We start from the raw sequence: 111,436 nt of genomic DNA, 5'->3' as shown, positions 1-111,436 counted from the left end.
GGTCCCCGTCGGCAGCACGGCTGACCGACCGACAGCAGGCCGCGGTGGACGTCGCGGCGTCCGTCGGCTACTACGACGTCCCGCGAACAGGCTCGATCACGGACGTTGCGGCCGAACTGGACTGTTCGACGAGCACGGCCGGCGAGCTGGTGCGAAAGGCGGAATCGAGGATCGTCCGGGACGCCGTCGAGACGTAACTTCGAGGCGTCTCTGAGTCTGGCGAAGGGCTTTTGAAACGGAGTCGAACAATCGAACCGATGGTCCCCGGTCGAAACGCTCCACGGCAACACGCAGGGACGGATGGGACAGGTACCGAGTCCGGACCCGAAGGTGGCCAGTCCGGGCCGCAACTGACCCGGAGGCAGGTGACACGTGCGGGAACGGCGGCCCTCGCGGCTGCCGTCGCCGGGTGTTCGACGAGTCCGGCCGAGTCGACGCCGCCGACGCGGATCGGTTCGTGGCCCCCCGCCACCGAGGCGGGCGAGATCGTGACGCGAACGTACTACCCGGAGTGGATCGGGTGGGCCGACGACGCGTTCAGCGACGCGACGTCGATCTCGATCCGAGCCGAGAGCCAGCCGTTCGCGTGGCAGGACAGGCGGCCGTTCGGCGACGGGATCGTCGGGGACGTCCGGCGGTGGTGGGCGGACGTCCGCGGCACGAGCTCGTACGACGGGCCGCGTCGCCGCGTCGACGTGGTATCGTTACAGGATTGGCGGCTCGACTCCGCGCGGGACCTCCTCCACCCGCTTCCGGTCGAGCGGATGCCGAACTGGGAGTACGTCCGGCAGCGGTTCCGGGAGATCGACTTTCACCGGTCCGACGGCGACGTCTACGGCGTCCCGATCGAAGCGACGATCGCCGGGCTGACGTACGACGCCGACCGGTTCGACGACCCGCCGGACTCCTGGGAGCTGCTGTTCGACTCGGAGTTCAGCGGCCGGGCGGTCTGTACCGATCCGCTCCGGTTTCCACACATCGCCGCCCAGTACCTGGGCCAGGATCCCCGCTCGCCCGACGACTTCGAGGCGATCCGGGAACTACTGGAGACACACCACAGCCGGCTCGTCGCGCAGTCGGATGGGGGAGAATCGACGGCCGTCGAGGAGTTCTTCGTCAGCGACGCCGAGGCCATCGAGGCGTTCGCGTCGGGGCGGGCGGTCATCGGGTCGGTCGGAATGGAGCCGATGTACGCCGCTCGGTTCGAGCGCGGTCTGCCGATCGACTACACCGCACCCGCGGAGGGCGCGTTGTTCTCGGCGTTCTTCTTCGGGGTGCCGGTCGAGTCCCCCCACCCGTTTGCGGCCACCCGGTTCGTGGATTGGGCGCTCCGTCCGTCGAGTGCCGCCGAACTCGCCGCCCGGGAGGGGTTTATGCCCACTGTCGGCGCGCGGACCGAACTCCCCGACGAGGTCGCGTCGTTCTTCGAGTGGCCCGAGGCGTGGTCGCTCCGGTACGACGACCCGCGAACGACGGACGAAGTCGAGATCGAATACAGCGAACTGCTACGGGACATCTATGGGCTGTTCTGACCGGACGCGACCGGCAGGGGGGCGGACGCGGTGCGAGTGACGCGACGGCACCTCGAAGCGGTCGTCCTGGCGGCGGTCGTCGTCACCGCCGGGACCGGCGTCTACGTCGTCGACCGCGCCCCGACGCCGACCGCCACGTTCGTGGGGGGCACCGCTTCCGGGGAGCAGCCGACGCGGCCGTCGGTGCCGACCCGGATTCGGGCGCTCCACCAGCGGGGGATCACGGGGGCGAACGCGACCGTGGGCATCGTCGTCGTTACCCGGATCAACGCGGATCATCCCGAGCTCCGGCCGCGGATCGTGGAGCGACGTTCCTTCCGACGGGATCCGGCGGGCCAACCACGTGGGAGGCACGGAACCGCTGCCGCGCTCACAGTCGCCGCAATCGCCCCCGACGCGGAGTTGCTCGTCGCGACGGTAGACACGCCGACCGACGCACGGCGAGCCATCGAGTGGCTCACGGCCCGGGGGACGGACGTACTGCTCGTGCCGGCGACGGTGCTTGGCGCTCCGGGTGACGGAACCGGAACGGTTGCCAGCGCCGTCGAACGGGCAGCCGACCGGGGGACGGTCGTGGTCGCGCCGACCGGGAACCTGGCGCGGAACCACTGGCAGGGCCGGCTCACCCCGACGCGGCGCGGGTTACACTCCTTCGGGGGAGACGTTCGGATGCGGCTGCTCCCGCCCGTCGGGGCCGGAACGCAGGCCGGCGGGCGGGTCCAGGCACGGCTGCGGTGGAACGGCTCGGCGTATCCACGGGATCTCACCCTGGAGCTGTACCGGTCCGGAGCGAGCGGGGTGACCCGGATCGCGACCTCGGAACGAACCCGGACCGGATCAGTTCGGGTCGAGCGGCTGGACGCCCGGGTCCGGCCCGGTGATCTGTTCGTGGCCGTCAGGCTCCCGAACCGGACCGTGCGACGGTTCGAACCGCTCCCGGTCCGGATCGAGGTCACGACCCGACGCCACCGGCTGCTGAACGCGACGCCCGCCGGGAGCGTCGCGTCGCCGGCGACGGCCCCGTCGGCGCTGTCTGTCGGGGCCGCAGCACCCGACGACGCGGGCCTCGCCCCGTACAGTTCCCGTGGACCGACTCCCGACGGTCGCCGGGGGGTCGACGTCGTGGCCCCACCGACCGTGTGGGCCGGCCCGCGGGACGGCACGTCCGCAGCGGCGGCGTACGCTGCCGGCGCGGCCGCGCTCATCATTTCCGAAGCCGACACGAGTTCCCCGGAACGGGTTATCACACTGCTCTGTGACACGGCAGTCGACGTTCCCCCGGCCGGAGCCGACGCCGAAAGCGGGTACGGCCGCCTCAACGCGACCGGCGCAGTGGAGCGGATCGAGGCGCCCAAAGGGCGAACCGAGGACAGCCAACCCCGGACGAAACCACACACACGATGTTAGACGAATTAACGCGATCGGAGGAACCGCCAGCGATCGACGCCGAACCGAAGGTCGTCACCTTCGGGAGCGAGGACACCGCCGTCGTCTTCGACGCGCTCGGCTCCGAGACGAGCCGGGAGCTGTACCGGGAACTCCTGGCCGAGCCGCGGACCGCATCGGAGCTCGCCGAGGCGGTCGACACGTCGATCCAGACGGTCAGCTACCACCTCGACCGCCTCCAGGAGGCGAACCTGATCGAGGAGGGAGCGACGCGCTACTCCGACCGCGGTCGGGAGATGGTCGTCTGGGTACCGGTCTCGCGGGGGATTCTGGTGACCGACGCCGAGGAACGGGATCACCTCCGGGAGCGGGTCGCCGCGGTGCTCGGCCTCGCTGTCGGCGCAGCCGTCGTCAGCGCCGGCGTGAGGGTGCTGGCTCGGCGGGTCGTTCGCCCGTCGACCAGGCTCGATCCCGCGAGCCTGCCGGCCGATCCGTCCCCGGGCGAGAACCTGTTGTTGTGGGCGCTGACGACTGCCGGAAGCGTCGACCTCGGGATCGGACTGTTCCTCGGTGGACTGGCGGTACTGCTGGCGAAGTGGAGGTACGAGTGACGTGTTCGGGGGGTCAGCGGGCGAGGCGGTCACGCTGCCCGTGCCCGGTTCAACTCGGCTGACCCGTCGCTGTCGACGACCACGTCGAGTTGGTTGAATCACTCGTCGGAGCGGAACTCGCGTGCGATGACGGTCCCGTCGTTCACCTGGACGGTCACTCGGTCCCGGCCGCTTTTCCACGGCAGTTCGCCGAGTTCGGCGGTCCCCGTACTCGCCACCTCGGACCGTGTTTGCCACGCGCAGTGTCCCGCGCTGGACGGCCCGGACAGTCACGGTGTGCGGCACGTCGTCCCGGTTGACAGCGAGCATCGTGGTCGGATTCCCCGGTCGTCCGGTAAACCGACAAGCGGGAGCAGACCCGCCGGGGCAACGAGGAACCGGCGTCGGATCACGCTCAGTCGTGAAACCCGCCGAATAAAAACCCGGGCTTCGGTCGACCGACTGTGTGCCGTACCGCGGGAGCGGCCGCTGGCTGATACTGTCGGCTATAACTACGTGAAGATTTTCCACACCCCGGGGTGTCGAAATCCGTCACGCGAGTATAGCCGACAGTATGAGGCCACCGTCGACGGGGAGAGCCGAGCGAACCCGCCACGTGGGGTCGCAACCGACCCCGGTCAGTCGCGGGAAAGGGGTAACTGCGCGACGACGCGGTCGGTCGCGCGCCGCTGTCGGAACGCCATCGGGTCACGACTCCCCCCGGTCGCGCGGAAGCATCCGGTGGGGCTCCCGTTTTCGACCGTTGAGAGCCGTGTCGGCGCCACAACACAGCCGCGTACGCCGTCCCGAACGCGGCGGAGCCGATGAGTGCGAGCAGGACGGCGAACGCGACGTAGCCCACGAGCGGGTCTGCGTACGGCAGGATCACGTCCTGCGGCGGGTCGACCGCCCAGGGGCTGACGTGGAAGTACGCCAGCATCCCCGTGCTGAGCGCGAGGAAGCCGACCCAAAAGCGGGCTCCGACCCGTCCGGTCGGCGTCAGCAGGAGCCCGACTACCAGGAGCGGGTAGATCGCGAGACTGTACGTGAAGGGGGTCACCGCCGGCGTGATCGGCCAGCCGACGTGGTTCCCGCGGACGACGTGGTCGATGTGGTGTGCCGCACCCAGCGCCGTCGGGATCAACGTGAACCCGATGAATATCGCGGGCAGACTCGCCGACCCGTTGCAGTACGTCCCTGATGGGCATACGCGAACGTCGTCGCCGACCGCCGGAAGCGTTTGCCCAAGACGTTGCACCGGCCGTGCCCGTCGACCGATCGGCGTCGGAAGTTAGGGGAGACCGCTCGGTGCGTGGTTCCGCGTCGCTCACACCTCGGGGATCGCCGCGATCAACGAGTCCAACCGCGCCCGCGCGTCGGCGTCCGGCGGCCGGTGGGGCGACCGCGCGCATCCGGCCGGGGCACCGCGCTGCCGCATCGCGTACTTCAGCCCGGGGATCCCGAACTCCGCCGTGATCGCGTGGTTCAGCTCCGTCACCGCGGCGTTCAACTGCCTGGCCCGTTCGGGGTCGCTCGACGCCGCATCGTAGATCGCGACGGTCACCTCGGGGACGACGTTCGACAGCGCCAGGACCCCGCCGGTCGCGCCCGCGGCCAGCGCCTGGGCGAACACCCCGCCGCTGCCGACCAGCGGGTCGAAGTCGGCGTCGGCCGTCCCCCGGACCAGCCGGACGAAACTCGCGACGTCGCCGGCGGAGTCCTTCATCCCGGCGACGTTCGGGTGATCGGCGAGCGCCGCGGCAGTCCCGGGGTCGAGCCGGACGTCGGTGAACGCCGGCACCGAGTAGAGGTAGATCGGGATCGACGCCGCGTCGGCGAGGTCGCGGTAGTAGTCCGCAAGCGCCGACTGGTCGTGGGGGTAGTAGAACGGCGTGACCACCAGGGCGGCGTCGGCGCCGGCCTCCGCCGCCGACGCGGTCGCCGCGCGGGTCTCCCGGACGCCCGGGCTGCCGGTGCCCGCGAGGATCGGCACCGAGGCCGCGTCGGCGACGGTTTCGATCACGCGGGTCCGCTCGGCGGCGGTCAGGAGTTCCGCCTCGCCGGTCGACCCACAGGGGACGAGGAAGTCGATCCCGCGGTCCTCAAGCCAGCCGACGAGGTCGGAGAGCGTCCGTTCGTCGACGTCGCCGTCCCCGGTGAACGGGGTCACGAGTGGGGCTGCAGCACCATCCATACGTACGTCCCCGGGCGAGCCCGTGATATAGCTGTCCAACGACCGGTCGACGGATGGGAGGCTGTCCGCCGGCCACAAACGGGGGTATGACGGCCGGCTTACTGCGGCGCGTCCGCGACGACCGAGACGTAGCTCACCTCGCCGGCCTCGACCGCGGTTTCGAGCGTCTCGATGGCGTCGAGCGCCCGTTGTCCCCGCTCGCCCATCAGCCCGAGCAGCCCCTCGTAGTCGACCCGGTCGGTCACGCGGTCCCGCATTGCGAGCAGGTCGTCGTGGTGGTCGGTCATAGTCCGAACCGCGAACCCGGCGCCCGTGATCGCGGACCGGAGCCGATCGCGGCTCCGCGCCCCGGAGAGACAGAGGGCCTCCGCGACCCGCTCGGGGACCGCCGGGCCGCCGCCGTCGACCACGACCTCCGAGACAGCGAGCCGGCCGCCGTCGACCAGTACCCGGCGGGCCTCCCCGAGCGCGGCCGGGAGGTCGGTGAGACAGAGCACACACTCCGCGAGCAGGACGTCGACGCTCGATTCCCGGATCGGGAGCGCCGTTGCGTCGCCGCGGATCGTGCCGGCCGCGTCGGGCGAGGGGTCGACGCCGACGGCGTCGGCGCCCCGCTCGCGGGCAACAGCGAGCGCCTCGCCGGCGCCACAGCCGACGTCGAGCACGCGCGTGTCGGAGCCGACGTCAGCGCGGTCGAGGAGGGCGGCAGTCGCGTCGGTGCCGCCAGGGTGAAGCGGCCCGTCGAGCAGCCGATCGAGCGTCGACCAGGGGTTCGCAAGCGCCGCGTCGACGAGGCCGTTCATCGGCCGTCCCCACAGCAGCCCGAGTCGGGGTCGCAGTCCGTCCGGGGGCTGTCCTCGACGCGCCCGCCGTCAGCCACGCCGTCGCCCTCGTAGCCCGTGGGAGCGTCGGCGTCCGGGTCGGAGCCGTCGGCCCCGGTGGCGGCCCGCGGGTCGTCGACCGCGGCCCGGCCGCCCCACTCGTTGCGGTTCCGGAGCGCGTACTCGCCGTCGTCGGTGGTCATGTTGTACCCGCAGAACGGGACCAGATCGCCGTCCGCAGTGGGAACGGAGATACAGCAGTTGCTCAGCCGGTTCACGTCCGCGGCGTCGGCGTCCATAAACCCCGTGAACGACACCGGAACGACCTCGTCGAAGAGGCCTTCGACGCCGCCCGGGACGTCGACGCCGCAACAGCCGGCGGTCTTGCACGCCCACTCCTCGCCGGCGGCCGTCCCCGCGAGCAGTTCCATGTAGTCGCCCTCGTCGACCATCCCCGAGAGCATCTCCCAGAGTTGGTCGTCGACGAACTTCGTGAGCGGGACGAACGCGCCGGCGTCGGCGTCCTCGCACCCGCAGTCCGCGCCGGCGTCGGCCCCGTCGGCCGCGGCACCGCCGTCGCTCCCACACCCGTCGCCGACGCTCGGATCGGCATCCGCCGGCACGAACGCGGTCCCGATCTGGCAGTACGCCGAACAGCAGGGCGCCGGCAACATATCCCGCGGCTCCAAGCTCCCGATCTGCTCGGCCAGGAGGCGGGTGGCGGTGTCGATCGCAAAGCGGCCGTCGTCGGTGGCGTACCGCCCGAAGTGCGCGACCGGCTGGAAGTTGACCGACCGGATCACGTCGCGGTTCTCCAGAGCGAACCGCACGATGTCGCCCATCTCGTGGTCGTTGACGTCGGGGACGACCGTGGGCACGAGGACGACCGGGAGGTCGGCGTCGCGGCAGGCCTCGATCGCGGCGTGTTTCTCTTCTACGAGATCCACCTCCCGGATCGTCTCGTAGGTCTCGCTCGTCAGCCCGTCGAACTGGAGGTAGACGGCAGTCACGCCGGCGTCGGCCAGTTTCCCGGCGTACCCCTCCTCGGTGGCGAGCCGGATCCCGTTGGTGTTGACCTCAACGTGGTCGATGCCGCGCTCGCGGGCCCGTTCGACCAGGTCCGGGAGGTCGTCGCGGACGGTCGGCTCCCCGCCGGAGAACTGGATGGGCCGCCCGCCGGCGTTCTCAACCGTATCGAGAAGCGCCTCGATCTCGTCGGTCGACCGGTGGTCGCCGCCGGGGCCGGAGCTCGCAAAGCAGTACGAACACGAGAGGTTGCAGTCGTCGGTGACTTCCACGACCGCCAGACACGCGTGGTCGTCGTCGACCGCCAGGTCGCCGCCGTCGTACTCCGGGCTGGGCCCGAACTCCGCGGCCCACTCCCAGTGGTCGTGAGAGCCCCAGACCCGCCGGCTCGCGACCCCGTGATCCGGGCAGTCCCGCGTGAGGAACACGCCGCCGTCGCGCTCCTCGTACCGGCCGGGGACCTGCTGCAGGCAGTCGGGACAGAGGCTCGTCGTCTCCGCGAGTGTGGCACGCTGGCTCATACGTTCGGGGAGGGCTGGCTTTGCATAAGCGTACTGGGCGTGTGCGTCGGCGTCGGACGCCTGCAAGGTGTCGGGAGCCGCTCGGACGTCGCGGGCGCCAGGCCGCGGAACCCTTTTTGAACGCGCGGCCGGAACGTTCGTATGGCAGAGTCAGCGGCAGGAAGTGAGCCCGGAGCCGCCACACCGCCGAGCGGCCGGTCGCCGGTCGCGGTCGCCGAGGACCTCCTGGTCGCGTGCAAACTCGGCGAGCCGACGGCGGCACACGAGGCCGCGCTGGCCGACGCCACCGACGCCGACCTCCGGCCGGTTCGGAACGACCGGCGGACCGCCCTGGCCTTTTGGATCAACTGCTACAACGCCGGCACACAGCTCCTTCTCGAAACACACCCCGAACGCTACGACAGCCCGCTGCGGATGCTCCGGTTCTTCCTCGCGCCCGCGATCACCGTCGCCGGAACCGACCTGCCCTTGGATCGGATCGAGAACGGCCTCCTCCGCGGCGGCCGCTCGAAGTACGGGCTGGGATATCTGCCGAAGGTCCTGGTCACCGGCTTCGAGCGCCGCTACCGGCTGGTCGACTGCGACCCCCGGATCCACTTCGCGCTGAACTGCGGCGCCGAGAGCTGCCCGCCGATCCGGGCGTACGAGCCCGCGCGGATCGACGACCAACTCGACATCGCCACCCGGAGCTATCTCGACGCCACTGTCGAGTACGACCCCGACGCGGGGACGGTCGCTGTCCCGCGGGTGTTCCTGTGGTTCCGCGGCGACTTCGGCGGCGGGGCGGGGATCCGCGAGTTCCTCCGCGCCCACGGCGCGATCCCCGCCGACGCGGCGCCCCGCATCCGCCACCGGTCGTGGGACTGGTCGAAGGCCGCCGGGAAGTTCGTGGAGTGAGGCGACGAGGCAGGACCGACGGTTTTTGTCGCCGAGCGCCGTACGAAACGTATGGCAGACGAGGTAGCGGACGTTCCGCTGCCGAACGTCGCGGCGGGTCCGGACCCGTTCTCGTTGTCCGCGCTCCCCGAGAGCGTCGATTTCGCCGTGCTGTTCCTCCAGCGGGACCACTACTGCACGAAATGCCGGGCGCAGGTCCAGCGTCTCGCCGACCGGATCGACGATTTCAGAGCACGGAACGCCGAGGTCGTCGCGATCGTCCCCGAACCGACCGAACGCGTCGGGTCCTGGCAGTCCTCCTACGACCTCCCGTATCCGCTGCTCGCGGATCCCGAGGCCGAGGCGGGCGAGGCCTACGACCAGCCGGTGCGGTTCGGGCTTCTGGGGCGGGTCTCGGATTTCGTCGGCCGGATGCCCGCGGTGGCGATCGTCGACCGCCGCGGCGACGCCCCGACCCTGGCGTACGTCCACAGAGGGTCGACGACGGGCGACCGGCCGCCGATCGACGACCTGCTCGCCGAACTCGACGACCTCCGCGAGGCGTAACCGGGCGCTCGCTGGCGGTGAGTCCTACCGCGGCGGTGGTGTCCGCGCGGCGAACGTCCGCGGGCGTTTCTTATCCGCCGGGCGTGAGAGTGCCGTATGGACGAACTCGACTTCCTGGTCGTCGGGTCGGGATCGGGACTGGACGTCGCCAACGCCGCCGCGAACCAAGGACAGTCGGTCGGGGTCGTCGAGAAGGGGCCGCTCGGCGGGACGTGCCTGAACCGCGGCTGCATCCCCTCGAAGCAGCTGCTGTACCACGCCGACGTGCTGGAGACGATCGAGCGCGCCGGCGAGTACGACATCGACGCCGAGGTGACAGGCGTCGACTTCGCGAAGATCGTCCGGGAGGTGAACGAGGACGTCGGCGGGGACGCCGCGTCGATACGCCGCGGGCTACGCTCCTCCGACAGCCACACCCTCTACGAGGGCGAGGGCCGCTTCGTCGACGAACGGACGGTCGAGATCGTCGACGGCGCCGACGAGGGAGCCGAAGTCCGCGCCGACACCGTGCTGATCGCCGCCGGGACCCGGCCCTCGATCCCGGCGATCGACGGCATCGACGCCGTCGACTACCTGACCAGCACCGAGGCCCTGCAACTGGAGGCGCCGCCGGACCACCTCGTGATCGTCGGCGGCGGCTACATCGCCGCGGAACTGGGCCACTTCTTCGGCACGTTCGGCAGCGACGTGACGATCGTGGGCCGCCGGCCGAATCTGTTACCCGACGCGGACCCCGAGGTCGCCGCGGCGTTCACCGAGCGGTACGGGGAGCGGTTCACCGTGCACACCGGCCACGCCGCCACCGCCGTCGAGGCGGCCGAGGAGGGGATCACCCTCACCGCCCGCCCCTACGAGTACGGCGAGAGCGGGGGCGTCGTCGACGGCGACGACGTGACCGTGACCGGCGACGAACTCCTGATTGCGGCGGGACGCCGGCCCAACACCGACATCCTCGACGTCGGGGCCGCCGGCGTCGAGACCGACGACCGGGGGTTCGTCGAGACCGACGAGTACCTGCGGACCACCGCCGAGGGGGTGTGGGCGCTCGGCGACGTCGTGGGGGAGTACCTCCTGAAACACAGCGCGAACCACGAGGCGGCCACCGTCGCCCGCAACGTCCTCGGCGACGACCTCGAAGCGGTGGACTACACCGCGATGCCGTGGGCGGTGTTCGCGTCGCCGGAGGTCGCCGGCGTCGGCGCGACCGAGGACGAACTCCGGGCCGAAGAGCGCGAGTACGCCACCCGGACGTACCGGTACGACCAGACCGCCCGCGGCGACGCGATGCACGCCGACGGCTTCCTGAAGGCGATCATCGACCTCGACGGGACGATCTTGGGCTGTCACATCGTCGGCCCCGAGGCGTCGAACCTGATCCAGGAGGTCGTGGTGGCGATGAAAGCCGGGTCGGGGTCGGTCCGGGACATCCGGGAGTCGGTCCACATCCACCCCGCGCTCTCGGAGGTCGTCCAACGGGGGTTCTCCGGACAGTTCTCCCGGGGCGGCGACCACGGCCACGACCACTGACGCCGGACGCGGCCCGCCGGCGGTCGGCAGAGACCCGAGCGCCGACGGGCGGTCGCCCGGGGGGCGACAACCGCTCGGGTCGATTGACCCCCACAATTGAATATCCCAGGTGTGAGAACCATAGCCGAACACAGGACCGTGGCTTCCGACGTCGAAACGGAGAGCGAACGGCTGTGGGTGCCCGTAGCGGTGGGCATCGGGCTCGTGGCGGTCCTGGTGGCGGAGTCGGTCGCAATCGGCGCGGGGACGTACGTCCCCGCGAACGGACACGTGAGCGGCGTCGTGACCGCGCTGCCGTTCATCGGGATCCTCCTCTACGGGAGCTACCGGGTCGAGAAGGGGTCGCTCGACCACGACCGGTATCTTCGGATCAGCCGGTGGAGCCTGGGCGGGGCCGCGGTCTTTCTGCTCATCAACATCGGAGTGATGGCGACCCGACCGCTGGGCGGTGGGCTCCCGCTTCTCGTGAGTTGGACGCGGTGGGCCGTGTCGATCGGCGGCGGCACCGGGTTCCTGGTCGGGGTCTTCGAGGCCCGAGCGATCGAACGCCAGCTCGACGCCGAGCGGAGCCGGATCAGACAGGAGGAACTGCGCAGCGAGCGGGACCGGCTCGAAGAGTTCGCGGACATCGTCTCTCACGACCTCCGAAACCCGCTGAACGCCGCGTCGGGACACCTCGAACTCGCTCGGGACGCCGATCCTGAGGCCGTCGAGGACCATCTGGATCGGGTGGAATCCGCGCTCGGACGGATGCACCGGATCCTCGAAGACACGCTGACGCTCGCCCGCGAGGGAAAGACCGCCGGCGACACCACCACGGTCGATATCGGGACGCTCACGACCGAGTGTTGGGGGCGCGTCGACGGCATCGACGCGGAACTGGTGGTCGAAGAGGCCGGGACGATTCGGGCGGATCCCGACCGCCTCAGCCACGTCTTCGAGAACCTCCTGGCCAACGCGGTCGAACACGGTGGGCGCGACGTGACCGTCCGCGTCGGCCCGCTGGGTGACGGCGACGCCGTCGGGTTCTACGTCGAGGACGACGGCGACGGGATCCCAGAACGGGAACGGGACCGGGTGTTCGAGAAGGGCTACAGCGCCGACGACGGGACCGGGTTCGGGCTCGCGATCGTCGAGCGGATCGTCGACGCTCACGGGTGGTCGGTCCGCGTGACCGAAGGAGCCGCGGGCGGCGCCCGGTTCGAGATCACCGGCGTCGAGCCGGCGGAGACGGCGCCCACAGCCGGTCCGGCCGCGGTCGAAGGGTGAGCCGTGGTGTCGATCGGCCGGTCTCCCCGCCTCTCCGCCCGGAGAGTCAGAACGCCCGGCCGGCCCTCGGCTCACCCGAGGAGGTACTTCGCCGTCCGGGTGTCGCCGACGTCGGTTCCTTCGAGCAGCGCGTCGAGCCCGAGCACCCGACCCGCGCCGAGCATCCCGATGGTGACGAACATCAGGAGCCCGAGGAGGTCGCCGTTCACGAACCCGTGGCTCCAGGCGGCGTTGCCGAGGTAGAAGAACGTCATCAGGACGCCCCCGAAGAACGCCGCCAGCCTCACCAAGGCGCCGACGAGCAGCCCCAACCCGATCAGGGTCTCCCCCACAGGGATCATAAAGTTCGTGAGTTCGAGCAGCCACGGCGTGTTCGCCGCCCAGACGAAGAAGCCGTGGATGGGACTCCCGCCGGTGGCGTTGAGCATCCACCCCGAGGCGTCGAACGGTTCGCCCGCGATGAACGCGAACTTGGTCACGCCGGCGTGGAGGAACCAGTAGCCGGTGATGACGCGGAGCGCTGCCACCCAGTACCCCGCGAGGGTCCCGTTCAGGTCGAACTCGACGGTGTTATCCAGCCGTTGCCGAGTGGACGTTGCCATTGGCAGTCACCTCACACCTACACGTCGGGGCCGGATCGACGTATAAACCGAAATCGATTCTCAGAAGCTTGGAATCGCCCGGATCGCAGCCGGAGCCACGGCGACCGGCAATCGAGGTCGGCGCACCGTCTCAGCGGCTCGACGTCGAGCCGTCGGTCCGGAACCGATCGAGCCCGGACTGCCGGCGGACCACGCCGGGGGGATCCCGGCGCCAGGGCGTCCGCACGTCCCGCAGCGCGTCGGCGTCGACGTCGGGTCGGGCCCCGGGGTCGTGGCCGGGGCAGTCGGGGCCGCACTCCCGCCGGGGGTCGACGACGCGGTCGAACCACGCGCAGTACGGCCGCCCGTCGTCGGTCGGGTCGATCCGGGCACACGCCGGGAAGTCGTAGGTCCGCCACCCCTTGCCGTAGGCGCGTTCGGCGATCCGGCGGCGGGCCCGGGATTTCGCCTCGGCGCCGACGACCTCGATCTCGGTTTCGAGCGGGCGCTCGGCGACGACCTCGATTCCGGGATCCGCGACCGAAAGCGGGGTTGGCTCGCGGACGACCCGGCGGTCGCCGGCGTCGGGGTCGAAGCGCCACACGCCCGCTTCCGGCGGGAGCCGGTTGAGGTGTGCGCGGGTGACGTGGCTCTCGGTCGCGACCACGACCCGGTCGAACACGCCGAGTTCGACGTCGACCCGGAGTTGCCGTTCGAGCGGGCCCGGCTCCGCGAGGTCGGGTTTGTTCTCGATGCCGATCAGTCGGGCGAACCACCCCGAGGGGTAGCGGGTGGCCTGCCGGACGTACTCCCGGCCGTCGTGGCGCTCGCTGATGAAAAAGCCCGCCTCGATCGCGGCGTCGACGGTCGACTCCCGGAGGGACGGCGACTCCCGAACCGCCCGCCGCCGCGGCACCGCCCGTCCGGCGCCCACGTCGCTTTCGACCGCGCCGAGGGGGATCGCGTCGGCCGTGATCTCCGCGCGGGCGTCGAAGTTCGGGCTGGGAACCACGCCCGCGACGTCCGCGATCCGGCGGCCGGGCGCCTCGACCGCCGCGCCGAGCTGGCGGCCGATCACCCAGCCGGTTCGTTCCTCCAACACCGAGCACAGCGCCAGCTCGAAGGCGAACTCCCGCGGCGAGTCGGTGTCGGTCGACGCCATCGGTCGCCGGACCTCAGAAGTGGCCCGGATCGTCGGTGCCGTACTGGAGCTCCCCGCCGCGGCCGCCCTCGACGGTGCTGTTACCGTGGTCGCCGGAACTGGGGACCTTCACGGTCACGTCGTCGACGGCGTCGAAGTCCATAATCAGGTCCGACCGGATGTTGTCGGCGGTGATGTCGGAGATCCCACACCCCGCACACGCCCCGCCGAGTTCCACGACCACCTCGCCGGTGTCGGGGTCGGCCTTCCGGACGACGCTCTCGCCGCCGTGCATCTGGATGATCGGCATCTGGCCGGCCATCCACTCCTCGATCCGGCGTTGAAGGGAGTCTTCGGGGTCGCTCATCACCCTCGCTTCGGGCCCGACGCTTTGGAAGCTTGCGGTTGTACTCGAAGCGGTCCGGCGTCGATAAAAGTGTGTCACGGTCATACACGGCGGCCGCCGGTCGGATCACTCCTCGGCTCGACGCAGGAGCCGCCACGCCGCGAGCGCCACCCCGCCGGCGCCGGCCGCGACGCCGAACCCGGGAGCACTGATCCCGCCGTCGGCCCCCGGCCGGGTTGTCGCGTCCGACCCGCCGGCCGTCCCGGTCCCGTACCGTGGCCGCGGCGTCGCGGTCCCGGACGGCAACACGCCTGACGGATCGGCCTGCTCGCCCGCGTGGTCGGGGAACGCGTACAGGCCGGCGGGGCCGTCGCCGACGCCCATACTACTGGCGACGAAGAAGCCCTCGCGCTCGCCGGGCGCCGCTAACCGGGCGGTCCAGAAGCTCGCGGCGTCGGGGTCGCGCCACCACGACGCTTCCGTCGGCGCCGCCGGGTCGGAGACGTCGTGGCGCTTGACGCCGCCGCGGTACCACGAGGAGTAGAGGACGCCGCCCGAAAGCTCGAAGTTGTGTGCGGTGGTCCAGACGCCGCCGTAGGTCGGGTCCGGGGTGGCGGGCGCCGGGACCGTCGACAGCGGGACCGGCGCGGCGGGGTCGGACACGTCCCAGAGGTCGATCCCCGAGGGGCCGCCGACGAACTCGGCGTCGGGGGCGGCCGAGAGCGGTGCGGCGGGTCCGGACGCCCCGGAGTCGTTGGCCGCGACATTGGCCGCCGGGGTTTCGGTCGCGTCGTCCGCGACTCGCCGCCCCCACGACTCCCGGCCGACGCCGAGGAGCGTGCCCGACTCGTCGGTCGCGACGTAATGGTGGTTCCCCGGCGGCAGCGTGGCCCGCCGGCGGACGGCCGACTCCGGGAGCTCCGCCAACGGCTCGGGGTCGGGCACGTCCACCCGGCCACGGAGGGTCGGCTCGGCGGGATCGGAGACGTCGAGGAGCCAGGTGCCGGCGTCCCAGAGTGCGACGAACGCGGTGTCGTCGGCGACGTAGACGTCGTGGACGCTCCGGAGCCCGCTCGGCACCGCGGCCCAGGCGTCGGCGACGTCGGCGACCGACCACCGGCCCACCTCGGCTCCCGTCTCGACGTCGAGGATCACGATCGGGTTCCGCCCGCCGTCGTTGCCGGTGAGGTACGCGAGGCCGTCGCGGACGAAGCAGTTGTGGACCGGGAAGTCGGTGGCGTGGAACGCGACCTCCACGGGGCGGGCAGGGTCCGACACGTCGACCACGAGAATCCCCGAGATCGCGCCGCGTCGGGGGTTTGCGGGGCCGGCGACCACGAGCGTGGTCGGATCTGCCACGTCGAGTTTGGCGTCGAAGATCACCCGCAGCGGGCCGCCATCCCGATCCGCGAGCGGGTCGCGGACGTCCGCGAGGAGTTCGGGCCGGTCGGGCACCGACACGTCGACGGTCGCGTACCCGGTGGTTGTCGCGAGGTACGCCACGTCGCCGTCGGGGCCGACGACCGCCTCCTTCGCGCCCGCGACGTCGATGGACCCGTACGGTTCGTAGGGGCCGGGGTGGGCCGCAACGCGGCGGGTCGACGCCCGGCCGCCGAGAGCGGCGGCCGTGGCCGTGCCCGCGGCGGCGCCGACGCCTCGGAGGAACGCGCGTCGCCGCATCACGAAAGCGAGCGGTCCCCCGTGCCGCCGGTCATCGCGCTCGCCAGAGCGCCCTTCACGACCACCTCGTCGCCGAGGGTGGTCAGCCGGATCTCGGGGACGTTCGACATCACCATTCCCGCCATCCGCTCGCGGATCGGCTCTAAGATCCGCTCGGGGTTGTTGAGCGCGACGGCGCCGCCGACGTAGATCACGAGCGGCGCGTACGCGTGGACGATGTTCGCCACCCCCATCGCGTTCCAGTGGGCGACCTGGTCGACGACGTGGGTCGCAAAGTCGTCGGTGCCGTCGTGGTCGAAGACGTCCGCCGCCGAAAACGAGGGATCGTCCATCGGGAGTGCGGTCTCGACGGGGGCGGCGTCGTGGAGGTACTCCGCGTACCGGGGGATGGAGTTCCCCGAGCAGTACCCCTCCCAGTGGCCGTCGTGGCCGCACCCACAGGTGAGTCTGCCCTGCGGGTCGACGGTCATGTGTCCGACTTCGCCGGCGTTGCCGTCCCACCCCGTGAGGACGTGGCCGTCGACGCAGACGCCCGCGCCGATCCCCGAGGAGATGGTGAGATACACCATATCGTCGGGGTTGCGGTCGGAGTAGAACCGTTCGCCGATCACGCCCGCGTTCGTGTCGTTGTGGAGATACACCTGGTCGGTGTCGAGGAGCACCGACAGCGGCCCGGTGAGCGGGATCCGGTCGATGGAATCCGGGAGGTTGGCGGGGTTCTCCACCGCCCCCTCGGCGAGGTCGAGGGGGCCGATCGCGCCGATCCCCGCTGCGGTGACCGATTCGGGGTCGATCCCCGCCGTTGCACACGCCTCGCGGACGACCCCCAACACGGCCTCCGTGACGGCGATCCCGGTCGGGCCGTGCGGGGTGTCGTCGGCGGCCGTCCCCAGGATCGTGCCGTCGCCGCCGGCGGCGACCGCCCGGACGTTCGTCGCCCCCAGGTCGACACCAACGTAGTTGGCCATCGTGTCGTTACGAGTGAGCGCGATACTTAATTAAGCGGGTTCGGCGCCGAGGGGCCGCTCCACGGCGGACGAGCGTGGATGGGTCACGGGGTCGCGTCCCGTCGAAGGTCCCGGCTCAGTAGTCGGGTGCGTCGTCCTCGACGTCGCGCTTCATCGAATCGCGGCGGGACTTCGCGTCGCGACCGGTCGCCTCCAGCAGGAACTCGTTTTTCATATCGACCGCCTCGCCGGCGGCTTCGAGTTCGTCGGGGCCGAGCTCCGTGGGATCCCGTTCCTCGAACTCGACGCCCAGCCGGTCCTTCTTGCTGCCGTAGGAGACGGTGCCGGCGACCACTCGCTCGAACACCGGGTTCTCCGGTTCCTCGACCACGTAGAGGTCGCTACCGTTGTACTCGGTCGTCCCCGTGATCGGGCCGAAGTACGCCTCGACGGTCGACTCCATGTCCGGGATGCGCTCCTCGAGGGTCTCCCCGCGACGCATCTTGTACTCCTTCATAACCCGTGGTTCGGCAGGTGGTGGTTTACCAGTTTCGTCCCCGGGCGGCGGCTACTGTTCGCGTTCGGCGATGTACCCCTGCTTGCAGTCGGGGCAGATGTCGCCGGCGCGCATCGACGAGGTGCCGGCGACCTGGGCGTAGCCGCAGTTCGGGCAGTAGAACTCGACCCGATCGGCCGGAACGTCCGCTTCGGCCGTCGACTCCCCCGCTCGGACGAACCCCTGGCCGGCGTCGGGGTCGTCTGCGCCGTCGGCGCCCACGTACGTCGGCTCTGCGGCGCCGTCGTCTCCCCCGCCCGCCGCGATGCCGTCGACCTCGGCGGCGTCGTCGGGCGCGCCGCCGTTCACCTCGGGCGTCAGTCCGTCACCCTCGAAGTCGGCGTCGACATCGGCGTTCGGCGTCGCCGAGTACCCCTCGTCGGCGCCGTCGTGGTCGGGCCAGCCGCTCGTGGCCTCCGGGGCCGGCTCGGCGTCGATGATCTCGGCGTCGGTCCCCGACTCGTCCGTCGTCCCCGCCGGGTCGACGGCGTCGGCGGCCACCTCGGGATCGGCTTCGCCGGCGGTGGCTTCGGGGTCGGCGTCCGACTCCTCGGGCCACTGGACCTCGTCGCGTTCGGTCTCCTCGGCGTCGAGGATGACCGCGTCGTCGGCGTCCGGATCCGGCTCGACGTCGTCCCAGTCGTCGCTACCCGTCTCCCAGCCGTCGTCGGGTTCCTCGACGACCGCGTCCTCGTCCCACTCGTCCGGTCCGGAGCTGTCGGCCCGGGGGCCCGCATCGGAGGCCTCCGCTGTGGCCGCAGTGCCGTCCTCGGCGGGACCGTCCGTCGCGTCGGGGGTGGGCTCCGGTTCGGCCTCTACGGTCACGTCGACAGTGCCGTCCGCCCCGGTCGCCGTCGGCTCTGCCGGCGTCACCGGCGACTCCTCCGCCGCGGGGTCGGACTCGCCCGACGGCTCCGGGGTCGTCGACGCCCCTTCGGCCTCGTCGAGGCCTACTTCCTCGGGGGTACGGACCGACGTGACCTCCTTGGTCTGGTTTACCATCCGCTCGTCACCACAGCGCTTGCACCGCTTGACGTTCCGGATGGTGACGACGACCTCGTCACCCTCCTCCTTGCGGCTGCGCTCGACCTCGGGGGTCCCGTACGTGTGCCCGAAGAGGCGGCATTTCAGTCCCATTACGCGCCCTTGCGGCGTTCAGCGGCAAAAGTGTACCTGCTACGTCAGACGGACGGCAGACGCGTCCGGCGAGGCTCGGCGTCGACGCCGTGGCCTGACGCGGCGGTAAGCGTATACCCGATGCGGGACAAAGCCCGACTATGAGAGCGCGGCGCGAGTTCCGTGACCGGCGGGACGTTGAGGTGGAGGTCCTCGATGCACTCGTTGATCGCGCGGACGAGGGAATGACCGTCTTCGAGGTGCGCGCCGCCGTCGACACCGACATCGACGAGATCGAGGCGGCACTCGCGTCACTGAAACAGGACGGGCTGATCTCGGTCAGAGACGGCGAGGATCGGGTGGTGATCCTGGCCGACGACCGCGTGGTCCCCGATCCCGACGCCGACCCTCACGAGGAGCAGGGGTTCCTCGACGCCGTCCGCGAACGACTCGGGTTGTGAGGCGGGCGGCACCGCCGTGATCGGTCGGGTGCCGAACACATTTACCCGCCTGTCGCTGATACCGTATCAATGACTGTCGTCACTGGGATACACGAGACGTACGGTGCGACGTTCGTCGACCGTGGCGGCCGGCGGTTCGTCCGGGACTACGGCCGTCCGGAGCGGACGCACCGCGCCGTCCGCAACGGGGTCGGCGTGATCGAGATGGCGTACGGAGTGGTCGTGGTCGACGGCGACGACCGGATCGAGTTCGTCGACGACACCGTCTCGAATCGGGTGCCGGAATCCGAGGGATCCGGCGTCTACGCGTTGCTTTTGGACCCGCAGGGCCGCATCGAGACCGATCTCTACGTCTACAACGCCGGCGAGCGGCTGCTTTGTTTCACGCCGCCGGAGCGGGCGGCGCCCGTCGCCGAGGCGTGGGCCGAAAACGTGTTCATCCGCGACGTGGAAGTCCGGGCGGCGTCGGCCGACTTCGCGGTCTTCGGCGTCCACGGCCCGGAGTCGACCGAGAAGGTCGCCAGCGTCCTCAACGGCGCCGGGTCGCCGGAGCCGGAACTGACCTTCGTCCGCGGGTCGATGGGCGACGAGGGCGTGACCGTGATCGCCGGCGACGGCCTCGTGGGCGAGGAGGGATACGAGGTCGTCTGCGCCGCCGACGCCGCCGACCGGGTGTTCGAAGCCCTGCTTTCGTTCGGTATGAACGCCGTCCCGTTCGGCTACCGGACCTGGCAGACGCTCACGACGGAGGCCGGCACACCGCTGTTCGAGACCGAACTCGACGGCCGGATCCCGAACGTGCTCGGCCTCCGGAACGCGCTCGACTTCGAGAAGGGGTGTTACGTCGGCCAGGAGGTGGTCTCGAAGGTCGAAAACCGCGGACGGCCGAGCCAGCGGCTCGTCGGCCTCCGGCTCGACGACGACACCGAACAGCTCCCGGACCCCGGCGCGGCCGTCACCGTCGGCGGCGACGGGATCGGCGAGGTGACACGCGCCGTCACGAGCCCGTCGCTGGAGGAGCCGATCGCGCTCGCGCTCGTCGACTTCGACGCCGGCGGCGAGTCGGTGTCGGTCGACGGCGACGCGGGCGCGATCGACGCCGTCCGCACGCCGCTGCCGTTCGTCGACGGCAGCGCCGTCTCCGAGCGGCTCCCCGTCTATTCGGCGGCGTAGGGACGGCTTGCCCTCGGGCCGCTACCGACCCACCAGCTTCGCGAGGTGCTCCCGGGAGAAGAAGGAGGTCGGTCGATCCATATGGACGCCGATCTCGCCGGAAAGCGTCCGCAGCCCGACCCGCTGGATCGGCGCCGGCAGCGAGTACGCCCGCCGGATCCAACGGCCCAGGGCGATTTCCCGGGAGAGCGCCGACCGCCACGCCGACTCGTAGTCGCGGATCGATCCGGGGTCGTCCGGGTCGACGGCCTCGGCGGCCCGGTCGGCCGCGGTCATCCCGTAGAGGATCCCACCGCCGGTGAACGGCTTGGTCTGGGCGGCGGCGTCGCCGATCAGGAACGCCCGCCGGCTGTGGACCCGTTCCGGCGGCCCGATCGGGATCGCGCCCGAACAGAAGTGCTCGGTCTCGACGCCGTAAACGCCGGTCAGCCGGTCGAACAGCTCGTTGACCGACTCGCCGGGCGGCGCCGCAAGCCCGTACTCGACGCCGGCGTCGCCGCGGGGGATGCGCCACGCAAAGAAGCGCGGCGCCGTCAGATGGACGTCGACGAAGTCGCCGTCGTCGGGGGCGGGGTCGAACGCGAGCACCCCGTGGAGGAGTTCCGCAGGCTCCGGGAGATCCAGCTGCCGGCGAACCCGGGAGGTCGGGCCGTCACAGCCCGCGACCATCTTTGCCCGGACAGTTTCGGTCCCGTCGGCGTGCGAGACCGTGAGGTCGACGGCGTCGTGGCGTTCCGCGACGTCGACGACGGTGTGGTGCTCCCGGACGTCCGCGCCCGCATCCTCGGCACACGCCGCGAGCGTCCGGTCGAGTTCGACCCGGTCGATCACGTTCGAGATCTCCTCGGACTTGTAGAACGGGTGGGCGGCCGTGTCGGGGCCGCCGACGCGGAACCGAGCGCCGTAGACGCGGTTCTGAAGGAGTTCGGCCTTCGCGTCGTCGGGAACGTACCCCCAGACGTCGGTGCTAACGTGGCCCGAACACGCAAGCGGCGTCCCGACGGTCCCCTGCTCGAACGCGACGACGTCGTACCCTGCCTCGGCGGCGCGCCGGGCGAACCGCGCGCCGGCGGGACCGACGCCGACGACCGCGAAGTCGTACATTACCGGACCGTACCGGTCGCGCGCTCAAATACCTTCTCCGTCCGAGCGTCGGCGTAGCGCGGTGGCGAACAGTCGGCACTCCCGCTCCCCGCGTCGACGTGCCGAGCAATCGTTGCCCGACGCGGGGCCCTCCCTATCGCACACGCCGGGTGGCCGCGGCTTCGTATATGAACGCTCGCCGGCGACGGCCTATCCGACGACAGCAAGCCCGCGGGTCGTCCGGTCGCGGAACGCCGACGGCCACGGGATGTCGACTTCGCGGAACTGCTCGGCGCCGTCGCGGCTCCGGAACAGCCCCCGGTCGGTGAGCGCGAAGAACTCGCCGGCCTCGACCCCCGCAGCGAGCGTGGGCCGGAGCACCCCTTCGCCCGTGGGGACGCCGGCGTCGTCGAGGCGCTCCCACTCGGCGGTCCCGTCTCCGGCGCTCGCGTCGTCCCTGTCATCGGTCCCGTCGCCCCGTCGATAGAGGTACGACGCCGCCGATCCGGGGGTGTGTGCCCGGCGTGCGCCCGCCGCCGACGAGACGAGTACCCGGCCGGGGTCGCCCGGATCGACCGCGACGCTCCAGCAGTAGCGGTGGCGGAGCCCCGCCTGCGGGTAGGTCCACGTCTCCCCAGCGTCCCGGCTCTCGGCGTAGCCGTCGCCCGCGGCGGCGCGAACGACCGCGGGTCGGTCGGGATGGATCGCCATCGAGTGGGTGTCGCGACGGGCGGAGACGACGCGTTCCTCCCAGGTGTCGCCGCCGTCTCTCGTCTGCACGAGCGCCCCCGCCTCGACCGCGACGTAGAGGTGCTCCGGATCGGCGGGGTCGACCTCGATCCACCGGACGTGGTGGGTGTCGGGCCGCGGCGGGAACGACCACTCCGCGGCCGACGGCAGCGCCGTGAGTTCCGGAAGCTCCGCCCAGGTCGCCCCGCCGTCGGTCGATCGGTAGACGCCGCTGGGTTCGGTGCCGGCGTAGACGACGCCGGGGTCGTGCGGCGCGACGGTCACGCTCGTCACCGCCGCCGGGAGCGCGGACTCGCCGACGCGCGCCCAGGTGTCGCCGGCGTCGGTCGACCGATGAAGTCCTCCCTCGAACGTTCCGCAGAAGACGCGGTCGGAAGCGTCGGGCGCGGCGTCGACACACTCCACGTCGTCGCGACGGAGCGTGTAGTCGGCCGTCGTCGCCACGTGGTCGGCTGTCCGCACTGGGCCGTCGGCCGTCGGCGCTGCCGCGTCGCCTTCGAGTCCGCGGACGACCAGGACCCCCGCCCGCGACGCCGCGTAACAGGTGAGCATACGCGGCGGATGGGGACGCAGCCACTTGGACCCGCCGTCGGGATCGGTGCGGGGAGGGAGCCGTTCAATCGTCGTCGTCGGCGATCGCCGGCGCCCGCCGGTCCGAACGCGGCCCCTCCAGGTCGACGTCGGGCAGGAGATCCCGGAGGTACCGGCCGGTGTGGGACGTCTCGACGCGCGCGACCTCCTCGGGGGTGCCGGTGGCGACGACTTCGCCGCCGCCCTCGCCGCCCTCGGGGCCGAGGTCGACGATGTTGTCGGCGTTCTTCACCAGATCGAGTTCGTGTTCGACCACGACGACCGTGTTGCCGGCGTCGGTGAGCCGCTGGAGCACCTCGATCAGCTTCCGCTCGTCGGCCTTGTGAAGGCCGGTGGTCGGCTCGTCGAGCAGATACAGCGTCTCGCCGGTCTGCTTTTTCCCCAACTCCTCGGCGAGCTTCACGCGCTGTGCCTCGCCGCCCGACAGCGTCGTCGAGGGCTGTCCGAGCGTCATATACCCGAGCCCGACGTCGTCGAGCAGCTGGAGCCGCCGCCGGAGCTGGGAGTTGGCCTCGAAAAAGTCCAGGGCTTCGGAGACCTCCATATCCAGCACGTCGGCGATGGTCTTGCCCTTGTAGGTCACGTCGAGGGTGCGGTCGTTGTAGCGTGCGCCGTCACACTCCTCACACGGGACGTACACGTCCGAGAGGAAGTTCATCTCGATTTTCACTGTTCCTTGCCCGCCGCAGGCCTCACACCGGCCGCCCTTCACGTTGAACGAGAAGCGCCCCTTCTCGTAGCCGCGCTGCTTCGAGAGTTTCGTCTCCGCGAACAGCTTCCGGACGTGGTCGAAGACGCCAGTGTACGTCGCGGGGTTCGACCGCGGGGTCCGGCCGATCGGCGACTGGTCGATCAGCCGCACGGTCTCGATGTGTTCGGTCCCCTCGATCGCGTCGTGGTCGCCGGGGTCGACGGAGGTGTTGTCGTTCATCTCGCGGGCGAGGCCCTTATAGAGGATCTCGTGCATCAGCGTCGACTTCCCCGACCCCGACACGCCGGTGATCGCGGTGAACGCCCCCACCGGGATCGGCACGTCGAGGTCCCGGAGGTTGTGCTGACGCGCGCCGCGGACGGTGATCGCGGCGTCGGAATCGCGGCGCGTCTCGGGCACCGGGATCGACCGCCGGCCGGCGAGGTAGTCGCCGGTGACCGAGTCGTCGGCGTCGCAGACGTCCGCGAAGTCGCCCTGGACGACGATCTCGCCGCCGCGCTCCCCGGGGCCGGGGCCCATATCGATGATGTTGTCGGCGCGGCGCATCGTCTCCTCGTCGTGTTCGACCACGAGCAGGGTGTTGCCGAGGTCCCGGAGCCCTTCGAGGGTGTCGAGCAGGCGGTCGTTGTCGCGCTGGTGGAGCCCGATCGAGGGCTCGTCGAGGACGTACAGCACCCCCACCAGCCCGGAGCCGACCTGGGTGGCGAGCCGGATCCGCTGGCTCTCGCCGCCCGACAGCGTCGAGGCCTCCCGGTCGAGGGTGAGGTATTCGAGGCCCACTTCCTCCATAAACCCGAGCCGCGCGCGGATCTCCTTGAGGATCTCCGCGGCGATGGTGCGCTCCCGGTCGGTCAACTCCGATTCGAGCCCCTCGAAGTGCTCTGAGGCGTCACCGATGCTCATTCGGTTGACCTCGGTGATCGAGGTGCCGGCGACCCGGACGTGGCGGGACTGCTCTTTCAGCCGCGTCCCCTCACATTCCGGGCAGGTGGTAACGGCCATATACTCCTCGATGTGCTCTCTCGTGGAGTCCGAATCGGTCTCGACGTGGCGGCGTTCGAGGTTCGGGATCACGCCCTCGAAGCGTTTCGTCTTCCGGCGCGTCCCGTTCTTCGTCCGGCGTTCGAAAACGACCTCCCGGTCGGTCCCGTAGAGGAACTGCCGCCGGACGTCCGCGTCGAGGTCCTCGAACGGCGTGTCGACGCTCACGCCGAAGTGCTTCGCGACGGCGTCGAGTCGGGTCCGGTAGTACGAGCGGTTGTACGACCACGCCTCGAAGACGTGTTTGATCGGTTTCGAGCGGTCGCGGACCACCAGATCCTCGTCGACCTCCTTTGTCTGACCGAGCCCCTCACACTCGGGACAGGCGCCGTACGGGCTGTTGAACGAGAACGACCGCGTCTCGATCGCCGAGAACTGGAAGTCGGAGTTGGGGTTGCCCAGCTCCTCGGAGAACTCAACGGTCAGCCGGTCGTCGCCGTCGCTGTCCTCCGCCAGCGACCCCGTCGAGCGGGTGTTCGACCCGAAGGGCACGTCCTCGGGCGGGTCGGGGACGATCACCTTCAGCACGCCGTCGGCCTCCCCCAGCGCCGTCTCCACGGAGTCGGCGATCCGCGACCGCGCGTCGGGGTCGATCTTCACGCGGTCGACGATCACGTCGATCGTGTGGTCGTAGTTCTTGTCGAGGTCCGGCGTCTCCAGCGTCAGGTCGTACGGTTCGCCGTCGACCTCGACGCGGGCGTACCCGTCGGCGACGAGCTCCTCGAAGCGGTCCTCGAAGGCGCCCTTCTGGTCGCGGGCGATCGGCGCGGCGATCTTCGCGCGGGTGCCCGTGGGGAGCTCTAAGAGTTGCGACACCATCTCCTGGGCGGACTGTTCGCCGACCTCTTCGCCGGTCACGGGATCGTACTGCGTCCCGACACGGGCGTACAGGAGGCGGAGGTAGTCGTGGAGCTCCGTGACGGTCCCCACCGTCGACCGGGGGTTGTTGGCGGCGTTCTTCTGGTCGATCGAGATCGCCGGCGAGAGCCCCTCGACGGCTTCGACCTGCGGTTTGTCCATCTGCCCCAGGAAGTTTCGGGCGTACGCCGACAGCGACTCGATGTACCGCCGCTGACCCTCCGCGTAGATCGTCTCGAAGGCGAGCGACGACTTGCCCGACCCCGAGAGGCCGGTGACCACCGTGAACGTCTCGCGTGGGATCCGGACGTCGAGGTTCTTGAGGTTGTGTTCCTCGGCACCCCGAACCTCGATGAAGTCCTTGCTCATCTACGGCGGGGTACGGAGAGCGGGGAGGAAAGGCCGTCGGTTCCGGCGGGTGCCGCGGCCCCCGTCGGCGAATCGGGGACCGAAATCCGAGGCCCCGTCAGTTCAGCTTCTCGCGGGCGACCGCGACGTCGGTGGGCGCGACGATGATCTGATCGTCGCCCTTCTGGGCGATGTCGCCGTCGACCTCCTCGGCGACCTGTCGGAGTTCGTCGACGATGCGTTTCATCGTGTCGTCGCTCGTGGTGTGGCGTGTGATGTCCGCGATGACGAGGTCGCCGTCGTAGACGGCGTCTTTGATGTCGATGACGTCCTGGCGCCCGCCGATGGTCGCGATCCGGACGCTCATCCCGGCGTCGCCGCGGGACGCCTCGACCCCCTCGACGTCGAGGTCGAGGTACTCGTCAGTCGTGTGCTGTCCGCCACCGCCGACGATCTTGCTCATAATTCCCATAGAACCCACAAGCGCCAGTACCGGGTTAGTTCTTACGTCAGACGGGTGTCTGACGCGGGTTCAGTTCGTGACACGCCGGCTCTCCTCGTCATCGAGTACCACGCCGATATCGGCCGCTCGGACGGTGGTCCGTCTCAGACGGAGAACTCGAAGAGGTCGTCGCCGACGTGGTGGATCGATTCCACGACCTTCCCCGACTCGCCTACCATCTCCGACCCCTCGACCAGCGCCCGTCCGATCGCGAGGGTCTTGCCGTGAGTCTCCTCGGCGATCGTGATCAGGTCGCCCTCCGAGATGTCGGCGTCGGCGTCGACGATCCCGGGGCGCATCACGTCCGCGCCGTCGCTGACGAACGAGATCGCGCCCGAATCGACGGTGACGATCCCCGTCGTCACCTCGTTCCGGTTCGCGCCCCGGACGGTCAGGAACGCCTCGCCGCCGTCGAACCGGACCACGTCGGGGTCGCCGTCGACGAGGACGACGTCGAAGGGCTCGTCCGCGAGTTCGACCATCTCGTAGGTGTCGCCGTCGAGGTCGACGCCGGTCCCCGCCGCGATGGTCGCCTCCAGGTCGTCGATCTCGTCTGCGCGGAGGTGGTGTCGGGATTTGACCTGCATACGCGGCCCCACGGCGGGCCGGCCGATAAATGACGCGGGACGTGGATTCGGAGCGTCCGCTCGGGTGCGACCGGACCGCCGGTCGGCGTCACGGACAAACGCTAAGTGGCGGTGGGTCGTGGGTCGAGGTATGTGGCGCTCCCGGAACAACCGGGACGGGACGACGGTCGTCTGTATCGCCTGTGGCACGTCGCTCCCCCGCTCGGAGGCCCGCGAGTACGACAAGGAGGGCAACCGCTGGGAGAGACACGGGAAATCCTTCGAGCACCTCTGTAAGGAGTGTTACCGGGGCCTGTGCCACCAGCCGCGCGACGAACTCGAAGCCCTCCTCGTCGACGTCGAGCGGGCCGTCGACGCCGACGACGGAACCGACCGACTCGGGGATCCGGACGGCGACGGCGACTTCGAGCCGACGACTGATCCGGATCTCCCCGCCGACCCCGACGCCGCGACCGACGGGAGCGGACGCGAGGACCGAACGTTCCTCGGCGAGTACTTCCGCGCCGTCGAGGAACGGTACGGGCCCGCCGAGGAACCCGGTCACGAATCCTGATTAGTCGCCGAGCACGACCGCCTCGCGGATCTCCAGGCCGGTCTCGAACTCCTCGCGTCTGTCCGTCTTCGATCCGAGCCGTCTGAGCTGTTGGGCGTGCGCCCGGCGGACGGCGTCGACCTCGCGCTCCGGCAGGCCCAACTCGTCGCCGACCTCGTTCCAGTGGCCCTCCGGGACCAGCAGGATCCGCCGCTCGTCGTCGACGAACGCCGACTCGTAGCGCCGGCGGTACGTCGCCGCGCGCTCGCGGAGGAACGCCTGCGCCGTCCGGAGCAGCGGCTCGATCCGTTCGGGACCGACGCTCGCCGTCGCGCCGGTGTACAGCAACACGTCGCCGTCGATCGGGATCGACGACCCGTCGTCGGCGTCGGCAGCGGGCGTCGGCCCCCGGCCCGACGGGAGCCGACTCCACCGGTCCCGGTGGGCATCGTCGTCGCCGCGGCCGTCCGACGGCGTCTCACCCACCCGCGCGCATCGCCTTCTGGGAGAACCGCGGGACGAGGTCCGCAAGCGTCCCCTCCTCCCCCTCGAAGACGACTGTCACCTCCGTTAGTTTCACCGTGGGGCCGATCGAGACTTTCTCCGCCGAGAGCGACGCGGCCCAGTCGGCGGCCTCGACGCGGTCCTCGGCGACCGCCTCGCCGCCGAGTTTGACCAGGTACTCCCGGGCGAGTCGCAGCGAGATCCCGCGGTAGGACTTCGTGCGGGTGACCTGGGTCCCGGTCACGCGTTTGCCCCCCCGCCGCCCGCGACGGGCGGGAAGACGCTCAGCGTGTCGTCGGGGTCGACCGGAGTGTCGACGCCCCGTTCGTGGGTGACATCGCGGCCGTTCAGGAGCACGTTCACCTGGGATTTGACCGCCCCGTCCTCCATGATCTGCCCGGCCAGCCCCTCGAACTCGGATTCGAGCGCGACGAGAACGTCGCCGACGGTTGCGGCGTCGTACTCCCGGGTGATGGTCTTGGTCCCGACCGCCTCGCGAAAGGTGGCGAAGAACCGCAGTTCCAGCGACATACCCGGTAGTGGGTGCCGCCGGGCAAAAAGGTGCGCGTCCGTGCTGCGTTCCGGCCGCACGGCCGCGTCGCTGCGTGTCTGCGATCAGTGGCCGGTTGTCGACCGTAGCGCAACGGCGGCCGGGAGCCGAGTCCGGATCAGTCCTTGCCGAACCGGATCCCGTCCTCGACCAGCCGGTAGTTGCGCTCGCGGTCGATCTGGGCGGCGAGCCAGTCGTGATCGTACAGTTGGGCGATCAGTTCGGCGTAGAGGTTCCGCCACGCGATGGCGTAAATGGGTGATTGGCCCCACGCCCGGAGTTCGGGGACGAACTCGTCGTAGGTCTCCATCCGCTCTTCGAGGTGTTCGACGGCGTCGACCGCGTGGCTCGCGGCCTCCGAGTCGGAGTCCGCGGCGTCGATGGCGTCGTTGAGACTGCCCTCCAGCCCCGCGACGGCCTTCTTCATATCCGCGGCGGCGCTGTCGCCGTCCTCCGGCAGGGAGTCGAGGACGCCCCGCGGGACGCCCAGGGAGATCTCGCGGTCCGCCTCCGAGGTGTCGTCTGTCATACGTCCACAGTGGGCGGCCGGGGTGAAAAAGTCGCCGTCCTTACGACGGCTGCGTGATCAAGCGAGAGTCTATGACCGCAGTAAAGCGGCAGACTTCGGAAGCCCCTGCGCTCTCGACTCGATGCGCTCGCTGTGCGCTTCGTCGCTCACTTCGTTCGCTCCTGCAGTGCTTACGTCGCGCGTCTTCACCAGAACGCGGAGCGTTCTGGTTGGCTGACGAGAGCTGCGCTCTCGACAACTTCGTCGAGAGCCCAGCCCCTTCCAGTCCCACCCGATGTGGGTACGTAATACTGTCGGCTATAGTCGCGTGAAGGATTTCGGCACCCTGGGGTGCCGAAAACCTTCATGTAGTTATAGCCAACAGTATAAGCAGCACTCGCACGTCCAAACCCTGACTCTCGTTCGAACGAACTCTTCGAGTTACACCGACCCGACGAACTCGCGGTGCGCCGCGAGGGTGTCGGGGTCGAGTTCGGCGACGAGGTCGTCCTCCCGGCGGTCGAGCGCCGCGTGGATCCCGCCGTCGGGTCGCACGACGAGCGACCGGCCGGCGTACGCGACGGCGTCGGCGCCGTCCTCGCTGCCGACGTTCTCCCGTCGGCCGGTCCGCCCCGCGCCGACGACCCACCGGACGCCGTCGAGCGCCCGGGCGCGGAGCAGGAGCCGCCAGTTCTCGCTGTAGGCCGCGGGCCACGCGCCGCCGACGAACAGCGCGTCGGTTCCCCTGTCGACCAGGTCGGCGCTGTCGCGGACGAAGTTGAGGTCGTAGCAGGTGAGGATCCCGGCGGTTCCGGCGGGGGTGTCGACGGTCACCAGGTCGTCGCCGGCGGTCAGGACCTCGGCCTCGCGCCCCCGGAGGTGTCGTTTTCGATACGTTGTGACGTCGCCGTCGGGCGCGAGGTACGCCGTCGTGTTGTGGAGATCGTCGCCGTCGGTTTCGACGAACCCGACGACGAGGGCCGTGTCTTCGGCGGCCGCGAGGTCGCCGAGGCGGTCGATCCGGTCGCCGTCGAGGGGGAGTGCGGCGTCGGCGACGCGGCCCTCGGGCACGAACCCGGTGAGCGCGTACTCGGGGAAGACGGCGACGTCGACCGCCTCGGGGAGGCCGCGGAGGCGGGACTCGACGGCCGCGAGGTTGGCGTCGGGCGCGAGGTCGTCGACCGCGAGTTGGCAGGCGGCGACGGTCGGGGGCATACCGGAAGGAGCGGGACGGGCGGTCAAAACGGTGGCTGTCGCTCGATCCGGTAGCTACCCGTCGACTTCCGCGACGTGCCGCACCTGGACCGCCTCCCCACGGGTCGATTCCGCCATCTCCCGCCCGAACATCCGCGCGCGGCCGACGGCGTACGCTTGCGGCCCCTCGACGACGACCTCGTCGCCGACTCTGATCCCCTCGTCGGCGTCGACGACGCCCGGCGCGAGCACGCTGCCGTGCGGGACGAACTCGTCGATCTCGACGCGTTTCGTGGGCGCGTCGGACTCGTCCCACACCCGCGCGCCGGCGAGGGTTAAGGCGAGCACGCCGTACTGCGGCACCATCGTCGCGAGCTGTTCGCCGCCGTTGCCGTCCGCGTCTTCCCCCTCTCCATCCCGAACCTGGATCTTGGGGTACCGGCTCGTCGTCTGCAACTCCACGTCCGCGAAGAGGTCGTCGCCGGCGTCGGGGCCGAACTGGTAGTCCGCGAGCGCTTTGACCGTATTGTGCTGGCGCTCCCGCTTGCCGTACTTCAGTTCGCCGTCGAGCGTCGACATCAGGTTCGCGATCGAGTCGGTGTCGGTCGGGTGGTCGGCCACGGTGTACTCGAATGCAACGTCCAGGTCGGCTTCGACGCGCTCGCAGACCTCGCGGTAGCCGCCGTCGGGGACGTGCGCGATCACTCGGGGGTAGTCGTTGCGTGCGAGGTACTGCCGGAGCACGTTCGCGACGAACGAGATCTCGTCTTCGGACCACCGGCCCGTGACGACGGCGTCGTAGTGCTGGGCGGGGTAGGTGAGTTCCAGTTCCATCGGCACCACCCCGATCGGGGAGGTCATCGAGACCGTGTGCCCGCGGTACTGGATCGCGTCGTGGAACTGCTCGTGACTCTGTGACTCGCTGTAGGGTTTCTTTGCGGAACAGGGCACGAGCACCAACGGGTTCGCAAAGCGGTTCCGATATCTGGACGTCACCCGGTCGGCGAACCGCTGGATCTCCACGCGCCGGAGGGTGTCCTCGCTTGCGGCCGTGAGTTCGGCGTCGCGAATCACGGGGGTTCGCTCCTCAACGTACGCGTACTCGTCGTCGAACTCCCGGAACGCCGCGGTGAGCCACTGGTCGTGGCGGGCCTGGCCCTCGATGTAATCGCGCAGCCGGCCGTCGCGGATCCGCCGGCGGACGGTTGCGAGTTCGGCTTCCAGCGCGTACTCGTTGTGGTCGGCGCAGTCCTCGCGGTCGAACACCGCGGGGTCCTCCCGGGCCTCGGCCGCGGCCGCGGAGTCGGCGTCGGGGTCGACGTCCGCGACCGTCCGCTTCCCGCGACACGCCGGACACGAACACGGGAGTTCCGTCAGGTCCGCGAGGAACCGCTCGTCCTCCCGGGTGAGGTAGAACCCCTCCGATCCCCTGACCCGGGCGCGCTTTGCGTCCAGCAGGTCGACGCCGGCGTACACGAGCGTAGCGGCGTTCCGCGGCGTGGCGACCCCCGAGAGATACAGCGCGGCGTCCGGCGGCAGCGCCTCGCGGGCGGCGATGATCTCGTCGCGGAACTTCGCGGCGTGACCGACGAACCCCGGGGCGTCCGAGAGGATGTACGCGTCCGCGCCGTGGTCGGCGGCGGTGTCGCTCGTGACCACCGCGGCGCTCGGGTAGTCGACGTCCGGATAGTCGACGGCGAAGGCGTCCTGTACCGCCTCGTCGGTGCCGGCCGGGAACGACCGGTGGGGCAGGACGGTCAGGAGCGCCCGGTAGCCGCGCGGAACCTCGCGGTCCTCGTTCCAGAGGCTCCCCCCGTCCTCGACGCTGTCGTCGACCAGCGCCGGCGTCGAAAGCGGGTCCGCGAGCCGGAGCTCCCCGGCGCGGGCGGCCCCGTCGCGCCCGTATACCTCGAAGTAGTCGGTCATACACCCCCAATCGGCGGGGGGCATAAATTATCTGTCCGTTCGCGTTCCTACACAGTTCACGTATGTGACAGAGATAGTATGTTTTGGGTCGGCCGCGTCGGGACCGTTACTCGCCGCCGTCGGCGGGGTCGCTCCGGGCCGAACGCGACTCGACCGCGACGTCGTCGGGGAGCCGGGCCAGCGCCGACTCGGCCCACCCCTCGTGTGCGAGCACGAGGTCGGCGTCGGGGTTCGCCGCCGCGACCCGGCAGACCCCCTCGGCGGCCGCCCGCTGCGCCGCCACATCGGGGCGGTCCGGCACCGTCGCGGTCAGCGGGTAGGTTTCCGACAGCGCCCGCGGGAACGGCCCGAACGGCGGCACGACCCGCCAGACCGCGTCGTAATCGTCGCCGGAGGGCGCCCCGCCCCGGGTCAGAAGGACCCGACCCGTGACGTCGAGGCGGCCGAGGCGGTCGTGGTGGCGCCGGACCTCCGGCCGCCGCGCTGACTCCGCAGACAGCGCGAAAAACGAGCCCTTCGAGACCGGGTCCTCCCGTTCGAGCCGGTCGGCGTGGTCCAGCAGTGCACGGTAGCCGTCGAGCATCCGGGGGTGGCCGCGCGCCCGCGCCTCCACGAGTTCCAGGAGGTTTCCCGACCGGATGGCCTGCTTGATCCGGCGGATCTCCGCGAAGGAGACGTGGAGGTTGTGCGCGGCGAGCAGCCGCTCGCGCTCGCCGTCCTCGCGCGCGCGGAGTTCGTCGGGGCCGTGATCCGTGCAGACGGGACACGAACACGGGACGTAGTCCAGATCGTCGAGGTGTTCGGTTCCTCTGACGGTGAGATACCGGTCGTCGCGGGCGTAGATGGCGTACGCCGCCGAGTCGAACAGGTCACACCCCGCCGCGACCGCCAGCGCGAACATCATCGGATGGCCCGCGCCGAACAGGTGGACCGGGGCGTCGCGGCCGAGGCCGCGCTTCGCGCCGGCGACGACGTCGATCATATCGGCGTAGCGGTAGCCGTTCATCAGCGGGACGACCGCGCCGACCGGGAACACGTCCAGATCGGTCGCGTCCGCGCGCCGGCCGGCCTCCTCGCGGAGGTCCGGATACGTCGATCCCTGGACCGGCGCGTTCACCAGCATCTCGCCGGTGTCGACGGCTTCGGCGTCCGCGAGCGCGGTCTCGGTGCGTTCGAGGTCGGCCTCGGTCCGCTCCCGCGAGGCGTCCGGTGGCGTTGGGATGTCGACGGGGGTGCCGACGTCGGCGCCGATCTCGTGCTGGAACCGGAGGATCTCCCGCGTCGTCACCTCGACGTCGCCGTACTCGGCGAGCTGAAACGATCCCGAATCGGTGACGATGGCGCCGTCGAACTCTAACATCCCGTGGAGCCCCTCCGCCAACGCCCGCTCGCGGAGGTCCTCGCCGGAGTGGATGATGTAGGCGTTCGTGATCAGGATCTCCGCGCCGAACGCCGATTCGAGTTCCGCGGGCGGAATCGTCCGGATGTTGGGGTTGATCACCGGCATCAACGCCGGGGTCTCGACGGTCACCCCCGCACGGGGGACCGAGAGCTCGCCGATCCGCCCCGCGGCGTCCCCGTCCCGAAGCTCGAAGTGATCGCGCATACTCGGGTCTGGTCGTGGATCGGTAAGTATGGTCGCATCTCGCCGAGCGGCGCCCTGAACCGCTCTCCGGGGGCTTGCGGCCGACCCGCCGAATATTTCCGTGCCGATGGACAACCGCCGGGTGTATGCGTCACCTCGGACTGAAAGCGCGGATGGCGGTCGTCGGATCGATCCTGTTCGCGTTCTACGCCGTCGCGGCCGTGGTTGTGATGGGCGTCTTCGGGTGGCCGCTCTCGCTCGTCTTGGTGGGAAGCGTCCTCTTCGTCGGCGTCCAGTACAAGATCGGCAAGTGGATGGCGCTGCGGAGCGTCGGCGCGGAGGACCTCCCGGAGGATCGCTACCCGCAGATCCACCAGCAGGTCGAGTCGCTTTCGCGATCGATGGGGATCGAGAAGCCCCGGCTGATGATCGCGCGTATGGGCGTGCCCAACGCCTTCGCCGTGGGGAGAAAAGGCGCGGGCACGGTCGTCGTGAGCGAGGAGCTCCTCCAGCGGCTCGACTCCCGGGAGGTCGAGGGCGTGCTCGCCCACGAGCTTGCGCACATCGCCAACCGCGACGTGGTGATGATGGTGCTGGGGCAGGGCGTCGCCTCCATCGTCGCCATCGTCGCCCAGTGGGCGGTGCTGCTTTCCGGCGACAACGACATCGCCGATTTCTTCCTCGCGATCGTCGTCGGCCAGATCACCCAGATGCTGGTGATGGTGTTCGTCTTCGCCATCTCCCGGTACCGCGAGTATGTCGCCGACGGCGACGCCGCCGACGCCATCGGCGGCGGTGAGCCGCTCGCCCGGGCCTTAGAGAAGATCAGCAGCGCCAACGAACGCCGCGAGGAGGCGGTCGACCAGCAGGTGAACGCGCTGTGTATCTTCGGCGAGGGCCGCGGGCTGGCGGCGCTGTTCTCGACGCACCCGCCGGTCGAAAAGCGGATCGAAAAGCTCCGCGGCTGATGGTCGACGTCCGGACGCTCGCGGCCGCCGTGCTCGGCGTCGCGCTCGGCGTCGTCTGCCTGGCCGCGCCGGGAACGATCGTCCGGATCCAGACCGCCGGCCGGCTCCCCCGGGACCGGTACGGCCGGTACGGCGAGGACGGTACCGGGGGCGACGGCGCCGACGCGGGCGGCGTGCCGACCCGCTGGCTCAGGCTGGTCCAGGTCGTCGGCGTCGTGTTACTCGTCGGCGGCGCGTACTTCGCGTGGACGCTTTTCGCCGCGCTCTGACCCGCCGAGTTAGGCCGGAAGCAACGCCGCCGCCTCGGGGAACTGGTTCGTCCCGCCCGACGCGAACCGGAGCGTGAGGTACAGCAGCGAAAACAGGGTCGCGTTGTACGCGCCGTGGATCAGCGCCGGCACGGCGATGTTGTCTGTGAGTTCGTACATCGTCCCGAACACCAGCGTCGGGAGCACCAGCACCGAGATGCTGACGAGTCGGGCCCGCGGCGCGCCCGCAAGCGAGAAGAAGTGGATCGACGCGAAGATCAGGCTCGCGAGGACGATCGCCGCCGGCGCCGGCAGCGCCTCCCCCAGCCGGTTCTGGACCACGCCGCGGTACAGCAGCTCCTCGCCGGGACCGATCAGGAGGAACGACGCCGGGATCAGGAGGAGGAGTACCTCGGGGTTCCGCATCCCGACCTCGGCGACGGTGTTCGGGGCGGCCTCCGTGCCGGTGGCGGTGAGGACGACAGACGCGGCGATCAGAAGCGCAAACGACGCGACGTAGCCGCCGACGACGTACGCGACCTCGCGGACCGAGGGCACCCCGAGGCCGACGTAGTCGAGCCCCGAGCCGCGGTACCGGAGGTACGCGAGTGCGACGCCGCCGAACCCCACGCCGGTCGCGAGCGCCAGGGAGAGCACGAGCCCCAGAACGGGCGTGACTCTCACCCCGGCGGTGGTGAGCGCGAGGACGGCGCCGCCGACGAGCGCCACGCCGACGACGATGCCGACCGTCGCGAGCAGGATCGCAACGGCCACCGCGCGGAGCACGGCGCGGGGGGACCGCGACGGTGCGACGTCGTCGGGGCGGTCGAGCGAAGTCGGATCGGAGGACACACTCGGCATACGGCGCCGCGGGTCAAAATCCTTCCCTCCCTGTCCCGGCAGTGTGCATATGTGCGAGTGAAACTGGGATTACCTCGAAAGGCGCCGGCCCCTTTCAGTCCCACCCGACGCCGGGGGCTTTCGAGGTATCTTCAGTCCAACCGGTCCAACCTAAACAGTACCCCTACCGCCACCGGTCGGCGAGTTCGTACCTGGTGACCCCGAGGATCGTCCGGCCGTCGCGGACGGCGCCGTCGAGGACCGCCCCCAGCAGGTCGTCGTAGTCGGTCACCTCGACGCGGATGCTCTCGTTGAAATCCAGGTCGGGCTCGGCGGTCGGCTCGCAGCCGCGGGCGACGTAGTAGTGGTGGACGCTGTCCAGCAGTCCGTTCGCGGGTTCGACCGCGCACAGATATCGGAGCGAGTCGGCCTCGTGACCGGTCTCCTCGGCGAGTTCCCGGCGGGCGACCGCGTCGAGATCGGCGTCGTCGGCGTCGGCGGTGCCGGCGGGTAGCCCGCGGTTGACGCGGCCGACCGCCTGCCGCCACTCCTCGATCACGACCACGTCGCCGTCGGGAGTAAAGGGGAGGATCACCACCGCGGGTGGGTCCTCGACGGAGTGGAAGTCGGTCTCGGTGCCGTCCGGGAGGATCACGTCGTCGCGGCGGACCGCAAACCCCGGGCAGGTGTACTCGACCTCGCTCCCGGTCGTCCGCCACGCCAGGTCGTCGGAGGTGGATCCGTCGCCCTCGGAACCGTCGTCCGCGCCGGCGTCCGTTCCGGAACCGTCGGACGGGTCGGTGTCGGCCATACCTCGGAGTCCGGCCGGATCGACAAAAGGGTGGCCCGACGGCTCCGTCGACGCCGGGTCGGGAGCGATCACTCGCGGGCGCGGACGCGAGCCCGAACGATCAGCCCCAGGCCTGCGAGGACCGAGACGAGAGACACCAGCGTGACCGCGACGTGGAACTCGGTGAACCAGAAGGGGGTCTGGATCCCCGTCTGGAAGACCACGAGCAGGAACGAAAGCACGGGGATATCCCGCTGCCGGCCGATGGTCGTCGTGTCGTCGTCCCCGCTGTCGGTGTCGGCGTACGAGACCCCGCCGACGGTCTCCCCTTCGGGCAGCCGCTCGGCCTCGTAGGGGACCTCGGGGGTGTTGTAGCTCCAGACGGTCGCCCCCGACCGGTTGACCTCCACGAGCCGTTTGTTCAGCGAGTCGGTGATCAGGGTGTTGCCGTTCTCCAGCCGGTCGGCGTCCCGCGGCCAGTTGAAGTTCACGCCCTCGGCGGCGTAGATCTCCCAGGCGACCCGCCACTCGCCGTCGGGGGTGCGTTCGAGTTCGACGATCCGGTCGTTGTGGCTGTCGGCGACGAGCACACTGCCGTTGCCGAGCCACTGGGGGTTGTGCTGCTGGCGGAGCAGCGTCGGGTCCCCGCGGGTTCCGTCGCCCTCGTTGATCACCTCGACGACGCCTTCGCCGCGCTCGACGACCACGAGCTGGTGGGCGTTCCGGACCGACACCAGGTACCGATCGTCGCCGATCACGTCGACGTCGTTGATGTGGAGCCAGTCGGTCCGGGTCGGGTCCGGGGGGGCGTCGTAGCGCTCGCTGGCGTTCCACTGCCAGGTAACCGTCCCGCCGCGGACGGTGAAGATCCGCTCGCGGTCCATATCGGTCACGAGAAACTCCCCGGAGTCAAGCAGTTCGACGTCGTGGACCTCGCTGTTCTTCTCGGTCCGGACCGGGAAGGAGTACTCGTAGACGATCTCCGGGGGCGCGTCGCTGTCGGCGTTGGGGTCGATGACCCGGAAGCCGGTGTGGGCACACGGCGACTCGTAGGGGCCGCACGCCTCGTAGCCGCTCTGCATAAACCCGGCCATCACGCTCCCGTTTTCGAGTTTCGTGACGTCGAAGTAGCTGTCAGTGTCGCCGGCGCGCCACGCAATGTCGCGGCCGTCGAGCAGGTAGACCGACCCCCGCTCGTGGAGCCCCGGGCCGCCGCCGTGGGAACCGACGAGCGTCTCCCGCGTCTCGCCGGCGCCGGCGCCGCCGACGTCGGGCGCGAGTGCGGCACCGGCCAGGAGGGCGGTAGCGAGGAGGGCGACGCCGGCGACGACGACGAGCGCGCCCGCGCGCTGCCCGGCGCCGTCGGGATCGGGGACCAGGTCGGCCATCGGATAGCCGTGTGGACGGCGAGCGGTGAAAAAAGCCGTTCGGTGTCGGGCCGTGCGGCACGCCCCCGGCGGTCACCCCCGAGGGCCGTGTTCACTCCGCGTCCGTCCGTTCGGCTTTCAGTTCGATCCGGTAGCCGAACGGGTCGGTGACGTAGACGGCGGGCGCGACGCCGGTCGCGCCGAGAGGGTCGAGCCGTCGGTCGATCCCGATGCCTGCGGCCTCCAGGTCCCGTTCGATCCCCGCGATGGTGTCATCGATCCGGACCGCGACGTGGTCGTAGGCGGTCCCCGCCGGCGGCTCGAACCCCTCGTCGGGTTCGACGTGGATCACCGCGCCCGGCGCGAGCCGGACCGAGAAGAACGGCTTCTCCCCGGAGTCGTAGCGGTCCATCCCGTCGATCGAAAACCCGAGCGCGTCGCGGTAGAACGAAAGCGCCGCGTCGACGCCGTCGGCGGGAATCCGGAGCTTCACGTGGTCGATCTCGGTCGCGTCCATACCACGCGGTTCGGCTTGAGCTCCCAAAACCCCGGTGGTGGTCGCCGGGATGTCGCGGCCTCGAACAACCGAAGACCTATCCGCCGCGCCGGGAACCCGGAGACGAGCGATGTTCGTTGGCCACGAGTTCCTGGCGTTCGCGCTCGCCGGGTGGGGGGCGCTCCAGGTTGGCTGTTCCGACCGGACGGCGCTCCACGCCGGGGTGGTCGCTGCCGTCGCCGCCCTCCTCCCCGACCTCGACGTCGTCTATGCGGTCGGCACCTATGCCGTCGCGGTCGCCGGCGGGGCGCCGCTCGGCTGGGACGCCTTCTGGGGCGTCGCGAACGCGACCCACCGGGTGGTGACCCACACGCTCCCGACCGGCGGCGTCGCGACGCTGTGGCTCGCCGCGGCGGTCGCAGTCGGGCGGCGGCGGTCGCCGGGCGCCGATCGGGGTCGGTCCGGATCGACTGCGGCAGTCACGCTCGCCGGTGCCGCCGCGGCCGGTGCGGCCCTGTTGCTCGCGGGGTTCCGGGCCGCCGTCTCCCCGTCGGCGGCGGTCGTCGCCGCCGGCTTCCTCGCCTGCGTGGCGGCCGCGGGGTGGGTCCTCGCCGCGCGGGTGGGGCTGTCGACGATGGGCGTGACGGCCGCCGCCGGCGTGGGCTTCCTGTCGCATCCGTTCGGCGACGTCTTCCTGGCGGCCCCGCCGCCGCTTTTCTCGCCGTTCGAGCCCGTGGTGTGGGCCGGGCGGGTTTCGCTGGCTGCGGATCCGACCCTCGACCTCCTCGGCGTTCTGGCGGTGGAACTGCTGGCCGTCTGGCTGGGGGTGGCGGCGTTCACGCGGGTGGCGGGCGACCGGATGGGTCACATCGACCGACTCCGGGACGCGTTCGACCGGCGTGCCGCGGCCGGACTCGCGTACGCGCCGGCCGCCGTGGTCCTCCCGCGGCCGACCATCGTCGACGCTCACGTCCTGGGCGCCACAGTCGTCCCGCTGGCCGCGGTCGTCGGCGTATGGGCGGGCTACGCCTCGTTCCGGCGCGACGGCGGCGCGACGGCGGGGCGGGTCGGAGCCGCGGTCGCCGGCTTCCTCGCCGGACTCGCGGCGCTCACGCTCGCCGGAGTCGCGTACACAGTCGCGTATGTGGTGGCGATATGAGTGGGGGGCGGCGGGTCGACCGCCCACGACCCGCGGCGGGCGACGGGGTGTACGCGCTTTCTCCCGCGCCTAAAGTGGGGCTTCCGCTGTACCCCTGTGAGGCTTCGCGGCACGTTCTCGTTGGCTGTCAGGACCGTTCGTTATTAATGTAAGGATCAATAATGCATAATTGCGTCCGAAACGGACGTCAAGGCATCACGATGGTCATCGACTCGATTATCAGCGGAATCAAGCGCGCGCTCCGCAGCGAGAAGCGGTCGGCGGAACGGAAAGCGAAGCGAAAGGCCAAATAGACGACGAAAGACACCGTGGACAAGGCGAAAGGGACGTTGGACGACGAAGACGACGGCAAGGACGGGCAGTCGACATCCTCCTCGTAGGGGGGACGGATTCGAGCGACGCGTCCCCGGCGCACTCGCCTCACGCGCTGCTCGCACACGAGGTGCTCGCCGGGATGGATGCGGGAGGAGCGGGCCGGCGCAGATGTCGAATCGCGTCGGACGTGCTCGCATAGCTGCGCACGACTGACTGGCTCGAATCACACACCGGCTTCACGCGTCGCTCGCACACGAGGTGCTCGGCAGGGTGGATGCGGGAGGAGTGGGCCGGCGCAGATTCGAACTGCGGTTACGGCCACCCGAAGGCCGAAGGATACCAAGCTACCCCACCGGCCCGCATCCCAAACGTCGCCGTTCGTTCTTTTAACGCTTCCGAACGGGCGTCGCGCTCGTGTGCCGGTACCCGACGTCGGCACCCCAGTCGGTCACGGCTCGAAGTACCGATCCCGGTGGCGACGACACCCCGGGTTGAACTCGGCCCCACACCTCGGACAGGCGTCGGTGCCGTCGAGGTACGTTCGGGCTGACAGCGTCGTCCGGCAGACGCCGCACAGCACCGCGGGGTCGTCGAAGCGATCCTGCGGCCACGGCTCGGGGTCGTGGTCGGCGGTCTCGGCGTGGCAGGCGTGACACGGGGCGAACGCTTCACAGCAGCCGAACCGGAGGGCCACGACGTCGAGCTCGGAGTTCCAGTGGGCACAGCGGGTCTCGGAACCGACCGCGACGCCGCGGAGGGACACCGGAAACCGGTCGTCGGTTGCGGGCGCGTGGGTCGTCCGCCGTTCATAGCCGCTATCGTCGTTCATCGTCAGTACGTGGTGTACCCATCGGTGTCGAGGTAGTTGTGCGCGACCGTGATCGCGTGGTCGGCGTGCAGGACCTCGGGGCCGAGCCGGAGGCGTTCGTCCGCCGTCGCCGACAGCAGCGACGACTCGGCGCCGGTGAACTCCCGGTGGTCCGAGAGCACGAACAGCGGGTCCGCTGGGGGGTCGACGTCGACGGCGGGGTCGCCGTCCTCGTGGAGCGTGACGACGGTCGCGTCGGCTTCGAGGGCTTCGAGCGTCGCCGCAAAGTCCATCCGCCGGATCGTGACGCCGGGCGTGCTCTCGGCGGGCATCCGTCCGATCGCCTCCTCGCGGTGTTCGAGCGCGGTCCGGATCAGCGCCGCGGTGCTCCGCTCGTCGGGGTTGAGCCGCTTGACGGTGGCCCCGTCGACGCGGACGGTGAACTCGTCGCCGAGCACGAGGTGGATCCGGACCGCCTCGCGGACCGAATGCGAGAGGAAGACGGCGCTCGTGACGCACCGACAGAGGACGTCGAGGCGGCCCGCTCCTCCGGCGATGTCGTCGAGCGAGAACTCCGGCGTGGTCGGGGCGTCGTGGCCGACGACCAGGAACTGTCGCATACGCCGACTCCCGGCTCGACGGGCAAGAATCGTCCGTTCGAAGCGTGGACGGACCGCCGGGGGCTTACGCCCGTTCAGCCGGCGGGCGGGGCGGTGCCGCTCCGCCTCCGGCCGAGCGCTCGGACGGCGGAGCGGGGGCGTTTTCGGTTTTCTCCCCGCTCACGAGGAAGTCAGCGAGGTTGCCGATGAAGACCTCGTTGTCCGCGACGTAGGCGCTCTCGGGCGTCAGGAAGTCCGTGTCGCCGACCATCGCGACGCTACCGGACCGGACCGCGACGCCGTAGGTGTCGGCGCGGCGGGTGGTCGACAGCCGGGTCCGTTCGCCGGCCTGCAGCGCGGTCTGTCCGTCGGCGACCGACACCGCGGCGGCGTCACGCACGACGACCCGGTCGACGCCCGCCGCGAGCGGGCCCGTACCGGGCGTGGCGTAGACGCTCTTGAACGTCTGTTGGTACTGGTGCATATTGAACAGGTAGCCGGACTGTGCCGAGAGTCCGAACTCCGAGGCGAGCGCGGGAGCGTCGTTCGACTGTCGCTGGAAGCCGAACCCGAAGATCCCGAACTGCTGGATCGACGCCGGGTCCGACAGCATCACCACGCGCCCGCCGGCCTCGGCGAACGCCTGGACGCCGGCGAGTTGGCCGGGCGTGTACGGCCGGTTGGGGTTCGCGATCACGAGCGCGTCGGCACTGCGGAGCGACTCGTTCCACGCGGTCCCGCGGGCCTGCTCTTGGGTGACGAACTCGACCTCGTGGCCGTTCGCCACCAGGGTGGTCACGAGCGTCGAGAGCTTCTCGTCGGAGATCCGGTTTGCGTGTGCCCGATCGACGAGTACCGTCTTCGACTCGGCGTCGCTGTCCATCGTGATCTCGCCTTGGGACTCGGCCTCGGCGACGGTCGCCGCGTCCATGTCCGTCTGTCGGTCCGCCAAGTTGGTCACGTCGGTGGAATCGCCGCCCGTGACGAACGGGACGGCCGCCGCGCCGCCGACGATGGCGGCAACGAGCACCACGAACGCGACCGCGGGGGCGACGAGGTCACGCGCTGGCATTGTGTTGCACCTCCGTATCGTAGCTGGCCAGTTGTGGGTCGTGGTTGGCGATCTCGTCGACGAACAGCGGTTGGGTGACCGGGACGGGGCCGGCCATCCCCGGCCCCTGCTTGTAGACCGTCGTCCGGTTGTTCGCCTCGGTCGCAAAGAGGAAGAACCCGCCGCGGAACGGCGGTTCGTTCCGGACCACGTCGTAGTTCTCCATTCCGGCCAACTCGGCCGCGCGGTCGATCGCGGTCGGGAGGGCCCCGATCCCGTCGGCGTAGCCGTTACTTGCGGCCTCCGGGCCGAGGTAGGTCTTCGCGTAGGCGACCTCCTCGCGGGAGAGCGACAGCTCCTCGCCGCGGTGTTCCATCACGCGACCGACGAACTGCCGCTTCAGCGACTCGATGGTTCGCCGGCGGTCCTCGGCGGTCGGCTGCGCCTTGTCGGGACCGGTCCGGATGATCGAATCCGGAACGGGAACGGTCCCGCCGGGCCCGATCACGCCGACGCTGCCGACCTCGGAGGAGGAGAGCACGTAGATCTCGTCGGCCGGGAGCATCCCGTAGTAGGCGCCCGAGGCGCCGATACCCTGCACCGACGCGACGACCGGCATCTGCTCGGCCGTCCGCAACACTTCGAGATACAGGCGTTCGCTGGGGGCGACGAGGCCGCCGCCGCTGTCTACTTTCAGTACGACTGCGCGGATCGACTCGTTCGTCCGGGCTTCGCGGAGGTCCTCGGAGACGCCGTCAACAGTCGACGTGGTGATGGTGCCGGATATCGTGACGACCGACACCGTCCCCTCCGACTGTGCAGACTGCGCGGCGTCGTAGGCAAGGGGGGCGAGTACCGCACTCACCAGGACGGCCGCGACGACGGCGACGACGAACAACGTCCTCGCCGACGCTGCGGATGTGTCTTTGCTCATACTGCACGTCGACGGTGTCGGTGGATTAGTAAAGAGATATCTTAGGCGAAAACATCGATTTGAGTCACTCCGCCAGGCCGTAGCCACGCCGGAACAGCGCGACGTCGATCGCGACGACCAGGACCGTCAGCCCCGCCAGCACCGCGAGCGACGCGTTGGGGTCGACCTCGCTGACCCCGAGGAAGCCGAACCGAACCCCGTTGACCATATAGATCATCGGGTTCAGCAGCGACACCTGCTGGACGGTCGCTGGGAGTTCGTTCAGCGAGTAGAAGACGCCCCCGAAGAACACAAGCGGCCGGAGGATGAACTGGTTCAACATCGTGAGATCGTCGAAGTCGTCGGCCCAGAGCCCGCCGGCGACGCCGAGCGCCGCGAAAAGCAGGGTGATGACGACCCCGAAGGCGACGAGATAGAACGGCCTGATCACGCCGACGGAGGTGAAAAAGGCCCCGATGAGCGCGATCAGGACGCCGACGATGAGGCCTCTGAGCGCGGCGGCGAGGACGTACGCCCCCACCATCGTCCGGTACGACAGCGGCGACGTCAGCACCTCCTCGATGTAGCGGTTCCACCGGCCGTGGAAGATCGTAAACGAGGTGTTCTCGAAGGCGTTGGAGATGGCACCCAGCACGACCAGCCCGGGAAGGATGAACAGGATGTACGGGACGCCTGCAATCTCGTTGATCCGCTCGCCGAGGATCACGCCGAACACCGAGAAGTACAACACGTTCGTGATGAACGGTGGGATGAGCGTGTTCCGGGGGCGACGGATAAACCTGAGCACCTCCCGACGGAAGAGCGCGTAGAAGCCCGTCACGCCCGTACCCGGGGCCGTGTCGCCGGCCGCCTCCGCCGGGGGGGTCCCCCGGTCGGTTCCGTCCGCCGTCTCGGAGCTCATTGTGAGGCCACCTCCGGGGTGGCGCGGCCCTCGCCGGCCCGGGTCATCTCCATAAACACTTCCTCGAGCGACGTGCGCTGGATCTCCAAGTCGACGATCTCGTGGCCGGCCTCGTCGAGGCGCCGGACGATGTCGGGCGCGACCAGTCCGCCCTGCCGCGCGGTGACGACGAGCCGCACCCCGTCGATCTCGACGGACTCAACGCGGTCGTCGAGCGCCGCGAAGTCCGGGACTGCGGTCGGTTCGTCCCGGAGTTTGACCACGACGTCGTCGGTGCCGCGGCGCATCAGCTCCTCGGGGCTTGCGACGTCGAGCACGCGCCCCGAATCCAGGATCGCGACCTCGTCGCAGAGCCGTTCGGCCTCCTCGATGTAGTGGGTCGTGAGCAGGATGGTGGTCCCGCGACGGTTCAGGTCGACGATGGTCTCCCAGAGTTCGTGGCGGAGCTGGACGTCGACCCCGGCGGTCGGCTCGTCGAGGATGAGCAGATCGGGCTCGGTGATCAGCGCTCGTGCGAGCACAAACCGGCGTTTCATCCCGCCGGAGAGCCAGTCGAAGCGGGTGTCGCGCTTGTCGTAGATTCCCACGCGCTTCAGCACCTCGTCGGCGCGGTCGCGGGCGCGCTCCAGCGGGACCCCGTGGTAGCCCGCTTTGTGTTCGAGTACCTCCCGGATCGGGAAGAACTGATCCACGTTGAACTCCTGGGGGGCCAGCCCGATCCGGTCGCGGGCCGCGCGGTACTCGGTCTCGACATCGTGCCCGAACACGCGAGCCTCGCCGCCGGTCTTGCGCACGAGGCCGACCAGGATCTTGATCAGCGTGGTCTTGCCCGCGCCGTTGGGGCCGAGCAGGCCGAAGAACGACCCGCTCGGGACGGTCAGGTCGACGCCGTCGAGCGCCTGTACGTCGCCGTACGACTTCCGCAGGTCGCGAAGCTCGAGGGCAGCATCCATTGGGTATACGATGGGTCCGGCCGGACCTAAGGCCGTCGAAGCCGGAGCGTGGCGACGGGAAACCGAAAGCGAACAGGTACCACCGCGGTCGAAGACTCCCGGGAGGGCCGACCGCCCGGAGGGAAAGGCCGATGTCCCCCGGCGACGAGATTCGGTCGTGCCGCCGACTGACCGGTTCGACGGCGAGCGGGGCGACAGCAGCGGGGCTCCCGACGCCCCGGACGCCGACGGCGAGGGTCCGCGGGGGCGACTCGCCAGGGTCCGCCGGCTGAGCCGCGCGCTGGACAGCGCGGTCACGGTCCCGCGGACGGACATCCGGATCGGACTGGATCCCATCGTCGGGCTGCTCCCGGGAGTCGGCGACGTCGTCCCGACGGCCGCGTCGGCGTACATCGTCGCCGAGGCCGCGGCGCTCGGCGTTCCGCGGGCGACGCTCGCCCGGATGTGTCTGAACCTCCTCGTCGACGCCGTCGTCGGGTCGATCCCCCTCCTCGGCGACGCCTTCGACGTCGTCTGGCGGGCCAACGACCGGAACGTCCGGCTGCTGGAGGCGCGGCTGGCCGACCCGACCGGGGGGCGACGGGACAGGTGGGTGGTGGCCGCGTTGGGGGCGGCGGTCTTCCTGGCGGCGCTGGCCGTCGGCCTCGCCGGGGTCGCCGCGGTATGGTGGGTGTTGGGCGTCGCCGGGATCGTGTAGGGACGTACCGAGGCGAGCGGCTGGCGAACAGTCGGCACTCCCGCGTCCCGCGTCGACGTGCCGAACGACCGCTGCCCGACGCGGGGTGGCTTCTACGTCACACGCCAGGTGGCTGCGGCTTCGATTATAAACGTGCGCGAACGTCTCGGCTCACGAAGGACAAGGTAGAAGCGACCGCCCCCGTTCGTATCCGTATGAACGTTCTCGCCGCCGCCCGCGAGCTCGACGCGGAAGGCCCCGTCTGTGATTCCTGCCTCGGGCGGGTCTTCGCCGACCGAAGCCACGGGCTGACCAACGCCGAACGGGGGCGGAGCCTCCGGGTCGCGGCCGCCATCGACGACGACGAGCCGTACGAGCCGACCGACACCGCCGAGTGCTGGGTCTGTGAGGGGGTGTGCGCCGAGTTCGACGCGTGGGCCGAGCGGTGCGCGGCGGCCGTCGAGGACGTCGAGTTCGACACCTACCAGGTCGGAACCCGACCCCCGCCGCTGCTCGAGGAGAACGAGCGCCTACTTCGGGAGGCCGCGGGGCTCGACCCATCCGTGGGGGAGGCCTTCAAATCCGAGTTCAACCGCGAGGTCGGGAAGAGAATCGGACCGTTGACCGATTCGACGGTCGACTTCGGCCGGCCGGACGTGCAGTTCACGCTCGATATCGACGCCGACACCGTCGAGGTCGACGTCCACTCGGCGTTCGTCTACGGCCGGTACCGGAAGCTCGAACGCGACATCCCACAGACCGAGTGGCCGTGCAACGCCTGCGATCGCTCGGGGTACGTCGGCAGCCAGCCCTGCGAGAACTGCGGCGGCACCGGCTACCTCTACGAGCACAGCGTCGAGGAACTGACCGCGCCGGTCGTCCGCGACGTGATGGACGGCACCGATGCGAAGTTCCACGGCGCCGGTCGGGAGGACGTCGACGCCCGGATGGTCGGCACCGGTCGACCGTTCGTGATCGAGGTGCTGGAGCCGCGCAGACGCAACGTCGACACCGACCGCCTGGCGGGCGACATCAACGCGTTCGCTGAAGGTCGCGTCGAGGTCGACCGGCTGGGGCTCGCGACCTACGAGTCCGTCGAGCGGGTGAAGGGCCTCGACGCCTCGAAGCGGTACCGCGCCGAAGTCACGTTCGACGAGCCGGTCGACGAGGCGGACCTCGCGGCCGCGCTCGACGCGCTCGACGGCGCGACGGTCGAACAGTACACCCCGCACCGGGTCGACCACCGGCGCGCGAGCATCACCCGGACCCGCGAGGTGTACGAGGCGACCGGCGAACTCGACGATCCGACCCACGCCACGGTGGAGGTCCACGGCGCCGGCGGGCTCTACGTCAAGGAACTCGTCTCCGGCGACGAGGGGCGGACCGACCCGAACCTGGCCGACACCCTGGGGGTCGGCGCCGAAGTCACCGCCCTCGACGTGGTCGGTGTCTACGGCGAGACCGAGCCGTTCGAGGACCCCGCGTACTTCCGCGAAGCGGCGCCCGAGCCGCCCGAGGGGGGCCCGGAACAGTCGGGCGCGAGGGAGACGACGACGGATCCGCGGAATGACCGGTGACGGGGGCGACGCCGGGGAGCTGAACGGCGGGACCGACGAGCCGCGGGTCGGCGTCGACGAGGCCGGAAAGGGGCCGGTTCTCGGGCCGATGGTGGCCGCCGCCGTCCGGGCACGCTCCGAGTCGATCCCCGCGGACGTCGACGACTCGAAGCGACTTCGGCCGGCGACACGGGAGTCGATCGCGGCGACGCTCCGGGAGCGCGAGGGCGTCGACGTCGGGGTCGCCGTCGTCCCGACCGACCGGATCGACGATCCGGAGACCGGTATGAACGGGCTCACCGTCGCCGCACACGCCGAGGCGGTCGCGGCGGTCGCAACCGAGGGCGACCGGGTCGTCGCCGACGCGGGCGACGTGGACGCCGCGCGGTTCGGGCGCCGGGTCGGCGACGGCATCGCCGAGCGGGGACCGTCCGTGGCGGTCCACGCCGAACACGGCGCCGACGCCGCCGACCCGCTGGTCGCGGCGGCGTCGGTGATCGCGAAAGTCGAGCGCGACGCCCGGATCGCGGCCCTCGGTTCCGAGTACCCCGAGCACGCCCCGGTCGGCAGCGGCTACCCCAGCGACCCGGAGACGCGGGCGTTCCTGCGGCGGTACGTCGGCGACACCGGGGAACTCCCCGACTGCGCGAGGGCGTCGTGGGCGACGGCCGACGACGTGTTGGCCGCCGCCGAGCAGTCGTCGCTGTCGGAGTTCTGAAGGAATCAGTCGAAAGGCGGGGAACTACCGCATCGCGTCCAGCCGAACGAACGATCCCTCGCGGGCGGAGATCCACGTCGTCGTGAGGGCGTCTGCCGTCGCGTTCGCCGGATAGATCGTACATTCGTCGGGGGCGTCCTCGTAGGGCTCGATCCGGGCGACCCGGACCGATTCGGCTACGTCGAACTCCGGGACCGGGCCGGAGTTGTCGACGGCGCCTACGCGCGTGACGTCGTGGCGGTGTGAGTCAGTTGCCATCGTTCTGGGAGGGTCCCCGTTCGGGTCGGGCCGACGGGGGGCGGCAGTCGTCGCTCGGTACAGTTCGACGTAGTGACGGCATCCTATTTAAATCGAAGCCTAACGGGATAGGGCGGTCCGGCGCCGTGGATCGGCCGGACGGCGGCGGGCGACGGCTCGTCGCCGTCCGTCGGTTCGACGACTCCCCGAAGCCCGTGACAGCGGCCCGTCTCAACGGCCGATCGTGGTCAGCGAGCGGAGGATGTCGCCGTACGCCGGCCGGGTGATCAGGACGCCGATCAGCACCCCGAGGATGGTGAAGATGGCGAAGCCCTGGAGGTCGCCCAGCGACAGGATCGCAAGCGGCGACATCGCGAGGACGGTGGTGGCGGCGGCGGCGCCGATTACCCAAAAGGCCTTCCGGAAGCGCGATTGGAACACCCGCCTGGAGTTGATCTCGCCTTCCGCCATCACCTCGTCGGCGATGATGATCAGGTCGTCGACCCCGGTCCCGATCACGGCGATGAACCCCGCGATCACCGACAGGTCCAGCGGGTAGCCGATCCCCGCGGCGAAGCCGAGCAGGATCACGACCTCCGAGAGCGCGGTCACGACCATCGGGGCGGCGATTCTGAGGTCCTTGTACCGGGCGAAGACGGTTCCGCTGACCGCGAGCACGGCGATGATCCCCGTGATCAGGGAGTTGGTCCGGAAGTCCGACCCCTGGCTCGGGGAAATAAAGGAGGTCGTCCCGCCGCTCTCCTCGGAGAAGTCGAGTTGCGCCGGCAGCGCGCCGGCGCGGAGGTTGATCGAGACCTCCTGGGCCTCCGAGACGTTGGTGGTCTGCAGCTGGAACACCGGGTTCTGAGCCCACTCGCCGGTCCGCAGGCTGTCGGCGAGGCCGGGGCTCATCCCGAAGGCGTTCGTGACCTCGCCGTTGACCACGAGCAACAGACACGGCTCGGTGCTGTCGGGGGTGGTCTGGTACGTACACCGCGTCCCGCCCGGTTGGGCGAGTCCGGAATCCCGCATCGACTGCTGGAAGTCGGGCGCGACCGACTCCGAGACCGTCACGGGGACGAACGCCCCGCCGGACTCCTCCTGTGCGGTGCCGATGCTCTGGAAGTCCTCCTGCTGGAGGACGGTCTCGCGGGTGTAGTTGCCGTCGCCCGTCGGGTAGTACGCCTCGATCACGACGGTCCCGCGCTCGCTGACGAGCTCCCGGACCGACGAGGCGTCCTGGTTGGGCGCCTCCACGAGGATGAAGTTGTCACCCTGGGCGGTGGTTACCTGCTGGACGGTCCCCCCCGAGAGGCCGGCCTCGTTGATCTTGTTCTCCAGGATCCGGACGACCTCCTGGCGGGTCGTCTCGGTGACGCCCTCGCGGACGGTGCCGTCGTCGGTGAGGCTGTACCCCGCAGCGTCGAGCGCGGCCGCCAACTCGTCGGTGGTGACGCCTTCAGCGGTCACCTCGACGGTGTTGGCGGGTCCCGCTCCGGGCTGGGCGGTTCCCTGCGCCGACTGCGCTCCGAACCGGGCGATCACGTCGGCGGGGCCGGCGCCGTCGATCTCGGCGGCGACCTCCTGTTCGACCACCCGCGGGTCGTCCCCGCCGAACTCGACGCCCTCGGCGGTGACACCGACCAGCGGCGCCCGCACGCGGGTGCCGCCGGAGAGTTCGAGCCCGTACTGGAGGTTCGTCACGCTGCTCTGGGCGGCGACGTCGCCGCCGGCGGGGTCGTCGGGGCCGAGCGTCGGGGAGAACAGCGCGAACACCGAGATCAGGAGGAAGACGACGAGCAGGATCACCCGCCAGTTTTGCCTGATCGCCACCATCAGCGGGCGACCCCCTCGTACTTGTACCACCGCAGCAGGCTGAGGTTCAGCATATAGGTGTTCATCAGGTCGGTCACGAGCCCGAACACGAGCACCGTCCCGATGGCGGCCAGCAGTTGGATGCCGAACAGCGTCGCGGCGATCGTCATCACGATCATCGCCACGATCGAGGTCAGCGTCATCGTCACGCCGGTCCGCATCGCCCGGTAGGTCGACTCGTAGAAGTCACCCGACCGCCGGAGGACGTGGTTGTTCAGGAGGATGTCGGAGTCGACGGAGTACCCGATCAACATCAGCAGGGCGGCGACAGTCCCCAGGGAGAGTTCGATCCCGAGGAGGTTCATCAGCGCCAGCGGGATCACGATGTCGGAGAACGCCGAGATCACGACCGCGACCGAGGGGACGAACACGCGGAACATCGCAAAGACGAGCAGGCTCATCCCGAGAAACGCCACCCCGAGCCCGCCGAGCGCCAGCGTCTGGGTGTCGGAGCCGAAGCTCGCCGACACCGAGGAGATCGAGCGGATGTCGAGCCCCGCGGCCTCGGCCTGTCGTTCCAACTCGGCGGCGCTGCCCGACTGGAAGGTGATCACGTAGACGTTCTGGGCGGGGACAGACCGGATCGACTCGGGTTCGGCGTCGAAGGCCGCCCGGATCTGCTCTTCGGCCGCCGCCTCGGGCCCGTCGATCGCGACCTGGACCTCCGTGCCGCCGGTGAACGCGATCCCCTGGCTCACTGGAGCGCCGGTCATCACGAACCACCCCGCGATGATCAGGATCGCGACCGCCAGCGCGGCCAGCGGGATCGCCGCAAGCTGGCGGTTGGTGTACCGGGAGTAGTCGACTTCCGGTACGGTGAACTCGACCATAGCGTCCGGTGGAGAGTCGTGCCGAATAAGCCTTCTTATGACGTCTCGCGGACCGCCCCGCCGGCCGCGGGGCGACGGCCGCCGCTACGGCAGATACCGGACCGAGACCACGCCCGGTGCCGACCGGATCTCGACCCGGTCGACGCCGAGCCGGGCGGCCCGCGCACGCAACTGCTCGTCGTCGTCGAGAACGTCCGCGACGGCCTCGTCGGTGCCGTCCTCGGGGACGGTCAGCACGTGGACCTCGCCCGTGCCCGCCCGCGGCTCCCGGGTGAGGTCGCCGACCGCCTGGTCGGCCGCGAGGTCGACCGAGTGGGCCGTCGGCGGCTCGGGGCTCCGCTCGATCGGCACCGACCGCCGCGATTCGGTCTCGATGAGTTGGTAGGAGACCTCAAGCGGCGGGTCGGGCGCGACCGCGCCCTCGACGACCTCGCCGCGCTCGACGCCCGGGTTCGACGAGAGCGTGTGGACCTGGCCGGTCTCGACGTTTCTGAGCACCGCCGACGACGCCTCGGCGGCGGTGACGAGGAAGGTGCCCTCCGTGCGGTCGTCGTCGCCCGCGTCCTCGGGGTCGGGATCGTCGCCGTCGGGATCAGTCATCTGACGGCGGTACGCGGTCGCCGCACTTTCCCGTTTCGTCCCCGCGTCGGCGTCACGGGCTCGGGTCGGTTTATCGAGTCACTCGAACACGTAGTGAGCCAGCCCCACGAGCGCCGCGCCGGCGAGCGGGACGCTCCAGGCGAACACGGGCGGGATCGCGTAGAGCGCGGCGACGACCGGCGCGAACGCGCCGCTCGGCGGCGGCCGGGTCACCGTCTCCCCGTCCAGCGTGAACGTCTCCGGCATCGACGCCACGACGCCGAGGTAGATCGAGAGCAGGAAGACGAACCCCGCGACCGCGAGCGCCGCCTCGTGGCGCGTCGAGCCCCGGGTCCCGCGTCGGTGCCGGCGGGCGACGAGCAGCGTCGGCGCGATCGCGGGCAGGACGACGAGCAGCCCGACCACGATGTAGAACGACCGCGAGAGGGTGAGCGACCCGCCCGGGACCGCCGCGGTCTGGGCGATCAGGACCACCAGGGCGGCCCCGACGAACAACGCGACGAGGCCGATCGCGAGGGCGCTCGCGACGACGTAGAGCTTGAACAGCCGCGAGTCGCTCGCCCGGAACGCGTAGGGGAACGCGCCGAAGACGCCGTCGTACCCGGATGCCATCGGCGCCACTTGGGCCCCGGCCCGTTTGAATCGCGCGATCCGGCGTCGCCGCGGCCGGATCCGACCGCCCGCCGGGCCACCCAACCGACCGCTTTTTGCGGGGGCCTCCCGGTACCGTACCTATGCACGTCGACCTCGGCGGGGTCCTCGGCGCCACGCCCGGCGTCTCGCGGGACTCCCTGGAACGGCTCGACGAACAGGTGGCGACCGCCCACGAGCGGATCGCGGCGGGTCGCGACGACCACGAACGGGGGTACGCCGCGCTGAACCTGCCCGCCCGGGTCGACCTCGATGCGATCCGGTCGGCGGTCGCGCCGTTCACCGACGCCGAGGCGGTCCTGACCGTCGGGATCGGCGGGAGCGCCCTCGGCGCGGCGACGCTCGCGGACGCGCTCGCCGGTCCCGACGACCCCGACGTCTACGTCCTCGACAACGTCGACCCCGAGCACGTCCCGCGGCTCCTGGATTCACTCCCCTTAGAGCGGACCGCGGTCAACGTCGTCTCGAAGTCCGGCACCACCGCGGAGACGCTGTCGAACTTCCTCGTGGTCCGGGAGGCGATGGCCGACGCCGGCGTCGACTGGACCGAGCGCACGGTCGTCACCACGGGCGAGTCGGGGAACCTCCGGGCGCTCGCCGACGCCCACGACCTGCCGTCGCTTCCCGTTCCGGACGGCGTCCCGGGGCGCTTTTCGGTGCTGTCGCCGGTCGGGCTGGCGGTCGCGGCGATCCAGGGCCACGACCTCGACGCGATCCGCGCCGGCGCCGCCGAGGCGGCCGACAGCCTGTCGGGGTCGCTGTTCGAGACGCCCGCGTACGCCTACGGCGCGGCTGCGTATGCGCTCGCAAACCGCGGCGCCACCACGAACGCGATGATGCCCTACGCCGAGCGGCTGGAGACGTTCGCGGAGTGGTTCGCCCAGCTGTGGGCCGAGAGCTTGGGGAAGGACGGGCTCGGACAGACCCCCACGCGGGCGCTCGGCGCGACCGACCAGCACTCCCAGCTCCAGCTGTACCGCGCCGGCCCGCGGGAGAAGCTGGTGACGCTCCTCCGGCCCACCGACCGCCCTGCCTGCCCGATCCCCGAAACCGACCTGGAGGGCCTGTCGTACCTCGGCGGGTCGACCCTCGGGGACCTGCTCGACGCGGAGTTCGACGCGACCGGGGCGAGCCTGGCTGCGTCGGGCGTGCCGGTGATCCGCGTGGAGATCGATGGCATAGACGAGCGGAGCCTCGGCGCACTCCTCTACGGGATGGAGGCGGCCTGCGTCCTCTACGGGGAGCTCGCCGGGGTGTCGACGTTCACCCAGCCCGCAGTCGAGTGGGGGAAACGCGCCGCCCGCGGGCTGCTCGGCGGCGGCGAGTTCGAGGAAGCGGAGGCGGTCGAGGAGCGGACGAGCCTCCGTATCGATCCCTAGCTCGGGGCGTCGCGGGCGCTTCCGGTGTCTCCGCCCCCACAGCCGCGTCGATCATAATCCCATAGCAGTCGTGTCGTCGCCGGAACAGCTATATTGGTAAAGCCCCTGAATACAGCCAACACGGGCGCCGGAACCACCCGTGACGGTGAGCCGTGCTTTTCAGATCCGCAGTTGACAAGGGTTAAATGCCTCCTCGCCCAACGAGGCTGTAGTATCCCGTGACAACTTCTTCCCCATCAACAACCGCTCCCACCCAGATATGGTAGACGTAAGCCAACACGAACTCGTCCCGGAGCACACGCTCATCGACGAGGAGGCGGTCGAGTCGATGTTGTCGGAGTACGACGTCAAGCGCGCGGAGCTTCCCAAGATCAAACGGAAGGACCCCGCGCTGCCCGACGAGGCCGAGGTCGGCGACGTCGTCAGGATCGTCCGCGACTCCCGAACCACCGACAAAGCCGTCTCCTACCGACTGGTGATCGAATGAACCGACAGGACAGACGCGTCGTCTCCCGGGAGTACTTCTCGGAGGAACGGCTCGCAGAACACCACTTCCGGTCGTTCAACAACTTCCTCGAGCGGGGAATGCAGGACGTCGTCACCGAGAAGGAACGCATCGAGACCGACATCGGCGACAAGGAGGGCGAAGAGCCCGTCTTCGTCGAACTCGGCGACGTCCGCGTCGAGACCCCCCGCGTCAGGGAGGCCGACGGCTCGGAGGAACTGCTCTTCCCCCAGGAGGCCCGCCTTCGGAACATCACCTACGCCGCGCCGGTGTTCATGGAGATGTCCATCGTCCGCGGCGGCGAGGAGGAAGAGGAGATGGTGGTCGACACCACCGAGACCAAGGTCGGCCGGATGCCGATCATGGTCGGCTCCTCGAAGTGCAACATCGCGGGGCTGAACGACCGGGAACTCATCGAGATCGGCGAGGACCCCGTCGATCCCGGCGGCTACTTCATCGTCAACGGCTCCGAGCGGGTGCTGATGACGAGCGAGGACCTCGCGCCCAACAAGATCCTCGCGGAGTACGACTCGAAGTACGGCGACGAGATCCAGGTCGCAAAGACGTTCTCCCAGCGCCGCGGGTACCGCGCGCTGGTACTGTGTGAACGCAACCGCGAGGGGCTGCTCGAAGTGTCGTTCCCGTCGGTTTCGGGCTCCGTGCCGTTCGTCACGCTCGTGCGGGCGCTCGGACTCGAATCCGACGAGGAGATCGTCCACCGCGTCTCCGACGACCCCGAGATCGTGAAGTTCATGCTCGAAAACTTGGAGGAGGCGTCGGTTCAGACCGAGCAGGAGGCGATCGAGACCCTCGGCGAGCGGGTCGCGGGCGGCCAAGGCAAGAACTACCAGCTGAAGCGCGCCAACTACGTCATCGACCGCTACCTCCTGCCGCACCTCCACGAGGACGGCGTCGACGACGAGGACGTCCGGATCAACAAGGCGTACTACCTCTGCCGGATGGCGGAGGCGTGCTTCGAGCTCGCCTTGGACCGACGCGAGTCCGACGACAAGGACCACTACGCCAACAAGCGGCTGAAGGTCTCCGGGGACCTGATGAGAGACCTCTTCCGGACCGCGCTGAACAAGCTGGCACGCGACGTGAAGTACCAGCTCGAGCGGGCGAACATGCGGAACCGCGACCTCACCGTCAGCACGGTCGTGCGGTCGGACGTCCTGACCGAGCGGCTGGAACACCCGATCGCGACGGGCAACTGGGTCGGCGGCCGGTCGGGCGTCTCCCAGCTCGTCGACCGTACCGACTACATGGGCGTGCTCAGCCACCTGCGCCGACTCCGCAGCCCGCTGTCGCGGTCGCAGCCGCACTTCGAGGCGCGGGACCTCCACGCGACCCAGTGGGGTCGTATCTGTCCCTCCGAGACCCCGGAGGGGCCGAACTGTGGGCTGGTGAAGAACTTCGCGCAGGCGATGGAGCTCTCACAGAACGTCGAGGACGAACAGTCGCTCAAGCGCGAACTGGCGTCGATGGGCGTCGAAGGCATCCCCGGCATCGAGGGGACGGCGGCGGACACACCCGCGGACGACTAATATGGCTCAGGCACAACGAGAGGCGAAAGTCTACGTGAACGGCAGTCTGATCGGGACGCACCCCGATCCCGAACAGCTCGCAGAACAGATCCGGGAGGCGCGCCGCCGCGGCGACGTCTCGGAGATGGTGAACGTCTCTGTCAAGGAACGGACCCGCGAGGTCATCGTCAACGCCGACGCCGGCCGCGCGCGCCGCCCCCTCATCGTGGTCGAGGACGGCGAACCCCTGCTCGGCGACGACGAGATCGAGGCCGTCGAGGAGGGCGCCGTCGACTTCGAGGACCTCGTCGACCGCGGCTACATCGAGTTCATCGACGCCGAAGAGGAGGAGGACATCTACGTCGCCGTCGACGAGGAGGAGGTCACCGACGAACACACCCACCTCGAGATCGACCCGCAGCTGATCTTCGGGATCGGCGCGGGCATGATCCCCTACCCCGAGCACAACGCCTCCCCGCGGATCACGATGGGCGCGGGGATGATGAAACAGTCGCTGGGACTGCCCGCGGCCAACTACCGCATCCGGCCGGACACGCGGCAGCACCTCCTGCATTACCCCCAGCTGTCGATGGTCAAGACCCAGACCACCGAACAGATCGGGTTCGACGAGCGGCCGGCCGCACAGAACTTCGTCGTGGCCGTGATGAGCTACGAGGGGTTCAACATCGAGGACGCGCTGGTGATGAACCAGGGGTCGGTCGACCGGGCGATGGCACGCTCGCATTTCTTCCGGACCTACGAGGGCGAGGAGCGCCGGTACCCCGGCGGCCAGGAGGACCGCTTCGAGATCCCGAGTCAGGACGTCCGCGGCGCACGCGGCGAGGACGCCTATACCCACCTCGACGAGGACGGCCTCGTCAACCCCGAGACCCGGGTCGACGAGAATTCCGTCCTGCTCGGGAAGACCTCCCCGCCGCGGTTCCTCGAGGAACCCGACGACATGGGCGGGCTCTCCCCCCAGAAGCGACGGGAGACCTCCGTCACGATGCGCTCGGGCGAGTCGGGCGTCGTCGACACCGTGACCCTGATGGAGGGTGAGGACGGCTCCAAACTCGCGAAGGTGTCGGTTCGGGACCAGCGGGTCCCCGAACTCGGCGACAAGTTCGCGTCGCGCCACGGCCAGAAGGGCGTCGTCGGCCACCTCGCACCCCAGGAGGACATGCCGTTCACCGAGGAGGGCGTCGTGCCCGACCTCGTTTTGAACCCCCACGCGCTGCCGTCGCGGATGACAGTCGGCCACGTCTTGGAGATGCTCGGCGGCAAGGTCGGCTCCCTGGAGGGCCGCCGCGTCGACGGCACCGCCTTCCAGGGCGAAGACGAGGAGGAACTCCGGGAGGCCCTGGAGGATCACGGCTTCAACTCCTCCGGGAAGGAGACGATGTACTCCGGCATCACCGGCGAGAAGATCGACGCGGAGATCTTCGTCGGGACGATCTTCTATCACAAGCTCTACCACATGGTGAGCAACAAGCTGCACGCCCGCTCCCGCGGGCCGGTGCAGGTGCTCACCCGCCAGCCGACCGAGGGCCGCGCCCGGGAGGGCGGGCTCCGCTTGGGCGAGATGGAACGCGACACCGTGATCGGCCACGGCGCGGCGATGGTGCTCCAGGAGCGCCTGCTCGACTCCTCGGACAAGGAGACCGTCTACGTCTCCGCCGACACCGGGATGGTCGCGGTCGAGGACCGCGGCCAGCGCCGGATCTACGACCCCGTCACCGGCGACGAGGACGACATCCACGAGATCGAGATCAGCTACGCGTTCAAACTCCTGCTCGACGAGATGATCGCGCTCGGCATCCGACCGCGACTAGACCTCGAGGACGCAGTCTAATTCAACAATGTCAACACAGACACCAAAGGAGATCGGATCCATCCAGTTCGGGCTGATGGACCCGGAGACGTACCGCGACATGTCCGCCACGAAGATCATCACGGCGGACACCTACGACGACGACGGCTACCCCATCGATATGGGACTGATGGACCCCCGGCTCGGCGTCATCGACCCGGGGCTCGAGTGTCGGACCTGCGGGTCCCATTCGGGGTCGTGTAACGGCCACTTCGGCCACATCGAGCTGGCCGCGCCGGTGATCCACGTCGGGTTCACGAAGCTCATCCGGCGGCTGCTCCGGTCGACCTGCCGGGAGTGCGGTCGGCTGTCGCTCACCGCCGAGGAATCCGAGGAGTTCCGCGAGGGCCTCCAGCGCAACGAGGAGCTCGGCGAGGACTGGACGGACGTCCTGAAGGCCGCGGTCCGGCAGGCCCGGAAGGCCAGCCGGTGTCCCCACTGCGGCGCAACCCAGCACGACATCAAACACGAGAAGCCGACCACGTACTACGAGGTCCAGGACGTGCTGGCGGGCGATTACTCCGAGCGGATCGCCTCGGCGATGCAGCCCGACGACGACGGCGAGGGCGGGCTCTCCCCGCAGGCGCTCGCCGAGGAGTCCGGCCTCGACGTCAGCCGGGTCAACGACATCCTCTCGGGGGAGTTCCGGCCGGTCGGCGAGGATCGGAAGAAACTGGAGTCCGCGCTCGACCTCGACCTCACCGAGGAGGATATGAACAAGCTCATGCCCTCGGACATCCGCGACTGGTTCGAGGACATCCCCGACGACGACATCGAGACGCTCGGAATCGACCCCGAGCGGTCGCGTCCCGAGTGGATGATTCTGACCGTCCTCCCGGTCCCGCCGGTCACCGCGCGGCCGTCGATCACGCTCGACAACGGCCAGCGCTCCGAGGACGACCTCACCCACAAGCTCGTGGACATCATCCGGATCAACCAGCGGTTCATGGAGAACCGCGAGGCCGGCGCACCCCAACTGATCATCGAGGACCTCTGGGAGCTGCTCCAGTACCACGTCACCACGTTCGTCGACAACGAGATCAGCGGGACGCCGCCGGCGCGGCACCGCTCGGGCCGTCCGCTGAAGACCCTCTCCCAACGGCTGAAGGGCAAGGAGGGTCGGTTCCGCGGGTCGCTGTCGGGCAAGCGCGTGAACTTCTCCGCCCGGACCGTGATCTCGCCGGACCCGACGCTGTCGCTCAACGAGGTCGGCGTGCCCGAACGGGTCGCCCGGGAGATGACCCAGACGATGAACGTCTCCGAGCGGAACGTCGACCAGGCGCGGCAGTACGTCCAGAACGGCCCCGAGGGCCACCCCGGCGCCAACTACGTCAAACGGCCCGACGGCCGCCGGCTGAAGGTCACCGAGAAGAACTGCGAGGAGCTCGCCGGGAAGGTCGGCCCCGGGTGGGAGGTCAACCGCCACCTGATCGACGGCGACATCGTGATCTTCAACCGCCAGCCGTCGCTGCACCGGATGTCGATCATGGCCCACGAGGTGGTGGTGATGCCGTACAAGACGTTCCGGCTCAACACCGTCGTCTGCCCGCCGTACAACGCCGACTTCGACGGCGACGAGATGAACATGCACGCGCTCCAGACCGAGGAGTCGCGGGCGGAGGCCCGCGTCCTGATGAGAGTCCAAGAGCAGATGCTCTCACCGCGGTTCGGCGAGAACATCATCGGCGCCATCCAGGACCACGTCTCGGGGACGTATCTGCTGACCAACGGCAACCCCGAGTTCACCGAGACCCAGGCGCTCGACCTCCTGCGGGCGACGAGCATCGACACGCTGCCGGAGCCCGCCGGCGAGAACGAGGCGGGCGACCCCTACTGGACCGGCCGCCAGCTGTTCAGCGAGCTCCTGCCGGACGACCTGAATCTGGAGTTCACGTCGTCGGCGGGCGACCAGGTGCGGATCGTCGACGGCCAGCTCGTCGCCGGCACCATCGACGAGGACGCCGTCGGCGCGTTCGGCGGCGAAGTCGTCGACACCCTCGCGAAGGTCCACTCGAAGACGCGGGCCCGCGTGTTCGTCAACGAGGTCGCGTCGCTGGCGATGCGGGCGATCATGCACTTCGGGTTCTCGATCGGGATCGACGACGAGTCGATCCCCGACGAGGCCACCGCCTTGGTCGACGAGGCGATCGACAGCGCCTACGACCGCGTCGAGGAGCTCATCGAGATCTACGAGGCCGGCGAGTTGGAGTCGCTGCCCGGCCGGACGGTCGACGAGACCCTCGAGATGAAGATCATGCAGCAACTCGGAAAGGCCCGGGACTCCGCCGGGGAGATCGCGGAGGACCACTTCCAGGACGACAACCCCGCGGTGGTGATGGCCCGCTCCGGCGCGCGCGGGTCGATGCTGAATCTCACGCAGATGGCCGGGTGTGTCGGCCAGCAGGCCGTGAGGGGAGAACGGATCAACCGCGGGTACGAGGACCGAACCCTCAGCCACTACCAGCGGAACGACCTCTCGGCGGAGGCCCACGGCTTCGTGGAGAACAGCTACCGCAGCGGACTGAACCCGCGGGAGTTCTTCTTCCACGCGATGGGCGGCCGCGAGGGGCTGGTGGACACGGCGGTCCGGACCTCGAAGTCCGGCTACCTCCAGCGCCGGCTCATCAACGCGCTCTCCGAACTGGAGGCGCAGTACGACGGCACCGTCCGCGACACCTCGGGGACGGTCGTCCAGTTCGAGTTCGGCGAGGACGGCACCTCGCCGGTGAAGGTCTCCTCCTCGGAGGACAACCCGGTCGACGTCGAGACCGTCGCCGACCGCATCCTCGATGCGGAGTTCGACTCCGAGGCCGAAAAGCGGGAGTTCCTGGGGCGGAAGGAGCAGCCGACAAACATCTCGGAGTACGCCGGGCCGGGGCTCGACAAGGCCCAGAGCCTGGAGGTGGAGTCCGATGACTGACGACTACGCCCACGTCGACGACGACATCGAGGCGATCGTCCGGGACTACAACCTCCCGGAGAGCCTCCGCCGGCGGATCTACGAGACGATCGAGGAGCGGGAGGGCGTCACCCTCGAAGAAGCCGACGAGATCGCCCAGGCGATCTCCTCGCGCTACGAGGACTCCCGCGTCGACGCCCACGACCCGGTGGGGACCGTCTCGGCGCAGTCGATCGGCGAGCCCGGAACGCAGATGACGATGAACACGTTCCACTACGCCGGCGTCGCCGAGATCGACGTCACCCAGGGGCTGCCGAGGCTGATCGAACTGGTCGACGCCCGGAAGACCCCCGACACCCCGATGATGACGGTTTATCTCGAGGACGAGTACGCCGAAAAACGGGAGCGTGCCCACGAGGTCGTCTGGCAGATGGAGGCGACCAAGATCCTCGCGCTGGGCGACATCTCCACCAACGTGGCGGACATGATCGTCCAGGTCGACCTCAACGACGAGACGCTGGCCGAGCGGTGGCCCACCGTCGACGACGTCGACGTCGTCGCCGAGGAGATCGCCGAGACGATCGAGGACGCCCTCGGCGTCGACACCCGGCGGGAGGGGATGCTCGTCGAGTTCGGCCCCGACGAGCCCAGCTACCGGCGGCTCCTCCAGCTTGTCGGGGAGCTTCGGGAGATCGTGTTCAAGGGCTTAGAGGACATCTCCCGGGTCGTCATCCGGAAGGAAGAGACCGATGACGGCGAGGAGTTCGTCCTCTACACCGAGGGATCGGCGTTCGGCGACGTGCTCACGATCGAGGGCGTCGACGCCTCCCGAAGCACGAGCAACAACATCCACGAGGTCTACCGGAACCTCGGCGTCGAGGCCGCCCGCGAGACCATCATCAACGAGACGATGGAGACGCTGCGGGAGCAGGGCCTCGACGACGTGAACATCCGGCACCTCATGCTCGTCGCGGACATCATGACGAACCGCGGCGAGATCGAATCGATCGGCCGCCACGGCATCTCGGGGTCGAAGGACTCCGTGCTCGCGCGGGCCGCCTTCGAGGTGACGGTCAACCACCTCCTGGACGGGGCGGTCCACGGCGAGGAGGACGACTTGGACGGCGTCATCGAGAACGTCATCGTGGGCAAGCCGGTTTCCATCGGGACCGGCGACGTCGACCTCCGGATGGGGTCGATCGAGGCCGACGGCGGCGCCGAACCCGAACTCTCGGACGACTGAGGCGATGCGAGTCACGCTGTCGGACGAGGCGCGCCGGCACATCGCCCGGTTCGAGGAGGAGACCGGCGCGACCGCGCGGGACTGCCTCCTGTTCGAGGAGCGGGTCGTCATCCTGGTCTCCGCGGGGGAGATGGGCGCCGCCATCGGTCCCGGCGGCGCACACGTCCAGGCGGTCGAGGACGCCGTCGGTCGCAGCGTCGACCTCGTCGAGGACGCCGACACGCCGGCAGCGTTCGTCGAGAGCGCGCTGGCGCCCGCGGCGGTCCGGCACGTGACGCTCTCCGAACAGGGCGGCGACCGGGTCGCGTACGTCGAGATCCCCGAGGGGGACCGCGGCGTCGCGATCGGGACCGACGGCCGGAACATCGAGGTCGCGCGGACGCTCGCCAGCCGCCATTACGACATCGACGACATCCAGTTGACGTAGCGCCGGCGTCGCCTCGGCCCGGACGGGGGGTGCGGCGGCTCCGCGCCGGCAACGACTCGCTTTCCACGCCGTTCAGCACGTCTCCGCCCGCGAGCCCGCGTCGTCGTGATAGAAAACGACGGGCGCAGAGCCCGTTTTAGGGGGCTTTCCTCCGACCTGCGCCCGTTTCGGCGTCGCGGAAAAGGGAGGCTTAAGTGGTTCCGACGGAAACAAATTCACACTATGGCGAACGGCAAATACGCCGCGCGGAAACTCAAGCAGGACCGGCAGAAGCGACGCTGGTCCGACTCCGAGTACGCGCGCCGCGAGCGCGGCCTCGGCGCGAAGTCCGATCCCCTCGAGGGGGCCCCGCAGGGACGCGGGATCGTCCTCGAGAAGGTGGGGATCGAAGCGAAACAGCCCAACTCGGCCATTCGGAAGTGCGTCCGGGTCCAGCTGATCAAGAACGGCAAGCAGGTCACCGCCTTCTGTCCGGGCGACGGCGCGATCTCCTTTATCGACGAGCACGACGAGGTCACCATCGCCGGGATCGGCGGCGCGAAGGGTCGGGCGATGGGCGACCTTTCGGGCGTGAACTACAAAGTCGAGAAGGTAAACGGCGTCTCGATGATCGAACTGGTCCGCGGCAACGCCGAAAAGCCGGTGCGCTGAGATGTCGGAAAGCGAAGCTCCCGACGGCGAGGCCGAATCCGAGGACGCGGGGATGGAACACGAGGCGCTCCTCTTCGGCACCTGGGACGTCTCCGAGATCGAGTACGCCGACCCCTCGACGGAGCGATACATCAACGTCACGCCGATCGCCCACACGATGGGCCGGCACGCCTCAAAGCAGTTCCAGAAGTCCGAGATCAGCATCGTCGAGCGGCTGGTCAACCGGCTGATGCAGACCGAGGAGAACACCGGCCACAAGCAGAAGACCATGAAGATCGTCCGCGAGGCCTTCGAGATGGTTCACGACCGGACCGACGAGAACCCCGTGCAGGTGCTGGTCCGCGCCGTCGAGAACGCCGCCCCGCGCGAGGAGACCGTCCGCTTGAAGTACGGCGGGATCTCGGTCCCGCAGGCGGTCGACGTCGCCCCGCAGCGCCGCGTCGATCAGGCGCTGAAGTTCATCGCCGACGGTACCCAGCGCGGGTCGTACAAGAACCCCAAAAGCGCCGCCGAGGCGCTCACCGACGTGCTCGTCGGTGCCGCCGACTACGACGTCCAGTCGTACGCGATCGGGCAGAAGGAGGAGTCCGAGCGCGTCGCCGAGGCCGCACGGTAAGCCGTTCGCAGCCGACGACGCTGCGGGTTTTCCGTTCCGTTTTCAGTCCGCAGCGACGGCGTTGCCTGAGTCGACGACGTACGCACGGGTGGCGTCCACGAGCGTTTTCCGGAAGTCGCTCGCGGAGGGGTCCTCGCCGAGCGACCGGAACCGACGCTTGAACGCCCCGAGATCGATCCCCGGCGCGTCGTCGGCGGCGGCGTGCGCCAGGTCGTAGAGCCGGTGGCTCTCGTCGACGACGTCGTGGCGCTCGACTAACCCCAGCGCGAACGCCGCGTTGACCGCGGTGATCTCGGGGTCCGACCCGGCGGTGACCCGGCGGGAGTCGGGCCACGGCGCGGGGCCCGCCCGGGTCGAGACCGCCCGCGCGAGTTCGGATTCGAGGAACGACACCAGTTTCTCGGGCGGGGTCACCGAGAGCGTGATGTCGTCGGCGTAGATGTCCTTCATGTGGTTCGCGATCTGGTAGCAGTGGGCGATCTTCCGGCGTTCCACCGACTCCCCGGAGAGCGCCAGAAACAGCGCCTCCTCGGTTCGGAAGTGATGCGAGGCGTGGCCCTCCTCGTTGCGGGCCATATGCGCGAGTTCGTGGACGATCAGTTCCCGTGCCATCGCACTCGTCGCCGCCTGCTTCGAGATGTTCAGGACGTGGCGGTCGTCGTAGTGGGCCGCCCACGTCCGCTCGTCGGGGTCCTCCCGGACATCGACGTGGACTGGGAGGTCCAAGTCGTACTCCGTCTCGAAGAGGTCCGCCGCGCCGAGAAACGGGTCGGCCGGGACGGCTCCGCGCACTCGGATGTCCATGGGTATCTGTAACACGGTTCCGGCCGATTAAGACTCTTACCCTGCGGCCCCGACGTGGACGACGAGCCGGCCGTTCGGACCCGAAAACGCAGGGGCGCCCGCCGTTTTAGGACACCCTAAAATCGGTGGAGTTATTCGTCTTTAGGTGACCCTAAAGAATATGCACCAGCATCGCACAGCAACGCGGGAGGGAGGCCGATGACGGTCGGCGTGACGCTCGTCGGGATCAGGGAACGCATCGAGGGACTCGCCGAGACGGACGGCGCGTACTACGTGGTCTGTGGCCGGACCGGCCACCGTCCGGTGCCGGTCGCCGACAAGCGGTTCGGGGACCGGGCGGCCGCACGCCGCGCCGTGAGCGCGGCGATCGAATACCGGGCGGCGCTCCGTCGGTACGACCCCGAAGTCCCCCACTACGATCTCATCGTGTGTGAGGCGCGGGACCGGCGAACGACGGAGCCGGGACACGACTGTTCCGGCCCTGCGGGGGCTCAGCAGTCGCTCTCGGCGCCGATCGTCACGGGCACTGCCGGGAGCGAGCCCAGGGGCCGCGGCCGGCTTGTGGAGCGATGTCACTGCGTCGCCGCGGCGACGTTCGAGTCGCTGTCGGACTGCGGATTCCGCGAGGTCGAGCGGGCGACGATGGAGCGGTACACGGAGTTGGCGGAGGCGTTGCCGACCCCCGACGGGCTCTGTCTGTGCCTGCTCGAGAGTATGGCGGCGACGCTCGCCGACCGGCTCGACGGAACGGAGCAGGCGGCCGTCCTGACGCGGGCGGCCGAGCGCCTGGGCACCTGTGAGGGCGAGGGCGATCCGGTGACGGCGACGTTCGCCGGGCTCGTCGACTGCGACGTCGTCGGGGAGTTCTCCCCGCCCGAACGCGCCGACCGGGCCCAGGCCACCGCCCCCGACGTCGCCACGGTTCGGTTCTCCGAGTACGCCCTCTCCCCGCGGGAGGGACACCTACCGGTACTGCCGATCGTCGTCGACCTCGTCCGCCGGCTTCCCGACCGGGTCCCCACGCGGGTACGCGTGGACCCCGTCGGCGACGGGTGGCGTCTCGAACTCGCGTTCGAGGGTGGCAGCGACCCCGAGGGCCTACTGAACGCGCCGATCCGTTCGCCCGCGTAGGATGTCGCAGACGACGTACATCGACGCGGCAGCCGAGCGGGTCGAGGCCGAGCGCGCGGCTGCCGACGCCAAGCGCGCCGGGATGAAGTCGTTCCTCGACCGGGTCGCCGACCTCTCGGCGGACTCCTCGCCCGCCGGAACGTCCGGCGTCGCCGGCACCGGCGGGCTGGCACGGCGCACGGAAACGTCGGGTGCCGGCGGGTGTGAGTCGGTCCGGACCGTGTTCGCGGAGACGGTTCACCCGAAGGCCCTCGCCGAAAACGTCGACGCGAGCGCGGAACCGGACGTGTCGGAGTCGGCGTCGCTCACGGCGACGATCCGCCGGGAACTCACCGAGTCGATCGCCGTCGCCGTGGCGCCGGCGTCGAACGTTCCCTTCTCGCCCGGACTCAAGCGGGGCATCCTGACCGAGGCCCGGCGCCGACGGGCGGAACTCGACGTGCTGTGTCGGGCGCTGGACCGGGAGTCCGAGTCGCTGCAGGCGGCCGCCGACACCGTGGCGTCGGTCTCGTCGTGGATCGCGGCCGCCGACGAGACCCCGCTGACCGAACTCGGCTTCGACGCGCTGCGGCGCCGACACGAGTCGCTCGCAACCCACCGGGACCGGTGTGACGACGCTGTCGCCGACCGGCAGTCGGCCCTCGCGTCGACGACCGCCGTCGGCGCGGACGCCGGACTCCGGCACCGCGATCTCGTCGGGAGCATCTACGAGGGACTCGCCGTCGACTTCCCGGTGGTCGTGACCCTGGCGCGGCTCGACGACGCGTGTCGGGAGTGCCAGCGGTCGGTCCGCGCCCACCTCGTCCGGCGGGCGTGATCGGGCCGGGGGTCGACCGGGCGGTCCGTGGCCCGCCGCCCCGTCAGGCGATGCCCAGCCCGCCGGCGACGAGTCGGACCCCGACGAGCGTGAGCAGGCCGAGCACGACCAGCCGCCGCGGACGTTCGCCGACGACCTCCCGGAGCCGCTTTCCGACCGCGACGCCCACGACCGCCGGCAGGACCGCCACGAGCGACGCCGCCGCGACGGCGGTGCTCGGATAGAGCCCGAAGGCGCCCGCGATGGCGACCCGGACGCCGTTGAGTCCGAGGAACACCAGCGCGACCACGCCGACGAACAGGCCGTGTGAGAGGTCGAAGCTCCGGAGGTACGCGATCAACTGGACGCCCACGTTGGTGCCGCCGAACAGCAGCCCCGAAACCCCGCCGACGGCGGCCATCCACGGCCGGGACCCGAACGCGTCGCCCCCGAACGAGACCCACGCCGGGAGCGGGGCGGCCCGCTGGGCGGTCGCGACGAAGCCCAGCGTGAGGACGCCGAGCCCGACCCGGAGCGGCGCCGCCGGCACCCGCTGGAGCGCCGCCATTCCCACGACCGTCCCGACCAGAGCGGCGGCGATCAGCGGCCAAAAGCGCGCGCTGCACGTCCGCAACTCCCGGACGGAGAGGTCGCTCACGAGCGAGAGGTTCACCGAAAAGATGGGCACGATCATGAACACGACCGCGGTCGCGGGGTCGAGAAGCGTCGCGAGCGCCATCGTCCCGACGACGGCGAACCCGAACCCGGCGACGCCGTTGGTCGCGCCGGCCACGAGGACCACGAGCGCGACGGCTGCGGCCGTCGCCGGGGTGAGGGCCGCAAGCGTCACCGGCGGAGCTCCCGGGAACGTCTCGCCGTCGGGAGGCGGGGCAGGACGGTCATGGCTGTGCTACGGACATCGGATGCGTTCGATGAATCTCACAGCCGGTCGGCTAATAAATCGCGGGTGCGAACCGTCGCGTGACGCCGCTTTCAGAACGTGATGATCTCGTAGTCGTCGTCGACCAGCGAGCGGATGCTGGGGTGGCCGTCGTGGTCGTCGAGCGTCACGAGGCCGGCGTCGGCGACCGCGTCCGCGACGCCGAAGGCGCCCGAACAGTAATCACACACCGAGGTGTCGTCGCGGACGGTCCGATAGAGGTCGTGATAGTCGCTGTCCTCGTCTTCGAGTTCCGGGATCCACTGGGTGCCGGCGCCGTCGAAGATGAGTTCGAGTTCGTCGTCGTCGTTCTCGGCGAATTCCGTTGCGGCTTCGAGCCCGTTGGCAAGCCGCCCGAGGTTCTCGTGTCCCTCCGTACCTGCGAGGATGATGACTGCTGCTTTGGTCATTGCGTCATAGCGTACGCACCCCTGTGGTTTAGGGGACAGGGAGGCGTGCAGCCACGGCACCTCCGCGACGAATATTTAAATGTTGTCGCCGGACGGAACGGAGGTCGCCCGCGTCACAGGTCGTACCTTTCGCCGTCGACCGCGAGCGGCTCCTCGAACGCCTCCGCGGCGGGGTAGAAGTGCGCGGAGTGGACCAGCCGGGTCTCGGCGGCAGCGAGCTCCCTGGCGAGGTCGAGCGCCCCCTCCCGGGTCATGTGTTTCGTGCCGAACGTCCGCGGTACCCCCTCGGCGTCGTGGTGGTCCCCGCCCAGCGGGTGGTGTTCGCACAGCGACGCCGGGACGATGGCGTCTGCGAGAAACAGGTCGGGATCGGAGAGGACCGCCCGCGACCGCGCCGGGATGTCGTAGGTGGTGTCGCCCGACAGCGACAGTTTGGCGCCGGTCTCGGGGTCCTCGATCGCGAGCCCATAACAGACCAGCGGCGGATGGTCGACCGGCACCAGCGTCGCTTCCAGCCCGCAGACCTCGAACGGCTCGAAGGGGGCCCGCGGCCGGGACTCGACCCGGTCGAGGTAGTCGTACTTCCGGGCCACGGTGTCGGCGACGCTCTCGCCGGTCACGGTGTCAGTCTCGTCGGCCGCGTAGACGGGGAGGTCGTCGAACAGCCGGTAGGCGTTGCCGAGGCCGTCGAGGTGATCGAAGTGGATGTGGGTGACGATCCCCGCGTCGGGGAGGTCGACCTCGCGGGTCAGAAACTGGCGTCTGAAGTCGGGACTGAAGTCGATCAGCACCGACTCGCCCGTGCGCTCGTTCCGGACGTGTACCGAGAACCGCGTGCGCTCAACGCCCCGGCGGCGCGCCTCGGCGCAGGTGTCGCAATCGCAGCCGACCGTGGGCGTACCGGTGGTGTCGCCGGTGCCCAGCAGGGTGACCCGCATCGTCCCGGGTTCGGCGCCGCCGAGGGATAAACTGCCCGAGCGAGCGCGGCGGCAGGTCGGCCGGGGGACGAGTTGTGGCGTCAGTGGCCGCCGGCGACGCCGCGCCGTAGGTGAAGGCGTCCGACCGGAACGGGAAACGCTCCGCGTCGTCCGGACGTCGGAACCCGGCGAGAACTCCGCGACGCTCAGCGAGTCGACCGCACCGAACGAGTGGGTAGCGGGCGTCGATCCGTCACCGGCCGGGAGAGGTTTCCGACGGGAACGTAGCTGGGCCGGGTCTCAGCTACTCTTTTCGATCTCGTGGGCGTGGTCGTGGGTCCCCGACCCGGAGTTGTCCCCGGGCGAGCCCTGCCAGTTGTCGAAGTCGCTCATGTTCTTGAGGTTGTCCCGCTCCTCGAAGTCCTCGACGGCGGCGACGATGTCGTCCTGGGTGAGCGTGGTCCGCTCCTCGGTCAGCGCCTCCAACACGGCCTCCCGAAGCACCATCCGGAGGTCCGAGCCGGTCATCCCGTCGGTCAACTCTGCGACTTCGCCCGGGTCGAAGTCGTCGATCTCCATTCGGCGGGTGATGATCCGGAGGATGTCCGCCCGCATCTCCCGGTCGGGCTTCGGGAAGTTCACGATCTCGTCGAACCGGCGCCACGCCGCCGAGTCCAGCTGATCCGGGTGGTTGGTGGCGCCGATGAGGATCACCTCGTCGCGGATCAAGGAGATGTCGTCGATGCTCTTCAGCAGGGTGTTGACAGCGCGTTTCAGCGCGGCGTGTTCGTCGGAGCGGCGGGTCTTCGCCACCGAGTCGAACTCGTCGATGAAGAGGATACACGGCGAGAGCCGCTTTGCGACCTCGAAGGTCTTCTCGACGTTCTTTGCGGTCTCGCCGAGATACTGGCTGGTGATCATCGACAGCTTCACCTCGACGAACGGGAGCCCGAGTTCGTGTGCCAGCGCCCGCGAGACGGTCGTCTTGCCGGTTCCCGGCGGGCCGACGAACAGGATCTTCCCGATCTCCCGGAGCCCGATCTCCGCGAGGTACTCCCGGTGTTCGATCGCCTGCATCAGCTTCTGGATCTCCCCCTCCTGGTCGCCGGTCAACACCAGGTCCTCGAGGGTCATCTCGATCTCCTCGGGGGCACGCACCTGGACGAGATCGAGCATCTCCGCGTCCTCGTCGGCGTCGAAGTACTCCTCGAGCAGGCTGTCGATCCAGACCCGGTCGGCCTGGATCGGTCGGGTCTGATCCCTGGCTTCCTCGTGGGTCACGTCGACGTCGTCGCGGTCCTCCGCGTGGGCGGCGATCGTGGGGTTGGTCGCGAGCCGCTCGCGGTCGGCGCGGTCGAGGTACCACTCCAGCGCCATCTCGGGCTGGGTGACGGACAGCCGGCCGGAGAACTCCTCGCGCTGGGTAAACAGCAGGTCCGAGACCGTCTCCCAGGGGTGCTCGACCCCGGTCGCCTTCCGCGCGACGGAGTCGGTGACGACGAGCGGGCGTTCGATATCGACGACGTCCGGGTCGTCGTCGCCCGACTCCTCTTCCTCTGACGGTTCCGTCCAGAACACCCGGCGGTACCGCGGCGGCAGATCGTTCTCGTCGAGACCGCGATCCTCCGTGTAGAGATTCGCCGTGAGGAGGAACTCGACGACTTCGAGAGCCCGGTCACTCATCCCAAAAGTGTTGCCGTCCGACTTGCATAAGCGCGTCGAAACCGGGGCGGCCTGGTGTCGTGGCAGCCAAACGGGGGTCGTGGCAGGGGACCGTAGATTCACCGCCGGGTCGGGGTGGCGAAGCGTTCGGGCCGGCGGAGCGTCACCTATCGGGATGGACGAACCGGAGCGCCTCGTGGACCTCCTCGCGGCCGCCGATGATCGTGAGGCGGTCGCCGCGCTGGAGCGTCAGGTCCGGCTGGGGAACCTTGGTCTCGCCGTCCCGCTGGATCAGGGCGATGAGGCAGTCCTCGGGGAACTTCGGCCCGACCTCCTCGACGGTCCGACCGATCAGGTCCTCCGAGGTGATGTCGACCTCCTGGATCTCGCCAGTGTGGCCGATCTCGGCCATCCAGTCCATCATCGAGGGCCGCTCGATGTAGTTGTCCATCGCCTGTGCGATCGCGACCGTTGAGGAGATCGCCCGGACCCCGAGTTCCTCGAACGCCTCGGCGTTGTCGGGGTTGTTGACCCGCGCGAGGATCGTCTCGGGGTCGAACTTCGAGCGAGCCAGCTGTGAGACCAGCAGGTTCACGTCGTCGTCGCCGGTCGCACCGACGACGATTCGGGCGTTGTTCGCCCCCGCCGATCGGAGCACCTCGGTGTCGGTCCCGTCGCCGTGGTGAGCGGTGAACCCCGCGTTTCGGGCGGTCTCTACGTTTTCCTGGTCCTGTTCGACGAGCACGACGTTTTCGCCGCGGCTTTCGAGGCGTTGGGCGAGCGATCGGCCCACCGTCCCGCCTCCGATGATGAGTACACGCATTGGGATGATGTCGAAGTATTCCGCGATCCGTCTGGCGAAGCCCCCCTCGAAGACGACGGTCACGAAGATGACCAGAAAGACCGTCCCAACGAGGAGGTCGGCGGCTGCGGCCTGTCCCGCGTTCCGGAACTGGATCGCGAACAGGGTCGCGACCGACGCGGGGATGATCCCGCGGGGGCCGACAAGGCTCATAAACCACCGCTCGCCGGTGGTGAACCGATCGCCGGCGGTCGAGAGAAACACCAGGAGCGGCCGGAGCACCAGGGCGACGATCCCGGCGACCGCGAGCCCGCGGAGGCCGATCTCCGCGAGGACGTCGAATCGTAGCAGCGCCGCCAGCGCGATGAAGACGAACGACAGCACGATCAGGGTCACGTCGCCTTTGAACGCGGAGATCTCCTCCTCGTAGGGGACTCCGAGGTTCCCGAGCAACACCCCCGCGGTGGCGACGGCGGCGATCCCCGCCTCGGTCGCGATGGTGTCGGCGGCGCCGTAAGCAACGAGCGCACCGGCGAGCACGAGCAGCCGGGCGTTTCGGGGGGCGCTCCCCGGCGAGAGGTCGATGTACTGGAGCGCATAGTACAGAATAGCGCCGACGACGCCGCCGACCAGGATCCCGATCCCGAGCCGTTCGGTGAAGAGCGTCAGGAGTTCCGTGAGGGAGCTGTTCCCGAGACTGACCGCCTCGAAGACGACGACCGCGAGGATCGCCGCCGTGACGTCGTTGACGATCCCCTCGGTCTCCAGGGCGGTCTCGACGCGGTCGCGGGCGGGCACCACCTCGAGGATCGGGGTGACTACGGTCGGGCCGGTTGCGACGAGAAGCGCGCCGATCAGGAACGACACGTCCCACGCCGCGCCGAGCAGGAACCGGACCGCGACGGCCGTGCCGACCAGGGCGATCGCGGCCCCAACCGTAATCAGTTTGAGGGTCGCTCCCGGCGCGCTCCGGAGGTCGTCGATCCGGAGGTGAAAGGCCCCCTCGAAGACGATGATCGCGACCGAGAGCCCCACGATCGCGCCGAGGGCGTTCCCGAAGGAGTTTGGACCGACGACGCCGAGCACCTCCGGTCCGAGGAGGACGCCCGCCGTGATGAGGAACACCACGCTCGGGATCCGGAACCGGTCCGAGAGGATCTGTGCGATTACCCCGATCCCGATGATCGCGGCCACGATCCCGATGAGGTTCGGCCCGCCCGTGGTGGCCACTATGTCACCTCCACGTGGTGTATGGGTCGGCGCAACGGTATAAAAGCACAGATAGCGGCGTCGGGCGTTTCCGGGAACCCCGCGCTGTCGCCGTATCTGTCCGAAGCGACCGGTTCGGAACGGGCGGGAACGACTGCCCCCGGAAACGCATCATACTGTCGGCTATAGTCCCGTGACGGGTTTCGACACCCCGGGGTGTCGAAAATCTTCACGTAGTTATAACCGACAGTATCAGAACCCGAACCGGAGCGCCCAGAAGGCGGCCATTCCGGCGAGAATAGTCGCGAGGATGTCGTCGACGAACCACGCCACCGCCGCCGCGACGACCGCCGCCGCCACCCGCTCGTTGCCGACGATCGCGATCGCCCCCTCGGGGGCGACGATCGCGGGGAGGGTGAGCGCGGCAAACACCGCCGGCGGGACGAACCGCAGCGCGTTCGTCACCCGGTCGGGGACCTCGTCGATCCGGCCGAACAGGTGGACGAACGACGCGCGGATGCCGAACGTCGCAACGCCCAGCGCGATCATCACCCCCCACACCGTCGCCGGGCCGTACTCGGTGGCCATCAGTGGGCCCCTCCGTCCGCGTCGTCGCCGTCACTCGGGAGCCGGCCGTCCGCGAGAACGCCGGCGACGACGCCCGCGGTCCCGCCGGCGATCAGCCCGAGATTCAGCGGGACCGACAGCGCCGCCCCCGCCACGGCGACCCCGCCGCCGACCGCCGCCGCGACGAGTTTCGGCCACGACGTCGTGGCGGGGACGAGCAAGCTGAGGAAGACGAGCGGGACCGCAAACTCCAGGCCCCAGGCGGGCGGCACCCGCGCGCCGACGACGATCCCGACGAGCGAACAGAGCTGCCAGACCACCCACAGCGACCCCGCGACCGCGAGGTAGTACTGTCGCCGGGCCGTGGAGTCGAGGTCGTCGGTGCCGGTGTACCGCGTCACCGACAGCGCGTACGCCTGGTCGGTGAGGACGTACGAACAGAGCGCCTTCCACCGCGAACGGAACGGCCGGAAGTGCGGCGCGATCGACGCGGAGTACATCAGCATCCGGAGGTTGATCACCACGCCGGTGGCGAGCACGACCAGGAGTTCGGCGTTGTCGCCGAGCAACTCGATCGCTGCCAGCTGCGACGCGCCGGCGAAGACGATCACCGAGAGCCCGGCGGCCTGGAGCGGCGACAACCCGGCGTCGACGGCGGTCGCACCGGCGACGAGGGCGAACGGCGCCACCCCGAGCAGGATGGGCGCGACGTCGCGCAGACCGCGGCGGGCCTCCGCGGGGAGGAGCGAACGGGACACGGCTACGGGTCGGGTCGGGGTGAGTAAACCGCTATTGCTTCGCGGTCGGCCAGCCGACGGGCGTCGCCCGCGGCTCGTCCGGTAAACGATGCCGGCCGAGAAGTCCACCGTCGGGCGGGACTGGAAGGGGCCGCGTTCTCGACGAACCCGGACGAAGCAAGGACCGCAGGAGCGAACGCAGTGAGCGACGAGGACCGCAGCGAGTCCTGGGAGTCGAGAACGCGGGGGCTTCCGGGGCCATCACGTCACCTTTCTCAACGATTCCAGTACTCAGCAAACGGTATCCGTGCGACACCAGTGAACTACCCTACCCTACTCGCTCACGGCTGATGCCGTTCGCTCCTTGAGGGTAGGGCTTCCTGCTTCTACGACGCGCTTTGCAGATACGGATGTATCCACAGGGAGCGAAGTCTCCACAGACGTTGATTCGGAGTGTCCCACTCCTACATCTTCGAGGCCGCGAGAAAGGATGTTCCACGCCGCGTTCGCGTCCCTGTCCGCCTCAAACCCACACGCAGGACAGGAGTGTTCACGGACCCATAACGGCTTTTCGGTTGAAACACCGCACGACGCGCACTCCTTGGTCGTCCCTCTCGGGTTCACGGCAACGAAGTGTGCCCCCTCTCGATCGCACTTGTATTCAAGCAACGAGAGGAACGTTCGCCACGCCGCCGACGCCGTGTTGCGGCTGTTTGACGGCGATTCCATCATCCTCTTCACGTTCAGGTCTTCGACCGCCACGAGGTCATACTCCCGAGCGTAGTAGTTCGAGAGCTTGTGGAGAAAGTCACGGCGCTTCCGTCGGAGGGCTGCGTGACACTCCGCGACTCGTTGCCGTTGTTTCTCCCAGTTGTTCGACCCGTGTTCCTTCCGCGAGAGGGACCGCTGTTCGCGTTCCAACCGCTCGCGTTCGTCCGAGAGGTCAAGCGACCCGACCGCCGTCCCATCCGTGTCGTGGGCGTACTTGAGAATCCCCACGTCGATACCGACACATTTTTTGGGATTCTCCGGCGGTTCGGGCGGTTCACGGTCCATTTCGACGCCGAAGGTGGCGAACCACTCGCCCGTCGGTTCCTTCTTGAGCGTGACCTGTTTGAGCGCGGCGTCGTCGGGGATGGCGCGGTGGAGCCGAATCGGTATGTCTGTGAGTTTCGAGAGTGACAGGACAGTCTGACCGCCCTTCTTGTCGAGCTTGAAGCCAGACTGACTGTACGTGAAACTGCGGAACTCCCGTGGTGGCTTCCACTTGAGTTGACCGACGTCGTAGCCGTTGTCCTTGAGTTTTGAGAGTCCTCTCAGGTTGTCGAACAGCCGTTCCACGACGGTTTGGAGCACCTTCGAGTACACGTCCGAGAGGCCGTCCCACCACTGCTTGAGGTCGGGGAGTTCCGACCGCAGTGTGGTCATCGACGGCAGTTCGCCGTGCTCGTCTTGGTACTCGTTGAGACGGTAGAGCGTGTGGTTGTAGAGTTGCCGACAAATATCGCGGTGCCGGTCCAACTCCTCACGGTGGGCGTCGGACGGGTTGAGGCGATATTTGTAGGCGTAGTACATCCGCTACTCTCGTTCCTCGATGAGTTCGTCGAGTTTGTCACGGACGAATGACGAGAGGTTGAGGTGGTTTTCCTCTACCCACTCGGCTTGATTCTCTCGGATAGTGATATTTTTCCGTCTCACTACGTGCGTACTATACGCATTACACGCATAAAATTTGCCATTGTGTGAGTCTGCAACAGAACAGTGTCTGATCAGATAATGACGGTGCTGTATCCTCGACCTACGCCCTCGCTCCGCTCGGGCGTTGAGGACGGGGGCTTAGCGCTTGCAAAAAGCTAACTACCTCTCCGGAGTAGACCCTGGTATGTCGAACGACGCACAATCGCAGGCCGGGACGCCCGAAGGACAGGGTCCCGTCGAGATCTCCGTCGACCTCGCCCGACAGCTCCAGGAGAAACGCGAGGAGCTCTTCGAGGAGTTCGAGATCCGCGACGCGTTCCCGCCAGAGGTCCGGTCGGAGGCGGAAGCCCGCACCGAGGGCGTGCAAGACGAGATCGAGGCGGAACTCGACGACCGGCAGGACCTCCGGGAGCTGACGACCTGGACCACTGACCCGGTCGACGCCCAGGACTTCGACGACGCCCTGAGCATCCGCGAAGGGGAGGAGACGTACACGCTGTGGGTCCACATCGCCGACGTGACCCACTACGTCCACCCCGACTCGGAGATGTGGGCCGAGGCGATCGAGCGGGGCAACACGGTCTATCTCCCCGGCTACACGGTTCATATGCTCCCGCCGATCCTCGCGGAGACGGTCTGCTCGCTCGTCCCCGAGGAGGACCGGCTGGCACACACCGTCGAGATGGAGATCGCGAAGGAGTCGCTCTCCTTCGAGTCCGTGGACATCTACAAGTCGGTGATCCACTCCGACGAGCGGCTGACCTACACGCAGTGCGAGCGCCGGCTCGACGACCCCGATGCGCCGCTGCACGAGGAGAACGCCCTCGTCTACGAACTCGCCGAGGCACTCCACGAACAGCGGAAGGCGGACGGCTCCCTCGTGTTGAACCCGAGCCGGGACCGCGCCCACACCATCATCGAGGAGTGTATGCTGAAGGCCAACAAGGCCGTCACCCACGAACTGATGTGGAACCGCGGGGTCGAGGCGATGTATCGGGTCCACCCGCAGCCGACGCCCGACCAGTGGAACGACGCCCTCCGGGAGATCAACGACTTAGACGGCGTGAGCATTTCGGGCGCCAACTGGGACGACCCCCGGAAAGCGGTCAACGACGCCCTGGAGAACTCGGAGAAGCGCGCGCTGAACAAGATCCAGCGGGCGGTGCTGAAGGTGATGCCGCGCGCGAAATACATGAACGATCCCTTCGGCGGCCACTACGCGCTCAACTTCGACATCTACGGCCACTTCACCTCGCCGATCCGGCGGCTCTCGGACCTGCTGAACCACTGGATCGTTCACGAGAACGACGTGCCCGAGAACCTGGTGGAGCTCTGCGACCGCGCCTCGGATCGCCAGAAGGACGGCGAGACGGCCGAGCGGCTCTACAAACAGTTTCTCGAGGAGGTCGGCCTCGATCCCCACGCGGTCAACAACCGCGGCGTCGTCACCGTCGACGACGACGGCGACGTGGTCAACGAGGAGGGGCTGCCGCCCGAGCGGATCGACCTGCGGGAGTAGCCCGACTCGCGGCGGCGGGACCGCGGGCTATTGCTTGTGGGTGAAAAGCAGGACCTCGTCTTCGTGCGTGGTTACGCAGAGGTCCAGCAGCATACTGAGCTCCAAGCTGTTGTACTCGTCCTCACAGATGACCAGATCGTCGAAGGGGTCACCGCACGCTGGGCAGGCGATGCTCACGGTGTTCCGGTAGGTCGTCACCCCGCCCGCGGACTCGTGGGGCGTCAACGACGAGGTGAGTTCCTCGTACTCGCTGTCCTCCATCGTCCCAACGATTGTATCGATCCGGCATAATTCTACTCCCGGCGGACGACCGTTTCGACGCGCTGCCGCCGCTCACGGGTCGCCGTCGGTCGACTGCCCGCCGACGACCGGGACGTCCGAACAGTCGTGAACGAGGGCGGCGGTTGCGAGGCCGACGAGGAGGCCCGCCGCGTGGCCGACGTTGACGCTCGCCGGCGAGAGCGACACCGCGGCGCCGAGGACCTCGACGGCGACGAGGCCGATCGCACACAGTCCGAACAGCACCGCAAGCAGCTCCAGATCCGTCACTCGGTCGTGGGCCGGGAAGTGGACGGCCGCGAACCCGCCGGCCGCGAACACCACGCCGCTGATGCCGTACGCCGCGACGTAGGGGCGGGAGCCGAACGCCAGCCCCCACCCCGCAAGCGCGACGATCGAGCCGACGGCGGCGACCGCGGCCATCGCCGCGAACCGGCGGGTGGTGAGGTGTGCCTCCACGACCCGGCCGAAGGCCAGCAAAGTGAGCAGGTTGGGGACGACGTGGACGAGTCCCCCGTGGAGCAGCGGGGAAAGCGGCCACGCCAGCCACGGCACACGGAGGTACGCGTAGTTGGTCGCGACGTACACCGAGGGCGCACCCCACCGGACTGCCTGGACCGCCTGGGCGGCGTACACCGCACACACGGCCACCGCCAACAGGTCGGTGACCGGCGCCGACAGCGACCGGTGCTGTGCGAGAACTCCCCGAACGCCGCTCTCGAAGGGCGTGACCAGACTCGACGCCGAGACCGGTCGCATCGACAGGTTGTGGGACGCGAACGGCTATGAGCGTTTGGGCGTGGCGAGGATTTAAGCCCGAAGCCGGGACCAGCGTCGCCGTGACGTGAGTGTCATCCCGCGTCGGGCCGCGGTTGCTCGGCACGTCGGCGCGGGGTCGGGGTTGTGCCGACTGTTTGCTTTCCGCCGCTACCCGCCGGATTCTTGTCCGACGGACGTGATCGACGGACGTGCGACTCGTACAGGTGATGGTCCCGACCGGGAAACGGGAGGCCGTGTTGGACGTGCTCGACGAGGAGGACGTCGACTACGCCCTCTCCGACGAGACCAGCGGGCGCGATTACACCGCGGTCGTCACCTTTCCCCTCCCGACGTCGGCGGTGGAGCCGATCCTCGATCGGCTCCGGGAGGTCGGCATCGAGCGGAACGCCTACACCGTCGTGATGCAGGCCGAGACGGTGGTCTCGAAGCGGTTCGAGGCCCTCGAAGACAGATACGACGCCGACCGGAACGAGGCCGGCAACGGCGACCGGATCGCCCGCGAGGAGCTCGTGGCTCGCGCGAGCGGGATGGCGCTGCCGCTGCGACCGTACGTGCTGATGACGGCGGTCAGTGCGATCGTCGCCACCGCGGGGCTGCTCCTGGATTCGCCCGCCGTGGTGGTCGGGTCAATGGTGATCGCGCCGCTCATCGGCCCCGCCATGGCCGCCAGCGTCGGGACCGTCGTCGACGATCCGGAGCTCGCGCTCCGCGGGATCAAACTGCAGGCGCTCGGCGGGCTCGTCGCGGTCGGCGCCGCGACGGCGTTCGCGCTCCTGATCCGGACGACGAACGTGGTGCCGTTATCCGCCGATGAGGTGTTCGCGATCAACGAGGTCCGCGAGCGGCTCGCCCCGGACATCCTCTCGCTCGTGATCGGACTGGGGGCGGGCGCCGCGGGCGCGGTCTCGTTGGCGTCGGGCGTCTCCTCGGCGCTGGTCGGCGTGATGATCGCCGCCGCGTTGGTCCCCCCGACCGCCGTCGTCGGCATCGGGATCGCGTGGGGGGAGCCGGCGACGGTGCTCGGGTCCGGCGTGCTGGTGCTCGTGAACGTCCTCGCGATCAACCTCGTCGCCCTGATCGTGCTGTGGCGGTACGGCTACCGACCGCGGCTCTGGTTCCGCGAGGACGACGCCCGGACGGCGACCCTCAAGCGTATCTCCGTGCTCGCGGTCGTGCTCCTGCTTCTCACCGGGCTCCTCGGGACGTTCACGTACAGTTCCTACCGGACGGCCGGCTTCGAGGAAGACGCGACCGCCGCGATCGAAGCCGAACTCCCGCCGGCGGCGACCGTCCTCGATCTCGAAGCCACATACGAGGGGTTCCCGCTCCAGACGCCGCGATCGGTAGTGGTGACCGTCGGGTATCCCCCCGCGTCGTCGCCGCCCGCGGCCGGCGACGACATCCGCGAGCAGGTGAGCGCCGCCGCACCCGATCCGATCGGGCCAGTCGGCCACGCCGACATCCGCGTCGAGATCAGGTACGTCGGGGTCGATCGCGAGCCCGAGTGAGCGGAGACGCAACGAACTCCTTGTGTCAAGGGCGTATTGAATACCGCTCCCGTCCGGAGAACGGTATGAACGGCCGAACCGGTGCGGCGCGGTGGCTGTGGTAGCCCTCGTGCTGTTTGCAGGCTGTGGGGCGGCCCTGCAGACGACGGGCGGCGGCACGCCGGCGGGCGATGCCGAGTCCGGGGAACAACCGCGGACGATCTCCACGAGCGGAGTTGGCGAGGCCTCGGCGGAGACCGACCGGGCGGTCGTGACGGTCACCGTCACGGCCCGAGCCGATACGGCTGAGGACGCGCGTGAAGCAGTGGCGGCGGACGCGATGCGGATGCGCGACGCCCTCCGCGGGGCCGGTGTCGACGACGCCGTGACGACGGCGTACTATCGGATTCACCCCCGGTTCGATGGCAACCACGAACGGACGGCCGTCGGTCACGAAGCCGTCCACGCCTGCCGGATCGACGCCGCCGATACCGTCGTCGACGTCGCCGTCGGCAACGGTGCCGACGAGGTTCGGCGCGTGACGTTCACGCTCAGCGACGAGCGCCGGGCCGAACTCCGCGAACAGGCCCTCGGGCGGGCGGTGGGTGCCGCGCGGGCCGACGCTGACACGATCGCCTCCGCGGCGGACCTGTCGATCGCGGGCGTCCAGTCGGTGAGTACCGGCGTGGGGTCGGTCCCGCGTACGCGGCGCGTGAGACCGCGGAACCACGTTCGACGCCGGATCGGTGACCGTCACCGCGACCGTCGACGTGACGTACGTCGCGGCGGCGTAGTCGCAGGGTCGACGCGCCCACCCGACCCGCAAGGACCGATCACTCCTGTCGCGACGGCGGGATCTCCGGCTCCCAGCCGACGGCATCGACCGCGGCGTCGAGTACCTCATCGACGCCCTCGTCGGTTTCGACGCTCATCTGGTAGTCGGCGTCGACGTCCCGCGACCGGTCGCTCTTGTTGTTCACCGTGAGCACCGGCACGTCCCGTTTCCCGAACCGATCGGCGACGGCGTCGCGGAGCGACAGCTGCGCCGACAGCGGGTAGCCGCACGCCTCGCTGGCGTCCACAACGAAGACCACCGCATCACCGAGATGTTCGAGCGCGCTGACGGCCTGTCGCTCGATGTCGTTGCGATCTTCCTCCGGCCGGTCGAGCAGTCCCGGCGTGTCGATGATCTGGTACCGGATCCGGTCGCGGTCGAAGTGGCCGACGTGGACCCCGCGGGTCGTGAACGGGTAGTGGGCGATCTCGTTGTCGGCGCGGGTGACGCGGTTGACGAACGACGACTTCCCGACGTTGGGGTAGCCGGCGACCACGATTGCGGGCTCGTCGGGCCGGATGTCCGGGAGTCCCTTCAGCGCGTCGCGGGCCTCCCCGATCCGTTCGAGGTCGTCGGCGACCTGCTCGACGACGTCGGCCATCCGCGCGAACGCCTGTTTCCGGTGTTTCCGGGCCGTCTCGGGGTCGGTCTTCCGGAGCTTCGGCTGGTACTCCTCCCGGAGCTGCCGGATCTGTCGGCTAGCCCACGTCACCTGCGAGAGGCTCTGTCTGAGGTCGTCGACGTCGACGATCGCGTCCGCGAGCTCGTAGTAGAAGGGGTCGACGGTCCCGAAGTCGGGCCACTGGGTGACCACGTTCTCCAGGTTGTCGGCGAGGATCGACGACGCCGTCTGGAGCATCGACTGCTGGGCGTCGAGCCCGGACTTCGAGCGCCCCGCGCGGGCCGCCCGCGAGAACGCCTTGTCGAGAAGCTCCTCGGAGCGGGGCGTCGTCGGGAGGGACTCGAAGATCATATTGCAGCGTCTACTCGGCCGAGCGATAAAAGCGCGTCCGTTCGGCGACCGCAGCGTCAGTAGTTATATGCAGCCACGAGATCAACCCCGCGTACTCTCCGAATTCGCTATGGCTGAAAATATCGACCCCACGTTCGCGGAGGAACTGACGAGCGCGTGCCGAACGGTGATCGGCGACGAACTGCGCAGCGTCGTCTACTTCACCGACGACGCGGTCGAACAGGTCTACCTGCGATCCGATCTGGACCGGACGGCCGACCTGCTCGGGTTCGCGGAGATCGAACGCACCGGGTTCGAGACCGGCGAGAAGTACCGCGGGACCGAACTCGGCGAGTACCGGGCGACCGTCAGGATGTTCGAGCACGGGTATCTCGTCCGTGTCGTGACCGAGGCGACCGGCGCGTGGGTGACGACCGACGGGATGTCGATGACGCGGTTCGAGGAACTCGCCGCCGCGCTCAAACCCGTACTCAGGGAACACGAGTAGCGACCCTCACTCCCCGCCCCGGTCGAGATACTCCTGCTGGACCTCGACGACGGCCGCCGAGTCGGCACACGCGGCGTACCGCCGGAGCGGCTCCGCGTTGAGTTCCAGGAACGTATGTCCCCAGGTGAACTTCGAGAGGAGGTCGGCCGCGCGGTCCCGACGGCCGAAGATGGCGAGCGCGCCCGCCAGCGCCTCGACCGTGGTCAGCCGCAGCGGGCGGCCGAAGTTGACCGGGTTCGCCGCAACGAGGTACGGGAGCGCGCGGTGCTCCCCGGGGAGCGAGAACCGCGCCTCGCCCGCCGAGTCCCAGGAGCAGTCGAGCGCGACGAGCGGGGCCCCGTCTCCGTCCGCCGGCGACAGCGCCTGCTCGGCGTGTGGGTTCAGGACGACGCCGTACGGGGTGTCGCGGTCCGATCGGTGAAGGTCGATGAGGTCGAAGCGCGCGAGCTTCCGCGCCGTACACTTCTCGGGGTCGTCGTCGCCCTCGTACCGGGCGTGGAGCGTCGGCTCCGCGGACTCGGCGCCCGGGCGGTCGGCGTCGACTGTCGGGCGTTCGTCGGCATCGGCGGTCACACCGCAACCGACGCGGGCCGCGGAGAAAAGCCGTTCGTCGCGCGGGGCGTCTCACTCGGAGGTCGTCCGTCGGACCTGCACGCGCCCGTCGGCCGACACCCGGACGGGGCGGCCGGCGATGCGGAAGACGACGGCGGCGTCGGCGCCGCCGACGGAGGCGAGAAACCGCTCGGCGGGCTCGACGTCGACGGTCGCGTACAGCGGCTGGTTCGGCCCTTCGCCGTCGAGGGCGGTCAGGATGGTGGCGTCGAGTTCGTCCGTACTGCCGAAGTCGTGGTGGGCGATGGTCTCCCAGGCGGCCGCGTCGGGACGGTCGGCGTCACGCGTCGTGTCGGTCATACACGCCAATGGGGGTCGTACGGGCAAGAAACGGATCGACACTGCACCGCAGTTTGGCCCGATTTAGCCGAATATGCCGGTTAATAGGTCGTTAAGACGCGTTTCGGGAGGGCTACTCCCGCGTGCCGTCGCCGACCGCGGACTCGCCGACCGGGGTATGGCCCTCGATGACCTCGGTGCCGCCCATATACGGCCGGAGCGGCTCGGGGACCGTCACGGTTCCGTCGTCGTTCTGGTAGTACTCCAGGATCGCGACCATCACCCGCGGGATGGCGAGCCCCGACCCGTTGAGCGTGTGGAGGTACTCCGCGGACTCGTGGCGCTCCGGGCGATACCGGAGCCCCGCCCGCCGCGCCTGGAACGCCCCGAAGTTCGAGACCGACGAGACCTCCAGCCACCGGCCGCCCGCCTCGGGGCCGTCGTCCATATCGTCCCCCGGCGCCCACACTTCGAGGTCGTACTTCTTCCGCTGTGTGAACCCCAGGTCGCCGGTACACATCTCCAGGATCCGGTAGGGGAGATCGAGCCGCCGCAACACCTCCTCGGCCTCGTCGATGAGCCCCTCGAAGCGCTCCTCGCTCTCCTCGGGCGGCACGAAGTTCACCATCTCGACCTTGTTGAACTGGTGGACGCGGACGATCCCGCGGGTCTCGGTGCCGTGCTCGCCCGCCTCCCGGCGGAAGTTCGGGGTGTACGCCTGGATTTTTAAGGGGAGGTCGTCGTCGAGCAGGATCTCGTCCCGATACATGTTCGTCACCGGCACCTCCGCAGTGGGGCAGAGCCACAGGTCGTCGTCGTCCCACGCGTCGTCGTTCGCGCCGCCGACCCGGTAGGCGTCCTCGCTGAACTTCGGGAGCTGGCCGGTACCCACCATCGACCGGGAGTTCACCGGGATCGGCGGGAAGACGTCGACGTACCCCTGCTCGCGGTGGACGTCGAGCATGAACTGCACCAGGGCGTGCTCCAGTCGCGCGCCGTCGCCCTTCGTGAAGTAGAACCCGCCGCCGGTGACTTTCGCGCCCCGCCGGAAATCCAGGACGTCGAGCTCCTCGCCCAAGTCGTAGTGGGGGACGACCGGATCGGGGAGCGACCGCAGGTCGTCGAACCCTTCGCGTCGGCGCTCGACGTTCTCGGACTCGTCTTCCCCGACCGGTACGTCGTCGTCGGGGATCTGCGGGAGTTCGAGCAGGGCGGCTTCGAGTTCGGCCTCCAGATCGTCGGCGCGCCGCTCGACCTCGTCGAGTTCCCCCTTTAGCTCCTGGGACCGCTCGATGGCCTCCTGGGCGGCCTCGTCGTCGCCGTCGGCCTTCAGCTCCCCGATCTTCGAGGAGATCTCGTTGCGCTCGTGACGGAGGTCGTCGCCGCGCTGCTTCAGCTCGCGCCACTCCGCGTCGACCTCGAGGATCCGGTCCAGATCGACGTCCGTGACCCCCTTCTGCTCCAGCGCCGCACGAACCGTCTCCGGATTCTCACGGAGGAACTGTCTCCCGATCATACCCGGCGATTCATCGGGATCCGGCAAAACCGTGTCGCATCCCTGAGAGTGCTTTTCAGATGAGAATGGAATCGCCGAGATCAAGAGGTCGTATTCCCCGGAAGCCCCCTCGCGCTCGGGCCCTTCCAGTCCCACCCGACGGTGGATTTCGGTCGGCTATCGCGCGTCCAAATACGACTCGCGAGCGCAACTCCCAAGTCGATCCCGTCGGTGGGCGGCCGCTCCCGATTCCCTGGAGACGCCAACGAAAAGACACATATCCCACGACGGAGTGGGTCGGGTATGGCGAGCTGGCTGCGTCGACGCCTCACCCGCGCCTACGAGCGGATGCTCCGCCAGCAGCTCGGGACCGCGCCGGCGCACGTCGCGATCATCCAGGACGGCAACCGCCGGTACGCGAAGGAGCGCGGCGCCGACGCCCCCGACGGCCACCGCGAGGGCGCCGAGACCACAGAGCAGGTGCTCGAGTGGTGTGAGGAGCTCGGAATCGAAGAGCTGACGCTGTATGCCTTCTCCACGGAGAACTTCGAGCGCCCCGACGACGAACTCGACCCCCTCTTCGACCTCATCGAGTCGAAGCTCTACGAGTTCGCCGACGCCGACCGCGTCCACGACAACGGGGTCCGGATCGGGGCGATCGGCGACGTCGACCGACTCCCCGAGCGGGTTCGGGACGCGGTCGACTACGCCGAGTCCCGGACCGCAACGTACGACAGCCTCCGGCTGAACATCGCCCTGGCGTACGGCGGACGGGCCGAGCTTCTGGGTGCCGCCCGCGAGGTCGCTGAAGACGTCGCAGACGGCGACCTCACCCCCGCGGATGTCGACGTCGACGCCGTCGAGCGGCGGCTGGCGGAACACACCACCCGGGACGTGGACCTGATCATCCGGACCGGCGGCGACGAGCGCACCTCGAACTTCCTGCCGTGGCACGCCAACGGCAACGAGGCGGCGGCGTACTTCTGTGCGCCCTACTGGCCGGAGTTCTCGAAGGCCGACTTCCTCCGTGGGCTCCGGACCTACGAGTCCCGCGAGGAGTCCTGGCAGCAGTCCAGAAGCGAACGCGCCGTGGCGCTGCTCCGCGCGGTCGCCGACGCCGAACTCGACGACGCGGCCGCGGTCGCCGGGCGGCTCCGGGCCAAGCTGCCCTCCGCGGGCGCCCGGAAGGTCTCCGCGGAGTTGGAACGGCAGCGCGGATCGGAGTCGGTCGACGGGGCGGATTAGCTTCCCGTCGCCGGGCTACCGCCCGAACCGCCGCTGTCGGTTCTGGTAGTCCAGCACCGCCCGGAGGTAGTCACGCCGGCGGAAGTCCCGCCAGTTCACGTCGGTGAAGTACAGTTCCGCGTACACCGACTGCCAGATCATGAAGTCCGACAGCCGCTCGGCCCCGGTCTTGATCAGGAGGTCCGGGTCGTCGTCGAACACCAGCTGTTCCTCGATCCGATCGGCGTTGACCTCGTCGGGGTCGAGTTCACCCGCGTCGACGGACTCGGCGACGCTTTGCACCGCCGCCGCGAACTCCCGCTTGCCGCCGAGGCCGATGTTGATCCGGACCGGCGCGTCGGCGCGCTCGGTGTCCTCGGGCACCCGGACCGCGACCGGCCGCGGGGCGTCGATCGCGCGGAGTTCGCGGGCGAGGGTGGGTACCACCGCCTCGTCGAGGACGCTCACCGAGACGGTGACCCGCGCGGCCCCGTACTCGAAGGCCCACCGGAGGAACTCCGCGAGCGTGGCGTACGCTCCCTGTTCGAGCAGGTCGCGTTCGGTGATCACGACCGCGACGTGTTCCGGCGGATCGGCGTCGTGAAACCGGTGGCGGAGGGCGAGGTAACGGTCGTACAGTCCCACGGTCGGTGGTGGCGGCTTCGAGGATATATGCCTCGGGGTTGTGGTCGACGCCGGGCGCTATCCGACCGTCGCGAGACGACGGAATTCGCCCGTAATGCCCGATGTCGGGAGGGTTAAGTGCGCGTCGGCGGTATCGAGACGTGTGCAACCGACGCTTCGGCGGGCGGGCGGCTTCGCCCTCGTGGGGACGGTGGCGGTGGCCGCGCCGGCGCTGGGGCGGGCCGCGTTCGCGCCCTTCGCCGCCGTGGCGTTGCTCGCCGCCTTCGTGATCACCGACGGCCCCCTGTTCGACCTCTTCGCACGTCCGGCCGACCGGCGCGAGGGACGCCTGAACGGGCTGACCGGGTTCGCGCTCGCCGCCGCCGGCCTCGCGATCCTCACTACCGAACTCGGGCTGCCGATGGGCCTGTTCGTCGCGTCGGTCCTGGTGCTGTCCTACGGCAACCTCGGCAAGCGGCTGGTGGCCGAGACCTCCGACAACCCGTTTCTGGGGGTCGCGGGGTTCGCCGCCGTGGGGAGCGCGGCGGGTGTCGGCGGCCAGGTCGCGGTGGCGTCGCTGACCGCTTCGCCGCTCGCCCTCCCCCGGTTTGCCTTCCTCGCGGTCGCCGGGACGCTCGTGGCCGCGCTGTTCCGCGAGATGCTGTTCGAGCGCGACGACCCCGTAGTGATGCTGTCGACCGGGCTGCTGCTGTGGCTGTTCGACGGGCTGGCGACCGGGGTCGGAACGGTCCACGTCGCCGCCGGACTCGCGATCACGGTCGCGCTCGGGTACACCTCTTACGCGCTGGGCACGGCGTCGGTAGCGGGGATGCTCTCGGGCGTCCTGCTCGGCTTGCTCGTCGTCGTGTTCGGCGGGTTCGGCTGGTTCGCGGTACTCATCACCTTCTTCGGCGTCGGCGCGCTCTCCACCAAGTACCGGTACGACGAGAAACAGCGCCGCGGCATCGCCGAGGAGAACGACGGGGCTCGCGGGACCGGAAACGTCCTCGGCAACGCCGCCGTCGCTCTGGCGTGTGTGCTCTGTTTCGCCGCCAGCCCGTCGCTGCCGGTCGAGGGGACGCTGTTCCAGTACGCCTTCGCCGGGTCGATGGCGGCGGCGCTGAGCGACACGCTCTCGTCGGAACTCGGCGGGCTCTACGACAACCCGCGGCTGATCACCACGCTCGAACGCGTGCCGCCCGGGACCGACGGCGGCGTCACCTGGCAGGGGGAGGTGTTCGGGCTGCTCGGCGCGGTGGTCGTCGCCGGCGTCGCCTTCGGGCTCCTCCCCGACGTGTCGCCGATGGGTGCGGCCGCGGTCGCGGCCGGCGGGCTGGCCGGGATGACCGTCGACAGCCTGCTGGGTGCGACCGTCGAGGGCGCCGCGGTCGGGAACGAGGCCGTCAACTTCGCGGCCACCCTGATCGGGGCGCTCGTGAGCGCGGTCGCGGCGCTCGTGGTCCTGACCCCGCCGTGATCCGCCCCGTACGCGCCGGCGACGCTACCGCGATCGCCTCGCTGCAGACGCTTCTCGACGCGCCGTCGCCCCGGCTGCTCGCAGCGGCGGAAGCCGTCGGGACCTGTCTGGTCGCCGTCGACGGGGACGACGCCGCCGGAAACGGCGACCACCCGGTCGGCTACGCGCTGGTTATCGGCGAGGGCGACACGCACCTCGCGGAGCTGGTGGTCCACCCCGACTACCGCCGCGAGGGCCACGGGCGGGCGCTGGTCGACGCCGTCGTCGACAGACAGGCGCCCGGAACGCGGGTGACGCTCGCGGTCGCGGCGGACAACGACCCTGCGCGGTCGCTGTACGAGTCGGCCGACTTCCGCCCGCTCGACCGCCGGCCGCAGTTCTACGAGTCGGTCGAGGGCTGTGCCGACGAGGCAGTTGTGTACGCTCACGACGTGCCCGAAGCGCACGGCTGAGTCGGGTTTGCGCTCGGACCGCCGGGGTCAGCCTGCGACGGAGTTCGCGAGCTGGTCGGCGGTGCGGAGCCTGACGCCGACCGGCTTTTTCACGAACTCGCCGGTGGTGGCCGCGATCGCGTGGTCGACGCCGCGCTGGGCCGCGATGTCGAGCAGCCGCTGGGTGAACTCCCCGTCGAGGACGACCGCGTACGGGGCGGGGTCGGCCCCGTCGATGGCGTCGAACGCGTCGGCAGCGGGCGCCTCACGGGCGGTCGCGAGGTCGTCGTCGAGAAGCCGGACGGTGCCGCTGTCCCCGTCGATGACCTCCCGGACGTGGTCCGCGAGCGAGCGCGGGGCGTCGTCCGCGTCGGGTGCGTCGTCGCTGTCGGCGCCGTCTCCACCGCTGTCGGCGCCGTCGGCCGCCTGCGGCGAGGCCTCACCGTCGGTAGCGTCGCTGCCGGTCCCGTCGGCCCCGCCTTCGACGTCGCCGTCGTCGGCCTCGCGGGGGGACGACGTCTCCGGGGTCCCCCGATCCCCGGTCGAGGCAGCCTCGGCGGTGCCGTTCGACGCCGGGGGAGCGCTCGCGGAGCCGTCGGGGTCCGCCGTCGCTGACGCCGTGGCGGCCGCGTCGTCGTCCGCCGGGGTGGCCCCCGTCGAGGCTTCGGTGTCGCTGGCGTCCGAACGCGCGGCTCGCGACCCGTCGTGGGCGTCGTACTCGTACTCCTGTGCGTCGAGCCTGTCGGCCCGCGGGGCCGCCGACTCAGTCGTCGGCGACCCCTGTCGAGGGTCCGGCGGCTCACCCTCGGGGTCGTCGTGGGTGTCGGCCGACCTCGAAGGATCGACCTCGACTGCGCCGATCGGGTCCTTGTTCCGGAGCGCCGCGAACACCTCGTGGCGGTCTAAGTCCTCGACGGACCGCCCCTCGGGCGCGAACGCGACGTGGTCGACGTCGCCCACCTGCGTGAGCTCACGGAGGATGAGCCGGCCGCCGCGGTCGCCGTCGAGGAACGCGGTCGTGGTCCGCTCCTGGGTGAGGTCCGCCACCGCGTCGGGGACGTTGGTACCTTCGACCCCGATCGCGTTTTTGACCCCGTAGCGGAGGAGGTTCAGCACGTCGGCTCGCCCCTCCACGACGACGACCGCGTCCGACTCGCCGACCCGGGGGCCGGCGGGGAGGCCCTCGTACTCGCCGATGTCCTCGATCCGGACGCTCTCTTTCACTTCGTCGAGGATCTCCGAGGAGGACATCACGCTCTCGTCGAACGACTCCGAGAGGAGTTCCTTCGCGCGCTCGACGACCTCGCGGCGCTTTGCCTCCCGGACGTCCTCTATGTCGGTGACCTCCACGGTGGCCCGGCAGGGCCCGACTCTGGTGATGGTTTCGAGCGAGGCCGCCAGGATCGCGGTCTTGACCCGATCGAGGGTGCTCGCGATGGTGACTGTGCCGAACGACTGCCCGTTCTGGGAGTCGATCTCGACGTCGATGCGTCCGACCTTCGAGGACTGCTGGAGGTCCCGGAGGTCCAGGTCGTCGCCGAGGAGGCCCTCGGTCTGCCCGAAGATGGCCCCGACGACGTCGGAGCGCTCCACGACGCCGTCCGCCGTGATCGCCGCGTGAATGAGGTATTTTTCAGTGTCTTCCATTGGTGAATCCCCCTGTGGGGGCGTGTGAGTGATGTGCGCGTCATGGGAAGCCCGATGACGTGTATATATACGGGCCGCTCCCGGCAAATAACTGTCGTACTCGGGAACCCGAACTCCGCGCTTCGAGGCATACGGTCGGTCGGGCGACCTCGTGAGGGAAAGCTGGCTGTCGGTTCGGAACCGCGAAAAAAATATCTCTTCGATTCACTACTCCGAATTAGATATAGAAATACTTACGACCGTGAAGTGCTTAATTTCGTTCGATGACGCGAAAGAAGACCGATTATCTCTGGATCGCCGTCTTCGGAGTGCTCACCGCGTTCGGAATTCCGTGGTTCCTCTGGGGATCCGCGACGACGTGGGCGGGGTTGCCCGTGTGGCTGTGGTGGCACGTCGGGTGGATGGTGCTGGCGGCAGTCGCGTTTGCGGGGTTCACCCGCGGGGCGTGGGATCGTGGAATGAACGTCGACGGGGAGGTGCGGACCGATGGCTGAGTCGGCCCTGGTCGTCCAACTCGGCGTGCTCGGCGCGTACCTGCTCGTCGCGCTCGCGGTCGGCGTCGCCGCCTACCGGCTGACTGGCAGCGACGCGGAGGATTACTACCTCGCGGGCCGGTCGATCGGGACGGTCGTGCTGCTGTTTACCACCTTCGCGACCCTGCTCTCGGCGTTCACCTTCTTCGGCGGTCCCACCCTCGCGTACAACGCCGGGCCCGAGTGGATCCTGGTGATGGGCGTGATGGACGGACTGTTGTTTGCGATCCTCTGGTACGCAATCGGCTACCGCCAGTGGCTGATCGGTCGCGTCGAGGGGTACGTCACCCTGGGGGAGATGCTCGGCGACCGGTTCGGGTCGAGACGCCTCCGCGCGCTGGTGGCTGGCGTGTCGCTGTTCTGGCTGTTCCCCTACGTGATGCTCCAGCAGATGGGCGCGGGCGAGGCGATCGTCGGACTCACCGGCGGCGCGGTACCGTACTGGGCGGGGGCAGCGTTCATCACGCTGTTCATGATCGGCTACGTCGTCCTCGCGGGACTCCGCGGCGTCGCGTGGACCGACACGATCCAGGGCGTGTTCATGCTCGGGATCGTGTGGGTCGCCGTCGGGTGGGTGCTTACCAGTGCGGGCGGCTTCGGCGAAGTGTCGACGGCACTGGCGAGGAACCGCCCCGAGTTCCTCTCGCTGGGCGGGGGGCTCTACTCCCCGCAGTGGATGATCGCCCAGGCCGTGACGATCGCGTTCGGCGTCACGATGTTCCCACAGATCAACCAACGGTTCTTCGTCGCGAAAGAGGCCCGCGTGCTGAAGCGGTCGTTCACGCTGTGGCCGGTGTTGGTGCTTCTACTCTTCGTCCCCGCGTTCCTGCTCGGGACGTGGGCGGCGGGGCTCGGCGTGGCGGTCCCGGAGGGTGCGAACGTGATCCCCGTGCTCCTGAACGCCTACACCCCGGCGTGGTTCGCGGCGCTTGTGATCGCCGGCGCGATGGCAGCGATGATGTCCTCCTCCGATTCGATGCTGCTGTCGGGATCCTCGTATCTCACACGCGACCTCTACCGGCCGTTCGTGAACCCCGACGCCGACGACGAGCGGGAGGCGTGGCTCGGCCGGATCGGCGTCGCCGCGTTCGCGACCGGGACGTTCGTCGCCAGCCTGTTCCGGCCGGGCACTTTAGTGGAGATCGGCAGCACCGCCTTCGGCGGGTACGCACAACTGGCGCTTCCCGTGATGGTCGCGCTCTACTGGCCGGAGACGACTCGCCGGGGGATGCTCGCCGGGATCGGGGGGTCGCAACTGTTCTACCTCGCCCACGTGTTCGTTCCCCCGTTCACCGTCGGCGGCGTGACGGTCCTCGGGTCGACGTACCTGACGTGGGACTTCGCGCTCTACGGGATGGTGCTGTCGTTGCTTCTCACGGTCGGGGTGTCGCTCGTCACCGCCTCCGACGCCGACGAGCGGACCGAGCGGTTCGCCGTGGGGAGCGGCGCGGACTGAGACGGGCGGATCTCGCACTCACGCGGGTGTGAGCCGCACCAACGGCCCGGGATCGGCGTCGACCGCGACGAGGAGCCCATCGTCGGGGCCGACCGTCACTGCCCGGATCCGCCACTCCCGGTCGGCGAGCAGTTGCCCGACCTCCGTGACCTCCCGACCGTCGACCGCGAACCGACCCAGGTACTGCCCGGCGAGGTTGCCCGCGAACAGGTCGCCGGACCACGCCGACGCCGACCCGTCGTAGATCGCGAGCCCCGAGGGCGGGAACCCGCCGGAGCCGCAGGGCCAGTAGTGGACCGGGGCGACGACGTCGGCGCGGTCGTCGTGGGAGACACCGATCGGCTCGCCGCCGCCGTAGGTGCAGGCCTCGGTCGCGACCGGCCACCCGAAGTTGCCGCCCTGCTGGAGGATGTTGATCTCGTCGCCGTCCTGCTCGCCGTGTTCGTGCTCCCAGAGGTCGCCCGTCCCGGGGTGGACCGCGAGTCCCTGCGGGTTGCGGTGGCCGTAGCTGAAGATCGGGTCCCGGGCGTCGGGGTCGTCGACGAACGGGTTCCCGGATGGGATCGACCCGTCCGGCTCGAACCGGAGGACGGCCCCGTGGTCGGTGGTCAGGTCCTGGGCGGTGTGCTCGGGGCCGAAGTCCTTGAACTGCCGGTCGCCGACGGTGACGTACGCGCGGTCGTCGGGGCCGAAGACGACCCGGGAGCCGAAGTGGCCGTTCGACTCGACGAACGGCTCGGCGGTATGAAGGACCTCGAAGTCGTCGAGTCGGGCGCCGTCGGGCGCGAGCAGACCGCGACCGAGGCGGGTCGTGGTTTCGCCCGCGCCGTTCGCCACCGAGTAGGTGAGATACACCCACGGGCTGTCGGGGTAGTCGGGGTGAAGCGCCACGTCCAGCAGCCCGCCCTGGCCGCCGGCGAACACCTCGGGCGTGCCGTCGATCCGGGTCGTCGTGCCGTCGGGGGCGGCCCGGACGAACCCGCCCGGGCGCTCGGTGACCAGGGTTGCGCCGTCGGGCGCGACCGCGAGTCCCCAGGGCTGATCGAGGTCGTCGACGATCGTCTCGACCTCGTGGGTTCCGTCCCCGCCGGCGTCGTCGGGTGCGGTGGTCCCGCCGTTCGTGGCTCCGTCGCCGTCGGATGTCGGGGGGCTCGCGGCACACCCGGCGAACGCGAGGGTGCCGGCCGCGAGTCCCGCCCGCAGAAACCGTCGCCGGTCGCCGTTCATACGCGGGGTTCGGGCCGGCGGGGTTAGCACTTGTCGGCGGGGTACTGAAAACGAGAGACGGCTCCGAACGGAGGTCGGCTTACGCGGGGGCAGCGGCGCGCTGCGGCTTCTTCGACTGCGCCTTCACGAACGTCACTGGGACTTCTGACTCCAGCAGCACCTTCTGTGCCGTCGAACCGAACAGCGCCTTCCCGGTGGCCGAGCGGTTGCGCCCGCCCACGACGACCAGGTCGGCGTTCTCGGACCGCGACCGTCGGAGGATGGCGTCGGAGACGTCGCCGAGAGCGCCGCGGACGACGTAGTCAACGCCCGCCTCGTCGAGTCGTTCCGTGACCTCGCCGACGAGCCGCGAGCGCTTCGAGATGTCGTCGGGCGTGACTTCGGAGTCCTCGCCGAGGTGGAGCTGTGCCTCGATGGTGTCGTACTGGTCCCGGTCGAAGACGTGCAGCAGCACGATTCGCCCGTCGGAGTCGACGATCGACGTCGCGGTGTCGACGAGTTCCGGGAGCCGGTGTTCGTCCTGCGATCCGATCGCGAGAAGGACTGTGTTCATACTCATTGTGTCTGTAGGGAGGTCCCCCGAGCACTTGAGTTTTTCGAGATATTTACTGGAAACCGAGTAAAAATCCAGTAAGTACGTCGGCAGCGGAGTTCATCGTCGCACGATCCGACGGGACCGACGGCTCGCGGCGAGCGTTCCTCGCACTCGGTATACTGGTGCCCACGCCTCGGAATTTGAACCCGACCCTCGTGCAACAGTCTGCCGATCACACCATCGAACTGAAACGCCTCGTCGGCGGGAACTGTCGACCGTCAGTAGAGCTGCTCTTCGCGTTCCTCGCGCTCGCGGCGCTCCCGCTCTTCTTCGGCCTGCTTGCGCCGCCCGCGGCGGTACCGACGGATACCGGGGATGATCTTGTTCTTCAGGTCCAGGGCGAAGGAGACGAACCCGTACGCCCAGAAGAAAAACAGGAAGATCACTGCGCCCACGTACGCGAGGACGGCGAACTCGACCATCAGTCGTCCCCTTCGACCTCCGTGCCGGTGGGGCCGCCTGCCGCGGCCGGCGCCTCGACGAGCCCGTGGGTGATCGCCTCGCCGTCCTCGTCGAAGAGGTGGAGCTTCGAGCGGTCCAAGATTACGTCCATCTCCTCTTCCTCCTGGATGTCGCTGTCGGGGTCGACGCTCATCAGGATCTCGCCGGGGTCCGAGCCCTCCTCCATACTGCCGCCCTCCGCGACGTCCTCGGTCACCAGGTAGACGAAGATCTCGTCGCCCATCGGTTCGAGCACGTCCGAGCGGGTCGGGATCGGGGCCGTCGGGTGTGCGAGGTCATCGACGAGGGCGGTGACGTAGACGTCCTCCGGCCTGACGCCCAGCGTGACCGACTGGCCGGGCGTGAGCCCGAACGCGGTCGGGTCGAACTCGGCGGCGACCTGCCCGTACGTGGAGGCGAACCCGTCGTTCGTGATCTCCCCCTCGATCGTGTTCATCGACGGCGAGCCGATGAACGTCGCCACGAAGAGGTTCGCCGGCTCGTTGTAACAGACCAGCGGCGGCGCGATCTGCTGGAGTTGGCCGGTGTCGAGCACCGCGATCCGGTCGGACATCGTCATCGCCTCCGCCTGGTTGTGCGTGACGTAGATGATCGTCGTGTCGAGTTCGCGGTGGAGCCGCTGAAGCTGCGTGCGCATATGGACGCGGAGCTTCGCGTCCAGGTTCGCCAGCGGCTCGTCCATCAGGAAGACGTCGGGATCGCGGACGATCGCCCGGGCGATCGCGACCCGCTGGCGCTGCCCGCCGGACATCTCGTCGGGCATCCGATCGAGCATCCCCTCCAGTTCGACGACCTCCGCGGCCTCGTCGACCCGATCGTCGATCTCCTCCTTCTCGTAGTTGCGGAGGCGGAGGCCGAAGGAGATGTTCTCATAGACGTCCATGTGCGGGAACAGCGCGATGTTCTGGAAGACCATCGAGATCCCGCGGTCCTTCGGCGGCAGGTTCGTCACGTCCCGCTCGCCGATGCGGACGGTGCCCTCCGTGGGCACCGTCAGCCCCGAGATGGTCTCCATCGTCGTCGACTTGCCGCACCCCGACGGACCCACGAGAGTGACGAACTCCCCGTGGTTGATGTCGAGGTTCATATCGTCGACGGCCGTTACGTCGTCGTACCGTTTGGTGACGTGTTCGAGTTGTACTCGTGCCATAGTGTTACTCCTTGAGTGCCCCGGAGGTGAGTCCGCTCACGATCTTCTCCTGTGCGATCACGACCAGGACGGCGACCGGGATCACCGCGATGATGCTACCGGCCGCCATAACGCCGTAGGTGACCTCGAACTGCCCCGCGCGCTGGAGGCTGAGGAGGCCGCCGACGATCGGTGCCCAGTTCTCCGGCTGGCCGTTGTTCATCAGCTGGCTGAAGAAGAACTCGTTGTAGACCGCGATGAAGGTGAGCACCCCCGCGGTCGCGACGCCGGGCGCCGACAGCGGGACGATCACGCGGAACAGCGCGCCGAGCCGCGTCGTCCCCTCCACCCGGGCGGCGTCCTCGAGCCCGTCGGGGATCTGCCCGTAGAACGTCGTGAGGATGAATATCGACAGCGGCATAAAGAGCGCGCTGAACGGGAGGATCATCGACCCCGGCGTGTTGTAGAGGCTCACCCCGGAGATCACGTTCCCCGTGAACAGCTGGTACAGCGGCACGAAGAACGCCGCCGGCGGGAAGTAGCTGATCGCCAGGATCAGCAGCATCATCGGCTGTCGCCCCGGGAACTCCAGGCGGCCGAAGACGTACCCCGCGAGGCTGGCGAGAAGCAGCACCAGGGCGGTGGTCGTCAGCGCCAGGACGATGCTGTTGATCATGTACCGGAGGAAGTTGATCTTCTGGAACACCTCCAGGAACACGCCGAACTGAAGCGTATTCAGCTGCGGGAGAACCGCGAGCGCCCCGGTGTCGGGCGTGATCGCGAGCACCAGAAGGAAGTAGAAGGGAAAAAGCGTCGTGATGAGGAAGAAGATCGTTGCGACGTAGAACATCGCGCGGTAGACCCGCTGTGGGTCCTTGATCGCCTTGTTGACCCACCGCTGGACCGGGCCGCGTTTGAGCTCCCGTTCGGCGCCGGTCCGGCCGGCGGCGATCCCGCCGTCCGACCGGGCGTCGTCGTCGCCGCTCATTGGCCACCACGGGCGTAGCCCACGATGTACACGGAGACCGCGGCAGCGATGATCGCGGCGGTGATGAACGCGATGGTCGCAGAGGACCCGAGCATTCGGTTGTTGAACGTCGTGACAACCAGACACGACAGCGACGGCACGGTCGTACAGCCGGCGACAGTCTCGATGAGCCCGTAGACCCGCATCGCCTGGATCGTGCGGAACAGCATCGCCACCATCACCGTCGGCAGGATGATCGGCAGCGTGACGTACTTGAACCGCTGCCACGGCGACGCGCCGGCGACCTTCGCGACGTCGTAGAGCCCGCGGTCGATCGCCTGCATCCCCGCGAGGATCAGAAGCGCCATAAACGCCGTCGTCTTCCAGATGTCGCCGACGATGACGATCATCGTCGCGTCCTGGGCGTTCGCCAGCGGCGTCGTCGTCAGGAGCCCGAGCTGGTTCAGGAACGCGGGGTTCTCGGAGGTGCCGACGAGGAACCCGACGTTCGGCTGGAACATCAGGAAGAAGATCATCCCCTGAACGACGATCGGGATCGCCCACGGCAGGATGATCGCCACCCGGACCCACCGCCGGCCACGGAAGTCCTGATCGAGGACGAGCGCCTGGACGAACCCGATCAACGTCTCAAAGAAGACGCTGATGACCGTGAACAGGATCGTCACGGTGAGCGCGCTGTTGAAGAACGCCTGTACCGTCAGCGCTTCGGGGAGGAACGGTGCGGGCAACAGTGCAGTCCGCTCGCCTGTGAGGATCGCGACGTAGTTCTCGACGCCGACGAACCCCCCGACGCTGGCCTGTCCCAGACTGTCGGCGAAAAGCGAGAGGCGGAACGTCGACAGCAGCGGCCAGAAGGCGATGACGCCGAGCACTACGAACGCCGGCGTCAACAGGAGATACGCGTACTGGGTCTCCGAGAGGTTCTCCATCCAGGTGACGACCGACGCGTACACCCCCGAGCGCTCGTCCGGTACCGACCCGGCCCGCCGTTGTTCAGTGCTCATAGTACCAACATCCGTAATGATTGCTCATTCGATAATAAGTGTATGGTACGCGTTCACTCGGTCTACGCCTGCTCCTCGATCGACTGCAGCGACGATTCGAGGTCGGACATCGCCTGCGAGGGGCTCTTCTCCTGTCGGAGGGCGGCGTTGACCTCGGTCGCGATCTGGCTCGACTCCTGCGGCCAGACGACGGTGACCGGACGCGGGAGCGCGTTCTCGCCGGCGACCTGCAGGCTGTCGACGTAGCGTCCGATCGGATCGAGCTCCCGAGTCCGCTCGGTGTTGATGAGGTCCGGGATCGGGGGGATCCACCCGCCGATCTCGAACATCCGGAGGCGGACCTCGTCGGTCTGAAGCGCGCGGAACAGCTGAACGGCGGCCTGCTTCCGGACGTCGCTGGCGTTGGGGTTGAGCGTGAGGTGCCAGCCGCCCAGCGCGGACGTGCTCCCGCCGATCGTCCCGTACTGGGACTCGCCCAGCGGCACCGTGTACGGGATCGGCATCACGCCGAGGTCCTCGCCGAAGACGTCCGACGCGGCGTTGATGTTGATCGAGTACGGCCAGTTGCGGAGCGCGACGGCGTTGCCGTTGGTGAACGGCTCCCGGGAGGGCTCCTCGGTGTAGGAAACCACCGCGTCCGGCGAGATGTCGGCGTACCCCTCAAGCGCCGTCGAGTCGTCCTGCCCGTAGATGAACGTCCGCATCATCCGGATCGCGTTGATGACGCTCTCGTCGTTGACGGTGATCGGGCGGTCGCCGACGGGCCCGAAGTAGTTCTCGAACTCGCCGAAGTACGACCCGCCGTGTGAGCCCATAAACTCGATGAAGTCACAGCACGACAGCCCCTCGTAGTTGTCGCCCTGCCAGGTGAACCCCATCTGGGTGTCAGTGGCGTCCATCGTCTCCCGGACGGCCTGGGAGAACTCCTGCCACCGCATCGGCTCGGTGGCCCACGTCTCGAAGTCGGAGTCGGAGTAGCCCGCCTCGCGCATCAGGTCCTTGCGGTACTGGATCGTCGGGAAGTCCGCGAAAAGCGGGATCCCGTAGAGGTCGCCGGTCTGTCCCTGGGCGGTGGCGACCATGTTCCCCAGGTAATCGTTCGTCACCGTGTCCGTGATCGAACTCGGCAGCTGCTGGCTGAGGTTCGCGATCTGTCTCCGCGCGATGAACGGGATCGTCCAGCCGTTGTCCATCATCATGATCGTCGGCCGTTGCTGTCCGGCCGAGAGGATCTGCTGGTACTGTGAGCGCCGGTCGCCGGTCGTGAACGAGCCGGCCAGGAACTCGATGTCGATGTTCTCCGGCAGCCCCCCGTCCTCGCGGAGCGTCTGGATGATGTCGTCGGCGGCGTTCGCGAAGTTCGAGTCGGCCGCGACTTGGATCGTGACCTCCTCGTCGGGCGCGTCGGTGTCGATCGGTTCGTCGGTACCGCCACCGCCGCCGTCGCCGCCACCACCCGAGCAGCCCGCGAGCCCGGCCGCGCCGAGCGCACCCGTAGCCGCGAGGTACTGTCGTCGTGAGACGCTGTTCGATCTGTCGTTTTCGGGCATCGTCTGTGGGTGTAAGTAACAATAATTAATATAGGTACGGGTTTTTACAATCGGTGTTGTTAATTGAACGAACCGCGGATGTCGGCAGCCGTGGCCCGTGGGAGCCGATTCCCACCGGGCGGTCGGACGAGTTGACGCCGGCGAGGCGATCGGACCAGTGGCGGTGGAAACCCGGTGTCGGGGACGGTCGGACCGGTGACGAACAAAACCCGGTGTCGGGGCCAGCGGTTATCCGATCACGGTGAGTCTGGTCCCCTCGACGTCCTCGACGATCGCACCCCACCCGCCGATGCTCATGTGTTCGCCGTCGATGTCGAGGTCGACTGTCACTTGGCCGGAGAGTTCGAACCCGTTTGTGGCCTCAGTCTCGAATGGGACCCGGATGTCGGTGACGAGCCCCTCGATCTGACACGCCTCGCCGGTGTCCGTGTGGTAGCCTTCCACACGCAACCGGACGGGGTTCTCCCGCCAGTCGATCTCGCGGAGGTCCCGGACCAGGTGCCGCACGTCGAAGTACTCGATCGGGTAGCCGTCGTCCGGCCGGTGGATCTGCTCCCACGGCTCCCACAGACAAGTGAGGAAGTACCAGTAGAACACGTAGGTGTGCGTCCTGTCGTTCACGAGGACGCCGTAGCGGTCGTAGGAATCCGGCGGGTGCGCGAAGCAGGCGCGTCGCCGGTCCGCGAGCGCGACGAACGGCGCCGGCAGGGGGCGGTGGCGGATCTCCGTACAGCACTCCGCGAAGCGATCGACGTCGAGGGCGGTCCGGTCGTCGTCGGTGTGGACGGACACGCGGACGGAGACGCCGCGGTCGGCCGCGTCCTCGATGGCGGGCCGGAGCCGCTCCAAGTTCTCCACCGTCGCCGACAGCAGGATCTGGTGGTTCGCCTCCGCGATGAACGACTTCGCGCGGGTGATGACGGTGCGGAACCGCGTCACGATGCTCGCGTCACCGGCGGCCAACTCCGGCTGGTCCCACCGCTTTTCGACCTCCTCGGCGGCCCGCTCCAGCCGGGTCGCCTTCCCCCTGAGGTCTTCGAGCACCTTCGACGGGCTGTGTGCGCGAACCTGGAGCGCGGCCTGCTCGAACGTCTCGACGTAGCCCCGGTCCTCGAGCGATTCGAGGACGTCGTAGATGCGCGGCCCGGGCACGTCGCTGGCGTCGGCGACATTCGTCGCCGAGGCGGCCCCGAGGTCCAGAAGCGTGACGTAGGCATCTGCCTGGTACGGCGACAGCCCGGCAGCCTCCAGCACCTCGACGAGCGACTCGGTGTCCATACCCGTTGGGTGTGCGGCATCGACTAAACGGTGTCGCGTCCGGGGATGTGGGTGGTTCAGGGGGAATCCGGCACCGGAGGTCGTCCTCGGCGGCCGCCTCCCGCCGCCGGAGCACGCCGGCGACGGACGGCGACCCGATGTGGCGCTCCGTTCAACGGATTATTGTAGTCAACTGCCGGTCATCGCCGACCCCGTCTCCGGCAATGACCGGTAATTCGTTACGATGATCCGTATCAGTCCTTGCCCGGCGCGGGCCACCGGGGGGTCTTCGGCGCCTCGATCCGGGCCATCTCGTCGTCGCTCAGATCGACCGCGAGCGCGCCGACGTTCTCCTCTAGGTGGTCGATCCGCCGCGGGCCGAGGATCGGCGCGTCGACGACCTCCTTGTGCAGGAGCCACGCGAGGCTGACCTGTGCGGGCGTCGCTCCCTTCGCCTCGGCGATGTCGCGGATCGCCTCGAGTACAGCCCAGTTCTCCTCAGTGAACCGCCGGGCGGTGTAGTCGTCGGTCGCCGCCCGCCCCGAGTCGGGCGTCTCGCCCCGCTCGTACTTGCCCGTCAGGAAGCCGCCCGCCAGCGGCGACCACGGCAGGACGCCGACGCCTTCGGCCTCGCAGGCGGGGAGGACGTTCGCCTCCTCGTGGCGGTCGACCGCGTTGTACTCCGGCTGCATCGAGACGAACCGCTCGCGGTTCTCCACGTCGGCGGCGTACAGCGCCCGGGTGAACTTCCAGGCCGGCATCGTACTCGCGCCGACGTACCGCACCAGCCCCTCCTCGACGAGATGATCCAGCGCCGAAAGGGTCTCCTCGAGGGGGGTGTCGTCGTCCCACCGGTGGATCTGGTAGAGGTCGATGTAGTCGAGTCCGAGGCGGTCGAGCGACGCCGCCGCCTGATCGAGGACGTGTTTCCGCGAGAGCCCCCGCCCGTTCGGCCCCTCGCGCATCCGATGGTACACCTTCGTCGCCACGACCACCTCCGAGCGGTCGTACCCCTCGATGGCGCGGCCGACGATCTCCTCGCTCTCGCCGCGGGAGTAGACGTTGGCGGTGTCTAAGACGTTGATCCCCATCTCCAGGGCGTGCTCGATGATCTCGCGGGACCGCTCCTCGTCGCCGATCATCCACGGTTCGCCGGAGCCGAAGTTCATACACCCCAGGGCGAACCGGGAGACCTCCAGTCCGGTCTCGCCGAGGGTCGTATACTCCATCTCGGTCATCGACCGCCATTCGACGGGCACGGGGAAAAAGCGCGTCGGGGTCTGGGGGATGCCGCAACGTTGATACTGCGGAGACGACTACTCCGGCGGTATGATCCCGTCTCCCGTCGCTGCGCTCATACTGATTACTCTCGTCTCCGCCCGTCGAGCATCGGCAACGAGGGTGACGCTCGGCGGTAAACAGTGAGAGTGCTCAGTATCAGGCGACCGGAACACACCGGCGAGAACCGCTGTTGGCCGTGTACCGCCGTCAACGTCGTGATCGTCGCCGCCCTCGCGGTCGTCGCCGCCGTCGTCTCCCCGATCCTGGCGGTCGGGACCGCGGTCGCCGGGCTGTTCCTCGTCGGCGTCCGGGGGTATCTGATCCCGGGCACGCCCCGGTTCGCGCCCGCCGTCGTCGCGCGGCTCCCCGGCGGCGAGGCGCTGTTCCACGACGCCGGGAGCCGGGAGTCGGGGTCGCTGGGCGGGGACCGTAGCGACGATCCGACCGCCGCCGACGACGGCGACGCGAATACCGACGGCGACGAGCCGGCCGATCCGCCCGCAGGGGACGAACTCCTCGACCGGCTCGTCGACGCCGGCGTCCTCGACGCCGACGGGGAGCGGGTCGCACCGACCGCCGAGTTCGAGGAACGGTGGCACGCGGAGATGGCGGCGCTCCGGGGTGCCGATACCGACGCGCTCGCCGACGCGGCGCTCGAATTCTCGCCCGCGACGGAGTCACACGCGGTCCGGCAGGACGGCGACGAGTGGGTCGCGCTCTCGTCGGGCGCCGAACACGCCTTCGAGGAGACCTGGCTCAGCCGCCCGGTCGCGGTCGCGGAGATCGGCGGGGCGCGCGCCGCCGCCGACTTCGTCGACGACGACACTGCGCTCGCGGCGGCGCAGACCTGCCGGCTGTTCCTCTCGGCGTGTCCGGACTGCGGAACGGCCCTCGAACGGGGGACCGAGGTCGACTGCTGCGGCGGCTACCGCGGGACGAACGAGGTCCCGGCGGAGACGCTCGTCTGTCCGTCGTGCGAGGTGCGGGTCTACACCTTCGAGTGACGGACTGAACCGAACTGGACCCCGCAACCGCTACTGCGACTGCTCGTACACCCGGGCCTCGTACGGTCGGAGCTCGACCGCCCCGTCCGGCGCGTCCGCGACGTCGTCGTAGTTGCTCAAAAGAAGCGACGCCTCGGCGTGCAGCGGATCGAGCCGCGCCCGGCGGTCCCCGTCGGAGAAGTTGATCGCGACGACGACCTCCCGCCCTTCGAGCGTCCGCGTGTAGACGTACAGCTGCTCGTCGTCGGGGTGGAAGAGGTCGTAGGCACCGCGGACGAGCGCGTCGGTCCCCCGGCGGAGAGCGATCAGGTCGCGGTAGTACGAGAGCACCGACGCCGACCCCTCCTGGCGGGCCACGTTGATTTCGGGGTAGTCGTCGTTCACGGGGATCCACGGTTCACCGTCGGTAAAGCCCGCGTGGGGCGTGTCGTCCCACTGCATCGGCGTCCGCGCGTTGTCCCGGGAGCGGTACTCGACGACCGGGCGGATCGCCTCGTAGTTCTCGATCAGGCCGTCCTCGATCAGCTCCCGGACGTTCCGGACGGTGTCGACGTCGCGGACGGACTCCAGGCTCTCGAAGGTGCTGTTGGTCATCCCGATCTCCTGGCCCTGGTAGACGAACGGCGTCCCCCGGAGGGTGAGGACGACCGTCGCGAGCGCGGTCGCGGACTCGTAATGGTACTCCCCGTCGTCGCCGAAGCGGGAGACGCTCCGGGGCTGGTCGTGGTTCTCGAAGAAGATCGTGTTCCAGGCGTAACCCTCAAGACCACGCTGCCACCTGTCCAGGATGGATTTGAGGTCCGTGAGCTCCCAGGAGCCGATGTCCCAGCGGCCCGCCTCGCCGAAGTCGAAGTCCATATGCTCGAAGGGAAAGACGAGGTCGAGCGGCCCGTCGCCGACGTACTTCCGGGCGGTCTCGATGTCGAGTTGGGGCATCTCGCCGACGGTGACGGCGGCGGTTCCCGCGAACACCTCGTCGTGCATCTCGCCGAGGTGCTCGTGGATCCGCGGGCCGTCGACGAAGAACTCGCTGCCGACCCACTCGCCGTCGGGGTCGCCGTCCGGGAGCCCCTCGGCCTTCGAGAGGAGATTGACGACATCCAGCCGGAAGCCGTCGATCCCCTTCCCGAGCCACCAGTTCATCGTGTCGTAGATCTCCTCGCGGACCTCGGGGGTCCGCCAGTTGAGGTCGGGCTGGTGAACGTCGAAGAGGTGGAGATACCACGCGCCGCGCTCCTCGTCGTAGGTCCACGCCGACCCGCCGAAGGCGGACTCCCAGTTGTTCGGCGGCTGGTCGGGGTCGCCCTCGCGCCAGACGTAGTAGTCGCCGTACTCCCCCTCCGGCTCCGACCGGGACCGCTGGAACCACTCGTGTTCGGAGGAGGTGTGGTTCGGGATCATGTCCATCACCAGCCGGATGTCGCGGTCGTGGAGCCGTTCGAGCATCCGGTCGAAGTCGTCCATCGTCCCGAACTCGGAGTGGATCGACCGGTAGTCGGCGACATCGTACCCGTTGTCGTACTGCGGCGACTCGTAGACCGGACTGAGCCAGACGGCGTCGACGCCCAGGTCGTCGAGGTAGCCGATCTTCTCGGTGATCCCCGGGATGTCCCCGAGCCCGTCGCCGTCGGTGTCGTTGAAGCTCCGCGGATAGATCTGATATACGACCGCCTCCTTCCACCAGGTGTGTTCGCTCATAGTTGGGAATTGTAGACCGCGGCGTTCGCTGTCGGTGTGATCGTCGTCCGGAGTTCCCCGCCGCTCGTCTTAACTGTTGTGAGAAGTACTCGGAGGCGGGTTAATCGTTCGCAGCCGAGCCGACGACGGACCGAGGGCGCTGGGGTGTCGGGACCAAAGCGGGCGGCTCCGAGTCGGGGCGACTAAGTGAGGCTGTCGACTAGTCGGCTGCAGCCACCGATGACTGGCGAACGAGACGACGATCGGCGCCGCCCCTCCCAGCCGCCGCGCTGGACGCGGGCGCAGGCCGCGCGGATCGAACGCTCGGCCGACACCGTCGCGCCGGTCATCGAACCGCCGGCCGCCGACCCTGCCGCGGACCTCCACGTCTGGGACACCTGGCTGCTCCGGAACCGCCACGGGGAACTCGCAGACGTCGACGGCTGGCGGGTGCTGTTCTCGCTGACGGCCCCCGAGAAGCTCCTGCCCGGGAAGCGACACGACGTCGCCGAGATCCGCTTTTTTTATTCGCGGAACGGGACCGACTGGCACGGCGGGGAGACCATCTTCCGAGGGGACGCGCTCGGCCAGCGGCAGTGGGCCGGCTCCGCGCTCTACGACGGCGGCGAGCTGTACCTCTACTACACGGCCGCGGGCGACGATGCCGCCGACGAGTTGAACTACACCCAGCGCATCGCCGTCGGGCACGGCGGCCGGTTCGTCGGCGGCGAGGAGGGCGTCCGGAGCGAGGGGCCGTGGACCCACGAGGTCCTGCTCGAACCCGACGGCGAGTGGTACGAGACCGAATCGCAGTCGAGGGCGATGATCTACACCTTCCGCGATCCCTGGTTCTTCACCGACCCGGCGACGGGCCAGACCTGCCTGCTGTTCGAGGCGAACACGCCCGTGCCGCCGGGGAGCGACCGCTGCGGCGGCGACGGCGCCCAACAGGAGTTCAACGGCAGCGTCGGCGTCGCCGTTTCGCCGAGCGGCGACCCCCTGTCGTGGGAGCTGCGGCCGCCGCTTTTCGACGCCGTCTGCGTGAATCAGGAGCTCGAACGGCCCCACATCGTCGTTCACGACGGCCGGTACTACCTGTTCGTGTCGAGCCATATGCACACGTTCGCGCCGGGGATCCGCGGGTACGACGGGCTCTACGGGTTCGTCGCGGACTCGCTTCGGGGCGAGTACGAGCCCCTGAACGGCTCCGGGCTGGTCGTCACCAACCCCGCGAGCGTCCCTTACCAGGCGTACTCGTGGATCGCGTTCCCGCACCGCGAGGAGATCCTCGTGGGGAGTTTCTACAATTACCGGGAGTACGCGGGCGAGTCGCTCGACGGGATCGCGGACCTCTCGGAGGCCGAACAGCGGAGGCGGTTCGGCGGCACCCTGAGTCCGACGATCAGGGTCGCCGTCGACGGCGACCGGACGCGGATCACGGGGACGCTGGCGCACTGGGACGTGCCGACGCCCGCGGAGGACCTCCCGGACTCGCCCGAGTACGTCCCGCCCGAGGGGACCGACGTCGGCGAGGGGCGACCGTCCGGACTCCCCGGGCGGATGGACCGCCACCGGACGGGCGGCTACTCGACGGGCAACTACTGAGACGGGCCCCCTGAACGGGCGACTGCCGGGACGGCGGCCCGCGAGCGGACGGCCGCCTACGGACGCGGCCCGCGGCCGGCCGACGGCGCGGGCGCGATCGCGGGCTCCAGCTCCCAGACGTCGACCGTGAGCGACGCGCGACCACCCTCGGCGGCGACGGAGACCCCGGTGCTGTCCGCCTCGGGGTACACGCGGCTCGTCAGGCAGCGACGCCCGTTGGCGTAGAGTTCGATCACGGAGCCGTCGAGGAACGCCCGGAGCGACAGCGGCTCGTCGTACGGCGTCGCCGGCATCCGCTGGGCGTCGGCGGCGCCGGCACCGGCGCGGCTGGACGCCGAGCGATCGACCACGACCTCGCCCTCGCGGGGGTAGCGGATCGCCGTCCGCTCCGCCCGATCGGCCGACTCGAACACCGAGAGCTCGAACGCCTCGGCGTCGTCGAGTGCGACCTCCAGGTCGATCTCCAGAGTCCGGCCGCCGGCATCGAGGGCGCGGCGCTCGTCGTCGAGCGCGTCCGGACCCCCGGCGGCGACGCGACGCGTCCGGAGGTCGGTGACCTCCTCGGCGGGCCGCTGTCGGAGCCGTCCGTCGTCGTCGAGCGAGAGGACCCGGGGAAGCGACAGCGCCCCCGACCAGCCGGCGTCCCACTGGGCGCGCTCCCCGCGGGTCTCCGGGAGCCACCCCCACGTCAGGAGGCGGTCGCCGTCCCGGAGCGACTGTGGGGCGTAGAAGTCGCCGTGATCGAGCACTCCTCGCGTGGTGACCTCGAACTCCCCGTCCGTGAGGTCGCCGAGGAAGTACACCACGTCCTCGTAGTTGGAGACGTGGAGCAGCGAGCGGTCGCCGAGGTCGAGCAGTTCGGGGCACTCCCAGACGGTCCCGTGCCCGTCGTCGCCGACGAGCAGCGGGCCCTCGTACTCCCACTCGCGGAGGTCCGGCGAGGAGTACAGCAGCACCGCGCCGCCCTCGTCGACGACGCCGCTGCCGATGAGCTGGTACCAGGTGTCGCCGTCGCGCCAGACCGCGTGGTCGCGGAACTCGACTTCCCAATGCTCCGTCGAGAGGAGATCCAGATCCGACGGCGGCGCCGCGATCACGGGGTTGTCGGGATCCTTGTCCCAGGTTCCAAGCCGCGGGTCCGCGCTCGTTGCCAGGCAGGGGAGCTGCCGCCGGCCGTCGCCGCCGGTGTAGAGGATCGTCGGCGTCCCGTCGTCGTCGACCGCACACCCCGACCAGCAGCCGTCACGGTCGGGGCCGTCCGGCGAGGGCGCCAAGGCGACCGGTTCGTCCCGCCAGTGGAGCAGGTCCTCGCTGGTGGCGTGGCCCCAGTGGATCGAATTGTGGAACGGCCCGGCGGGGTTGTACTGGTAGAAGAGGTGGTACCGGCCGTTCCAGCGGATGAGTCCGTTCGGGTCGTTCAGCCAGTTCGCCGGTGGCGTGAAGTGGTACCGGGGGCGGTGGGGGTCGCCGGTCAGGCGCGCGCGGAACCCCTCGAAGTCGGCCGTCGAGGTCGGCCGCGACGGCCCGGTCGGGTCGTCGGCGAGGGCCGACAGGCAGCCGGCGGCGAACGCCGAGCGGGCCTCGGCGACTTCGGGTGCCGCCGGCTCGGCGAACGAGAGCGGCGCGCCGACGCCGAGGACGCTGCCGCGGTCCCACGAGACGACGCGCATCTCCCGGGGGGCGTCGTGGCCGCCGCGGACGGTCGAGGCGAGCACCTCGCCGCGCGAGGGCACGACGTTCTCGTAGCGCGCCGCCGGGACCGCGCCGCGGTCGCAGACCGGGATCCGCCGGGAGTCGAACCCGGAGACGGCGGGGTGGTCGTCGTAGAGCCGTCGCCAGAGGACGCCGACCGGCTCGGTCACGCTCTCGACCCCGACGCCGTCGGGCGGAACCGGGTCGATCCCCAGCGCCTCGACGGCGCCCATCGCCCGCAGGCTGAGCAGGAGGTTGCTGCCGTCGGCGAGGAAGTCGGCGAGCGGCTCGGCGGGGACGCCGTCGAGCGGCGCGGCCCGGTGCCACCACAGTACGTCGAAGGGGCCGGCGTCCCCGTCGAGGTCGGCGACGGGGACGACCCGCGCGTCGGCCGCCCGCTCCCGTAGCCACGCCGCGGCCGCCCGCTGCTCGTCGGACGGCCCCTCCGCGTGGACGAAGCCGATCCGACTGCCGTCGCCGATCATACCACGGTCGATTCGTCCACGAGTAAAAGTCGTGCCGTCTTCGGACGTTCCCGTGACCCGACCGGGAAGCGGGCGGTTCGACGGCGATCGGCCGGCCGACGGCCTCCCGAGTCGTCCGGACGGCCAGGCGGTCCGCGTCGGGAGCCGACCCCTCAGAGCCCGTACTGCTCGCGTGCGGTGTCGCCGATCCCCCGCTCGTCGAGGACGTCGAGGGGCGCGAGCATATCAAGCTGGACGACACCCGGCAGCCGGCCGATCTGGACGCCGCCGGTGAACGTACACCGCGCGCGGACCTCGCCCTCGCTCATCCCCAGCAGTTGCGTCGCGCGGTCGAAGGCGTTCCCCGTGGCGTCGTTGACGGTGGCGCCGGAGCCGACCACCTGGATCGGCGCCATCCCCTCGTTGACGTCGACGCCGTGTTCGTCTCCCAGTTCGCGGCCGGCGGCGAGCTCGTCGTCGCTGTAGGGCCGGCTGATGAACGGGAGGTCCGCCTCCGTGGGCAGCAGGACTGGCCCGTCGAGGTCGAGGTCGTCGATCACCTCGACGTCCATCGTGACGGTGCCGCTCACGTCGGTGGTGTGCAGGGAGAGTTCCCCGTCGCCCTGGTTGGCGTGGAGGTCGCCGACGTAGACGCCGCCGCCGTCGACGGCGACCGGACAGAGCAGCGTCGCCCCCGGCCGGACCTCCGGGATGTCCATATGGCCGTCGGTGCGCTGTTGTAAGTCCGCTTCGGTCTCGACCCCGTAGTCGTGGTCGGCGCCGATCAGGTTCTGGCCGAAGTCGCCGGCGTTGTGCGAGTCGGGCATCGTGACCGGCGGCGTGGTGCCGATGTTGCCGATGAACGGTCGCAGCCGGCCGAGCGTCCCCGGCATCCCGTCGGGTTCATACAGGAGAATCGGGTGCTGGCGGGCGTTCTCGGGGATGTCCATCACCTCCTCGGCGTCGGTCGCCAGTTCGTGAGCCCCCTCCTCGTCGAGCGTGAGCCCGACAGCGTTCTCGTGGTCGAACGCGACGGTGTACCCGTACTCGAAGCCGAACGAGGAGGCGTTTGCGCCGCATTCCGCACACCGGATCGCGTCCTCGCCGGTCCCCTCGACGACCGAGTCGGGCCACGTCGTCCCGCACTCCGGACACCGGTGGTCGACGAAGGGGTCGTCCCCGAAGGCGCCGTCGCGCTCGGCCATCGACCCCGTCGAGGTTGCCATACTCGTCACCTCGATGTCGCGGATGTGGATCGCCACCGCGTCGCCGACTTCCGCGCCCTCGACCCGGATCGGCCGTGTGACCTCGTGACCGCCGCGGAACGACGGCGTCACCATCGGCCCCCAACACCCCGGCGGCGTGTACGTCGTCACCGTGCCGCCGTCGGCGACGGTGCCGGCCCACTCCTGATCGGGGCCGACGAGCCCGAGCGTGTACTGGTCGACGTGCAGTTCCTCCTGAACTGTTTGTTGAGACATCTCATACCGGACTATGGAGTTGCGGAAGATAACTGTACTGACCGCCGAGCGGGTCACCGTGCGCCGGTTCTACTCGCCTTCGTCTTCCGCCCGCGGCCGGTCGTTCGCTGTCTGCCAGCCCCGGACGACGCCGACACAGAGGAGCGCCCCGATCGCCGGCACCACGACCAGATGCGCCATCTCCTGGAGCCGGCGGCCGAGGAGCGCCGAGGGGCCGACGGCCACGATCCGGAAGGCCACAACCGGGAGGACGGCGGCAGCGACGCCGGCCGCCGTCGCGAGGGGCCACCCGACGCGCCGGGAACCGAACAGGGCGACCGCCGGGACGGTCGCGAGCGATCCGAGCACCACCGCGGGCGTGAGAACGGGCCCGAGCGGGATCCAGTTACTCGGACTGGAGACGACCACCGTCCGGTAGTCGTCGCCGTCGGCGAGCACGAACAGGTCGGCGTCGGAGACGACAAGCGCGAGTAGGCTGTCAGGTGTCGCGTCGAGTCCGTCCTCCAGCGCCGGCGGTCGGTCGGTGTAGAACGCGGCCGACCCGTTGGCCGCCGCCACGTCGAGCACCGTCCGTCCGTGCGGCGACAGGTTCCCGCGCCGGAGCAGGACGGTGTCAGTCCGGTCGACGGCGCTGATCGCGAGCGTTCCTCCGCCGACGAACTCGGCCGAGAAGACGAGCACGGCGCCGTCGCGGTCGATCACCATCCGGCTCGGCTCCGACTGGTCGATATCGGGTCGCGGTAGATCGTCGGGATATAGGCCGAACTCCGTCGTACCGTTCCCGTAGCTTCCGGACTCCGCGAAGGTGACGTTGACCGCCCCCGGCGCTTCGAGCCCGGTCCGGACGACCGTCTTCGCCTCCGGGGAGAGGTCCTCCCACTCGGGTGGGCCGGTGTCGTCCACCGCGACGTTGTACGTGGGCGAGACCGATCCGGGCAGTGCGGCGCCCGCCCCGAGCGCCAAGAGGCCACCGGCGGCCGCCAAGATGATCAGGGTTCCGCTTCGGTCCATCAGTACGGGCCGGTGTGCGGCGTTTGATCACAAGTGTCTTCTCCCCACGACGGTCCTCGCCGACGGCGAGACTGGCGTGGCATCTGATCGAGTCGCTGGCCCCGCCGATACCCCCGCTCGTTCGGCTTGTTACCGGGTAGCTCCGACCGACAGTACTACTTCCAGGGTGTACCGACGGCGTCGGCCTGGATTCCGTGGCCGACCCGGAGTCGGCAGGCAGTCTCGGGTGTCCCGATACAGAGCAGGACGTAGCCGGCATCGAGCGAGCGGTCTTTCAGCGCCCGCGGGGGGTCCGTGTGGCGGAGTTCGCCGTCGAGCAGTTCGGCCGTACAGGTGCCGCAGACACCGTACAGACAGCCGTACGGGATGGCGACGTCGGCCGCCTCGGCGGCGTCGACGACGGACTCGTCGCTGCCGACGCGGATCGTCTCGGTCCGTCCGTCGGGCCAGACGAGTTCGACGGCGTGGCTGGCCCGCCCGCCGTCGTCCGTGCCCTCATCAATCATTCATTGCCAGACGTCGCTGGTGCAGTCGCCGCCGGGCCACCGGATCTCGTGCGCCCGTGCGGGACCGCCGGGCGCGTCGCCGAAGTCGACGAGGAAGTCCTCGTCCAGTTCCATCCGGCCCGCTTCGGGGTAGACATCCGCCTTGAGCATCAGCGACCCCTCCTCGGCCATCTCGGGGTAGAACTGATTGTCCCACGACGAAAACAGCGACGTCGTCCAGTAGAGACGCCGGCCGTCGCGGGACAGTTGGAGCATCTGCGGTGCCCCGCGGATCTCGTGGCCCTGAACCTGCCGGCGCTCGCCGAACGGACCGCCGGCCCACACCTGATCGACCAATCGCGGGTTGCCCGCGTCGCTGACGTCGTACATCCGTACGTCCCCGTGCAGCCAGTTCGAGAAGAACAGGTACTGGTCGTCCAGCGACAGGAGCAGATCCGTGATGAGCGGCGGGACGGGCATATCCCAGTCCTCGTGTTCGCGCGACTCCTCGTCGATGACGACGTCCCAGTCCCAGGCGCCGTCGTCGGCCTCGTAGAACCGGATGACGTTCGAGGACAGCGCCGCGCCGACGTACCCCTGAGTCTCCTCGGGGTTGTGACTCATCCGGACTTCCAGCGGGATCAGGCCCTCCTCGCCGAACTCCAGTGTCTGGCGATGCTCGTGGGTCTCCCAGTCCCAGACGTGGATGCTGTCGCCGTACTTTCCCGCCTCGACGTCGTCGAGGTCGAAGCCCGGGTAGTAGGTGCTCGGCGCGGCCCACTCGCTGGAGATCAGGACGTCGTGACGCGGCTGATACCAGTAGTCGTAGTTCATCGCCATCTCGCCGCGGTCGGCTTCCCAGTGGCCGTCGATGCTGAAATCCTCCTGGTCCAGCTGGAGGAACCCGCCGGGGAGTTCGCCGTCGGCGTCGCCGAGCATACTGATCACGATCTTGCCCCCGGGGACGCAGTGAACGGTGTGTGGTGCCGACAGGTCGTGTTCGAAGACGTCCTCTGGTTCGATGATCTTCACTATTTCGGGATCGCGGGGGTCTTCGGCGTCGACGACGTGGATCCGCGAGGAGCGCTGGCCGGGGACGACCAGATACTGCCGGGACAGCCCCTCGGCGTGGCAGGACGACGAGCAGGCGTTCCACCCGAAGTGGTGGAGTTCGTCGCCCTTGTTCGGCATCTCGATGGCGTCGACGAGTTCGCTGTAGGTGTCCGAGTCGGGGTCGAGGTCGACGACGCCGACGAAGTCGTGGCCGTCGTTTTCCATCCCGACGCGGGGCGCCATCACGTAGGCGGTCTCCTCGCGCCCGCTCTCGACCCGCATCGCCGCCGGCGTCGGATAGCCCGGCCCCTCGGCTTCGTGGTGTTCGTGACCGTGGTCTTCCGTGCCGTGTGTATGCTCGTCAGTACTCATCCCACGTTACATTCGGATG

General features: G+C 69.3%; 106 protein-coding genes, 1 tRNA gene and 2 pseudogenes (1 of these 109 running past the window's edge). 39 read left to right on the top strand and 70 right to left on the bottom strand.

Going from position 1 to position 111,436, the window contains the following annotated elements; all coding sequences use genetic code 11:
• The 4 genes from H5V44_RS12340 to H5V44_RS12325 all read left to right on the top strand — a co-directional run.
• Positions 1 to 197 carry the final stretch of a helix-turn-helix domain-containing protein gene (locus H5V44_RS12340; protein ID WP_185193437.1) on the top strand. The gene continues 247 nt to the left of window position 1, outside the view, so only the last 197 of its 444 coding nucleotides appear in the window; the start codon falls outside the window, past its left edge; it ends in the stop codon at positions 195 to 197.
• 168 nt (positions 198 to 365) lie between these two features.
• The gene (locus H5V44_RS12335) at positions 366 to 1,532 is read left to right on the top strand and encodes an extracellular solute-binding protein (RefSeq protein WP_185193436.1); all 1,167 of its coding nucleotides are present in this window, start codon (positions 366 to 368) and stop codon (positions 1,530 to 1,532) included.
• 30 nt (positions 1,533 to 1,562) lie between these two features.
• Positions 1,563 to 2,939 (top strand): S8 family serine peptidase, encoded by a 1,377-nt coding sequence (locus H5V44_RS18005; RefSeq protein ID WP_185193435.1) that lies wholly within the window; start codon positions 1,563 to 1,565, stop codon positions 2,937 to 2,939.
• On the top strand, positions 2,933 to 3,529 hold the full coding sequence (locus tag H5V44_RS12325; RefSeq protein WP_185193434.1) for an ArsR/SmtB family transcription factor: 597 nt from the start codon (positions 2,933 to 2,935) through the stop codon (positions 3,527 to 3,529). The genes H5V44_RS18005 and H5V44_RS12325 overlap by 7 nt, the downstream gene beginning before the upstream one ends.
• 1,306 nt (positions 3,530 to 4,835) lie before the next feature.
• On the opposite strand, the gene H5V44_RS12320 is transcribed toward H5V44_RS12325, so the two are convergent.
• From H5V44_RS12320 to H5V44_RS12310, 3 genes are all read right to left on the bottom strand, one after another.
• Positions 4,836 to 5,702 (bottom strand): dihydrodipicolinate synthase family protein, encoded by an 867-nt coding sequence (locus H5V44_RS12320; protein WP_185193433.1) that lies wholly within the window; start codon positions 5,700 to 5,702, stop codon positions 4,836 to 4,838.
• A gap of 98 nt (positions 5,703 to 5,800) precedes the next feature.
• Complete coding sequence (locus H5V44_RS12315) at positions 5,801 to 6,505, bottom strand: class I SAM-dependent methyltransferase (RefSeq protein WP_185193432.1); 705 nt, start codon at positions 6,503 to 6,505, stop codon at positions 5,801 to 5,803.
• On the bottom strand, positions 6,502 to 8,070 hold the full coding sequence (locus tag H5V44_RS12310) for a radical SAM protein (RefSeq protein ID WP_185193431.1): 1,569 nt from the start codon (positions 8,068 to 8,070) through the stop codon (positions 6,502 to 6,504). The genes H5V44_RS12315 and H5V44_RS12310 overlap by 4 nt, the downstream gene beginning before the upstream one ends.
• Positions 8,071 to 8,211: 141 nt before the next feature.
• On the opposite strand from H5V44_RS12310, the gene H5V44_RS12305 reads away from it, so the two are divergent.
• The 4 genes from H5V44_RS12305 to H5V44_RS12290 all read left to right on the top strand — a co-directional run bounded on the left by H5V44_RS12305 (position 8,212) and on the right by H5V44_RS12290 (position 12,309).
• On the top strand, positions 8,212 to 8,967 hold the full coding sequence (locus H5V44_RS12305) for a DUF547 domain-containing protein (RefSeq protein ID WP_185193430.1): 756 nt from the start codon (positions 8,212 to 8,214) through the stop codon (positions 8,965 to 8,967).
• Between the two features lie 51 nt (positions 8,968 to 9,018).
• Complete coding sequence (locus H5V44_RS12300) at positions 9,019 to 9,513, top strand: redoxin domain-containing protein (RefSeq protein WP_185193429.1); 495 nt, start codon at positions 9,019 to 9,021, stop codon at positions 9,511 to 9,513.
• A gap of 96 nt (positions 9,514 to 9,609) precedes the next feature.
• Complete coding sequence (locus H5V44_RS12295) at positions 9,610 to 11,040, top strand: dihydrolipoyl dehydrogenase (RefSeq protein ID WP_185193428.1); 1,431 nt, start codon at positions 9,610 to 9,612, stop codon at positions 11,038 to 11,040.
• 111 nt (positions 11,041 to 11,151) lie between these two features.
• Positions 11,152 to 12,309, top strand: a complete 1,158-nt coding sequence (locus H5V44_RS12290; protein ID WP_343067740.1) for a sensor histidine kinase — start codon at positions 11,152 to 11,154, stop codon at positions 12,307 to 12,309.
• Positions 12,310 to 12,380: 71 nt separating this feature from the next.
• Here the strand turns inward: H5V44_RS12290 and H5V44_RS12285 are convergent, their stop codons facing one another.
• From H5V44_RS12285 to H5V44_RS12255, 7 genes are all read right to left on the bottom strand, one after another.
• Positions 12,381 to 12,911, bottom strand: a complete 531-nt coding sequence (locus tag H5V44_RS12285) for a DoxX family protein (RefSeq protein WP_185193427.1) — start codon at positions 12,909 to 12,911, stop codon at positions 12,381 to 12,383.
• Between the two features lie 130 nt (positions 12,912 to 13,041).
• Entirely contained in the window at positions 13,042 to 14,052 is a 1,011-nt protein-coding gene (locus tag H5V44_RS12280; protein ID WP_185193426.1) for a DUF5787 family protein, read from the bottom strand.
• 13 nt (positions 14,053 to 14,065) lie between these two features.
• A complete protein-coding gene (locus H5V44_RS12275; protein ID WP_185193425.1) occupies positions 14,066 to 14,398 on the bottom strand; it encodes a NifU family protein in 333 nt (110 codons plus the stop codon).
• A gap of 105 nt (positions 14,399 to 14,503) precedes the next feature.
• Entirely contained in the window at positions 14,504 to 16,057 is a 1,554-nt protein-coding gene (locus tag H5V44_RS12270; RefSeq protein ID WP_185193424.1) for an LVIVD repeat-containing protein, read from the bottom strand.
• Positions 16,057 to 17,025: an ROK family protein gene (locus H5V44_RS12265; RefSeq protein ID WP_185193423.1), complete on the bottom strand. Its 969-nt coding sequence runs from the start codon at positions 17,023 to 17,025 to the stop codon at positions 16,057 to 16,059. The genes H5V44_RS12270 and H5V44_RS12265 overlap by 1 nt, the downstream gene beginning before the upstream one ends.
• A gap of 115 nt (positions 17,026 to 17,140) precedes the next feature.
• Positions 17,141 to 17,521, bottom strand: coding sequence for a DUF5611 family protein (locus H5V44_RS12260; RefSeq protein ID WP_185193422.1), 381 nt, complete (start codon positions 17,519 to 17,521; stop codon positions 17,141 to 17,143).
• A 51-nt stretch (positions 17,522 to 17,572) separates the two neighbouring features.
• Positions 17,573 to 18,697: a DUF7093 family protein gene (locus tag H5V44_RS12255; protein ID WP_185193421.1), complete on the bottom strand. Its 1,125-nt coding sequence runs from the start codon at positions 18,695 to 18,697 to the stop codon at positions 17,573 to 17,575.
• 140 nt (positions 18,698 to 18,837) lie between these two features.
• Between H5V44_RS12255 and H5V44_RS12250 the strand changes: the two genes are divergently transcribed.
• Both H5V44_RS12250 and ygfZ read left to right on the top strand, forming a co-directional pair.
• Positions 18,838 to 19,137 (top strand): DUF6432 family protein, encoded by a 300-nt coding sequence (locus H5V44_RS12250; RefSeq protein WP_185193420.1) that lies wholly within the window; start codon positions 18,838 to 18,840, stop codon positions 19,135 to 19,137.
• Between the two features lie 69 nt (positions 19,138 to 19,206).
• Complete coding sequence (ygfZ, locus tag H5V44_RS12245; RefSeq protein ID WP_185193419.1) at positions 19,207 to 20,310, top strand: CAF17-like 4Fe-4S cluster assembly/insertion protein YgfZ; 1,104 nt, start codon at positions 19,207 to 19,209, stop codon at positions 20,308 to 20,310.
• 21 nt (positions 20,311 to 20,331) lie between these two features.
• Here ygfZ and H5V44_RS12240 read toward each other — a convergent pair whose 3' ends face one another.
• The 5 genes from H5V44_RS12240 to H5V44_RS12220 all read right to left on the bottom strand — a co-directional run bounded on the left by H5V44_RS12240 (position 20,332) and on the right by H5V44_RS12220 (position 26,782).
• A complete protein-coding gene (locus tag H5V44_RS12240; RefSeq protein ID WP_185193418.1) occupies positions 20,332 to 21,414 on the bottom strand; it encodes a geranylgeranyl reductase family protein in 1,083 nt (360 codons plus the stop codon).
• A 189-nt stretch (positions 21,415 to 21,603) separates the two neighbouring features.
• Positions 21,604 to 22,695: a WD40/YVTN/BNR-like repeat-containing protein gene (locus H5V44_RS12235; RefSeq protein ID WP_185193417.1), complete on the bottom strand. Its 1,092-nt coding sequence runs from the start codon at positions 22,693 to 22,695 to the stop codon at positions 21,604 to 21,606.
• A 64-nt stretch (positions 22,696 to 22,759) separates the two neighbouring features.
• Complete coding sequence (gene uvrA, locus H5V44_RS12230) at positions 22,760 to 25,714, bottom strand: excinuclease ABC subunit UvrA (protein WP_185193416.1); 2,955 nt, start codon at positions 25,712 to 25,714, stop codon at positions 22,760 to 22,762.
• A 97-nt stretch (positions 25,715 to 25,811) separates the two neighbouring features.
• Positions 25,812 to 26,165 carry a cell division protein SepF gene (locus H5V44_RS12225; protein ID WP_185193415.1) on the bottom strand — a complete coding sequence of 118 codons (354 nt, stop codon included), beginning with the start codon at positions 26,163 to 26,165 and terminating at the stop codon, positions 25,812 to 25,814.
• Between the two features lie 134 nt (positions 26,166 to 26,299).
• Complete coding sequence (locus H5V44_RS12220; protein WP_185193414.1) at positions 26,300 to 26,782, bottom strand: RNA-binding protein; 483 nt, start codon at positions 26,780 to 26,782, stop codon at positions 26,300 to 26,302.
• A gap of 130 nt (positions 26,783 to 26,912) precedes the next feature.
• On the opposite strand from H5V44_RS12220, the pseudogene H5V44_RS12215 reads away from it, so the two are divergent.
• A pseudogene (locus tag H5V44_RS12215) lies at positions 26,913 to 27,125 on the top strand (DUF7562 family protein); the annotation flags it as partial.
• A 210-nt stretch (positions 27,126 to 27,335) separates the two neighbouring features.
• On the opposite strand, the gene H5V44_RS12210 reads toward H5V44_RS12215, so the two are convergent.
• From H5V44_RS12210 to tgtA, 7 genes are all read right to left on the bottom strand, one after another.
• Positions 27,336 to 27,800 carry a hypothetical protein gene (locus H5V44_RS12210; protein WP_246403963.1) on the bottom strand — a complete coding sequence of 155 codons (465 nt, stop codon included), beginning with the start codon at positions 27,798 to 27,800 and terminating at the stop codon, positions 27,336 to 27,338.
• On the bottom strand, positions 27,793 to 28,062 hold the full coding sequence (locus H5V44_RS12205) for a hypothetical protein (RefSeq protein WP_185193413.1): 270 nt from the start codon (positions 28,060 to 28,062) through the stop codon (positions 27,793 to 27,795). Before H5V44_RS12205 ends, H5V44_RS12210 begins: the two co-directional genes overlap by 8 nt.
• A complete protein-coding gene (locus tag H5V44_RS12200; RefSeq protein ID WP_185193412.1) occupies positions 28,059 to 28,349 on the bottom strand; it encodes a ubiquitin-like small modifier protein 1 in 291 nt (96 codons plus the stop codon). Before H5V44_RS12200 ends, H5V44_RS12205 begins: the two co-directional genes overlap by 4 nt.
• 137 nt (positions 28,350 to 28,486) lie before the next feature.
• Positions 28,487 to 28,897, bottom strand: a complete 411-nt coding sequence (locus H5V44_RS12195) for a hypothetical protein (protein ID WP_185193411.1) — start codon at positions 28,895 to 28,897, stop codon at positions 28,487 to 28,489.
• Positions 28,898 to 29,317: 420 nt separating this feature from the next.
• Positions 29,318 to 30,091 carry a carbon-nitrogen hydrolase family protein gene (locus tag H5V44_RS12190; RefSeq protein WP_185193410.1) on the bottom strand — a complete coding sequence of 258 codons (774 nt, stop codon included), beginning with the start codon at positions 30,089 to 30,091 and terminating at the stop codon, positions 29,318 to 29,320.
• A 54-nt stretch (positions 30,092 to 30,145) separates the two neighbouring features.
• Positions 30,146 to 31,996, bottom strand: coding sequence for an archaeosine synthase subunit alpha (gene arcS / locus H5V44_RS12185; protein ID WP_185193409.1), 1,851 nt, complete (start codon positions 31,994 to 31,996; stop codon positions 30,146 to 30,148).
• A 106-nt stretch (positions 31,997 to 32,102) separates the two neighbouring features.
• The gene (tgtA, locus tag H5V44_RS12180) at positions 32,103 to 33,602 is read right to left on the bottom strand and encodes a tRNA guanosine(15) transglycosylase TgtA (RefSeq protein ID WP_185193408.1); all 1,500 of its coding nucleotides are present in this window, start codon (positions 33,600 to 33,602) and stop codon (positions 32,103 to 32,105) included.
• A gap of 125 nt (positions 33,603 to 33,727) precedes the next feature.
• On the opposite strand from tgtA, the gene H5V44_RS12175 reads away from it, so the two are divergent.
• Positions 33,728 to 34,549 carry a M48 family metallopeptidase gene (locus tag H5V44_RS12175; protein WP_185193407.1) on the top strand — a complete coding sequence of 274 codons (822 nt, stop codon included), beginning with the start codon at positions 33,728 to 33,730 and terminating at the stop codon, positions 34,547 to 34,549.
• The gene (locus H5V44_RS12170; RefSeq protein WP_185193406.1) at positions 34,549 to 34,818 is read left to right on the top strand and encodes a hypothetical protein; all 270 of its coding nucleotides are present in this window, start codon (positions 34,549 to 34,551) and stop codon (positions 34,816 to 34,818) included. The genes H5V44_RS12175 and H5V44_RS12170 overlap by 1 nt, the downstream gene beginning before the upstream one ends.
• A 9-nt stretch (positions 34,819 to 34,827) precedes the next feature.
• Here H5V44_RS12170 and H5V44_RS12165 read toward each other — a convergent pair whose 3' ends face one another.
• The 4 genes from H5V44_RS12165 to H5V44_RS12150 form a co-directional block, all read right to left on the bottom strand.
• Positions 34,828 to 35,658 carry a CPBP family intramembrane glutamic endopeptidase gene (locus H5V44_RS12165; RefSeq protein ID WP_185193405.1) on the bottom strand — a complete coding sequence of 277 codons (831 nt, stop codon included), beginning with the start codon at positions 35,656 to 35,658 and terminating at the stop codon, positions 34,828 to 34,830.
• A 163-nt stretch (positions 35,659 to 35,821) separates the two neighbouring features.
• Positions 35,822 to 36,448, bottom strand: coding sequence for an NUDIX hydrolase (locus tag H5V44_RS12160; RefSeq protein WP_185193404.1), 627 nt, complete (start codon positions 36,446 to 36,448; stop codon positions 35,822 to 35,824).
• Between the two features lie 68 nt (positions 36,449 to 36,516).
• The gene (locus H5V44_RS12155; protein WP_185193403.1) at positions 36,517 to 37,815 is read right to left on the bottom strand and encodes a hypothetical protein; all 1,299 of its coding nucleotides are present in this window, start codon (positions 37,813 to 37,815) and stop codon (positions 36,517 to 36,519) included.
• Positions 37,816 to 37,906: 91 nt separating this feature from the next.
• Positions 37,907 to 38,311: a VOC family protein gene (locus H5V44_RS12150; RefSeq protein ID WP_185193402.1), complete on the bottom strand. Its 405-nt coding sequence runs from the start codon at positions 38,309 to 38,311 to the stop codon at positions 37,907 to 37,909.
• A gap of 109 nt (positions 38,312 to 38,420) precedes the next feature.
• Between H5V44_RS12150 and H5V44_RS12145 the strand changes: the two genes are divergently transcribed.
• A complete protein-coding gene (locus H5V44_RS12145; protein WP_185193401.1) occupies positions 38,421 to 39,449 on the top strand; it encodes a metal-dependent hydrolase in 1,029 nt (342 codons plus the stop codon).
• 601 nt (positions 39,450 to 40,050) lie between these two features.
• On the opposite strand, the gene H5V44_RS12140 is transcribed toward H5V44_RS12145, so the two are convergent.
• From H5V44_RS12140 to H5V44_RS12110, 7 genes are all read right to left on the bottom strand, one after another.
• Positions 40,051 to 40,123 (bottom strand) — tRNA-Pro (locus H5V44_RS12140).
• 89 nt (positions 40,124 to 40,212) lie between these two features.
• Complete coding sequence (locus H5V44_RS12135) at positions 40,213 to 40,593, bottom strand: CHY zinc finger protein (protein ID WP_185193400.1); 381 nt, start codon at positions 40,591 to 40,593, stop codon at positions 40,213 to 40,215.
• Between the two features lie 2 nt (positions 40,594 to 40,595).
• Positions 40,596 to 41,192: a tRNA (pseudouridine(54)-N(1))-methyltransferase TrmY gene (gene trmY, locus H5V44_RS12130; RefSeq protein ID WP_185193399.1), complete on the bottom strand. Its 597-nt coding sequence runs from the start codon at positions 41,190 to 41,192 to the stop codon at positions 40,596 to 40,598.
• 64 nt (positions 41,193 to 41,256) lie between these two features.
• Entirely contained in the window at positions 41,257 to 42,243 is a 987-nt protein-coding gene (locus H5V44_RS12125; RefSeq protein ID WP_185193398.1) for a Gldg family protein, read from the bottom strand.
• Entirely contained in the window at positions 42,230 to 43,156 is a 927-nt protein-coding gene (locus H5V44_RS12120) for a S49 family peptidase (RefSeq protein ID WP_185193397.1), read from the bottom strand. Before H5V44_RS12120 ends, H5V44_RS12125 begins: the two co-directional genes overlap by 14 nt.
• A gap of 64 nt (positions 43,157 to 43,220) precedes the next feature.
• Complete coding sequence (locus tag H5V44_RS12115; RefSeq protein WP_185193396.1) at positions 43,221 to 44,057, bottom strand: ABC transporter permease; 837 nt, start codon at positions 44,055 to 44,057, stop codon at positions 43,221 to 43,223.
• Entirely contained in the window at positions 44,054 to 45,010 is a 957-nt protein-coding gene (locus H5V44_RS12110; RefSeq protein ID WP_185193395.1) for an ABC transporter ATP-binding protein, read from the bottom strand. The genes H5V44_RS12115 and H5V44_RS12110 overlap by 4 nt, the downstream gene beginning before the upstream one ends.
• Before the next feature lie 157 nt (positions 45,011 to 45,167).
• Here H5V44_RS12110 and H5V44_RS12105 point away from each other — a divergent pair, with 157 nt between their 5' ends.
• The 3 genes from H5V44_RS12105 to rnhB all read left to right on the top strand — a co-directional run bounded on the left by H5V44_RS12105 (position 45,168) and on the right by rnhB (position 47,960).
• Positions 45,168 to 45,707 carry a DUF4112 domain-containing protein gene (locus tag H5V44_RS12105; RefSeq protein WP_343067738.1) on the top strand — a complete coding sequence of 180 codons (540 nt, stop codon included), beginning with the start codon at positions 45,168 to 45,170 and terminating at the stop codon, positions 45,705 to 45,707.
• 194 nt (positions 45,708 to 45,901) lie between these two features.
• On the top strand, positions 45,902 to 47,263 hold the full coding sequence (locus H5V44_RS12100) for a tRNA pseudouridine(54/55) synthase Pus10 (RefSeq protein WP_185193393.1): 1,362 nt from the start codon (positions 45,902 to 45,904) through the stop codon (positions 47,261 to 47,263).
• Positions 47,253 to 47,960 (top strand): ribonuclease HII, encoded by a 708-nt coding sequence (gene rnhB, locus H5V44_RS12095; protein ID WP_185193392.1) that lies wholly within the window; start codon positions 47,253 to 47,255, stop codon positions 47,958 to 47,960. Before H5V44_RS12100 ends, rnhB begins: the two co-directional genes overlap by 11 nt.
• Before the next feature lie 24 nt (positions 47,961 to 47,984).
• On the opposite strand, the gene H5V44_RS12090 is transcribed toward rnhB, so the two are convergent.
• The 5 genes from H5V44_RS12090 to H5V44_RS12070 form a co-directional block, all read right to left on the bottom strand.
• A complete protein-coding gene (locus H5V44_RS12090) occupies positions 47,985 to 48,218 on the bottom strand; it encodes a DUF7511 domain-containing protein (RefSeq protein ID WP_185193391.1) in 234 nt (77 codons plus the stop codon).
• Positions 48,219 to 48,428: 210 nt separating this feature from the next.
• Entirely contained in the window at positions 48,429 to 50,033 is a 1,605-nt protein-coding gene (locus H5V44_RS12085) for a preprotein translocase subunit SecD (RefSeq protein ID WP_185193390.1), read from the bottom strand.
• Entirely contained in the window at positions 50,033 to 50,902 is an 870-nt protein-coding gene (secF, locus tag H5V44_RS12080) for a protein translocase subunit SecF (protein WP_185193389.1), read from the bottom strand. The genes H5V44_RS12085 and secF overlap by 1 nt, the downstream gene beginning before the upstream one ends.
• Positions 50,903 to 50,986: 84 nt before the next feature.
• On the bottom strand, positions 50,987 to 51,502 hold the full coding sequence (locus tag H5V44_RS12075) for a DUF5812 family protein (protein WP_185193388.1): 516 nt from the start codon (positions 51,500 to 51,502) through the stop codon (positions 50,987 to 50,989).
• A 78-nt stretch (positions 51,503 to 51,580) separates the two neighbouring features.
• Entirely contained in the window at positions 51,581 to 52,114 is a 534-nt protein-coding gene (locus H5V44_RS12070) for a hypothetical protein (RefSeq protein WP_185193387.1), read from the bottom strand.
• A 122-nt stretch (positions 52,115 to 52,236) separates the two neighbouring features.
• Here H5V44_RS12070 and H5V44_RS12065 point away from each other — a divergent pair, with 122 nt between their 5' ends.
• From H5V44_RS12065 to H5V44_RS12025, 9 genes are all read left to right on the top strand, one after another.
• Positions 52,237 to 53,532, top strand: coding sequence for a glucose-6-phosphate isomerase (locus tag H5V44_RS12065; protein ID WP_185193386.1), 1,296 nt, complete (start codon positions 52,237 to 52,239; stop codon positions 53,530 to 53,532).
• A gap of 259 nt (positions 53,533 to 53,791) precedes the next feature.
• A complete protein-coding gene (locus H5V44_RS12060) occupies positions 53,792 to 54,019 on the top strand; it encodes a DNA-directed RNA polymerase subunit H (RefSeq protein WP_185193385.1) in 228 nt (75 codons plus the stop codon).
• Positions 54,016 to 55,584 (top strand): DNA-directed RNA polymerase subunit B'', encoded by a 1,569-nt coding sequence (locus H5V44_RS12055; protein ID WP_185193384.1) that lies wholly within the window; start codon positions 54,016 to 54,018, stop codon positions 55,582 to 55,584. The genes H5V44_RS12060 and H5V44_RS12055 overlap by 4 nt, the downstream gene beginning before the upstream one ends.
• Position 55,585: 1 nt before the next feature.
• Entirely contained in the window at positions 55,586 to 57,415 is a 1,830-nt protein-coding gene (rpoB, locus tag H5V44_RS12050; protein WP_185193383.1) for a DNA-directed RNA polymerase subunit B, read from the top strand.
• 7 nt (positions 57,416 to 57,422) lie between these two features.
• Complete coding sequence (locus H5V44_RS12045; RefSeq protein WP_185193382.1) at positions 57,423 to 60,353, top strand: DNA-directed RNA polymerase subunit A'; 2,931 nt, start codon at positions 57,423 to 57,425, stop codon at positions 60,351 to 60,353.
• Entirely contained in the window at positions 60,346 to 61,575 is a 1,230-nt protein-coding gene (gene rpoA2 / locus H5V44_RS12040; protein WP_185193381.1) for a DNA-directed RNA polymerase subunit A'', read from the top strand. Before H5V44_RS12045 ends, rpoA2 begins: the two co-directional genes overlap by 8 nt.
• 4 nt (positions 61,576 to 61,579) lie before the next feature.
• Positions 61,580 to 62,002: a NusA-like transcription termination signal-binding factor gene (locus H5V44_RS12035; protein ID WP_185193380.1), complete on the top strand. Its 423-nt coding sequence runs from the start codon at positions 61,580 to 61,582 to the stop codon at positions 62,000 to 62,002.
• Positions 62,003 to 62,224: 222 nt separating this feature from the next.
• Positions 62,225 to 62,653, top strand: coding sequence for a 30S ribosomal protein S12 (locus H5V44_RS12030; RefSeq protein WP_089768796.1), 429 nt, complete (start codon positions 62,225 to 62,227; stop codon positions 62,651 to 62,653).
• A gap of 52 nt (positions 62,654 to 62,705) precedes the next feature.
• Positions 62,706 to 63,269, top strand: a complete 564-nt coding sequence (locus H5V44_RS12025; protein WP_246403979.1) for a 30S ribosomal protein S7 — start codon at positions 62,706 to 62,708, stop codon at positions 63,267 to 63,269.
• 42 nt (positions 63,270 to 63,311) lie between these two features.
• Here the strand turns inward: H5V44_RS12025 and H5V44_RS12020 are convergent, their stop codons facing one another.
• Complete coding sequence (locus tag H5V44_RS12020; protein ID WP_185193378.1) at positions 63,312 to 64,073, bottom strand: DUF5781 family protein; 762 nt, start codon at positions 64,071 to 64,073, stop codon at positions 63,312 to 63,314.
• A gap of 198 nt (positions 64,074 to 64,271) precedes the next feature.
• Between H5V44_RS12020 and H5V44_RS12015 the strand changes: the two genes are divergently transcribed.
• Both H5V44_RS12015 and H5V44_RS12010 read left to right on the top strand, forming a co-directional pair.
• Positions 64,272 to 65,204 carry a DUF7551 domain-containing protein gene (locus H5V44_RS12015; RefSeq protein ID WP_185193377.1) on the top strand — a complete coding sequence of 311 codons (933 nt, stop codon included), beginning with the start codon at positions 64,272 to 64,274 and terminating at the stop codon, positions 65,202 to 65,204.
• 1 nt (position 65,205) lies between these two features.
• Positions 65,206 to 66,021: a DUF7260 family protein gene (locus H5V44_RS12010; RefSeq protein ID WP_185193376.1), complete on the top strand. Its 816-nt coding sequence runs from the start codon at positions 65,206 to 65,208 to the stop codon at positions 66,019 to 66,021.
• 43 nt (positions 66,022 to 66,064) lie between these two features.
• Here the strand turns inward: H5V44_RS12010 and H5V44_RS12005 are convergent, their stop codons facing one another.
• The 8 genes from H5V44_RS12005 to H5V44_RS11970 all read right to left on the bottom strand — a co-directional run bounded on the left by H5V44_RS12005 (position 66,065) and on the right by H5V44_RS11970 (position 74,819).
• Positions 66,065 to 66,850 carry a TSUP family transporter gene (locus H5V44_RS12005; RefSeq protein ID WP_185193375.1) on the bottom strand — a complete coding sequence of 262 codons (786 nt, stop codon included), beginning with the start codon at positions 66,848 to 66,850 and terminating at the stop codon, positions 66,065 to 66,067.
• Positions 66,851 to 66,993: 143 nt separating this feature from the next.
• On the bottom strand, positions 66,994 to 67,350 hold the full coding sequence (locus H5V44_RS12000; protein WP_185193374.1) for a DsrE family protein: 357 nt from the start codon (positions 67,348 to 67,350) through the stop codon (positions 66,994 to 66,996).
• A 113-nt stretch (positions 67,351 to 67,463) separates the two neighbouring features.
• The gene (locus tag H5V44_RS11995; RefSeq protein ID WP_185193373.1) at positions 67,464 to 68,288 is read right to left on the bottom strand and encodes an MBL fold metallo-hydrolase; all 825 of its coding nucleotides are present in this window, start codon (positions 68,286 to 68,288) and stop codon (positions 67,464 to 67,466) included.
• A 279-nt stretch (positions 68,289 to 68,567) separates the two neighbouring features.
• Positions 68,568 to 69,950 carry an ATP-binding protein gene (locus H5V44_RS11990; protein WP_185193372.1) on the bottom strand — a complete coding sequence of 461 codons (1,383 nt, stop codon included), beginning with the start codon at positions 69,948 to 69,950 and terminating at the stop codon, positions 68,568 to 68,570.
• Between the two features lie 142 nt (positions 69,951 to 70,092).
• The gene (locus H5V44_RS11985; RefSeq protein WP_185193371.1) at positions 70,093 to 71,961 is read right to left on the bottom strand and encodes a cation:proton antiporter domain-containing protein; all 1,869 of its coding nucleotides are present in this window, start codon (positions 71,959 to 71,961) and stop codon (positions 70,093 to 70,095) included.
• Between the two features lie 231 nt (positions 71,962 to 72,192).
• A complete protein-coding gene (locus H5V44_RS11980; protein WP_185193370.1) occupies positions 72,193 to 72,528 on the bottom strand; it encodes an AzlD domain-containing protein in 336 nt (111 codons plus the stop codon).
• Positions 72,528 to 73,265 (bottom strand): AzlC family ABC transporter permease, encoded by a 738-nt coding sequence (locus H5V44_RS11975; RefSeq protein ID WP_185193369.1) that lies wholly within the window; start codon positions 73,263 to 73,265, stop codon positions 72,528 to 72,530. The genes H5V44_RS11980 and H5V44_RS11975 overlap by 1 nt, the downstream gene beginning before the upstream one ends.
• Positions 73,266 to 73,577: 312 nt before the next feature.
• The gene (locus H5V44_RS11970; protein ID WP_185193368.1) at positions 73,578 to 74,819 is read right to left on the bottom strand and encodes an RNA-guided endonuclease InsQ/TnpB family protein; all 1,242 of its coding nucleotides are present in this window, start codon (positions 74,817 to 74,819) and stop codon (positions 73,578 to 73,580) included.
• A 307-nt stretch (positions 74,820 to 75,126) separates the two neighbouring features.
• Between H5V44_RS11970 and H5V44_RS11965 the strand changes: the two genes are divergently transcribed.
• Positions 75,127 to 76,461, top strand: coding sequence for a ribonuclease catalytic domain-containing protein (locus H5V44_RS11965; protein ID WP_185193367.1), 1,335 nt, complete (start codon positions 75,127 to 75,129; stop codon positions 76,459 to 76,461).
• A gap of 27 nt (positions 76,462 to 76,488) precedes the next feature.
• On the opposite strand, the gene H5V44_RS11960 is transcribed toward H5V44_RS11965, so the two are convergent.
• Both H5V44_RS11960 and H5V44_RS11955 read right to left on the bottom strand, forming a co-directional pair.
• A complete protein-coding gene (locus H5V44_RS11960) occupies positions 76,489 to 76,722 on the bottom strand; it encodes a DUF7385 family protein (RefSeq protein ID WP_185193366.1) in 234 nt (77 codons plus the stop codon).
• Between the two features lie 72 nt (positions 76,723 to 76,794).
• Positions 76,795 to 77,499, bottom strand: coding sequence for a rhomboid family intramembrane serine protease (locus H5V44_RS11955; RefSeq protein WP_185193365.1), 705 nt, complete (start codon positions 77,497 to 77,499; stop codon positions 76,795 to 76,797).
• A 209-nt stretch (positions 77,500 to 77,708) separates the two neighbouring features.
• Between H5V44_RS11955 and H5V44_RS11950 the strand changes: the two genes are divergently transcribed.
• Positions 77,709 to 79,028 carry a TIGR00341 family protein gene (locus H5V44_RS11950; protein WP_185193364.1) on the top strand — a complete coding sequence of 440 codons (1,320 nt, stop codon included), beginning with the start codon at positions 77,709 to 77,711 and terminating at the stop codon, positions 79,026 to 79,028.
• 91 nt (positions 79,029 to 79,119) lie between these two features.
• Positions 79,120 to 79,650, top strand: a pseudogene (locus H5V44_RS11945) (SIMPL domain-containing protein); the annotation flags it as partial.
• A 190-nt stretch (positions 79,651 to 79,840) separates the two neighbouring features.
• Here H5V44_RS11945 and H5V44_RS11940 read toward each other — a convergent pair.
• Positions 79,841 to 80,815, bottom strand: coding sequence for an NOG1 family protein (locus tag H5V44_RS11940; protein WP_185193363.1), 975 nt, complete (start codon positions 80,813 to 80,815; stop codon positions 79,841 to 79,843).
• Positions 80,816 to 80,924: 109 nt separating this feature from the next.
• Here H5V44_RS11940 and H5V44_RS11935 point away from each other — a divergent pair, with 109 nt between their 5' ends.
• Positions 80,925 to 81,302: a DUF7522 family protein gene (locus tag H5V44_RS11935; protein WP_185193362.1), complete on the top strand. Its 378-nt coding sequence runs from the start codon at positions 80,925 to 80,927 to the stop codon at positions 81,300 to 81,302.
• Between the two features lie 6 nt (positions 81,303 to 81,308).
• On the opposite strand, the gene H5V44_RS11930 is transcribed toward H5V44_RS11935, so the two are convergent.
• The 3 genes from H5V44_RS11930 to serS form a co-directional block, all read right to left on the bottom strand.
• Positions 81,309 to 81,875: a DUF367 family protein gene (locus H5V44_RS11930; protein ID WP_185193361.1), complete on the bottom strand. Its 567-nt coding sequence runs from the start codon at positions 81,873 to 81,875 to the stop codon at positions 81,309 to 81,311.
• Positions 81,876 to 81,926: 51 nt separating this feature from the next.
• Complete coding sequence (locus H5V44_RS11925) at positions 81,927 to 82,214, bottom strand: HalOD1 output domain-containing protein (protein ID WP_185193360.1); 288 nt, start codon at positions 82,212 to 82,214, stop codon at positions 81,927 to 81,929.
• 112 nt (positions 82,215 to 82,326) lie between these two features.
• Positions 82,327 to 83,709: a serine--tRNA ligase gene (gene serS / locus H5V44_RS11920; protein WP_185193359.1), complete on the bottom strand. Its 1,383-nt coding sequence runs from the start codon at positions 83,707 to 83,709 to the stop codon at positions 82,327 to 82,329.
• Between the two features lie 282 nt (positions 83,710 to 83,991).
• On the opposite strand from serS, the gene uppS reads away from it, so the two are divergent.
• Positions 83,992 to 84,933, top strand: a complete 942-nt coding sequence (gene uppS / locus H5V44_RS11915) for a polyprenyl diphosphate synthase (RefSeq protein WP_185193358.1) — start codon at positions 83,992 to 83,994, stop codon at positions 84,931 to 84,933.
• Between the two features lie 15 nt (positions 84,934 to 84,948).
• Here the strand turns inward: uppS and H5V44_RS11910 are convergent, their stop codons facing one another.
• On the bottom strand, positions 84,949 to 85,557 hold the full coding sequence (locus H5V44_RS11910) for an undecaprenyl diphosphate synthase family protein (protein ID WP_185193357.1): 609 nt from the start codon (positions 85,555 to 85,557) through the stop codon (positions 84,949 to 84,951).
• A gap of 142 nt (positions 85,558 to 85,699) precedes the next feature.
• Here H5V44_RS11910 and H5V44_RS11905 point away from each other — a divergent pair, with 142 nt between their 5' ends.
• Together H5V44_RS11905 and H5V44_RS11900 are read left to right on the top strand one after the other, a co-directional pair.
• Positions 85,700 to 87,013, top strand: a complete 1,314-nt coding sequence (locus H5V44_RS11905) for a DUF92 domain-containing protein (protein WP_185193356.1) — start codon at positions 85,700 to 85,702, stop codon at positions 87,011 to 87,013.
• Entirely contained in the window at positions 87,010 to 87,465 is a 456-nt protein-coding gene (locus tag H5V44_RS11900) for a GNAT family N-acetyltransferase (protein WP_185193355.1), read from the top strand. The genes H5V44_RS11905 and H5V44_RS11900 overlap by 4 nt, the downstream gene beginning before the upstream one ends.
• Positions 87,466 to 87,492: 27 nt before the next feature.
• Here H5V44_RS11900 and dnaG read toward each other — a convergent pair whose 3' ends face one another.
• Positions 87,493 to 89,091, bottom strand: coding sequence for a DNA primase DnaG (gene dnaG, locus H5V44_RS11895; RefSeq protein WP_185193354.1), 1,599 nt, complete (start codon positions 89,089 to 89,091; stop codon positions 87,493 to 87,495).
• A gap of 263 nt (positions 89,092 to 89,354) precedes the next feature.
• Between dnaG and H5V44_RS11890 the strand changes: the two genes are divergently transcribed.
• Together H5V44_RS11890 and H5V44_RS11885 are read left to right on the top strand one after the other, a co-directional pair.
• Positions 89,355 to 89,585: a DUF3311 domain-containing protein gene (locus H5V44_RS11890; RefSeq protein WP_185193353.1), complete on the top strand. Its 231-nt coding sequence runs from the start codon at positions 89,355 to 89,357 to the stop codon at positions 89,583 to 89,585.
• Positions 89,578 to 91,080, top strand: coding sequence for a sodium:solute symporter family protein (locus H5V44_RS11885; RefSeq protein ID WP_185193352.1), 1,503 nt, complete (start codon positions 89,578 to 89,580; stop codon positions 91,078 to 91,080). The genes H5V44_RS11890 and H5V44_RS11885 overlap by 8 nt, the downstream gene beginning before the upstream one ends.
• Positions 91,081 to 91,098: 18 nt before the next feature.
• Here the strand turns inward: H5V44_RS11885 and H5V44_RS11880 are convergent, their stop codons facing one another.
• The 9 genes from H5V44_RS11880 to H5V44_RS11840 form a co-directional block, all read right to left on the bottom strand.
• Positions 91,099 to 92,307, bottom strand: a complete 1,209-nt coding sequence (locus H5V44_RS11880; RefSeq protein WP_185193351.1) for a PQQ-dependent sugar dehydrogenase — start codon at positions 92,305 to 92,307, stop codon at positions 91,099 to 91,101.
• 79 nt (positions 92,308 to 92,386) lie between these two features.
• Positions 92,387 to 92,866 (bottom strand): universal stress protein, encoded by a 480-nt coding sequence (locus tag H5V44_RS11875; protein WP_185193350.1) that lies wholly within the window; start codon positions 92,864 to 92,866, stop codon positions 92,387 to 92,389.
• A gap of 254 nt (positions 92,867 to 93,120) precedes the next feature.
• On the bottom strand, positions 93,121 to 93,324 hold the full coding sequence (locus H5V44_RS11870) for a hypothetical protein (protein WP_185193349.1): 204 nt from the start codon (positions 93,322 to 93,324) through the stop codon (positions 93,121 to 93,123).
• Complete coding sequence (locus H5V44_RS11865; protein ID WP_185193348.1) at positions 93,324 to 94,514, bottom strand: ABC transporter ATP-binding protein; 1,191 nt, start codon at positions 94,512 to 94,514, stop codon at positions 93,324 to 93,326. The genes H5V44_RS11870 and H5V44_RS11865 overlap by 1 nt, the downstream gene beginning before the upstream one ends.
• Positions 94,515 to 94,518: 4 nt before the next feature.
• On the bottom strand, positions 94,519 to 95,481 hold the full coding sequence (locus H5V44_RS11860) for a carbohydrate ABC transporter permease (RefSeq protein ID WP_185193347.1): 963 nt from the start codon (positions 95,479 to 95,481) through the stop codon (positions 94,519 to 94,521).
• Entirely contained in the window at positions 95,478 to 96,485 is a 1,008-nt protein-coding gene (locus H5V44_RS11855; RefSeq protein WP_394354535.1) for a carbohydrate ABC transporter permease, read from the bottom strand. The genes H5V44_RS11860 and H5V44_RS11855 overlap by 4 nt, the downstream gene beginning before the upstream one ends.
• 62 nt (positions 96,486 to 96,547) lie before the next feature.
• Positions 96,548 to 98,035: an extracellular solute-binding protein gene (locus H5V44_RS11850; RefSeq protein ID WP_185193346.1), complete on the bottom strand. Its 1,488-nt coding sequence runs from the start codon at positions 98,033 to 98,035 to the stop codon at positions 96,548 to 96,550.
• A gap of 228 nt (positions 98,036 to 98,263) precedes the next feature.
• Positions 98,264 to 99,313 carry a TrmB family transcriptional regulator gene (locus H5V44_RS11845; RefSeq protein ID WP_185193345.1) on the bottom strand — a complete coding sequence of 350 codons (1,050 nt, stop codon included), beginning with the start codon at positions 99,311 to 99,313 and terminating at the stop codon, positions 98,264 to 98,266.
• Between the two features lie 233 nt (positions 99,314 to 99,546).
• Positions 99,547 to 100,521, bottom strand: a complete 975-nt coding sequence (locus tag H5V44_RS11840; RefSeq protein ID WP_185193595.1) for an aldo/keto reductase — start codon at positions 100,519 to 100,521, stop codon at positions 99,547 to 99,549.
• 192 nt (positions 100,522 to 100,713) lie between these two features.
• Here H5V44_RS11840 and H5V44_RS11835 point away from each other — a divergent pair, with 192 nt between their 5' ends.
• Positions 100,714 to 101,577 carry a hypothetical protein gene (locus H5V44_RS11835; protein ID WP_185193344.1) on the top strand — a complete coding sequence of 288 codons (864 nt, stop codon included), beginning with the start codon at positions 100,714 to 100,716 and terminating at the stop codon, positions 101,575 to 101,577.
• Positions 101,578 to 101,607: 30 nt separating this feature from the next.
• Here H5V44_RS11835 and H5V44_RS11830 read toward each other — a convergent pair whose 3' ends face one another.
• Entirely contained in the window at positions 101,608 to 103,275 is a 1,668-nt protein-coding gene (locus H5V44_RS11830) for an alpha-glucosidase (protein WP_185193343.1), read from the bottom strand.
• Positions 103,276 to 103,494: 219 nt separating this feature from the next.
• Between H5V44_RS11830 and H5V44_RS11825 the strand changes: the two genes are divergently transcribed.
• On the top strand, positions 103,495 to 104,859 hold the full coding sequence (locus H5V44_RS11825) for a glycoside hydrolase family 68 protein (protein ID WP_185193342.1): 1,365 nt from the start codon (positions 103,495 to 103,497) through the stop codon (positions 104,857 to 104,859).
• A gap of 56 nt (positions 104,860 to 104,915) precedes the next feature.
• Here H5V44_RS11825 and H5V44_RS11820 read toward each other — a convergent pair whose 3' ends face one another.
• The 5 genes from H5V44_RS11820 to H5V44_RS11800 form a co-directional block, all read right to left on the bottom strand.
• The gene (locus H5V44_RS11820; RefSeq protein ID WP_185193341.1) at positions 104,916 to 107,036 is read right to left on the bottom strand and encodes a GH32 C-terminal domain-containing protein; all 2,121 of its coding nucleotides are present in this window, start codon (positions 107,034 to 107,036) and stop codon (positions 104,916 to 104,918) included.
• Positions 107,037 to 107,188: 152 nt separating this feature from the next.
• Entirely contained in the window at positions 107,189 to 108,496 is a 1,308-nt protein-coding gene (locus H5V44_RS11815) for an acetamidase/formamidase family protein (RefSeq protein ID WP_185193340.1), read from the bottom strand.
• A 69-nt stretch (positions 108,497 to 108,565) separates the two neighbouring features.
• A complete protein-coding gene (locus H5V44_RS11810) occupies positions 108,566 to 109,507 on the bottom strand; it encodes a hypothetical protein (RefSeq protein WP_185193339.1) in 942 nt (313 codons plus the stop codon).
• A gap of 155 nt (positions 109,508 to 109,662) precedes the next feature.
• Complete coding sequence (locus tag H5V44_RS11805) at positions 109,663 to 110,013, bottom strand: 2Fe-2S iron-sulfur cluster-binding protein (protein ID WP_185193338.1); 351 nt, start codon at positions 110,011 to 110,013, stop codon at positions 109,663 to 109,665.
• Entirely contained in the window at positions 110,014 to 111,417 is a 1,404-nt protein-coding gene (locus H5V44_RS11800; protein WP_185193337.1) for a selenium-binding protein SBP56-related protein, read from the bottom strand.
• Positions 111,418 to 111,436 lie beyond the last annotated feature (19 nt).

The organism is Halobellus ruber (assembly GCF_014212355.1).
GTDB classification, from domain to species: domain Archaea; phylum Halobacteriota; class Halobacteria; order Halobacteriales; family Haloferacaceae; genus Haloquadratum; species Haloquadratum rubrum.
Note: the sequence above shows the minus strand (reverse complement) of the source record. Positions and strands in the feature narration are given on the sequence as shown.

What these genes read in the sequence shown, in the direction of transcription:
- H5V44_RS11855 (WP_394354535.1), bottom strand. Translation starts at nt 96,485, where the DNA reads ATGAGCACTGAACAACGGCGGGCCGGGTCGGTACCGGACGAGCGCTCG.
- H5V44_RS11955 (WP_185193365.1), bottom strand. Translation starts at nt 77,499, where the DNA reads ATGCGACCGGTCTCGGCGTCGAGTCTGGTCACGCCCTTCGAGAGCGGC.
- H5V44_RS12225 (WP_185193415.1), bottom strand. Translation starts at nt 26,165, where the DNA reads ATGGGAATTATGAGCAAGATCGTCGGCGGTGGCGGACAGCACACGACT.
- H5V44_RS12150 (WP_185193402.1), bottom strand. Translation starts at nt 38,311, where the DNA reads ATGGACGCGACCGAGATCGACCACGTGAAGCTCCGGATTCCCGCCGAC.
- H5V44_RS12075 (WP_185193388.1), bottom strand. Translation starts at nt 51,502, where the DNA reads ATGACTGATCCCGACGGCGACGATCCCGACCCCGAGGACGCGGGCGAC.
- H5V44_RS11995 (WP_185193373.1), bottom strand. Translation starts at nt 68,288, where the DNA reads ATGCGGGTCACCCTGCTGGGCACCGGCGACACCACCGGTACGCCCACG.
- rnhB (WP_185193392.1), top strand. Translation starts at nt 47,253, where the DNA reads ATGACCGGTGACGGGGGCGACGCCGGGGAGCTGAACGGCGGGACCGAC.
- H5V44_RS12170 (WP_185193406.1), top strand. Translation starts at nt 34,549, where the DNA reads ATGGTCGACGTCCGGACGCTCGCGGCCGCCGTGCTCGGCGTCGCGCTC.
- arcS (WP_185193409.1), bottom strand. Translation starts at nt 31,996, where the DNA reads ATGACCGACTACTTCGAGGTATACGGGCGCGACGGGGCCGCCCGCGCC.
- H5V44_RS12200 (WP_185193412.1), bottom strand. Translation starts at nt 28,349, where the DNA reads ATGTCGCTGGAACTGCGGTTCTTCGCCACCTTTCGCGAGGCGGTCGGG.
- H5V44_RS12325 (WP_185193434.1), top strand. Translation starts at nt 2,933, where the DNA reads ATGTTAGACGAATTAACGCGATCGGAGGAACCGCCAGCGATCGACGCC.
- H5V44_RS11830 (WP_185193343.1), bottom strand. Translation starts at nt 103,275, where the DNA reads ATGAGCGAACACACCTGGTGGAAGGAGGCGGTCGTATATCAGATCTAT.
- H5V44_RS12120 (WP_185193397.1), bottom strand. Translation starts at nt 43,156, where the DNA reads ATGAGCAAAGACACATCCGCAGCGTCGGCGAGGACGTTGTTCGTCGTC.
- H5V44_RS11820 (WP_185193341.1), bottom strand. Translation starts at nt 107,036, where the DNA reads ATGATCGGCGACGGCAGTCGGATCGGCTTCGTCCACGCGGAGGGGCCG.
- H5V44_RS12260 (WP_185193422.1), bottom strand. Translation starts at nt 17,521, where the DNA reads ATGAAGGAGTACAAGATGCGTCGCGGGGAGACCCTCGAGGAGCGCATC.
- H5V44_RS11815 (WP_185193340.1), bottom strand. Translation starts at nt 108,496, where the DNA reads ATGTCTCAACAAACAGTTCAGGAGGAACTGCACGTCGACCAGTACACG.
- H5V44_RS12000 (WP_185193374.1), bottom strand. Translation starts at nt 67,350, where the DNA reads ATGACCAAAGCAGCAGTCATCATCCTCGCAGGTACGGAGGGACACGAG.
- H5V44_RS12085 (WP_185193390.1), bottom strand. Translation starts at nt 50,033, where the DNA reads ATGGTGGCGATCAGGCAAAACTGGCGGGTGATCCTGCTCGTCGTCTTC.
- H5V44_RS12065 (WP_185193386.1), top strand. Translation starts at nt 52,237, where the DNA reads ATGCACGTCGACCTCGGCGGGGTCCTCGGCGCCACGCCCGGCGTCTCG.
- H5V44_RS12160 (WP_185193404.1), bottom strand. Translation starts at nt 36,448, where the DNA reads ATGGCCGACACCGACCCGTCCGACGGTTCCGGAACGGACGCCGGCGCG.
- H5V44_RS12255 (WP_185193421.1), bottom strand. Translation starts at nt 18,697, where the DNA reads ATGGGACTGAAATGCCGCCTCTTCGGGCACACGTACGGGACCCCCGAG.
- H5V44_RS12110 (WP_185193395.1), bottom strand. Translation starts at nt 45,010, where the DNA reads ATGGATGCTGCCCTCGAGCTTCGCGACCTGCGGAAGTCGTACGGCGAC.
- H5V44_RS11860 (WP_185193347.1), bottom strand. Translation starts at nt 95,481, where the DNA reads ATGAGCGGCGACGACGACGCCCGGTCGGACGGCGGGATCGCCGCCGGC.
- secF (WP_185193389.1), bottom strand. Translation starts at nt 50,902, where the DNA reads ATGGTCGAGTTCACCGTACCGGAAGTCGACTACTCCCGGTACACCAAC.
- H5V44_RS11805 (WP_185193338.1), bottom strand. Translation starts at nt 110,013, where the DNA reads ATGATTGATGAGGGCACGGACGACGGCGGGCGGGCCAGCCACGCCGTC.
- H5V44_RS12270 (WP_185193424.1), bottom strand. Translation starts at nt 16,057, where the DNA reads ATGCGGCGACGCGCGTTCCTCCGAGGCGTCGGCGCCGCCGCGGGCACG.
- dnaG (WP_185193354.1), bottom strand. Translation starts at nt 89,091, where the DNA reads ATGGAAGACACTGAAAAATACCTCATTCACGCGGCGATCACGGCGGAC.
- H5V44_RS11940 (WP_185193363.1), bottom strand. Translation starts at nt 80,815, where the DNA reads ATGATCTTCGAGTCCCTCCCGACGACGCCCCGCTCCGAGGAGCTTCTC.
- H5V44_RS12125 (WP_185193398.1), bottom strand. Translation starts at nt 42,243, where the DNA reads ATGCCAGCGCGTGACCTCGTCGCCCCCGCGGTCGCGTTCGTGGTGCTC.
- H5V44_RS11935 (WP_185193362.1), top strand. Translation starts at nt 80,925, where the DNA reads ATGGCTGAAAATATCGACCCCACGTTCGCGGAGGAACTGACGAGCGCG.
- H5V44_RS12320 (WP_185193433.1), bottom strand. Translation starts at nt 5,702, where the DNA reads ATGGATGGTGCTGCAGCCCCACTCGTGACCCCGTTCACCGGGGACGGC.
- H5V44_RS12035 (WP_185193380.1), top strand. Translation starts at nt 61,580, where the DNA reads ATGCGAGTCACGCTGTCGGACGAGGCGCGCCGGCACATCGCCCGGTTC.
- H5V44_RS11880 (WP_185193351.1), bottom strand. Translation starts at nt 92,307, where the DNA reads ATGAACGGCGACCGGCGACGGTTTCTGCGGGCGGGACTCGCGGCCGGC.
- serS (WP_185193359.1), bottom strand. Translation starts at nt 83,709, where the DNA reads ATGATCGGGAGACAGTTCCTCCGTGAGAATCCGGAGACGGTTCGTGCG.
- H5V44_RS11825 (WP_185193342.1), top strand. Translation starts at nt 103,495, where the DNA reads ATGACTGGCGAACGAGACGACGATCGGCGCCGCCCCTCCCAGCCGCCG.
- H5V44_RS12025 (WP_246403979.1), top strand. Translation starts at nt 62,706, where the DNA reads ATGGAACACGAGGCGCTCCTCTTCGGCACCTGGGACGTCTCCGAGATC.
- H5V44_RS12235 (WP_185193417.1), bottom strand. Translation starts at nt 22,695, where the DNA reads ATGCTCACCTGTTACGCGGCGTCGCGGGCGGGGGTCCTGGTCGTCCGC.
- H5V44_RS12220 (WP_185193414.1), bottom strand. Translation starts at nt 26,782, where the DNA reads ATGCAGGTCAAATCCCGACACCACCTCCGCGCAGACGAGATCGACGAC.
- trmY (WP_185193399.1), bottom strand. Translation starts at nt 41,192, where the DNA reads ATGCGACAGTTCCTGGTCGTCGGCCACGACGCCCCGACCACGCCGGAG.
- H5V44_RS12145 (WP_185193401.1), top strand. Translation starts at nt 38,421, where the DNA reads ATGTTCGTTGGCCACGAGTTCCTGGCGTTCGCGCTCGCCGGGTGGGGG.
- H5V44_RS12045 (WP_185193382.1), top strand. Translation starts at nt 57,423, where the DNA reads ATGTCAACACAGACACCAAAGGAGATCGGATCCATCCAGTTCGGGCTG.
- H5V44_RS11890 (WP_185193353.1), top strand. Translation starts at nt 89,355, where the DNA reads ATGACGCGAAAGAAGACCGATTATCTCTGGATCGCCGTCTTCGGAGTG.
- H5V44_RS11960 (WP_185193366.1), bottom strand. Translation starts at nt 76,722, where the DNA reads ATGGAGGACAGCGAGTACGAGGAACTCACCTCGTCGTTGACGCCCCAC.
- H5V44_RS12240 (WP_185193418.1), bottom strand. Translation starts at nt 21,414, where the DNA reads ATGTACGACTTCGCGGTCGTCGGCGTCGGTCCCGCCGGCGCGCGGTTC.
- H5V44_RS12175 (WP_185193407.1), top strand. Translation starts at nt 33,728, where the DNA reads ATGCGTCACCTCGGACTGAAAGCGCGGATGGCGGTCGTCGGATCGATC.
- H5V44_RS12060 (WP_185193385.1), top strand. Translation starts at nt 53,792, where the DNA reads ATGGTAGACGTAAGCCAACACGAACTCGTCCCGGAGCACACGCTCATC.
- uvrA (WP_185193416.1), bottom strand. Translation starts at nt 25,714, where the DNA reads ATGAGCAAGGACTTCATCGAGGTTCGGGGTGCCGAGGAACACAACCTC.
- H5V44_RS12295 (WP_185193428.1), top strand. Translation starts at nt 9,610, where the DNA reads ATGGACGAACTCGACTTCCTGGTCGTCGGGTCGGGATCGGGACTGGAC.
- H5V44_RS11870 (WP_185193349.1), bottom strand. Translation starts at nt 93,324, where the DNA reads ATGGTCGAGTTCGCCGTCCTCGCGTACGTGGGCGCAGTGATCTTCCTG.
- H5V44_RS11925 (WP_185193360.1), bottom strand. Translation starts at nt 82,214, where the DNA reads ATGACCGACACGACGCGTGACGCCGACCGTCCCGACGCGGCCGCCTGG.
- H5V44_RS11970 (WP_185193368.1), bottom strand. Translation starts at nt 74,819, where the DNA reads ATGTACTACGCCTACAAATATCGCCTCAACCCGTCCGACGCCCACCGT.
- H5V44_RS12155 (WP_185193403.1), bottom strand. Translation starts at nt 37,815, where the DNA reads ATGGCCGACCTGGTCCCCGATCCCGACGGCGCCGGGCAGCGCGCGGGC.
- H5V44_RS12310 (WP_185193431.1), bottom strand. Translation starts at nt 8,070, where the DNA reads ATGAGCCAGCGTGCCACACTCGCGGAGACGACGAGCCTCTGTCCCGAC.
- H5V44_RS12305 (WP_185193430.1), top strand. Translation starts at nt 8,212, where the DNA reads ATGGCAGAGTCAGCGGCAGGAAGTGAGCCCGGAGCCGCCACACCGCCG.
- H5V44_RS12020 (WP_185193378.1), bottom strand. Translation starts at nt 64,073, where the DNA reads ATGGACATCCGAGTGCGCGGAGCCGTCCCGGCCGACCCGTTTCTCGGC.
- H5V44_RS11810 (WP_185193339.1), bottom strand. Translation starts at nt 109,507, where the DNA reads ATGGACCGAAGCGGAACCCTGATCATCTTGGCGGCCGCCGGTGGCCTC.
- H5V44_RS12300 (WP_185193429.1), top strand. Translation starts at nt 9,019, where the DNA reads ATGGCAGACGAGGTAGCGGACGTTCCGCTGCCGAACGTCGCGGCGGGT.
- H5V44_RS11845 (WP_185193345.1), bottom strand. Translation starts at nt 99,313, where the DNA reads ATGGACACCGAGTCGCTCGTCGAGGTGCTGGAGGCTGCCGGGCTGTCG.
- H5V44_RS12090 (WP_185193391.1), bottom strand. Translation starts at nt 48,218, where the DNA reads ATGGCAACTGACTCACACCGCCACGACGTCACGCGCGTAGGCGCCGTC.
- H5V44_RS12070 (WP_185193387.1), bottom strand. Translation starts at nt 52,114, where the DNA reads ATGGCATCCGGGTACGACGGCGTCTTCGGCGCGTTCCCCTACGCGTTC.
- H5V44_RS12285 (WP_185193427.1), bottom strand. Translation starts at nt 12,911, where the DNA reads ATGGCAACGTCCACTCGGCAACGGCTGGATAACACCGTCGAGTTCGAC.
- H5V44_RS11885 (WP_185193352.1), top strand. Translation starts at nt 89,578, where the DNA reads ATGGCTGAGTCGGCCCTGGTCGTCCAACTCGGCGTGCTCGGCGCGTAC.
- H5V44_RS11980 (WP_185193370.1), bottom strand. Translation starts at nt 72,528, where the DNA reads ATGGCCACCGAGTACGGCCCGGCGACGGTGTGGGGGGTGATGATCGCG.
- H5V44_RS12315 (WP_185193432.1), bottom strand. Translation starts at nt 6,505, where the DNA reads ATGAACGGCCTCGTCGACGCGGCGCTTGCGAACCCCTGGTCGACGCTC.
- H5V44_RS11990 (WP_185193372.1), bottom strand. Translation starts at nt 69,950, where the DNA reads ATGAGTGACCGGGCTCTCGAAGTCGTCGAGTTCCTCCTCACGGCGAAT.
- tgtA (WP_185193408.1), bottom strand. Translation starts at nt 33,602, where the DNA reads ATGCGCGATCACTTCGAGCTTCGGGACGGGGACGCCGCGGGGCGGATC.
- rpoB (WP_185193383.1), top strand. Translation starts at nt 55,586, where the DNA reads ATGGCTCAGGCACAACGAGAGGCGAAAGTCTACGTGAACGGCAGTCTG.
- H5V44_RS11875 (WP_185193350.1), bottom strand. Translation starts at nt 92,866, where the DNA reads ATGAGTATGAACACAGTCCTTCTCGCGATCGGATCGCAGGACGAACAC.
- ygfZ (WP_185193419.1), top strand. Translation starts at nt 19,207, where the DNA reads ATGACTGTCGTCACTGGGATACACGAGACGTACGGTGCGACGTTCGTC.
- H5V44_RS12015 (WP_185193377.1), top strand. Translation starts at nt 64,272, where the DNA reads ATGACGGTCGGCGTGACGCTCGTCGGGATCAGGGAACGCATCGAGGGA.
- H5V44_RS12280 (WP_185193426.1), bottom strand. Translation starts at nt 14,052, where the DNA reads ATGGCGTCGACCGACACCGACTCGCCGCGGGAGTTCGCCTTCGAGCTG.
- H5V44_RS12100 (WP_185193393.1), top strand. Translation starts at nt 45,902, where the DNA reads ATGAACGTTCTCGCCGCCGCCCGCGAGCTCGACGCGGAAGGCCCCGTC.
- H5V44_RS12030 (WP_089768796.1), top strand. Translation starts at nt 62,225, where the DNA reads ATGGCGAACGGCAAATACGCCGCGCGGAAACTCAAGCAGGACCGGCAG.
- H5V44_RS12250 (WP_185193420.1), top strand. Translation starts at nt 18,838, where the DNA reads ATGAGAGCGCGGCGCGAGTTCCGTGACCGGCGGGACGTTGAGGTGGAG.
- H5V44_RS12195 (WP_185193411.1), bottom strand. Translation starts at nt 28,897, where the DNA reads ATGACAGACGACACCTCGGAGGCGGACCGCGAGATCTCCCTGGGCGTC.
- H5V44_RS12115 (WP_185193396.1), bottom strand. Translation starts at nt 44,057, where the DNA reads ATGAGCTCCGAGACGGCGGACGGAACCGACCGGGGGACCCCCCCGGCG.
- uppS (WP_185193358.1), top strand. Translation starts at nt 83,992, where the DNA reads ATGGCGAGCTGGCTGCGTCGACGCCTCACCCGCGCCTACGAGCGGATG.
- H5V44_RS11965 (WP_185193367.1), top strand. Translation starts at nt 75,127, where the DNA reads ATGTCGAACGACGCACAATCGCAGGCCGGGACGCCCGAAGGACAGGGT.
- H5V44_RS12190 (WP_185193410.1), bottom strand. Translation starts at nt 30,091, where the DNA reads ATGCCCCCGACCGTCGCCGCCTGCCAACTCGCGGTCGACGACCTCGCG.
- H5V44_RS11850 (WP_185193346.1), bottom strand. Translation starts at nt 98,035, where the DNA reads ATGCCCGAAAACGACAGATCGAACAGCGTCTCACGACGACAGTACCTC.
- H5V44_RS12165 (WP_185193405.1), bottom strand. Translation starts at nt 35,658, where the DNA reads ATGCCGAGTGTGTCCTCCGATCCGACTTCGCTCGACCGCCCCGACGAC.
- H5V44_RS12135 (WP_185193400.1), bottom strand. Translation starts at nt 40,593, where the DNA reads ATGAACGACGATAGCGGCTATGAACGGCGGACGACCCACGCGCCCGCA.
- H5V44_RS12010 (WP_185193376.1), top strand. Translation starts at nt 65,206, where the DNA reads ATGTCGCAGACGACGTACATCGACGCGGCAGCCGAGCGGGTCGAGGCC.
- rpoA2 (WP_185193381.1), top strand. Translation starts at nt 60,346, where the DNA reads ATGACTGACGACTACGCCCACGTCGACGACGACATCGAGGCGATCGTC.
- H5V44_RS11865 (WP_185193348.1), bottom strand. Translation starts at nt 94,514, where the DNA reads ATGGCACGAGTACAACTCGAACACGTCACCAAACGGTACGACGACGTA.
- H5V44_RS12275 (WP_185193425.1), bottom strand. Translation starts at nt 14,398, where the DNA reads ATGAGCGACCCCGAAGACTCCCTTCAACGCCGGATCGAGGAGTGGATG.
- H5V44_RS11800 (WP_185193337.1), bottom strand. Translation starts at nt 111,417, where the DNA reads ATGAGTACTGACGAGCATACACACGGCACGGAAGACCACGGTCACGAA.
- H5V44_RS12055 (WP_185193384.1), top strand. Translation starts at nt 54,016, where the DNA reads ATGAACCGACAGGACAGACGCGTCGTCTCCCGGGAGTACTTCTCGGAG.
- H5V44_RS12265 (WP_185193423.1), bottom strand. Translation starts at nt 17,025, where the DNA reads ATGGCCAACTACGTTGGTGTCGACCTGGGGGCGACGAACGTCCGGGCG.
- H5V44_RS11840 (WP_185193595.1), bottom strand. Translation starts at nt 100,521, where the DNA reads ATGGAGTATACGACCCTCGGCGAGACCGGACTGGAGGTCTCCCGGTTC.